This window comes from Oxalicibacterium solurbis (assembly GCF_014635845.1).
Lineage (GTDB): Bacteria > Pseudomonadota > Gammaproteobacteria > Burkholderiales > Burkholderiaceae_D > Oxalicibacterium > Oxalicibacterium solurbis.
In genome coordinates this window covers 111,076-223,321 of sequence record NZ_BMDP01000003.1, presented here as the reverse complement: position 1 = coordinate 223,321, position 112,246 = coordinate 111,076, and the positions used below count along the sequence as shown (strand labels likewise).

At 60.6% G+C, this 112,246-nt stretch carries 110 protein-coding genes and 1 pseudogene (2 of these 111 running past the window's edge); 57 read left to right on the top strand and 54 right to left on the bottom strand.

Annotated elements, in window-relative coordinates:
• From IEV40_RS10995 to IEV40_RS10985, 3 genes are all read right to left on the bottom strand, one after another.
• Positions 1–1,667, bottom strand: partial view of an autotransporter family protein gene (locus IEV40_RS10995; RefSeq protein WP_188421615.1) — the 5' portion only. The gene continues 1,171 nt to the left of window position 1, outside the view; only the first 1,667 of its 2,838 coding nucleotides appear in the window; its start codon is at positions 1,665–1,667; its stop codon lies beyond the left edge, outside the window.
• Positions 1,668–2,068: 401 nt separating this feature from the next.
• A complete protein-coding gene (locus IEV40_RS10990; RefSeq protein WP_188421612.1) occupies positions 2,069–3,538 on the bottom strand; it encodes a sensor domain-containing diguanylate cyclase in 1,470 nt (489 codons plus the stop codon).
• A 132-nt stretch (positions 3,539–3,670) separates the two neighbouring features.
• Complete coding sequence (locus IEV40_RS10985; protein WP_188421610.1) at positions 3,671–4,138, bottom strand: 2,4'-dihydroxyacetophenone dioxygenase family protein; 468 nt, start codon at positions 4,136–4,138, stop codon at positions 3,671–3,673.
• Between the two features lie 106 nt (positions 4,139–4,244).
• On the opposite strand from IEV40_RS10985, the gene IEV40_RS10980 reads away from it, so the two are divergent.
• Entirely contained in the window at positions 4,245–5,078 is an 834-nt protein-coding gene (locus tag IEV40_RS10980; protein ID WP_188422373.1) for an aldo/keto reductase, read from the top strand.
• A gap of 27 nt (positions 5,079–5,105) precedes the next feature.
• On the opposite strand, the gene IEV40_RS10975 is transcribed toward IEV40_RS10980, so the two are convergent.
• Together IEV40_RS10975 and IEV40_RS10970 are read right to left on the bottom strand one after the other, a co-directional pair.
• Positions 5,106–5,690, bottom strand: a complete 585-nt coding sequence (locus IEV40_RS10975) for an IMPACT family protein (RefSeq protein ID WP_188421608.1) — start codon at positions 5,688–5,690, stop codon at positions 5,106–5,108.
• A gap of 119 nt (positions 5,691–5,809) precedes the next feature.
• On the bottom strand, positions 5,810–6,925 hold the full coding sequence (locus IEV40_RS10970) for a YeiH family protein (RefSeq protein WP_188421606.1): 1,116 nt from the start codon (positions 6,923–6,925) through the stop codon (positions 5,810–5,812).
• A 120-nt stretch (positions 6,926–7,045) separates the two neighbouring features.
• Between IEV40_RS10970 and IEV40_RS10965 the strand changes: the two genes are divergently transcribed.
• Together IEV40_RS10965 and IEV40_RS10960 are read left to right on the top strand one after the other, a co-directional pair.
• Complete coding sequence (locus IEV40_RS10965; RefSeq protein WP_188421604.1) at positions 7,046–7,936, top strand: LysR family transcriptional regulator; 891 nt, start codon at positions 7,046–7,048, stop codon at positions 7,934–7,936.
• 263 nt (positions 7,937–8,199) lie between these two features.
• Positions 8,200–9,906, top strand: coding sequence for a methyl-accepting chemotaxis protein (locus IEV40_RS10960; protein ID WP_188421602.1), 1,707 nt, complete (start codon positions 8,200–8,202; stop codon positions 9,904–9,906).
• Between the two features lie 74 nt (positions 9,907–9,980).
• Here the strand turns inward: IEV40_RS10960 and IEV40_RS10955 are convergent, their stop codons facing one another.
• The gene (locus IEV40_RS10955; protein WP_188421600.1) at positions 9,981–10,622 is read right to left on the bottom strand and encodes an NrsF family protein; all 642 of its coding nucleotides are present in this window, start codon (positions 10,620–10,622) and stop codon (positions 9,981–9,983) included.
• Positions 10,619–11,203, bottom strand: coding sequence for a sigma-70 family RNA polymerase sigma factor (locus IEV40_RS10950; RefSeq protein ID WP_188421598.1), 585 nt, complete (start codon positions 11,201–11,203; stop codon positions 10,619–10,621). The genes IEV40_RS10955 and IEV40_RS10950 overlap by 4 nt, the downstream gene beginning before the upstream one ends.
• A 124-nt stretch (positions 11,204–11,327) precedes the next feature.
• On the opposite strand from IEV40_RS10950, the gene IEV40_RS10945 reads away from it, so the two are divergent.
• The 4 genes from IEV40_RS10945 to IEV40_RS10930 all read left to right on the top strand — a co-directional run bounded on the left by IEV40_RS10945 (position 11,328) and on the right by IEV40_RS10930 (position 13,882).
• Positions 11,328–12,122: a DUF1223 domain-containing protein gene (locus tag IEV40_RS10945; RefSeq protein ID WP_188421596.1), complete on the top strand. Its 795-nt coding sequence runs from the start codon at positions 11,328–11,330 to the stop codon at positions 12,120–12,122.
• An 11-nt stretch (positions 12,123–12,133) separates the two neighbouring features.
• Positions 12,134–12,730 (top strand): cytochrome b/b6 domain-containing protein, encoded by a 597-nt coding sequence (locus IEV40_RS10940; RefSeq protein ID WP_229724075.1) that lies wholly within the window; start codon positions 12,134–12,136, stop codon positions 12,728–12,730.
• Between the two features lie 16 nt (positions 12,731–12,746).
• Positions 12,747–13,520 carry a molybdopterin-dependent oxidoreductase gene (locus tag IEV40_RS10935; RefSeq protein WP_188421594.1) on the top strand — a complete coding sequence of 258 codons (774 nt, stop codon included), beginning with the start codon at positions 12,747–12,749 and terminating at the stop codon, positions 13,518–13,520.
• A gap of 83 nt (positions 13,521–13,603) precedes the next feature.
• Positions 13,604–13,882, top strand: a complete 279-nt coding sequence (locus tag IEV40_RS10930) for a pentapeptide MXKDX repeat protein (protein ID WP_188421592.1) — start codon at positions 13,604–13,606, stop codon at positions 13,880–13,882.
• Positions 13,883–13,984: 102 nt separating this feature from the next.
• On the opposite strand, the gene ettA is transcribed toward IEV40_RS10930, so the two are convergent.
• Positions 13,985–15,652 carry an energy-dependent translational throttle protein EttA gene (gene ettA / locus IEV40_RS10925; RefSeq protein ID WP_188421590.1) on the bottom strand — a complete coding sequence of 556 codons (1,668 nt, stop codon included), beginning with the start codon at positions 15,650–15,652 and terminating at the stop codon, positions 13,985–13,987.
• A gap of 212 nt (positions 15,653–15,864) precedes the next feature.
• Here ettA and IEV40_RS10920 point away from each other — a divergent pair, with 212 nt between their 5' ends.
• A complete protein-coding gene (locus IEV40_RS10920) occupies positions 15,865–17,742 on the top strand; it encodes a potassium transporter Kup (protein WP_188421588.1) in 1,878 nt (625 codons plus the stop codon).
• A gap of 114 nt (positions 17,743–17,856) precedes the next feature.
• Here the strand turns inward: IEV40_RS10920 and IEV40_RS10915 are convergent, their stop codons facing one another.
• Positions 17,857–18,927, bottom strand: a complete 1,071-nt coding sequence (locus IEV40_RS10915; RefSeq protein WP_229724074.1) for a GGDEF domain-containing protein — start codon at positions 18,925–18,927, stop codon at positions 17,857–17,859.
• 358 nt (positions 18,928–19,285) lie between these two features.
• Here IEV40_RS10915 and IEV40_RS10910 point away from each other — a divergent pair, with 358 nt between their 5' ends.
• On the top strand, positions 19,286–19,492 hold the full coding sequence (locus IEV40_RS10910; RefSeq protein WP_188421586.1) for a heavy-metal-associated domain-containing protein: 207 nt from the start codon (positions 19,286–19,288) through the stop codon (positions 19,490–19,492).
• A gap of 95 nt (positions 19,493–19,587) precedes the next feature.
• Here IEV40_RS10910 and cueR read toward each other — a convergent pair whose 3' ends face one another.
• The 4 genes from cueR to IEV40_RS10890 all read right to left on the bottom strand — a co-directional run bounded on the left by cueR (position 19,588) and on the right by IEV40_RS10890 (position 23,556).
• Positions 19,588–20,004, bottom strand: a complete 417-nt coding sequence (gene cueR / locus IEV40_RS10905; RefSeq protein ID WP_188421583.1) for a Cu(I)-responsive transcriptional regulator — start codon at positions 20,002–20,004, stop codon at positions 19,588–19,590.
• Positions 20,001–22,523 (bottom strand): heavy metal translocating P-type ATPase, encoded by a 2,523-nt coding sequence (locus tag IEV40_RS10900; RefSeq protein ID WP_188421581.1) that lies wholly within the window; start codon positions 22,521–22,523, stop codon positions 20,001–20,003. Before IEV40_RS10900 ends, cueR begins: the two co-directional genes overlap by 4 nt.
• A 134-nt stretch (positions 22,524–22,657) precedes the next feature.
• The gene (locus tag IEV40_RS10895) at positions 22,658–23,020 is read right to left on the bottom strand and encodes a c-type cytochrome (RefSeq protein ID WP_188421579.1); all 363 of its coding nucleotides are present in this window, start codon (positions 23,018–23,020) and stop codon (positions 22,658–22,660) included.
• Positions 23,017–23,556, bottom strand: coding sequence for a c-type cytochrome (locus IEV40_RS10890; RefSeq protein WP_188421577.1), 540 nt, complete (start codon positions 23,554–23,556; stop codon positions 23,017–23,019). The genes IEV40_RS10895 and IEV40_RS10890 overlap by 4 nt, the downstream gene beginning before the upstream one ends.
• Positions 23,557–23,722: 166 nt before the next feature.
• Between IEV40_RS10890 and IEV40_RS10885 the strand changes: the two genes are divergently transcribed.
• From IEV40_RS10885 to IEV40_RS10870, 4 genes are read left to right on the top strand one after another with little or no spacing between them, the layout of a single operon-like run.
• The gene (locus IEV40_RS10885; RefSeq protein ID WP_188421575.1) at positions 23,723–24,112 is read left to right on the top strand and encodes a c-type cytochrome; all 390 of its coding nucleotides are present in this window, start codon (positions 23,723–23,725) and stop codon (positions 24,110–24,112) included.
• 11 nt (positions 24,113–24,123) lie between these two features.
• Positions 24,124–25,116 carry a cytochrome c oxidase subunit II gene (locus IEV40_RS10880; RefSeq protein ID WP_229724073.1) on the top strand — a complete coding sequence of 331 codons (993 nt, stop codon included), beginning with the start codon at positions 24,124–24,126 and terminating at the stop codon, positions 25,114–25,116.
• Positions 25,113–27,674: a cytochrome c oxidase subunit I gene (ctaD, locus tag IEV40_RS10875; protein WP_188421573.1), complete on the top strand. Its 2,562-nt coding sequence runs from the start codon at positions 25,113–25,115 to the stop codon at positions 27,672–27,674. Before IEV40_RS10880 ends, ctaD begins: the two co-directional genes overlap by 4 nt.
• Before the next feature lie 11 nt (positions 27,675–27,685).
• Positions 27,686–28,051: a hypothetical protein gene (locus IEV40_RS10870; protein WP_188421571.1), complete on the top strand. Its 366-nt coding sequence runs from the start codon at positions 27,686–27,688 to the stop codon at positions 28,049–28,051.
• Here the strand turns inward: IEV40_RS10870 and IEV40_RS10865 are convergent.
• Complete coding sequence (locus IEV40_RS10865) at positions 28,048–28,389, bottom strand: CzcE family metal-binding protein (RefSeq protein ID WP_188421569.1); 342 nt, start codon at positions 28,387–28,389, stop codon at positions 28,048–28,050. The two genes, IEV40_RS10870 and IEV40_RS10865, sit on opposite strands and share 4 nt — an antisense overlap.
• A 187-nt stretch (positions 28,390–28,576) precedes the next feature.
• Between IEV40_RS10865 and IEV40_RS10860 the strand changes: the two genes are divergently transcribed.
• The 6 genes from IEV40_RS10860 to IEV40_RS10835 all read left to right on the top strand — a co-directional run bounded on the left by IEV40_RS10860 (position 28,577) and on the right by IEV40_RS10835 (position 35,168).
• Positions 28,577–30,169, top strand: a complete 1,593-nt coding sequence (locus IEV40_RS10860) for an ABC transporter substrate-binding protein (RefSeq protein ID WP_188421568.1) — start codon at positions 28,577–28,579, stop codon at positions 30,167–30,169.
• Positions 30,166–31,143 carry an ABC transporter permease gene (locus IEV40_RS10855; RefSeq protein WP_188421566.1) on the top strand — a complete coding sequence of 326 codons (978 nt, stop codon included), beginning with the start codon at positions 30,166–30,168 and terminating at the stop codon, positions 31,141–31,143. The genes IEV40_RS10860 and IEV40_RS10855 overlap by 4 nt, the downstream gene beginning before the upstream one ends.
• Position 31,144: 1 nt before the next feature.
• Complete coding sequence (locus IEV40_RS10850) at positions 31,145–32,095, top strand: ABC transporter permease (RefSeq protein WP_188421564.1); 951 nt, start codon at positions 31,145–31,147, stop codon at positions 32,093–32,095.
• A complete protein-coding gene (locus IEV40_RS10845; protein WP_188421562.1) occupies positions 32,092–33,087 on the top strand; it encodes an ABC transporter ATP-binding protein in 996 nt (331 codons plus the stop codon). Before IEV40_RS10850 ends, IEV40_RS10845 begins: the two co-directional genes overlap by 4 nt.
• Complete coding sequence (locus IEV40_RS10840; RefSeq protein WP_188421560.1) at positions 33,080–34,099, top strand: ABC transporter ATP-binding protein; 1,020 nt, start codon at positions 33,080–33,082, stop codon at positions 34,097–34,099. The genes IEV40_RS10845 and IEV40_RS10840 overlap by 8 nt, the downstream gene beginning before the upstream one ends.
• A 232-nt stretch (positions 34,100–34,331) precedes the next feature.
• Positions 34,332–35,168 carry a DUF3014 domain-containing protein gene (locus IEV40_RS10835; protein ID WP_188421558.1) on the top strand — a complete coding sequence of 279 codons (837 nt, stop codon included), beginning with the start codon at positions 34,332–34,334 and terminating at the stop codon, positions 35,166–35,168.
• Between the two features lie 6 nt (positions 35,169–35,174).
• Here the strand turns inward: IEV40_RS10835 and IEV40_RS10830 are convergent, their stop codons facing one another.
• Positions 35,175–36,389 (bottom strand): DUF418 domain-containing protein, encoded by a 1,215-nt coding sequence (locus IEV40_RS10830; protein WP_188421556.1) that lies wholly within the window; start codon positions 36,387–36,389, stop codon positions 35,175–35,177.
• A 139-nt stretch (positions 36,390–36,528) separates the two neighbouring features.
• On the opposite strand from IEV40_RS10830, the gene IEV40_RS10825 reads away from it, so the two are divergent.
• The 3 genes from IEV40_RS10825 to mdoH all read left to right on the top strand — a co-directional run bounded on the left by IEV40_RS10825 (position 36,529) and on the right by mdoH (position 41,243).
• Positions 36,529–36,855, top strand: a complete 327-nt coding sequence (locus tag IEV40_RS10825; RefSeq protein ID WP_188421554.1) for a hypothetical protein — start codon at positions 36,529–36,531, stop codon at positions 36,853–36,855.
• Positions 36,856–37,224: 369 nt separating this feature from the next.
• Positions 37,225–38,727 (top strand): glucan biosynthesis protein G, encoded by a 1,503-nt coding sequence (locus IEV40_RS10820; protein WP_188421552.1) that lies wholly within the window; start codon positions 37,225–37,227, stop codon positions 38,725–38,727.
• Positions 38,727–41,243 carry a glucans biosynthesis glucosyltransferase MdoH gene (gene mdoH, locus IEV40_RS10815; protein ID WP_188422362.1) on the top strand — a complete coding sequence of 839 codons (2,517 nt, stop codon included), beginning with the start codon at positions 38,727–38,729 and terminating at the stop codon, positions 41,241–41,243. Before IEV40_RS10820 ends, mdoH begins: the two co-directional genes overlap by 1 nt.
• A gap of 55 nt (positions 41,244–41,298) precedes the next feature.
• Here mdoH and IEV40_RS10810 read toward each other — a convergent pair whose 3' ends face one another.
• Genes IEV40_RS10810 through trhO form a run of 3 tightly spaced genes read right to left on the bottom strand, consistent with a single transcriptional unit; the run spans position 41,299 to position 43,341 of the window.
• On the bottom strand, positions 41,299–41,550 hold the full coding sequence (locus IEV40_RS10810) for a hypothetical protein (protein WP_188421550.1): 252 nt from the start codon (positions 41,548–41,550) through the stop codon (positions 41,299–41,301).
• Positions 41,551–41,576: 26 nt separating this feature from the next.
• A complete protein-coding gene (locus IEV40_RS10805; protein WP_188421548.1) occupies positions 41,577–42,488 on the bottom strand; it encodes a pseudouridine synthase in 912 nt (303 codons plus the stop codon).
• Between the two features lie 4 nt (positions 42,489–42,492).
• Complete coding sequence (trhO, locus tag IEV40_RS10800) at positions 42,493–43,341, bottom strand: oxygen-dependent tRNA uridine(34) hydroxylase TrhO (protein WP_188421546.1); 849 nt, start codon at positions 43,339–43,341, stop codon at positions 42,493–42,495.
• 232 nt (positions 43,342–43,573) lie between these two features.
• Here trhO and IEV40_RS10795 point away from each other — a divergent pair, with 232 nt between their 5' ends.
• The 3 genes from IEV40_RS10795 (at position 43,574) to IEV40_RS10785 (ending at position 44,737) form a co-directional block, all read left to right on the top strand.
• Positions 43,574–44,068 (top strand): hemerythrin domain-containing protein, encoded by a 495-nt coding sequence (locus IEV40_RS10795; protein WP_188421544.1) that lies wholly within the window; start codon positions 43,574–43,576, stop codon positions 44,066–44,068.
• 95 nt (positions 44,069–44,163) lie between these two features.
• Positions 44,164–44,376 carry a hypothetical protein gene (locus tag IEV40_RS10790; protein WP_188421542.1) on the top strand — a complete coding sequence of 71 codons (213 nt, stop codon included), beginning with the start codon at positions 44,164–44,166 and terminating at the stop codon, positions 44,374–44,376.
• Between the two features lie 37 nt (positions 44,377–44,413).
• On the top strand, positions 44,414–44,737 hold the full coding sequence (locus IEV40_RS10785) for a PQ-loop repeat-containing protein (protein WP_188421540.1): 324 nt from the start codon (positions 44,414–44,416) through the stop codon (positions 44,735–44,737).
• A 33-nt stretch (positions 44,738–44,770) separates the two neighbouring features.
• Here IEV40_RS10785 and IEV40_RS10780 read toward each other — a convergent pair whose 3' ends face one another.
• A complete protein-coding gene (locus tag IEV40_RS10780; protein WP_188421538.1) occupies positions 44,771–45,850 on the bottom strand; it encodes an AI-2E family transporter in 1,080 nt (359 codons plus the stop codon).
• Between the two features lie 190 nt (positions 45,851–46,040).
• Here IEV40_RS10780 and IEV40_RS10775 point away from each other — a divergent pair, with 190 nt between their 5' ends.
• A complete protein-coding gene (locus tag IEV40_RS10775; protein ID WP_229724072.1) occupies positions 46,041–46,757 on the top strand; it encodes an alpha/beta fold hydrolase in 717 nt (238 codons plus the stop codon).
• Positions 46,758–46,831: 74 nt separating this feature from the next.
• On the opposite strand, the gene oxlT (IEV40_RS10770) is transcribed toward IEV40_RS10775, so the two are convergent.
• The 3 genes from oxlT (IEV40_RS10770) to IEV40_RS10760 form a co-directional block, all read right to left on the bottom strand.
• Complete coding sequence (gene oxlT, locus IEV40_RS10770; RefSeq protein ID WP_188421537.1) at positions 46,832–48,109, bottom strand: oxalate/formate MFS antiporter; 1,278 nt, start codon at positions 48,107–48,109, stop codon at positions 46,832–46,834.
• Between the two features lie 579 nt (positions 48,110–48,688).
• On the bottom strand, positions 48,689–49,132 hold the full coding sequence (gene cynS / locus IEV40_RS10765) for a cyanase (protein ID WP_188421535.1): 444 nt from the start codon (positions 49,130–49,132) through the stop codon (positions 48,689–48,691).
• Positions 49,133–49,388: 256 nt separating this feature from the next.
• A complete protein-coding gene (locus IEV40_RS10760; protein ID WP_188421533.1) occupies positions 49,389–50,300 on the bottom strand; it encodes a LysR family transcriptional regulator in 912 nt (303 codons plus the stop codon).
• 158 nt (positions 50,301–50,458) lie between these two features.
• On the opposite strand from IEV40_RS10760, the gene IEV40_RS10755 reads away from it, so the two are divergent.
• Both IEV40_RS10755 and IEV40_RS10750 read left to right on the top strand, forming a co-directional pair.
• Complete coding sequence (locus IEV40_RS10755; protein ID WP_188421531.1) at positions 50,459–51,199, top strand: SDR family NAD(P)-dependent oxidoreductase; 741 nt, start codon at positions 50,459–50,461, stop codon at positions 51,197–51,199.
• A gap of 28 nt (positions 51,200–51,227) precedes the next feature.
• On the top strand, positions 51,228–51,443 hold the full coding sequence (locus IEV40_RS10750; protein ID WP_188421529.1) for a tautomerase family protein: 216 nt from the start codon (positions 51,228–51,230) through the stop codon (positions 51,441–51,443).
• Between the two features lie 30 nt (positions 51,444–51,473).
• Here IEV40_RS10750 and IEV40_RS10745 read toward each other — a convergent pair whose 3' ends face one another.
• Both IEV40_RS10745 and IEV40_RS10740 read right to left on the bottom strand, forming a co-directional pair.
• Positions 51,474–52,142, bottom strand: coding sequence for a response regulator (locus IEV40_RS10745; RefSeq protein WP_188421527.1), 669 nt, complete (start codon positions 52,140–52,142; stop codon positions 51,474–51,476).
• Positions 52,139–53,332, bottom strand: a complete 1,194-nt coding sequence (locus IEV40_RS10740; RefSeq protein ID WP_188421525.1) for a PAS domain-containing sensor histidine kinase — start codon at positions 53,330–53,332, stop codon at positions 52,139–52,141. Before IEV40_RS10740 ends, IEV40_RS10745 begins: the two co-directional genes overlap by 4 nt.
• A 217-nt stretch (positions 53,333–53,549) precedes the next feature.
• Here IEV40_RS10740 and IEV40_RS10735 point away from each other — a divergent pair, with 217 nt between their 5' ends.
• The 4 genes from IEV40_RS10735 to IEV40_RS10720 all read left to right on the top strand — a co-directional run bounded on the left by IEV40_RS10735 (position 53,550) and on the right by IEV40_RS10720 (position 55,732).
• Positions 53,550–53,927 carry a COG4315 family predicted lipoprotein gene (locus IEV40_RS10735; protein WP_188421523.1) on the top strand — a complete coding sequence of 126 codons (378 nt, stop codon included), beginning with the start codon at positions 53,550–53,552 and terminating at the stop codon, positions 53,925–53,927.
• 40 nt (positions 53,928–53,967) lie between these two features.
• A complete protein-coding gene (locus IEV40_RS10730) occupies positions 53,968–54,474 on the top strand; it encodes an RNA polymerase sigma factor (protein ID WP_188422358.1) in 507 nt (168 codons plus the stop codon).
• Entirely contained in the window at positions 54,471–55,295 is an 825-nt protein-coding gene (locus IEV40_RS10725; protein WP_188421521.1) for an anti-sigma factor family protein, read from the top strand. The genes IEV40_RS10730 and IEV40_RS10725 overlap by 4 nt, the downstream gene beginning before the upstream one ends.
• An 89-nt stretch (positions 55,296–55,384) precedes the next feature.
• Positions 55,385–55,732: a GFA family protein gene (locus IEV40_RS10720; RefSeq protein WP_188421519.1), complete on the top strand. Its 348-nt coding sequence runs from the start codon at positions 55,385–55,387 to the stop codon at positions 55,730–55,732.
• Positions 55,733–55,774: 42 nt separating this feature from the next.
• Here the strand turns inward: IEV40_RS10720 and IEV40_RS10715 are convergent, their stop codons facing one another.
• Complete coding sequence (locus IEV40_RS10715; RefSeq protein ID WP_188421517.1) at positions 55,775–56,689, bottom strand: pirin family protein; 915 nt, start codon at positions 56,687–56,689, stop codon at positions 55,775–55,777.
• A 2-nt stretch (positions 56,690–56,691) separates the two neighbouring features.
• Entirely contained in the window at positions 56,692–57,075 is a 384-nt protein-coding gene (locus tag IEV40_RS10710; RefSeq protein ID WP_188421515.1) for an OsmC family protein, read from the bottom strand.
• Between the two features lie 230 nt (positions 57,076–57,305).
• Between IEV40_RS10710 and IEV40_RS10705 the strand changes: the two genes are divergently transcribed.
• From IEV40_RS10705 to IEV40_RS10695, 4 genes and pseudogenes are all read left to right on the top strand, one after another.
• The gene (locus tag IEV40_RS10705; protein ID WP_188421513.1) at positions 57,306–58,340 is read left to right on the top strand and encodes an isocitrate/isopropylmalate dehydrogenase family protein; all 1,035 of its coding nucleotides are present in this window, start codon (positions 57,306–57,308) and stop codon (positions 58,338–58,340) included.
• 413 nt (positions 58,341–58,753) lie between these two features.
• The gene (locus IEV40_RS14670) at positions 58,754–59,422 is read left to right on the top strand and encodes a DUF2325 domain-containing protein (RefSeq protein WP_229724071.1); all 669 of its coding nucleotides are present in this window, start codon (positions 58,754–58,756) and stop codon (positions 59,420–59,422) included.
• Positions 59,412–59,720: a sigma factor gene (locus IEV40_RS14665; RefSeq protein ID WP_371870055.1), complete on the top strand. Its 309-nt coding sequence runs from the start codon at positions 59,412–59,414 to the stop codon at positions 59,718–59,720. Before IEV40_RS14670 ends, IEV40_RS14665 begins: the two co-directional genes overlap by 11 nt.
• Positions 59,662–60,042 (top strand): annotated as a pseudogene (locus IEV40_RS10695) (TolC family protein); the annotation flags it as partial. The gene IEV40_RS14665 and the pseudogene IEV40_RS10695, both read left to right, overlap by 59 nt.
• 28 nt (positions 60,043–60,070) lie before the next feature.
• Here the strand turns inward: IEV40_RS10695 and IEV40_RS10690 are convergent.
• Together IEV40_RS10690 and IEV40_RS10685 are read right to left on the bottom strand one after the other, a co-directional pair.
• Positions 60,071–61,051 carry a DUF2242 domain-containing protein gene (locus tag IEV40_RS10690; protein WP_188421507.1) on the bottom strand — a complete coding sequence of 327 codons (981 nt, stop codon included), beginning with the start codon at positions 61,049–61,051 and terminating at the stop codon, positions 60,071–60,073.
• Between the two features lie 43 nt (positions 61,052–61,094).
• On the bottom strand, positions 61,095–61,322 hold the full coding sequence (locus IEV40_RS10685; protein ID WP_188421505.1) for a hypothetical protein: 228 nt from the start codon (positions 61,320–61,322) through the stop codon (positions 61,095–61,097).
• Positions 61,323–61,372: 50 nt separating this feature from the next.
• Here IEV40_RS10685 and gpmA point away from each other — a divergent pair, with 50 nt between their 5' ends.
• Positions 61,373–62,092 carry a 2,3-diphosphoglycerate-dependent phosphoglycerate mutase gene (gpmA, locus tag IEV40_RS10680; protein ID WP_188421503.1) on the top strand — a complete coding sequence of 240 codons (720 nt, stop codon included), beginning with the start codon at positions 61,373–61,375 and terminating at the stop codon, positions 62,090–62,092.
• Between the two features lie 122 nt (positions 62,093–62,214).
• On the opposite strand, the gene IEV40_RS10675 is transcribed toward gpmA, so the two are convergent.
• Positions 62,215–62,706, bottom strand: a complete 492-nt coding sequence (locus IEV40_RS10675; protein WP_188421501.1) for a GFA family protein — start codon at positions 62,704–62,706, stop codon at positions 62,215–62,217.
• 484 nt (positions 62,707–63,190) lie between these two features.
• On the opposite strand from IEV40_RS10675, the gene IEV40_RS10670 reads away from it, so the two are divergent.
• Both IEV40_RS10670 and IEV40_RS10665 read left to right on the top strand, forming a co-directional pair.
• Entirely contained in the window at positions 63,191–65,848 is a 2,658-nt protein-coding gene (locus tag IEV40_RS10670) for a bifunctional diguanylate cyclase/phosphodiesterase (protein WP_188421499.1), read from the top strand.
• Positions 65,849–66,082: 234 nt separating this feature from the next.
• Positions 66,083–66,589: a DUF4142 domain-containing protein gene (locus tag IEV40_RS10665; protein ID WP_188421496.1), complete on the top strand. Its 507-nt coding sequence runs from the start codon at positions 66,083–66,085 to the stop codon at positions 66,587–66,589.
• Positions 66,590–66,682: 93 nt separating this feature from the next.
• Here the strand turns inward: IEV40_RS10665 and IEV40_RS10660 are convergent, their stop codons facing one another.
• Positions 66,683–67,522, bottom strand: a complete 840-nt coding sequence (locus IEV40_RS10660; protein WP_188421495.1) for a hypothetical protein — start codon at positions 67,520–67,522, stop codon at positions 66,683–66,685.
• A gap of 735 nt (positions 67,523–68,257) precedes the next feature.
• Here IEV40_RS10660 and oxlT (IEV40_RS10655) point away from each other — a divergent pair.
• Positions 68,258–69,574 carry an oxalate/formate MFS antiporter gene (gene oxlT / locus IEV40_RS10655; RefSeq protein WP_188421493.1) on the top strand — a complete coding sequence of 439 codons (1,317 nt, stop codon included), beginning with the start codon at positions 68,258–68,260 and terminating at the stop codon, positions 69,572–69,574.
• Between the two features lie 75 nt (positions 69,575–69,649).
• Here oxlT (IEV40_RS10655) and IEV40_RS10650 read toward each other — a convergent pair whose 3' ends face one another.
• From IEV40_RS10650 to IEV40_RS10620, 7 genes are all read right to left on the bottom strand, one after another.
• Positions 69,650–70,945 (bottom strand): MFS transporter, encoded by a 1,296-nt coding sequence (locus IEV40_RS10650; protein WP_188421491.1) that lies wholly within the window; start codon positions 70,943–70,945, stop codon positions 69,650–69,652.
• 22 nt (positions 70,946–70,967) lie between these two features.
• Positions 70,968–71,747, bottom strand: coding sequence for a peptidylprolyl isomerase (locus IEV40_RS10645; RefSeq protein ID WP_188421489.1), 780 nt, complete (start codon positions 71,745–71,747; stop codon positions 70,968–70,970).
• 46 nt (positions 71,748–71,793) lie between these two features.
• On the bottom strand, positions 71,794–72,477 hold the full coding sequence (gene narI, locus IEV40_RS10640) for a respiratory nitrate reductase subunit gamma (protein ID WP_188421487.1): 684 nt from the start codon (positions 72,475–72,477) through the stop codon (positions 71,794–71,796).
• A gap of 54 nt (positions 72,478–72,531) precedes the next feature.
• On the bottom strand, positions 72,532–73,251 hold the full coding sequence (narJ, locus tag IEV40_RS10635) for a nitrate reductase molybdenum cofactor assembly chaperone (RefSeq protein WP_188421485.1): 720 nt from the start codon (positions 73,249–73,251) through the stop codon (positions 72,532–72,534).
• Between the two features lies 1 nt (position 73,252).
• Positions 73,253–74,782: a nitrate reductase subunit beta gene (gene narH / locus IEV40_RS10630; protein WP_188421483.1), complete on the bottom strand. Its 1,530-nt coding sequence runs from the start codon at positions 74,780–74,782 to the stop codon at positions 73,253–73,255.
• A complete protein-coding gene (locus tag IEV40_RS10625; RefSeq protein WP_188421481.1) occupies positions 74,779–78,570 on the bottom strand; it encodes a nitrate reductase subunit alpha in 3,792 nt (1,263 codons plus the stop codon). The genes narH and IEV40_RS10625 overlap by 4 nt, the downstream gene beginning before the upstream one ends.
• A 158-nt stretch (positions 78,571–78,728) precedes the next feature.
• The gene (locus IEV40_RS10620; RefSeq protein WP_188421479.1) at positions 78,729–80,048 is read right to left on the bottom strand and encodes an Nramp family divalent metal transporter; all 1,320 of its coding nucleotides are present in this window, start codon (positions 80,046–80,048) and stop codon (positions 78,729–78,731) included.
• 213 nt (positions 80,049–80,261) lie between these two features.
• Between IEV40_RS10620 and IEV40_RS10615 the strand changes: the two genes are divergently transcribed.
• The 4 genes from IEV40_RS10615 to pncB all read left to right on the top strand — a co-directional run bounded on the left by IEV40_RS10615 (position 80,262) and on the right by pncB (position 84,067).
• A complete protein-coding gene (locus IEV40_RS10615) occupies positions 80,262–80,681 on the top strand; it encodes a hypothetical protein (protein ID WP_188421477.1) in 420 nt (139 codons plus the stop codon).
• 42 nt (positions 80,682–80,723) lie between these two features.
• Entirely contained in the window at positions 80,724–81,638 is a 915-nt protein-coding gene (locus IEV40_RS10610) for a LysR family transcriptional regulator (protein ID WP_188421475.1), read from the top strand.
• Between the two features lie 306 nt (positions 81,639–81,944).
• Positions 81,945–82,601 (top strand): hydrolase, encoded by a 657-nt coding sequence (locus IEV40_RS10605; protein WP_188421473.1) that lies wholly within the window; start codon positions 81,945–81,947, stop codon positions 82,599–82,601.
• Positions 82,602–82,879: 278 nt separating this feature from the next.
• A complete protein-coding gene (gene pncB, locus IEV40_RS10600) occupies positions 82,880–84,067 on the top strand; it encodes a nicotinate phosphoribosyltransferase (protein ID WP_188421471.1) in 1,188 nt (395 codons plus the stop codon).
• A 33-nt stretch (positions 84,068–84,100) separates the two neighbouring features.
• Here pncB and IEV40_RS10595 read toward each other — a convergent pair whose 3' ends face one another.
• The 3 genes from IEV40_RS10595 to IEV40_RS10585 form a co-directional block, all read right to left on the bottom strand.
• The gene (locus tag IEV40_RS10595) at positions 84,101–85,744 is read right to left on the bottom strand and encodes a P-loop ATPase, Sll1717 family (RefSeq protein ID WP_188421469.1); all 1,644 of its coding nucleotides are present in this window, start codon (positions 85,742–85,744) and stop codon (positions 84,101–84,103) included.
• Positions 85,745–85,783: 39 nt separating this feature from the next.
• Positions 85,784–86,578: a short-chain dehydrogenase gene (locus IEV40_RS10590; protein WP_188421467.1), complete on the bottom strand. Its 795-nt coding sequence runs from the start codon at positions 86,576–86,578 to the stop codon at positions 85,784–85,786.
• 120 nt (positions 86,579–86,698) lie between these two features.
• A complete protein-coding gene (locus tag IEV40_RS10585) occupies positions 86,699–87,562 on the bottom strand; it encodes a LysR family transcriptional regulator (protein WP_188421465.1) in 864 nt (287 codons plus the stop codon).
• Positions 87,563–87,743: 181 nt separating this feature from the next.
• Between IEV40_RS10585 and cfa the strand changes: the two genes are divergently transcribed.
• From cfa to IEV40_RS10570, 3 genes are all read left to right on the top strand, one after another.
• Positions 87,744–88,925 (top strand): cyclopropane fatty acyl phospholipid synthase, encoded by a 1,182-nt coding sequence (gene cfa / locus IEV40_RS10580; protein ID WP_188421463.1) that lies wholly within the window; start codon positions 87,744–87,746, stop codon positions 88,923–88,925.
• A gap of 106 nt (positions 88,926–89,031) precedes the next feature.
• A complete protein-coding gene (locus IEV40_RS10575) occupies positions 89,032–89,250 on the top strand; it encodes a hypothetical protein (protein WP_188421461.1) in 219 nt (72 codons plus the stop codon).
• Positions 89,251–89,325: 75 nt separating this feature from the next.
• On the top strand, positions 89,326–89,544 hold the full coding sequence (locus IEV40_RS10570) for a hypothetical protein (RefSeq protein ID WP_188421459.1): 219 nt from the start codon (positions 89,326–89,328) through the stop codon (positions 89,542–89,544).
• Positions 89,545–89,720: 176 nt separating this feature from the next.
• Here IEV40_RS10570 and IEV40_RS10565 read toward each other — a convergent pair whose 3' ends face one another.
• The gene (locus IEV40_RS10565) at positions 89,721–90,647 is read right to left on the bottom strand and encodes a LysR family transcriptional regulator (RefSeq protein WP_188421457.1); all 927 of its coding nucleotides are present in this window, start codon (positions 90,645–90,647) and stop codon (positions 89,721–89,723) included.
• A 185-nt stretch (positions 90,648–90,832) separates the two neighbouring features.
• Between IEV40_RS10565 and IEV40_RS10560 the strand changes: the two genes are divergently transcribed.
• From IEV40_RS10560 to IEV40_RS10545, 4 genes are all read left to right on the top strand, one after another.
• The gene (locus tag IEV40_RS10560) at positions 90,833–91,291 is read left to right on the top strand and encodes a (2Fe-2S)-binding protein (protein WP_188421455.1); all 459 of its coding nucleotides are present in this window, start codon (positions 90,833–90,835) and stop codon (positions 91,289–91,291) included.
• 5 nt (positions 91,292–91,296) lie between these two features.
• A complete protein-coding gene (locus tag IEV40_RS10555) occupies positions 91,297–93,618 on the top strand; it encodes a xanthine dehydrogenase family protein molybdopterin-binding subunit (protein ID WP_229724070.1) in 2,322 nt (773 codons plus the stop codon).
• A gap of 71 nt (positions 93,619–93,689) precedes the next feature.
• Positions 93,690–94,772 carry an XdhC family protein gene (locus IEV40_RS10550; RefSeq protein WP_188421450.1) on the top strand — a complete coding sequence of 361 codons (1,083 nt, stop codon included), beginning with the start codon at positions 93,690–93,692 and terminating at the stop codon, positions 94,770–94,772.
• Positions 94,760–95,107 carry a c-type cytochrome gene (locus IEV40_RS10545; protein ID WP_188421448.1) on the top strand — a complete coding sequence of 116 codons (348 nt, stop codon included), beginning with the start codon at positions 94,760–94,762 and terminating at the stop codon, positions 95,105–95,107. The genes IEV40_RS10550 and IEV40_RS10545 overlap by 13 nt, the downstream gene beginning before the upstream one ends.
• A gap of 206 nt (positions 95,108–95,313) precedes the next feature.
• Here the strand turns inward: IEV40_RS10545 and IEV40_RS10540 are convergent, their stop codons facing one another.
• The 5 genes from IEV40_RS10540 to IEV40_RS10520 all read right to left on the bottom strand — a co-directional run bounded on the left by IEV40_RS10540 (position 95,314) and on the right by IEV40_RS10520 (position 98,876).
• The gene (locus IEV40_RS10540) at positions 95,314–96,396 is read right to left on the bottom strand and encodes a TlpA family protein disulfide reductase (protein WP_188421446.1); all 1,083 of its coding nucleotides are present in this window, start codon (positions 96,394–96,396) and stop codon (positions 95,314–95,316) included.
• Positions 96,397–96,468: 72 nt separating this feature from the next.
• On the bottom strand, positions 96,469–97,089 hold the full coding sequence (locus tag IEV40_RS10535) for an FMN-dependent NADH-azoreductase (RefSeq protein ID WP_188421444.1): 621 nt from the start codon (positions 97,087–97,089) through the stop codon (positions 96,469–96,471).
• A gap of 15 nt (positions 97,090–97,104) precedes the next feature.
• Positions 97,105–97,545, bottom strand: coding sequence for a GNAT family N-acetyltransferase (locus IEV40_RS10530; RefSeq protein WP_188421442.1), 441 nt, complete (start codon positions 97,543–97,545; stop codon positions 97,105–97,107).
• A 56-nt stretch (positions 97,546–97,601) separates the two neighbouring features.
• The gene (locus IEV40_RS10525; RefSeq protein WP_188421440.1) at positions 97,602–98,360 is read right to left on the bottom strand and encodes an SDR family oxidoreductase; all 759 of its coding nucleotides are present in this window, start codon (positions 98,358–98,360) and stop codon (positions 97,602–97,604) included.
• A gap of 78 nt (positions 98,361–98,438) precedes the next feature.
• Positions 98,439–98,876: a carboxymuconolactone decarboxylase family protein gene (locus tag IEV40_RS10520; protein ID WP_188421437.1), complete on the bottom strand. Its 438-nt coding sequence runs from the start codon at positions 98,874–98,876 to the stop codon at positions 98,439–98,441.
• A 120-nt stretch (positions 98,877–98,996) separates the two neighbouring features.
• On the opposite strand from IEV40_RS10520, the gene pdxR reads away from it, so the two are divergent.
• Entirely contained in the window at positions 98,997–100,430 is a 1,434-nt protein-coding gene (gene pdxR, locus IEV40_RS10515) for a MocR-like pyridoxine biosynthesis transcription factor PdxR (RefSeq protein ID WP_188421435.1), read from the top strand.
• Positions 100,431–100,766: 336 nt separating this feature from the next.
• On the opposite strand, the gene IEV40_RS10510 is transcribed toward pdxR, so the two are convergent.
• Positions 100,767–101,075, bottom strand: a complete 309-nt coding sequence (locus IEV40_RS10510; RefSeq protein WP_188421434.1) for a hypothetical protein — start codon at positions 101,073–101,075, stop codon at positions 100,767–100,769.
• A gap of 294 nt (positions 101,076–101,369) precedes the next feature.
• Here IEV40_RS10510 and IEV40_RS14710 point away from each other — a divergent pair, with 294 nt between their 5' ends.
• Positions 101,370–101,492 (top strand): hypothetical protein, encoded by a 123-nt coding sequence (locus tag IEV40_RS14710; protein ID WP_268234580.1) that lies wholly within the window; start codon positions 101,370–101,372, stop codon positions 101,490–101,492.
• 260 nt (positions 101,493–101,752) lie between these two features.
• Here the strand turns inward: IEV40_RS14710 and IEV40_RS10505 are convergent, their stop codons facing one another.
• The 4 genes from IEV40_RS10505 to IEV40_RS10490 all read right to left on the bottom strand — a co-directional run bounded on the left by IEV40_RS10505 (position 101,753) and on the right by IEV40_RS10490 (position 105,767).
• On the bottom strand, positions 101,753–102,280 hold the full coding sequence (locus IEV40_RS10505; RefSeq protein ID WP_188421432.1) for a superoxide dismutase family protein: 528 nt from the start codon (positions 102,278–102,280) through the stop codon (positions 101,753–101,755).
• A gap of 225 nt (positions 102,281–102,505) precedes the next feature.
• Positions 102,506–103,861 carry a glutathione-disulfide reductase gene (gene gorA / locus IEV40_RS10500; RefSeq protein WP_188421430.1) on the bottom strand — a complete coding sequence of 452 codons (1,356 nt, stop codon included), beginning with the start codon at positions 103,859–103,861 and terminating at the stop codon, positions 102,506–102,508.
• Between the two features lie 161 nt (positions 103,862–104,022).
• Positions 104,023–104,478 (bottom strand): nucleoside deaminase, encoded by a 456-nt coding sequence (locus IEV40_RS10495; RefSeq protein ID WP_188421428.1) that lies wholly within the window; start codon positions 104,476–104,478, stop codon positions 104,023–104,025.
• A 95-nt stretch (positions 104,479–104,573) separates the two neighbouring features.
• Positions 104,574–105,767 (bottom strand): MFS transporter, encoded by a 1,194-nt coding sequence (locus IEV40_RS10490; protein WP_188421426.1) that lies wholly within the window; start codon positions 105,765–105,767, stop codon positions 104,574–104,576.
• A gap of 111 nt (positions 105,768–105,878) precedes the next feature.
• On the opposite strand from IEV40_RS10490, the gene IEV40_RS10485 reads away from it, so the two are divergent.
• From IEV40_RS10485 to IEV40_RS10475, 3 genes are all read left to right on the top strand, one after another.
• On the top strand, positions 105,879–106,628 hold the full coding sequence (locus IEV40_RS10485; protein WP_188421424.1) for an AraC family transcriptional regulator: 750 nt from the start codon (positions 105,879–105,881) through the stop codon (positions 106,626–106,628).
• 96 nt (positions 106,629–106,724) lie between these two features.
• Positions 106,725–107,405: a BRCT domain-containing protein gene (locus tag IEV40_RS10480; RefSeq protein ID WP_188421422.1), complete on the top strand. Its 681-nt coding sequence runs from the start codon at positions 106,725–106,727 to the stop codon at positions 107,403–107,405.
• 61 nt (positions 107,406–107,466) lie between these two features.
• Positions 107,467–108,225 carry a DNA-3-methyladenine glycosylase gene (locus IEV40_RS10475; protein ID WP_371870054.1) on the top strand — a complete coding sequence of 253 codons (759 nt, stop codon included), beginning with the start codon at positions 107,467–107,469 and terminating at the stop codon, positions 108,223–108,225.
• A 45-nt stretch (positions 108,226–108,270) separates the two neighbouring features.
• Here the strand turns inward: IEV40_RS10475 and glmS are convergent, their stop codons facing one another.
• A complete protein-coding gene (gene glmS, locus IEV40_RS10470) occupies positions 108,271–110,088 on the bottom strand; it encodes a glutamine--fructose-6-phosphate transaminase (isomerizing) (protein WP_188421420.1) in 1,818 nt (605 codons plus the stop codon).
• A gap of 156 nt (positions 110,089–110,244) precedes the next feature.
• Here glmS and IEV40_RS10465 point away from each other — a divergent pair, with 156 nt between their 5' ends.
• The gene (locus IEV40_RS10465; RefSeq protein WP_188421417.1) at positions 110,245–110,715 is read left to right on the top strand and encodes an Lrp/AsnC family transcriptional regulator; all 471 of its coding nucleotides are present in this window, start codon (positions 110,245–110,247) and stop codon (positions 110,713–110,715) included.
• Positions 110,716–110,763: 48 nt separating this feature from the next.
• Here the strand turns inward: IEV40_RS10465 and IEV40_RS10460 are convergent, their stop codons facing one another.
• Entirely contained in the window at positions 110,764–111,321 is a 558-nt protein-coding gene (locus IEV40_RS10460) for a cytochrome P460 family protein (RefSeq protein ID WP_188422354.1), read from the bottom strand.
• A gap of 216 nt (positions 111,322–111,537) precedes the next feature.
• Positions 111,538–112,246, bottom strand: the 3' portion of a protein-coding gene (locus IEV40_RS10455; protein WP_188421415.1) for a LysR family transcriptional regulator. 164 nt of this gene lie beyond the right edge of the window; 709 of the gene's 873 nt are visible here — the last part of the coding sequence; the start codon falls outside the window, past its right edge; its stop codon occupies positions 111,538–111,540.

Sequence of the window (112,246 nt, the reverse complement as noted above, 5' to 3'; positions counted from 1 at the left end):
TCGATGATCTTGATGCCTTCCGTAGTCTGAGCGCCGGTGCCGCCGAAGTTCGTGACCGTGACAGGGGTCGAACCGGATGTGGATCCGGTGATGACAAGACGATCGGTCGGCGAGGTATCGTCACCCAGTTGCGTTCTGATTTCGATACTGCCGCCCACAGGCGTGTAATTGCCGGCAATGGTGAGTGTGCCAAGGCTGCCGACGTGACCCGGTGCGATCACGCCGCGGTTGGTCGTGACGCCGACCTGGCCGATGCCGGTCAGTCTCGCACCCGCCAATACATCGGTGGGGCCGCCCAGGGCGCCATCGATCTGCAGTGTCCCTGCCTGCACCTCGGTATTGCCGGTGAAGGTTGAACTGTCTCCGGTCAATATCAGTGTGCCCGCCCCAAGTTTGTTGAAACTCGATGTTCCGATAAAAGCGGTGCTGATGCCGATCGTATGCGCGTTGGTGTCGAACCATGCACCTTCTGCGCCGACGGTCTGTGCCGTAAAGCCGTTCAGGAAGTTGGCTTCATCCCGGTTCGCGCGCAGAATGCCGCCATTGAGGTCGAGATCGACGGTGCCGGTCCCGGCGATCACTGAGCCGGTTTCAAGAATGCCGCGCCCGGTGACGTCGCCATTGAGATGCAGTGTGCCGCTGCTTGTGCCCGTATCGGCAATATGCACATTGTCCCCGACACGTACCAGGCCGCCTTGTTCGATGGTCATCGCACCTGAACCGCCAACGCCGACACGCAGATCATCGGTAACACTTAATGTCGAAGTATTGCCGGTACTGCTCGATACGGTAACCGTGCCCTGGCCGCCGTTGTAGAGACCGAGATAGATGGTTGCAGCACCGCCACCGGTCTGCTCCGTGCTTACCGTGGCGCCATCCAGTACATCGAGTTCGCCAGTGCCCGAGAAACCCACGTAGATGTTATCGAAAGGATCCCAGATCGATCCGGGCCCAGAGACAGTAACGTGCCCATCGCTGCCGCTGGCAACGCCGATCAAACCCTGACCACTGTGCACGACGCCGCCATTGTTGATGTCGAGCGTGCCAGTACCGCCATTACCGATTCGAAATCCAAACCCGGAAGAACTTTCCCAGGCCGATCCCGTGCCAGACACGGTAACGTTCCCGGTACTGCCGTTGTCGCGACCGATGGAAACATCGGTTGAGTTCGTCACCAGACCGCCATTGAGGATGTTGAGCGTGCCATTGCTGCCGGACTCCACACCGATAGCAAGCTGGCCGTTATTCGTCCAGGTCGAAGCATTTCCGCTTCCGTCACTCCCTTGGACGGTAACCGTCCCCACGGCGCCAGCCTGATTGCCGACGTAACTCTCATTGTTGTCTACCGTGCCGCCTGCATCGATAAGCAAGGTGCCGGGGGCCGTATCGCCAACGATAAGGTCGTCGCCAACCGGCCAGTTCTGCGTTCCGCCGGGAGGGGTGTAATTCAAGTCGCCGGTGGCAGTCACTGATTGTGCACTTGCGGATTGCATGCCATCCGTTGCATAAATAAGTGCAGCAATTGCGGTCGACAAGAGTAGAGGAGGGTAACGAAAAGAGGTGCTTTTAAGTTTTGTGATGCGACTGCCAGGAGGAACGAAATTGCATTCATTGCAATCGCGTTCAATAGTTGAATGGCATGCAAAACGAGAATTTTTAATTGTCATTAAAACGCTCTCCCTATTCTTAGGTGGGATTGCCGGCGTTCACCGGCTCTGGCTGCCGAGACAAGAGAATTTCCGATAAGCCACTTTGACGACTGGAGGATGTGTCCGTCAAGCAATTTTTCCTGCTTTGCAGGGAGGGCGTCATGGGTGATGTTCGGGAGACACTGATTCGTCTGGTGCCTTGAAAGCAAGGGGCTCCGAATCAGTAGAAACGGATAGCTCCGACGCGGGGCCATAAGCCTGTCCTTATTGAGGCAAGAACGCTGTTGTTCGTAAGTTCTTAAGCAATATCGTTGTGCTGATATAAAGGCTTGCAAAGGCTTGCAACGATATTTCCGGCGCCGCAGATCATCCTTCGATTCTCAGGGGCGCCGACGCAACACCATGAACTACGACTACGACTACGATTGCGATACCGCGATGCGATTGCGGCCTTTTTCCTTGGCCTGGTAGAGCGCACGATCGGCGCGCGTGAAGAAGTCGGCCGACGATTCGTTGCGTGCATATTCGGCGATGCCGAGGCTGGCGGTCAGCAGGATATCGCCGCCGCGCAGTGCGAAGTCGTGGTTGGCGATGGTGCCGCGCAGTTTCTCGGCAATGGCGATTGCCTGCTGCAGTGGGCAGTCTTTCAGCAGCACGAGGAATTCCTCGCCGCCCCAGCGCGCGACGATGTCGTTCTCGCGCACCGATTTCCTGGCGATGGTGGCGATCTCCTGCAGGATGCGGTCGCCGGCCAGATGGCCGTAGTTGTCGTTGACCATCTTGAAGTAATCGATGTCGAACAGCACGGCGCACAGCGGACTGCCGCGCCGCTCGCTGTCTAAGATGGCTTGATGGAACACCATCTCGAATGCCTGGCGGTTCAGCAGGCCGGTCAGCGTGTCGGTGCCGGCGATGGTTTCCATCTGTTCGTGCGAACGGCGCACGATGAACAGCACCATCCCGAGGATCAGCAGCGTGACGATCGCGCTGACGGCGATGTTGATATACAGCATGCGCTGCAGCGGCAGCACGTCGTCGGCGAGATCCTGTTCGACCAGCAGATACCAGTCGAGCTCGGGAATGAAGCGCGAGCTCATCAGGATGGTTGCATGATCGCGCTTGTATTCGAGCCGGGTCGGCGTCGTGCTTTTGTTGCCCAGGATCTGTTTCGCCACGGTGGAAACGCCGGGCATATTCAGAATCGTGCCGTGTGCATCCTGCTTGTCGCGCATCGATTTGCCGGTCAGCTTGATGGCGCCGCTTTTGTCGACGAAGTAGATGGTGCGATGGAAGCGGGTCTGATAGCTGTCGAGCAGACCTGCCATCGTATCCAGCGTCAGGCCGACGCCGGTTGCGCCGAGGAAGTTGCCGTCATAGTCGACGACGCGATGGTTGATGAAGATCGTCATCGCATCGCGATTGGCCATGTCGATGTCGACGTTCGTTTCGTAATCGGCCTTCATGTCGCGCACGCGGTAATACCAGACGTCGCGTTCTTCCTTTTCGCTGACGGTCTTCAGCAGGCCGTCGCCGTAGTAATAACGATGCGTCGGTTCGGAAACGAGGAAGCTGCTGATCGTGCCGTATTTTTCCTTGACCTGTTTCAGGTAGCGGGCGATCTGGTTGACGTCGGTTTCGCCGGCCAGCATCCAGTCGCGCAGGAAGGTGTCGTTGGCCATCAGCGACGAGATGAAGACCGGGCGCAGGATGTCCTTCTGGATTTCGGAATAGATGTTGTCGCTGGTCAGCGGCAGCGCCTGTTCGGCGACGCGCTGGCGAATCGCATCGCGCGAGACGACGTAGCTGATGACGCTGGTGGTGAGGAAGCCGGCAACCAGCAGCAGGCTGATCCAGATGAGCAGGCGATATTTTTCCGGAAGAAGACGCATAGACTGAAGAAAGGGAATCGGTCGCAACAACGATGTCCGTGAGGTGCGGCGTTCTCCCGGCAACGGGCAATTATAAGGAGGACTGCTGCGGCGATGGCGGAATTTTATGCAGGCTGTTGCAGCGCGGACGCATCACTCGGCCAGTCCATCCGGCGTATAGGCGTTGCCGGCCTCGTTCCATTTCTTCACGTGCCACTTCCAGTGGATGCGGCCGATCACGTTGCCTTCTTCGTCCAACCCTTCGACCGGGCCGTGGAAGACGGCGAACATCACGCCGCCGTGCGGGCTGACGGGCTGATGCACGGCGCCTTCGTTTTCATACAGATAGCTGCCGGCATCGAAGCGCGTGTCGGGATCGTCTTTGTAAAAGAAGCCGCCTTCCAGCATGTAACCTTCCACCGCGCCGACGTGGCGATGCACCGGCGCTTCCGCGCCGGCCTCGAAGCGGATCAGCAGCGTGAAGCTGCCGGTCGTCGCATCCGCGTGCAGCAGCTTGAACTGCGCGCCGGGCATGGCCCACGGCACCCAGTCCATCGTATCGGGACGGCAGGTGGAGAGCGTGGCGGGCGTGGTCAAGGCGTTGGGGCGTGAAGCGGACATCGGTGTTGCGCAGAGGCGTTACGTATAATCGGCCATTCTATAACGACCCCTTCGGGCCTGCCGTAGCTATGCGGCAAGTGCGACGGCTGAAACAGAAAGGACCATGATGCGTACGACAACCCTTCCTTCCGGCGAAACCGTTCCCGTGCTCGGCCAGGGCACCTGGTTCATGGGCGATCACCGTAACCGTCGCGCCGAGGAAATCGCCACGTTGCGCACCGGCCTCGACCTGGGCATGACGTTGATCGATACCGCCGAGATGTACGGCGACGGCGCGTCGGAAGAACTGGTCGGCGAAGCCATCAATGGCCGCCGCGACGAAGTTTTCCTGGTCAGCAAGGTCTTGCCGAGCAATGCGTCGCGCAACGGTACGATCGCTGCTTGCGAACGCAGCCTGCGTCGTCTCGGCACCGACCGTCTCGATCTCTATCTGCTGCACTGGCGCGGCCGCACGCCGTTTGCCGAAACCATCGAAGCGTTCGAAAAATTGCAGCGCGACGGCAAGATCCGTCGCTGGGGCGTCAGCAACATGGACGTCCACGACATGAAGGAATTGCTGCGCGCGCCGGGCGGCGATGCGGTGGCAACCAACCAGGTGCTGTACAACCTGACGCGGCGCGGCATCGAGTTCGACCTGCTGCCGCAGGCGCAGCAGCGCGGCCTGCCGCTGATGGCGTATTCGCCGATCGAGCAGGGGCGCCTGTCGCATTACCCGGAAGTGCAGGACGTCGCCGAGCGCCACGGTGTGACGCCGGCGCAGGTGGCGCTGGCGTGGGTGCTGCGCCAGCAGGGCGTGATTGCGATTCCGAAGGCATCGAAAGTCGAACACGTGCAGCAGAATCATGCGGCGCTGGATCTGCAACTGACCGAGCAGGATCTGTCAGAACTGGACGAAGCGTTTCCGCCGCCGTCCAGCCCCGAACCGCTGGAAATGCTCTGATATGAATCTGCGCGACGGCTTGCGGGATCAGGTTTCTGATATCTGCAATCCGCCGCGCAGCAGGTCGACCGCCAGCCGGCAGAATTCGCCGGCCTGGCTTTCCTTCATCCGCACGTGTAGCGTGACTGCATCGCCATAGATCGCATCGAGCACGACGACGTCGTGCTGCTCGCATAAACGGCGCAGCGTCGATTCGTCGGCGAACGGCAGCACGAAACGCCGTTCGCACATCGCTTCCACCGGCACCAGTTCCGCCAGCTTCATCGCTTCCGATACGGCCTGTCCGTAGGCGCGCGTCAGCCCGCCCGCACCCAGCTTGATGCCGCCCCAGTAGCGCACAACGACGGCCAGCACATTGAATACATCCTTGTGCACCAGCACGTTGTACATCGGCCGCGCCGCGGTGCCGGACGGTTCGCCGTCGTCGTCCAGTCCCGAATCGCCGTCGCAGACCAGCACCCAGCAGAAATGCACGGCGTTCGGATGCTGTGCGCGCAGCTCGGCCAGTTTCGCCTGCGCTTCGGCACGCGTAGTCAGCGGATAGAGCAGCGCGATGAAGCGGCTCTTCCTGATTTCGATTTCGGCGGAGACGGGAGCGGCGAGTTGATGCATGAAGAAGCGGCAAACGGTGAGCGCGCGATGCAATCGGCTGCAATGCGGCGCAATAAGGTGCAAATGATAAGCGATGTGCCGCTGCCATCGTGCGCCTTGCGCCGTTTATCCGCGCATGATCATCCCGCTACTGCGGTAACGAGGCGGTTGATCAGCGCGCCGCCGGCGATCAGCCAGCCGAACAGCAGCGCAGCCAGGATCAGCGGCTTGATGCCGGCGCGGCGGATCGCCGAAAGATGCGTCGTCAGCCCCAGCGCTGCCATCGACATCGTCAGCAGCCAGGTATCGATGTCGATCGCATCGGCACGCAATGCAGGCGACAGCGGCGCAGCCGTGTTCAGGCCGACCACCGCGAGAAAGGCGAAGGCGAACCACGGAATCGTCACGCGCGCCGCTTTGCCGTCGCGATGCGATGGATGGTGCGCATTCGATTGCTGTGCGCCCGATGAATCGCGCCGCATCCACAACGACAGCGCGAGCAGGAAGGGCGCCAGCATCATCACGCGCACCAGCTTGGCGATGACGGCGCTGTCGGCTGCTTGCGGCGAGATCGTGCGTGCCGCGGCCAGCACCTGCGCCACTTCGTGCACGGTCGAACCGATGTAGATGCCGAATCCGGAAGCATCGACCGGCAGCAGATGCCAGGCCAGATTCCATTGGTACAGCAGTGGATAGAGCGCAATCGCCAGCGTGCCGAACACGACGACGGTCGATACCGCAACGGTCACTTTCTCGGCGCGCGCCTTGACGATGGGTTCTGTCGCCATCACCGCGGCGGCGCCGCAGATGGCGCTGCCGGCGCCGATCAGGGTCGAGGTATCGCGATCCAGCCCCAGCATGCGCCGGCCGACGAAGAGCGACAGCGCAAATGTCGATGTGAGCACGAGCGCATCGATGACGATGCCGGCCGTGCCGACGTGGCCGACATCGTGAAAAGTCAGCCGGAAGCCGTACACCACGATGCCGGCGCGCAGCAGCGTCTGCTTGGCGACGGCAATGCCCGGCCCGCATTGCGTGCCGATGTACGGATAGATGGTATTGCCGAGCACGATGCCGAACAGGATGGCGACGATCAACGGACTCAAGCCATGCGTCTGCAGCCACGGCAGCTCGCCGAGCCGGATCGCCGCCAGTGCAATCGCGGCGCTCAGCGCGAGGCCGGGCAGCCAGCGCAGCAGGCGCAGCAGGCGCGGCGTCGCTACGCTGCGAGCAAGGGTTGGGCGGGAAGTGTGCATGCGCGCTCCGGAGAATGAGGGAATGTCCGGAGTCTAGGCAATGCAGCTTAATTGATAAAACGATTTGTTTATCTATAATCAACCTGAAAAATCGATAAGCGAAATTGAAAGGCAAGGCACATGCGGCTCACCCTCCGACAATTGCAGATCTTTCTGGCCGTGGCCGACCACGGCAGCACGATGGCCGCGGCCGATGCTGTCGCGTTGTCGCAATCGGCTGCCAGCGCCGCGCTGAAGGAACTGGAAGGGCTGCTCGGCATTCACTTGTTCGACCGCATCGGCAAGCGCCTGATCCTCAATGACAACGGCCGCATGCTGCTGCCGCAGGCGCGCCAGATGCTGGATGCGGCAGCGACGATGGAAGCGCAGTTCCATCAGCCCGATGCCGCCGATGCGGTCGGGCTGCGGATAGCCGCCAGCACGACGATCGGCATCTATCTGCTGCCGCACATGCTGGCGCATTTCGCGCAGCATTCAGCATCGGTGCCGCAGGTCACGATCGCCAACACGCGCGCGGTGGCAGCCGCGGTGGCGGCGTTCGACGTCGATGTCGGCCTGATCGAAGGGCCGTGCCATGAGCCGGAATTGCGCGCGGAACCGTGGCTTGCCGACGAGCTGGTGGTGGTCTGCGCGCCGCACCATCCGCTGGCCGCGCGCGACGGCAAGGTGCCGCTGGCCGATCTGCGGCAGGCCGGCTGGCTGCTGCGCGAAGTCGGTTCCGGCACGCGCGAGGCGGTCGAGCATGCGCTGCTGCCGCATCTGCACATGCTGCATTCGGCCGGCGAGTTCAGCAATGCGGAAGCGATCAAGCACGCGGCGTCGGCCGGCCTGGGCCTGGCCTGCCTGTCGCGGCTGGTCGTCGCCGATCTGGTGGAGAGCGGCCGTCTTGTCGAATTGCGCACGACCTTGCCGCGTCTGCAACGCCACTTCTACCTGATCCACCGCCGCAACAAGCTGTTGTCGGCGCGGCTGGAATTCTTCATGCAGTTCTGCCGCGACTGGGCGAATTGATATCGCCTGATGCCGGTCGACAGCGATCGATCGCGCGGCACGATGCTGCCGCCGTGATTGCCGCATCTGCGGCGGCATTAAAAAAACGTGAGGTATTTCTCAGAATTTCTTTAAGAAGTGCCGCCTTGTCGCCGATAAGAAAGTTTGGGCAGTCAATTTCGGGGCAGGGCTGCAAGATCAGTTCGGCGTGTCGACAAGCCTGCCGATTGTTCTTCGTCCGCCTGCAATGACATCGTGATCCACTTCATTGAAAGAGGCGGGAAATGAAAAATCTGAAAATCGGCCAGCGTCTGGCCTTGAGTTTTGGCAGTGTCGTCGTCGTCCTGATCATCCTGGCAACGATTGCCTTTTCCCGTATCGATCGTCTCGATCAGGCAATCACGCTGACCAATGAAGACCGTTATCCGAAGACCGTGCATGCCAACACCATCATGGACGAGCTCAACGAGACTGCGCGCAACATGCGCAACACCCTGTTGATGACGAGTCCCGACGAGATCAAGGGCGAGCTCGACAATATCGCAAAGAGTTCGCAGGTGATCACGCAGTCGCTGGACGCACTGGACAAGACCATCACATCGGAAGAAGGCCGCAAGCACATGGCAGCGCTGATCGAGGCGCGCGGCCAGTTCAGTCCGCTGAAGGATCGTTTCGTCACGCTGATGTCGGACGGCCTGAAGGAAGAAGCGCATGCCCTGCTGTTTGCCGAACTGCGTCCGGCGCAGCTGGCCTACATGGTGGGGTTGGGAAAACTGATCGATTATCAGGGGCAGCTGATGAAGCAGTCCGGCGACGAAGCGCACAGCATGGCGAATCAGGCGAAGGAACTGGTGGCGGCGCTGTCGGCGATGGCTGTCGTCATCAGCCTGATCCTGGCTTTCCTCGCGACGCGCAGCATCACGCGTCCGCTGACGCAGGCGGTCGGGCTGGCGCGCAAGGTCGCCGATGGCGATCTGACCGGCACCATCACCGTCACATCCAGGGATGAAACCGGCCAATTGCTGCAAGCCTTGAAGGACATGAACGAAAGCCTGGTGAAGATCGTCTCGCAGGTGCGGCTCGGCACCGACACGATCGCTGCCGCTTCCACGCAGATCGCGACCGGCAACCTCGATCTGTCGGCACGCACCGAAGAACAGGCCAGCTCACTGGAAGAAACCGCATCGTCGATGGAAGAGCTGACCTCCACCGTCAAGCAGAATGCCGACAACGCACGCCAGTCGAATCAATTGGCGCAGAGCGCATCCGAAGTCGCCGTGCGCGGCGGCGAAGTCGTCTCGCAAGTGGTGGAGACGATGGGTTCGATCAACGATTCGGCCGGCAAGATCGTCGACATCATCGGTGTCATCGACGGCATCGCGTTCCAGACGAATATCCTCGCGTTGAACGCGGCGGTCGAAGCGGCACGCGCCGGGGAACAGGGGCGCGGCTTCGCCGTTGTCGCGACCGAGGTGCGCAATCTCGCGCAGCGCAGCGCGAGCGCGGCGAAGGAAATCAAGCTGCTGATCAACGATTCGGTGGAAAAGGTCAACACCGGTTCGCAACTGGTCAACGAGGCCGGCACGACGATCAGGGAAGTGGTCGACAGCGTGCGCCGCGTGACCGACATCATGGGCGAGATCACGGCCGCCAGCCAGGAGCAGACGTCTGGTATCGAACAGATCAACGAAGCCGTGATGCAGATGGACCAGGTCACGCAGCAGAATGCGGCGCTGGTCGAAGAGGCTGCGGCCGCTGCGGCATCGCTGCAGGATCAGGCGACCAATCTGTCGCACGTCGTCAGCGTATTCAAGCTGGACGGCAATGCGGTCGTGATGCCGGCCGGTGCGCCGAAGGCAATCGCAAGAAATCCGGCTGCCGAAAGGACGCCGGTAAAAACTGCGCCTAAGTTGAAGGCCGTATCGTCGAAAGTCGAGAAGAGAGAGCCGAAAGCCGTGCCTGCCGGCGACGGGGACTGGGAAGAATTCTGATCGTCGGTTGTGCAGAAACAAAAAGGCCATGCAATGCATGGCCTTTTTTAATGATGGTACCGAACCCGCCGATGTTACCAGCGCAGGATGCGCGGCCCGATCAATGCACCGAGGATCGTCGGAATCGCTGCGCCGAGCACGTACCAGAAACCCAGGAAAGGCGCCGCGATTTCCGGGCAATGCATCGAGTAGACGACGATGGCGGCCGCACCGGCGGCGAAGCCGGCGCCGGCGCCGGCCAGATGCAGGCGTGTCGGCGCCAGCTGGCGCATGATCTGCAGCACGGCGGCGAAGATCGGCAGCGACAGCAGCGTGATCAGCAGCGTGCAGTAACGCCAGGTATCGCCCCAGAACAGATGGCTGCGTTCGCCCGGCGCCGCATGCATCAGCGATACGGCGGCGGCAATCCAGATCAGCAGCAGCGGCGCGGCAATCAGCACCGGCAGCATCGATGTGCGCGCACCCGGCATCGACAGGCGTGCCGCCACGATGCCGCCGGCGCTCGCCAGCGCGATGACGAAAACGATCTTGACCCAGAACGCCGGCAACGTCGCCATTTCGTCGAAATTGGAACGCACGCCGAGCAGCGCCAGCATCAGCAGCACGCTTGCCAGGAATCCGGTCGCCACGAGCAGGATGAAACGGCGCACCGGAATCTTCGGTGCCGCGAGGTCCGGCCCGCTGGCCAGCATATCGATCAGGTCGTCTGTCTTCATGATTTCTCGTTCCGCAATTTTGCTGCCAGTGCCTTCAGGCCGCGATGCACGGCGACCTTGACCGACGCTTCCGATATCTGCATCGCCGCCGCCGTTTCGCGGACCGACAAGCCATCCACTTTCGTATGCAGGATGGCAGCGCGTTGCTGTTCGGGCAGCATGTTCAACACCTTCTGCAGATCGCGCCTGGCTTCGCTGCCATCCGCATCGGCGGTGGAGAACAGTTCGCTGTCGTCGTCCAGCGGATCGTTCAGGCCCTCGTGCCGCGCATGGCGGCGCAGCCAGTCGATCAGTTTGTAGCGCGCGATCGCGTACATCCATGCCGTCAGCGGCGCGTCGCGATCGTAGGTCATGCGCTGGTTGTGCAAGGCCAGCAGCGATTCCTGCACCAGATCTTCGACCTCGTCCGGCCAGCGACTCAGGCGGCGGCGCAGGAATGCACGCAAATGCGTTGCACTTGTCTGAAGGAAATCGCGATAGGCGGCTTCATCGCCGTCCATGCCGCGCAGCAGAAGGGAACGCAGCCGGGTTTCCGTCTGTGCAACAGCAGTTTTTTCCTCTCCTTCTGGTATACGGTGCATCGGTGCTTTCGGTTACATGGGGATGAAATAAAAACGCGGAAAAGTCGAAATTTTTTTGCGGGCATGTAACCCGTTCCGTTTTTCTTGCGAATTACCTTGCACATTCATTCAACGGTAATCGCACATGAAACCAATTGCATTGAGCGCCCTGGCCGGTGTGCTCGTCACGACAGGGCTGCCATCGTATGCCGGGAACGTCTGCGAAGTCAAAAGCGGCCCCGCAACGGCTGCGCTGGTCGAACTCTACACCAGCGAAGGCTGTTCCAGTTGTCCGCCGGCCGACCGGCAGTTGAGCGAACTGAAGAATGGCCTGGACAGCGATGCGGCGGTCGTGCCGTTGTCGATGCACGTCACGTACTGGGACGATATCGGCTGGAAGGACATCTTCGCGCAGAAGACCTTCGATCGTCGCCAGAGCGATCTGGTCGCGGCCCATCACAGCCGTGTTGTCTATACGCCGCAGTTTTTCGTCAACGGCAATGAACTGCGTTCTTGGCGCGGCAGGTTGCCGGAAGCCATCCGCCAGGTCAACGCGATTCCCGCGCCGGTTGCGATCACGCTGAAGACGACGCCGAATGCATCCGGTTCGGTGACGCTCGATGTGGCTGTCAACGCAAAGCAAGATGCAACGGTTGACGGCGACCTGTATGTCGCCATCAGCGAGAACGGCCTGGTTTCAAAAGTATCGCGCGGTGAGAACAGCGGCGCTACCTTGCATCACGACGGCACGGTGCGGCAGTGGTACGGGCCGATCAGCCTGTCGCAAGGCCGTGCGCAGTTTCACCACGATGTGACGCTGCCTGCAGGCTGGAATCGCAACAGGCTGCAAGCCGTTGCCTTCGTGCAGGCACCCGATGAAGGCCGTGTGCTGCAGGCCGTCAGCACTGCGCAGTGCCAACCAGCGACGCGGGGGCTGTGATGCAGGCGGCCATGATGAAATCGTCGCGCACCATCCATCCGGTCTGGCTGCGCATCACGCATTGGTTGAATGCGATTGCCGTCATCGTGCTGGTTACCAGCGGCTGGCGCATCTATAACGCATCGCCGTTTTTCGATTTCCGTTTTCCTTCCGACATCACACTCGGCGGCTGGCTGGGCGGCGCGCTGCAGTGGCATTTCGCCGCGATGTGGCTGCTGGTCATCAATGGACTGATCTATCTGGCCGTCAATGTCTTCTCCGGTCGCCTGAAGCGGCAGTTCTTTCCGCTGACGCCACGTCAGTTGATCGCCGATTTCCTCTCCGCGCTAAAAGGCAAGCTGTCGCATGCCGATCCGCGCCACTACAACGCGGTACAGCGCGCTGCCTACCTGTTCGTCATGCTCGACATCGTGCTGGTCGTCCTGTCCGGGCTGGTGCTGTGGAAATCAGTGCAGTTTCCGCTGCTGCGCGAACTGCTGGGCGGATACGAAGCCGCGCGCCGCATCCATTTCTTTGCAATGTCTGCGCTGGTTGCATTCTTCATCGTCCACGTCGCGATGGTGGCGCTGGTGCCGCGTACGCTGCTGGCGATGATTCGCGGCCGTTGAAGAAGCAGGAGCCATCATGATCAAGAAGAAAATCACCTATTCGAAAGACAGCGAACTGATGCTGGCCGATGCGATTCGCCGCGTCGCCGCGCCATCGCGCCGTACCTTCCTGCAGCGCACGATCACGCTGGGCGGCCTCGCCTTGTTGACTGGCTGTTCGCTGGACGACGACAGCAGCATCGAGTCAGCGCTCGGCCAGGTCTCGCAATGGAACGACCGCGTGCAAGGCAAGCTGTTCGATCCCAACCGGCTGGCGCCGACTTACCCCGATTCGATGATCACGCGACCGTTCCCGTTCAATGCGTTCTACGGCGAAGACGAAGTGCCGCAGATCGACGGCGGCGAATGGCGGCTCGAACTGAGCGGCATGATCGCCGACCGCACGCCGTGGACGCTGCGCAAGCTGCGTGCCTTGCCGCAGACCGATCAGGTGACACGCCACATCTGCGTCGAAGGCTGGAGCGCAATCGGCAAATGGGGTGGCGTACCGTTCGCCACTTTCCTCAAGCGCGTCGGTGCCGACCTGAATGCGAAATACGTCGGCTTTAAATGCGCGGACGACTATTACACCAGTATCGACATGGCGACCGCGCTGCATCCGCAAACGCTGATGACGCTGACCTACGACGGCCAGACCTTGCCGGCGCAATACGGTTATCCGATGAAGCTGCGGATGCCGACCAAGCTCGGCTACAAGAATCCCAAGCATATCCAGGCGATTTTCGTCACCAATGCCTATCCGGGCGGTTACTGGGAAGACCAGGGATACAACTGGTTCGGCGGCAGTTGAGTCACAAGCACGACTGTTCGCAAATTGAGCAACACCGCATTACGACTTTTTATTTTTTACTTACCTACCGAAGAGGAAACATCATGAAAAAATTTGCTACCGCCATCCTGTCCGCAACCCTGCTGATCTCCACCGCTGCCTTTGCGCAGGACGCCATGAAGAAGGATGAAATGTCGCACGATGGCATGGCCAAGGACAGCATGTCGAAAGACGGCATGAAAAAAGATGGCATGAAGAAGGACCATATGTCCAAGGACGGCATGAAGAAAGACGCGATGAAGAAGGATCACATGTCGAAGGACGGCATGAAGAAGGGCGAAATGTCGCACGACGGCATGAGCAAGGATGGCATGAGCAAGTAATGCCGTAGGCGTGCGCGGCGTTGCGCCGCGCATGAAAAAAGGGAGAGCGATCTGGCGATCGGCTCTCCCTTTTTATTGGGTGATGCTTGTTGCAGCAGGACGTCAGGTGGTCAGCGGCTTGTAGCGGATGCGCTTCGGCTTTGCGCCTTCTTCGCCCAGACGTTTCTTCTTGTCGGCTTCGTATTCCTGGTAGTTGCCGTCGAAGAAGACGACTTGCGAATCGCCTTCGAACGCGAGGATGTGCGTGGCGATGCGATCGAGGAACCAGCGATCGTGCGAAATCACCATCACGCTGCCGGCGAATTCGAGCAAGGCGTCTTCCAGCGCGCGCAGCGTTTCGACGTCCAAATCGTTCGACGGTTCATCCAGCAGCAGCACGTTGCCGCCCTTGAGCAGCGTCTTTGCCAGATGCAGGCGGCCGCGCTCGCCGCCGGACAGATTGCCGACGATCTTTTGCTGGTCGCCGCCCTTGAAGTTGAAGCGGCCGAGGTAGGCGCGCGACGGCATTTCGAAACGGCCCACGCTCAGGATGTCGGCGCCGCCGGACACGTCTTCGAATACCGTCTTGGTGTTGGCCAGATCGTCGCGCGACTGGTCGACCAGCGAGATTTGCGCGGTCTGCCCGATTGCGACTTCACCGCTGTCCGGTTTGTCGAGGCCGGCGATCATCTTGAACAGCGTCGATTTGCCGGCGCCGTTCGGACCGATGATGCCGACGATGGCGCCCGGCGGCACGGTGAAGGAGACGTTGTCCATCAGCAGGCGATCGCCGAACGCTTTCGAGACGTTCTTGAATTCGATGACTTCGTTGCCCAGACGCTCGGCAACCGGAATGAAAATCTCCTGGGTTTCGTTGCGCTTCTGGTATTCGTATTCGCTCAATTCGTTGAAGCGGGCCAGACGTGCCTTGGACTTGGCCTGGCGTGCCTTCGGATTCTGCCGCGCCCATTCCAGTTCCTTGGCGAGCGCTTTCTGGCGCGCTGATTCGGTGGCTTCTTCCTGCTTCAAACGCGCCTGCTTCTGATCGAGCCACGACGAGTAATTGCCTTTCCACGGGATGCCACTGCCGCGATCCAGTTCGAGAATCCATTCGGCGGCGTTGTCGAGGAAGTAGCGGTCGTGAGTGATGCCGACCACGGTGCCCGGGAAGCGCAACAGGAACTGCTCCAGCCATTCGACCGATTCCGCATCCAGATGGTTGGTTGGTTCGTCGAGCAGCAGCATGTCGGGTTTGGACAGCAGCAGTTTGCACAATGCGACGCGACGTTTTTCACCGCCGGACAGCACGCCGATCCTGGCATCCCACGGCGGCAGGCGCAATGCGTCGGCGGCCATTTCGAGTTGCAGGTTCAGGTTGCCGCCGTCGGAGGCGGAAATGATCGCCTCCAGGCGCGCCTGTTCGGCGGCCAGTGCATCGAAGTCGGCATCTTCTTCCGCATACGCGGCATACACCGCATCCAGCTTGGCTTGCGCCTCGAAGGCTTCGCCGAGGCCGGATTCGACTTCCTGGCGCACGGTCTTTTCCGGATCGAGCTGCGGCTCCTGCGGCAGGTAGCCGATGTTCAGGCCGGGCATGGGGCGCGCTTCGCCCTGGATGTCGGTATCGATGCCGGCCATGATCTTCAGCAGCGTCGATTTGCCGGAGCCGTTCAGGCCCAGCACGCCGATCTTGGCGCCGGGGAAGAACGACAGCGAGATGTCCTTGAGGATCTGGCGCTTGGGCGGAACGATCTTGCCCACGCGGTTCATGGTGTATACGTAATTGGCCATTGCAGTTGCACTGTTCGATGGAAGAAAAACCGCACAAGGATACCTGATCGCACCACGGAAGACATGGAGAGCGCAACTTTTTGCGTTTGTAAACCGTCGGCGCTGCTTTTCGACGCCGAAGCAACAGCATCCCTGCAAGAAAGCCGATTTCCTTGCATTATGGAAGCGCTTGGCCTATCGTGCGACGCACGGTCCTATCGAGAGAGCGCTCTTTGGTTTCACAGGATAAAAAAAACAGTCTTGCTGCGCTGACACTGGCAGCAGTCGGTATCGTCTACGGCGACATCGGCACCAGCCCCCTCTATACGATGAAGGAAGTGTTCTCCAAGGAACACGGTCTTCCTCTGACTTCGGAAAACCTGATCGGCGTGGTTTCGCTGATCGTCTGGGGCCTGATCATCATCGTTTCCCTCAAGTACGTTACGCTGATCCTGCGCGCGAACAACCGCGGCGAAGGCGGAATCATGGCGTTGATGGCGCTGGCGCTGTCATCGGTCGGCCGTCATTCGCGCTGGTATTTCCCGCTGATGGTGATGGGCCTGTTCGGCGCGACGCTGTTCTACGGCGACAGCGTGATCACGCCGGCGATCTCGGTACTGTCGGCGGTCGAAGGTCTGAGCGTGGCGACGTCCGCCTTCGACCCCTACGTGGTGCCGCTGACGGTGGTCGTGCTCGGCGTGCTGTATTCGTTGCAGCAGCGCGGCACGGCCGGCATCGGCAAATGGTTCGGCCCGATCATGATCGTGTGGTTCCTCGTGCTGGCGATCATGGGCATTGTCAACATCGTTGCCGAGCCGGGCATTCTGGTTGCGCTCAATCCGCTGAATGCCTTGCATTTCCTTGAAGGCAACAAGCTGCTGGCCTTCATTTCGCTGGGCGCAGTGGTGCTGGCATTCACCGGCGCCGAGGCACTGTATGCGGACATGGGCCACTTCGGCGCCAAGCCGATCCGCACCGCGTGGTTCATGGTCGTGTTTCCTTCGCTGGCGTTGAATTACCTGGGGCAGGGCGCGTTGCTGCTGATGCATCCGGAAGCGGTCGACAATCCGTTCTATCAGCAACTGGGCGCATGGAGCATCTATCCGCTGGTCGTGCTGGCGACGATGGCGGCCATCATCGCATCGCAGGCGACGATCTCCGGCACCTTCTCGATGACGAAGCAGGCAATCGCGCTTGGCTTCCTGCCGCGCATGAAGATCGAGTTCACGTCGGCCAGTCATATGGGGCAGATCTATATTCCGGCGGTCAACTGGCTGCAGATGGCGGTCGTGATGATGGCGGTGATCGGCTTCAGCTCGTCGTCCAATCTGGCTGCCGCCTACGGCATCGCGGTGACGGCGACGATGACGGTGACCACGGTGCTGACCTTCTTCGTCATTCGTTATCGCTGGAAATACAACCTGCCGCTGTGCATCATTGCTACCAGCTTCTTCCTGACGATCGACCTCGGCTTCCTGTCGGCCAACATGCTGAAGCTGTTGCATGGCGGCTGGTTCCCGCTGTTGCTGGGCGCAATCCTGTTCACCGTGATGACGACGTGGAAGCGCGGCCGCGAGCTGGTGTTCGAAAACCTGCAGCGGCATGCGATTCCGCTGGAGGATTTCCTGTCGTCGTTGTTCGTCGCACCGCCGACGCGCGTGCCGGGCACCGCGATTTTCCTGCGCGGCGAATCGGACGGCGTGCCGCACGCGATGCTGCACAACCTGTCGCATAACAAGGTGCTGCACGAGCGCGTCGTGTTCCTGACGGTGCACATGAAAGAAGTGCCGTATGTGCCGGTGGAAGAGGAAGTGCGCATTTCGCCGCTGGGCGACGAGTGCTATCAGATGGATGTTTACTACGGCTTCAAGGACGTGCCGGACATTCCGCGCGCGATGGCGCTGGCAGCGGAGCACGGACTGGAATTCGAGATGATGGAAACCTCGTTCTTCATCGCACGCCAGACCGTGGTGGCGCATCCGACGCGCGGCATGGCGATGTGGCGCGAACATATTTTCGTGACGATGTCGCGCCATGCACGCGGCGCGGCGGACTATTACCAGATCCCGTCGAATCGCGTGATCGAGCTGGGCACCAAGGTCGAGATCTGATTCGGATCGGTTTGTTTAATCCGCGTTTGCAGAAATGAAAAAGCGCCGGTCGATGCCGGCGCTTTTTTTCGACCGTGCACAACATGTAGTGCACGGTTTTCTGCGTTCGATGTGTCAGGCTGAAGGCTCGTCGAAGAAGAATTCGACCGATTCGTCAGGCTTGTTACCGATCGTGATGATGCCTTGTGCCAGCAGATCGTCGTAATAGCAAACGCGATTACGGCCGTTTTCCTTGGCGTGATACAGCGCCTGATCGGCGTGGCCCAGGATGACGACCGGCGTTTCCGGCGTGATGGCGGTGAAGCCGACGCTGACGGTGATCGTGCCGACTTGCGGGAACGTGTGCTGCTCGACGTTGGTGCGGAAGCGATCGAAGATCATGCGCGCTTCGTCCAGTGTGGTCGAGCGCAGCAGGATCACGAATTCCTCGCCGCCGAAGCGGAACACGCGATCCTGCGAACGGAACGACGAGCGCAGGATATTGGCAACCAGGATCAATACTTCATCGCCGTACAGATGGCCGAAGCGGTCGTTGACACGCTTGAAGTGATCGATGTCGACCACGGCCAGCCATTGCGAGTTCGCATGCACGTGGCGGCGATCGTTGCGGTTCGACGATTCCGGCATTTTGCTGCTGATCATGCGCGCGAACTTCTCGTCGAAGGTCTTGCGGTTCAGCAGGCCCGTCAGCGAATCGCGCTCGCTGTAGTCGAGCAGGCTCTGGTAGTTGCGGTAGACGCTGAGGATGCCTTCCATCACCTGCAGCATCTGCGGCGTGAAGGGATGCGCGTTGACGATTTCGAGGCAGGTCGACACCTTGTCGTTCTGCCAGACCGGCACCCACAATGCATGGCTGCCGTCGCTGCGGGTTTCTTCTACGCGGCTCCGGCGTTGCGCAATGCAGTTGACCAGTGCCGGAAAGCGGACGATGGGTTCGCACGGCTGTTCGGCGGGTGCGTCTTCCTCGTCGAGAATGCGTACCTTGCCTTCTTCGATCCAGACGCGCGGGCGCACCAGCAGGTCGCCGTGCGACTGGAACAGTTCCAGCACGCGCGCCTGACCGACGCCGATCATGTTGAGCAGCGCGCTCATCGTCGAAATATCCAGCAGATCGTGATCGCGATGGCCGGTGATTTCCACCAGATGTCCCAGCAGGGACTCCATCTTCAGCGGTGCATGATCCATCAAGCAGCCTCCCGGGCGAAGTCGTCGATCGAACGGGGAAACTGAATCCTGTGAGGCACATTCCTGTTAGGCACGCGCGGCATCGGGGGGAAGTTCAGGCAACGATCGGACGAAACGGTCAAGCGATATATGGGCGAAATGATTCTTATTGATTTGTAACCATCTTATATGAAGTGATTACGACAAATTCGCATGAAATGGCGGTGGAAACCATATTTAACGTTTCCATTCGCGATCAGGCACAATTGGTGCGATAGATGCAACGGTTGGAAGGCGCGCGAGGCGGTAGAAAGGCGCTTGACCTTCCCCCTATGGCAAGGCCTAAAGTGGCAATCGGTATGACGACAAGGAGAGTGCGATGTACGAATTGCAGGTTGAAAACATGAGCTGCGGCCACTGCGTCAATGCGGTGACGAAGGCCGTGCAGGCAGTGGATGCGCAGGCATCGGTGAACGTCGATCTGGTGCAGAAAAAGGTAAGCGTGCAATCGGGCGCGGCGCTGGATCGCATTAGTGCCGCGATCGTCGATGCCGGTTATCCGGTAGTCGATAGCAAGGCTGCATGAGTAATTCGATGCAGTGAGTGGTTTACGGCAAGCGATTTGCCGCAACGAAAAAGGGCGAACCGATGATCGGTTCGCCCTTTCTTTTTCCCGGTGGGTCAATGGCAGCAGGTTGCATCGTCGGCGGAAGCATCGGCCAGTCCGCGCAGGATGGGGCAATCCGCGCGCGCATCGCCGCTGCACGATTGCGCGAGATGGTGCAGCGTGTCGCGCATTTCGGTCAGCTCGGTAATGCGCTGTTCGAGTTCCGTTACGTGTTCCAGTGCGATCGCCTTGACGTCGGCGCTGGCGCGATGTTCGTCCTGCCATAGCGACAGCAGGTTGCGGATCTGGTCCAGCGAGAATCCCAGCGAACGCGCGCGCTTGATGAAGCGCAACGTATGCACGTCGTTGTCGCTGTAGGTGCGATAGCCGGCCGCAGTGCGCGGGCCCGGCCGGATCAGCTTGATGCTTTCGTAGTGCCGGATCATCTTGGCGGAAATGCCGGAGGCGGCGGAGGCTTGTCCGATGTTCATGCGGTTTCCTTCATGCTGCGATTGGTGTCCGTGTTGTGATGCGTTTCGTGATCTGCGCCGTGATCGGAACCATGGTTCGCCTTCCATCGTTTCAGCAGCAGCGCATTGCCGATCACACTGACCGAGCTGAATGCCATCGCAGCGCCGGCGAACATCGGGTTCAGCACACCGAAGGCCGCTAGCGGAATGCCGACCACGTTGTAGATGAAGGCCCAGAACAGGTTCTGGCGAATCTTGCCGTAGGTGCGGTGGGAGATGTCGATCGCATCGGCCACCAGCGCCGGATCGCCGCGCATCAGCGTGATGCCGGCCGCATGCATGGCGACATCGGTGCCGGTGGACATCGCGATGCCGACGTCGGCCGCGGCCAGTGCCGGCGCATCGTTGATGCCGTCGCCGACCATCGCGACGATCTGGCCGCCATTTTTCAGCTCGGTGATCTTGTCGGTCTTTTCGGCCGGCAGCACCTGCGCGATCACGCGGTCGATGCCGAGCGCACGGCCGACGGCATCGGCATTGCCCTGGTTGTCGCCGCTCAGCAGCACGGTGTCGATCTTCTGCGCATGCAGGCTGTCGATTGCGCGCGCTGCACTGGCCTTGATCGTGTCGCTGGCGGTGATGAAGCCGAGCAGCCGATGCGCCGGCGTCACCTGTGCCAGCCAAGACAGGCTGCGGCCGCTTTGCTCGAGTTCTTGCGCCTGCACGTTTGCCTCGCCGTCGAGCGCGATGCCTTCCTCTCGCATCAGACGCGAGGTACCGAGCACATACTGCTTGTCGTCTATCGTCGCGCGCAAGCCGAGGCCGGCCAGCGCCTGCACGGCGACGGCATCGCCGGGGACGATCTGCAGTTCGGCGGCGCGTTGCATGACGGCCAGGCCGAACGGATGTTCGCTGCCACGCTGGATCGTCGCCGCCAGCTGCAGCAATTCATGTTCGGTGATGCCGATGGCCTGCACTTCGGCCACGCGTGCGCGGCCTTCGGTCAGCGTGCCGGTCTTGTCGAACACGACGGTGGTGACGCGGTGCATGGTTTCCAGCGCTTCGGCATCCTTGATCAGGATGCCGTGCTTCGCGGCGACGCCGGTGCCGGCCATGATGGCGGCCGGTGTGGCCAGGCCGAGTGCGCACGGGCAGGCGATCACCAGCACGGTCACTGCGTTGATGATGGCGGCCTCAATACCGACACCGGCATCGGCGCCGGCGAACCACCAGCCGATGAAGGTGAACAAGGCGATGACCAGTACCACCGGCACGAAGACCGCGCTGACCTTGTCCACCAGCCGCTGGATCGGCGCCTTGGCCGATTGCGCGTTCTCCACCATGCGGATGATGCGCGCCAGCGTGGTTTCGGCGCCGATCGCTTCGGTGCGCACCAGCAGCATGCCTTCGGCATTGATCGCTGCGCCGGTCACGCGGTCGCCTTCTCGCTTGACGACCGGCATGCTCTCGCCGGTGATCAGCGATTCGTCGACGTGGCTGCGCCCCTCGACGATGCTGCCGTCGACCGCGATGCGTTCGCCCGGACGCACGACGACCAGATCGCCGACGCGCACCGATTCGATTGGTACGTCGACGTCCTGGCCGTCGCGCCGCACGCGCGCCGAATCGGGGCGCAGTTTCTGCAGCGCGCGGATGGCGGCGGCGGTCTGTTTCTTCGCGCGGGCTTCCAGCCACTTGCCGAGCAGGATCAGCGTGATGACGACGGTCGACGCTTCGAAATACAGGTGCGGCTCATGTCCCGCATGCGCAGTCAGCAGCAGATAGATGCTGAGGCCGTAGGCGGCGCTGGTGCCGAGCGCGACCAGCAGATCCATGTTGCCGGTGCCGGCTTTCACCGCATGCCAGCCGGCGCGATAGAAACGGAAGCCGAGCCAGAACTGCACCGGCGTCGCCAGCAGCCACTGCACCCAGCCCGGCGGCATCCAGTGCACGCCGAACGGCTGCAGCAGCATCGGCAGTACCAGCGGCGCGGACAACAACGCTGCATACAGCACCGCCAGCCAGTCGCGTGTAGGTGCTGTTTCCTGTTGCGCGGTCGCGGCGGCAGCCGGCAGTGCGGCGCCATAGCCGGCAGCTTCGACGGCAGCAATCAGCGCGGAGGGCGCCACGCCGGCACTGGCTTGCACGCGTACCTGGTCGGTGGCGAGGTTGACGCTGGCGTCGAACACGCCCTGCACCTTGCGCAACGCTTTCTCCACGCGGCCGGCGCAGGAGGCGCAGGTCATGCCGGTCACGTCCAGCGACCATTCCTGCTGCGGCACGCCATAGCCGGCTTTCTCGATCGCTTCCCTGATCGGGAGGTTGAGCGCGGCGGCATCGACGCCGCCCGCCGTCTCGACGGCGACCGAATCGGTAGCGAGGTTGACGCTGGCTTGCACCACACCCGGCACCGCGGCGACGGCTTTCTCGACACGCGATGCGCAAGAAGCGCAAGTCATGCCTTCGACGCCGAACTGCAGGCGGCCGGCCGGAGCGGCGGAGGCGGAAGATTCGGCAGAAAGTACCGGTTGCGTGGTCATGGCAAGCCTGTTCGGAAAATGGGATGAAACCAGTGTCGACCTTGACATGATGGGAAGGTCAACCGGTTTTTTCAAGAGGAAACTGAAAAAGGCGAACAAGCCTGCCACATCTGCGATTTCATGTAAGCATGCACTTACTTGAGCGTTGCCAGATAGGCGGCGATATCCTGCGCGTGCGCTTCCGAGACGCCCATGTTCGGCATCGCCGTCTGCGGGTCGACGGCCTGCGGATCGCGAATCCAGCGCACCAGATTGTCCGGCGTATTGGGCAGGCTGCCGGCGATCATGTCGCGCGATGCCAGCCCTTCCAGTGGCGGGCCGACGTGCACATCGGAGCCGGTGATGCCGGGAATCACGTGGCAGGCCTGGCAGCCGTATTGCGTCAGCGCAATGCGGCCTTTTGCCGGATCGCCGTGCAACAAGGGACGGGCGTCGCGTTCGCTGCAAGCAGCCAGCATCAGCGCGCCTGCAAATGCGAGCGCGATGCGGCGGATCATGGTTGTGGCTCCCTGACGCTTGCGGCGTATTGTGTCGGCGTCAATTGCGGCAACTGCTGCATGAAGGCGACGATTTCCCATAGCTGCTCGTCCTGCAGCCGATATTCCCACGCCGGCATGCCGCTCATCTTGATGCCATGGCGCACGATCCAGTACACCTCGTTCGGCTGCCATTTCGACGGCGCATCGACCAGCGGCCCCGGTACCGGCTGCATGCTCATGCCGATACCTTGCGGCGCGAGGCCCGGTGCGCCGTGGCACTGCACGCAATGCGCGTGATACAGCAGTGCGCCGCGTGAAATCATTCCGTGATCCGCCAGATCCGGCACGTCGATATCGCGCGCATGGAGGCGCACCGAATGATGCATGCCCTGTTCGAGCACGGTGTAGACGAACTGCAGGTGTTGCGCAGTGGCCGACACGTTGTACAACCCGCTGCGCAGCAGCGCGTAGCCGCCGCTCAGGCCGAGCAGCGCCAGCACGCCCAACGTGGCGAAAACGGTCTTGACGACGAGTCGGGACGACGATGAACGCATGGGTGGCAATGGAAGCGAACTGTCATGTAGTCAGGTAGAACCGTAGCGGCAAAGTTCATGCGGCAATGTGCGCTGGCGCACGGCAAATGCGGTGTTGCACTTCGATACTGGTGGCACGACCGGCCAGCGCATTGCACGGATGCAATGCATCGCAGCGAGGACCGCCATGCACGCCAAGCAAACCACGACGTTCGGGTTGCGCTGTTGCGCCATTGTGCTTGCAGCGCTGGCAGCGTCCGCCTGTGAAGACCGGCTCGCCGACGACATCGCCAGCGGTGTCAGCATTGAACGCGGCAAGCGCTTGCTGGATCAGTACCAATGCGGCAGCTGCCACGCGATACCCGGCATTCCCGCCGCACGCGGCACCGCCGGCCCGCCGCTGCAAGCATTCGGCCGCCGCAGCTACATCGCCGGTCATATTCCGAACCGTCCCGATCTGCTGGCGCAGTGGATCGTCGATCCGCACGCGAAAATTTCCACTACCACCATGCCGTCCATGGGCGTATCGCCGGACGATGCGCGCGACATGGCGGCCTACCTGCATTCTTTGCGATGACGCGACGGCGAATGCGAACCGGCATTCTCGCAGCCGTCATGGCGGCGCCGCTTGCCGGTTGTGCAGAACTGAACCTGCAATCGGCATTGCATCCGTCTGGTCACGATGCGGCCGTCATTGCGGAAATGACGTGGTGGCTCATTGGCGGCGCGACGGTGATTTTTGTCGGCGTGATGATCCTGCTGGCGGCAAGTCTGCGCGACGGGCGCAGGCCGGTGCGGCCGGGCGTCTGGCTGCTTGGCGCCGGCGTCGCATTTCCGGTGGCGGTGCTGACGGTGCTGCTCGTCTATGGCCTGGTGCGCAGCCAGCAGTTGCTGGCGCCGATGTCGCAGAACGCATTGGTCGTGTCGGTCACGGCGAAGATGTGGTGGTGGGAAGTGCGTTATCGCGATCCGGCGACCGGTAACGATGTGGTGACGGCCAACGAAATCCGCCTGCCTGCGCAGCGCGATGTCTATTTCGCACTGACCAGCGACGACGTCATCCACAGTTTCTGGGTGCCGTCGCTGGCCGGCAAGGTCGACATGCTGCGGGGCCGCATCACGCGTCTGCGCGTGCGCACCGGCGATCCCGCCGTATTGCGCGGGCAGTGCGCCGAATACTGCGGCGAACAGCATGCGCGGATGGCGCTGCACGTCGTGGTCGAGGAAGAAGCCGCATTCGATGCATGGCTGGCGAACCAGGCGCGGCCGGCGCGTGTGCCGGCGAATGCGTTGCAGGGGCGCGGTCGCGCGTTGTTCAACGAACGGCGCTGCAGCGCTTGCCACACGATACGCGGCGTGGCCGAGGAAACCGCCGGCGGCGCTGCGCTGGGGCCGGACCTGACGCACGTCGGCAGCCGCCTGTATCTGGGCGCCGGCACATTGCGCAACGACGGCGATGCGATGCGTGACTGGATCGCCGACGTGCAGCGTATCAAGCACGGCGCACGCATGCCGGCCTTCCGCGATCTCGACGACGACAGCCTGCATGCGCTGTCCGCCTACCTGGAGCATCTGCAATGACGGATGGTTTGCATACGTTGCCGCGTTCTTTGCCGAATGCTTTGCCCAATTCGCTGCCGCGGCCGGAGCACGAACTGCCGCACCTGAAAGCCTTGTGGCGCACGCCGCCCGGCTGGCGCTTCTTCAGTTCCGTCAACAACATCAACATCGGCCTGCTGTACATCGGCACCGCGCTGCTGTTCTTCGTGCTGGCCGGCATCCTCGCGCTGCTGATGCGCGCGCAGCTGGCGGTGCCGGGCAACACGCTGTTCGACGCCGGCACCTACAACCAGTTGTTCACGATGCACGGCACGGTGATGATGTTCCTGTTCGCGATTCCGGTGGTGGAGGCGATCGCCGTGTTTCTGCTGCCCGGCATGCTGGGCGCGCGCGATCTGCCGTTCCCGCGTCTGTCTGCGTACGCGTACTGGGCTTATGCGATCGGCGGGCTGGCGTTTTTTTGCACGCTGTTCTTCGGCGTTGCGCCGGACGGCGGCTGGTTCATGTATCCGCCGCTGACGAGCAAGGAATACTCGCCCGGCGTCAACGCCGATTTCTGGCTGCTCGGCATCGGCTTCATCGAAATCTCGGCGATCGCCGGCGCGATCGAACTGATCATCGGCATCCTGTTCACGCGCGCGCCGGGCATGAGTCTCGGCAAGATGCCGATCTATGCGTGGACCATGCTGGTGGTGGCTTTCATGATCGTGTTCGCCTTTCCGGCCGTGATCGCCGGCACCATGCTGCTGGAACTGGAACGCGCGTTCGACTGGCCGTTCTTCATCGCCGAACGCGGCGGCGATCCCATCCTGTGGCAGCACCTGTTCTGGTTCTTCGGCCATCCCGAGGTCTATATCATCTTCCTGCCGGCGGCCGGCATGGTGTCGATGATGATTCCGACCATCGCGCAGACGCCGCTGGTGGGCTATCGCACCATCGTCGTCGCGCTGCTCGGCGTCGGCGTCATCAGCTTCGCGCTGTGGGCGCATCACATGTTCACCGCCGGACTGGGGCCGATGGAACTGAGCTTCGTATCGGCGGCCAGCATGGCGGTCGCGGTGCCGACGGCGATCCAGGTGTTTGCATGGATCGCGACGCTGTGGCGCGGCCGTGTGCGCATGAGTACGCCAACGCTGTTCCTGCTCGGCTTCCTGTTCATCTTCGTGCTCGGCGGATTGACCGGCGTGATGGTCGCCGTGCTGCCGTTCGACTGGCAGGCGCACGACAGCTACTTCATCGTCGCGCATCTGCATTACGTGCTGATCGGCGGCATGGTGTTCCCGATGTTCGCTGCGCTGTACTACTGGATGCCACTGGTCAACGGCAACATGCTGTCGGAAAAATGGGGGCGATGGATTTTCTGGCTGATGTTCATCGGCTTCAATCTGGCGTTTTTCCCGATGCACATCTCCGGCCTGCTCGGCATGCCGCGCCGCGTCTATACCTACGATGCCGAAATGGGTTGGAATCTGTGGAATCTGCTGTCGTCGGTCGGTGCCTTCGTGCTGGCAGCCGGCATCGCGCTGTTCTTCATCGATCTGCTGCGGCTGGTGCGGCGGCCCGCACGTGACAACGACAATCCCTGGCATGCCGGCACATTGGAGTGGCTGTCGTCGGAAGACTATTCGTCGCGCAGCATTCCGCATGTGCATTCCCGTGAACCGCTGTGGCACCAGCCGGGCCTGCGCGAAGAAGTCGAGGCGGGACGGCACTGGCTGCCGGGCGTCGTCACCGGTCAGCGCGAGACGCTGATCACCAGCCCGGTACGCGCATTGCCGATGCATGTGCAGATGCTGCCGGGCGACGGCTGGCTGCCGTTGATCGCGGCCGCCGGCACGGCGGGATTCTTCCTGCTGCTGACGGTGGAGCAGGTGCTCGTCGCCTTCGCCTGCGGCATCGCCGCGATCGCCGCCGTCATGCGCTGGCTATGGGAAATTGACCGCAAGCCGCCGGCGGCCATGGTGAAGATCGCCGACGACATGCACCTGCCGGCAACGGCATCGGGCAGGGCATCGCATGCATGGTGGGCGACCGTCATCATGCTGGTCGTCGATGCGACGATCTTTGCCGCGCTGGTTTTTGCCAACATCCATGTGTCGATGCTGCTCGATGTCTGTCCGCCACCCGGCGCGCAGTTGCCGGAGGTGGCATGGCCGTTGGGTGCCTGCGTGCTGCTGTTGTGCGGATCGATTGCCATCGAAGGCGTGCGCCGACATGCACGGCGGCTGACGGAAGCGGAGCGCACGGCTTTCCTGCCGTGGTTCTGCGCGATCGTGTTCGTTGCGATGCTGGCGATGGCAGGCAGCTATGCGCTGGACCTTTCCGGCCAGCTGCGCGCCGGATTGACGCCGTCCGAACAGGCATGGAGCGCGACGGTGGCGGCGATGCTCGGCTACCAGGGATTCCATGTGGCGATCCTGCTGCTGGTTTCCGCCTATCTGCTGGCGCGCGCATGGGCCGGCCATCTGGCGGCATCCGGCCGCACGCTGGATAACGCGGCATTGCTGTGGCATTACACGACACTGCAGGGATGGGCGATCGCCTTCGTCGTCAATCTGCTGCCGCGATGGATGGCGTGAGGAGGATGCGCATGCAGCAGAAAACACCGTACAGGGGAATCGACGATTTTCTGCGGCTGGCGCTGGATGCGGCGGCGCCGTTGCTGCTGTGGCTGTTTTATTTCTTCGCCTGTTATGCGTTCGTTGCCGCCGGCTGCGCTTCGATGCTGGCCCGCATGCAATGGCTGGGCCGGCCGGCGATTTCGCTGGTGCTGACGATCGCAACCGTTGCCATGACCTTGCTGATCCTGCTGCTGCTCGGTCGCGCCGCGATACGCTGGCATGCCGGGCCGCGCGTGCTGCTTTCCACGGCCAGGCTGGGAATCGCCGCGCTGGCGCTGCTCGGCGTCATCTGGACGGCGTTGCCGCACTGGGTGATGCCGGTCTGCATCGGTTAATCGCGAATGTATTTCGGATCGGGTGTCAGATAAACCGTGACACGGTGATCGAGAAAGCCCGGCGGTGTCACGCGGTTCAGATCGAAGGAGCTGACGTCCTGCGAATTGTCGAAGGCCCAGGTGAAGGTGCGGTTGCCGGAGATGAAACGCACGATCTGGCCGCTTTCGATATTCGTCCAGCGTGTCTGGGGATGGATGATGACGACTTGCGTTGCCGCCGCATCATCGACCTGCTGGCCGAGCAGCTTGACCGGCGGCAGTTCGCCCGGATTCGCGCAGGCGGCAAGGATGGCGGCGGTCAGTGCGGCCAGCGTCACGTTGCGAATAAGATGGCACATTGCAGGCTCCTTGAGTGGCATTTCTCGTGACGATGCGCGCGCATCGCGAGGATCGCATGTGTTGCTTACTTTAGCCGATAAGCCGCGGCCGCGCAGGGCATATTCCGTTTTGCATGCAAGCAAGCTTGTCATCGATCATTTACATTAACGGCATCGCAAGCCAGACGTGTGACCACCGATCAAGCCGATGCGCCTTTTCTCCACCCTGATCCTCTCGATGCTGCTGGCCGTCGTGCTGCCGATGCAGGGCCGCGCTGCCGACCTGAAGATTGCGCTCGCTGCCGATGTGTCGTCACTCGATCCGCACTATCTGAATATCGCACCCAACGTGGCGTTTGCATCGCATCTGTTCGATGCACTGGTCAACGTCGATGCCGACGGGCATCTGGTGCCGGGGCTGGCCGTTTCATGGAAGCCGATCGACGCAACCACATGGGAATTCAAGCTGCGGCACGGCGTGAAATTCCATGACGGTTCGCCGTTCACGGCAGACGACGTGATCTTCTCGCTCGACCGTCCCGCCACGTTGACACGCAGCCCCGGTCCGTTCACCAGCTATACGAAGCAGATCGTCGCCAAGCAGATCGTCGATCCGTACACGGTGCGCCTGAAGACGGCCACGCCATACGGCCCGCTGGCGCTGGACATGAGCGCGATCTTCATCGTGTCGAAGAAGGCGGCCGAGCATGCGACCACCGACGACTTCAACAGCGGCCGCGCGCTGATCGGCACCGGTCCGCTGAAGTTCGTCAGCTTCCGCCGCGGCGAGCGCATTGTGCTGAAACGCAATGACGATTACTGGGGCGAGAAAGCGGAGTGGGACAAGGTGACCTTCCGCATTATCACCAGCGCCGCGCCGCGACTGGCTGCGCTGCTGGCCGGCGACGTCGACGTCATCGAAGCGGTGCCGACTGCCGACATCGCGCGGCTGAAGACCGATCCGCGTTTTCACGTCGAGCAAAAGATTTCGTGGCGCACGATCTTCTGGCATCTGGATCAACTCGATCGCCCGTCACCCTACATCACCGACAAGAGCGGCAAGCCGTTAGCCGCCAACCCGCTGCGCGATCCGCGTGTGCGCGCGGCGATCTCGATGGCGATCGATCGTCGTGCGCTGGTCGATCGCACGATGGAAGGGCAGGCGGTGCCGGCATCGAATATCGTCGCACCCGGCATCCTCGGCTACAACGCGGCGTTGCCTGTCGAAAAATACGATCCGCAAGGCGCGAAGAAACTGCTGGCCGATGCCGGCTATCCGGACGGGTTTGCGATCACGCTGCACGGACCGAGCGACCGCTACATCAACGACCGCCAGATCGTGCAGACGGTTGCGCAATTCCTGAATCACGTCGGCATCAGTGCCAGCGTGGAAACATTGCCGCTGTCCGTCTATTTCGGCAAGGCACGCACCGGCGCGTTCAGCATGTCGCTGCTCGGCTGGGGCACGCTGGCGGCCGATTTCGGTTTGCGCACCTTGCTCGGTACGCCAGACCCGGCGATCGGCTGGGGTTCGTGGAACTGGGGCAGGTACAGCAATCCGCAGATGGATAAACTGGTGCATGCGTCGCTGGCTTCGGTCGACCAGCAGGCACGCGATACTTATGCGCAGCAGGCGATGGCGGTTGCCTTGCGCGACCATGCGGTGATTCCGTTGCACTATCAGTATGCGACGTGGGCGATGCGAAAAGGGCTGCGCTACACTGCACGCACCGATGAATTCACCTTCGCCCATCAATTCCATGCGGATGCGCCGATGCAGAAAGCGAGCGCGCTGAAATGACGGCCTTCCTGCTGCGCCGACTGATACAAAGCATCGTCGTGCTGATCGCGATGTCGCTGCTGGTGTTCATCGCGCTGCATGCGATCGGTAATCCGATCGACATTCTTCTCAGCCCCGATGCCGACCAGGCCGAACGCGCGCGCACGATCTCCGCCTTCGGTCTCGACCAGCCGCTGTGGCAGCAGTATTTCTACTTTGCGAAGCAGGCGTTGCACGGCGATCTCGGCCGTTCGTTCTCGTTCGGCACGCCGGCGTTGCAACTGATCGCGGAGCGTCTGCCGGCTACGCTCGAACTGGCCATCGCCGCCATCCTGATCGCGATCGTGCTAGGCGTGCCGCTGGGTTTGTGGGCCGGTCTGCGGCCGCACGGCATCGCCGGTAAAAGCATCATGACGATTTCCATCCTCGGCTTTTCGCTGCCGACCTTCTGGGTCGGCATGATGCTGATCATGCTGTTCGCCGTGCATCTGGGATGGCTGCCGTCCGGCGGACGTGGCGAGACGGCGTCGCTGTTCGGCGTGCAGGTCAGCTTCCTGACGTGGGACGGCCTGCGCCATCTGCTGCTGCCGGCCTTCAATCTGGCGCTGTTCAACATCGCGCTGGTGATCCGGCTGACGCGCGCCGGCGCGCAGGAAGCGCTGCTGCAGGATTACGTGCGCTTCGCGCGCGCGAAGGGCTTGCGTCCGGCGCGCATCGTCGGCGTGCACGTACTGAAGAACATCCTGATCCCGGTGATCACCGTCGTCGCGCTGCAGTTCGGCTCCATCATCGCGTTCGCCATCGTCACCGAATCGATCTTCGCGTGGCCGGGCATGGGCAAGCTGATCATCGATTCGGTGCGCGTGCTGGATAGGCCGGTGATCGTCGCCTACCTGATGCTGACGGCGATCCTGTTCGTCGCCATCAATCTCGTGACCGACCTGCTGTACGCCGCGCTCGATCCGCGCGTGCGCCTGACGGATGCGAAGGGCTGAGATGGAAGAGACGATCACCTTGCTTGCGCAAGAAACGACGCACGCGCCGCCCGAATCGCCGTTGCAGCGTTTCCTGCGCAACTATCTCGCCAGCCGCATCGCGCTATGCGGTTCGGTGCTGCTGATCGCGATCGTCTTGGCCGCCATCTTCGCGCCGTGGCTGGCGCCGCAGAATCCTTACGACCTGTCGCAGGTCGACATCCTCGATGCGCGCCTGCCGCCGGGCGCGCAGGCGTCGGCGAACGCATCGATGAACAATGCGCATGGATCGATGACCTATCTGCTCGGCACCGACGAACAGGGCCGGGACATGCTGTCCGCCATCCTGTACGGTCTGCGCATCTCGGTGACGGTCGGCGTCGCCAGCACCATCGTCGCGCTGGCGATCGGCCTCGTGCTCGGTCTGATTGCCGGTTACGCGGGCGGGCGCGTCGATGCCTTCATCATGCGCATCGCCGATCTGCAGCTCGCGTTCCCGCCGATTCTGGTCGCGCTGATCCTGCTGGCGCTGATGGGGCCGGGCATCGGCAAGATCATCGTCGCGCTGATCGCCGTGCAATGGGCCTACTACGCGCGCACCGCGCGCGGCGCGGCGCTGGTCGAGCGGCAGAAGGAATACATCGAGGCAGCGCGCGGGCTTGGCCTGTCGTCGTTGCGCATCGCGTTCCGCCATCTGCTGCCGAACTGCCTGCCGCCGGTGATCGCGATTGCTGCGCTGCAGATCGCATCGGCGATCTCGCTGGAAGCGACGCTGTCCTTCCTCGGCCTCGGCCTGCCGGTGACGGAACCGTCGCTCGGCCTCTTGATTGCCAACGGCTTCGAATATCTGCTGTCCGGCCGCTACTGGATCAGCCTGTTCCCTGGCATCGCGCTGGTCGTCACCGTGGTGGCGATCAACCTCGTCGCCGATCAACTGCGCGACGTGCTGAATCCACGTTTGCAGACGCAATGACGATCCATTCTGCACAACCGGTCCTCGACGTGCGTCACTTGAGCACGCACATCGGCACGCGCGCCGGCACCGTGAAGGCGGTGGACGACGTGTCGTTCTCGGTGCGGCCCGGCGAGATCATGGGGCTGGTCGGCGAATCCGGTTCCGGCAAGTCGATGACCGCGTATTCGCTGATGCGGCTGCTTGATGCGCTGGCAAAAGTTGTCGCCGGCAGCGTGCTGCTGAACGGTCGCGATTTGCTGCAGGCATCGGAAGAAGCAATGCGCCAGTTGCGCGGCAACGACATCGCGATGATCTTCCAGGATCCGATGATGACGCTGAACCCGGTGCTGCGCATCGATACGCAGATGATCGAGGCGGTGCGCGCGCATGAAGACGTCAGTGTCGCCGTGGCACGCGCGATGGCACGCGAGACGCTGGCGCGCGTCGGCATCGCGTCGCCGGACGAACGGCTGCTGGCGTATCCGCACCAGTTCTCCGGCGGCATGCGGCAGCGCGTGGCGATCGCGATCGCGCTGCTGAACAAGCCGGACCTGATCGTTTGCGACGAACCGACCACCGCGCTCGACGTGACGATACAGGGACAGATCCTGTACGAGATGCAGACGCTGTGCCGCGAATCGGGCACGGCATTGATCTGGATCACGCATGATCTGTCGGTTGTCGCCGGATTGGCCGACACGGTGGCCGTCATGTACGCCGGCCGCATCGTCGAATCCGGCAGCGTGCAGGACGTGCTGCGCTCGCCACGTCATCCCTATACGCATGGCCTGATCGCGTCGTCGCCATCGAACAACCGGCGCGGCGAAGCGCTGAAGCAGATTCCGGGCGCGACGCCGTCGCTGCTGAACCTGCCGTCCGGCTGCGCATTCCGCACGCGCTGCGAACGGGCGACGGAGATATGCGCCAGCGATCCGCCGTTCGAAGCGATCGACGGCCGCACGTTGCGCTGCTTCCATCCGATCGTCGACGCAGGAGGTGCGCATGGCTGAACGCGCAATCCCCGAAAGCGAAACGCCGCTGCTCGCACTGCGCGACGTCAGCAAGCGTTTCGTCAAGCCGGCCGATGCGATCGACCGCGTTGCGCGTGCGTTCGGTGCCGGCAAGCCGGCAGAAGTCGTGCATGCAGTCGATCGTGTGTCGCTCGATATCCGGCGCGGTGAAGTGGTCGGCCTGGTCGGCGAATCCGGCTGCGGCAAATCGACGCTGGGTCGCATGGCGGTCGGCCTGCACACGCTGTCGTCCGGCACGCGGCAATGGCAGGGCGACGACATCGATGCGATGCCTGCTGCACGTCAGCGTGCGTTGCGTCTGGCGATGCAGATGATTTTCCAGGACCCGTATGCATCGCTGAATCCGCGGCTGCGTGTCGATGCCATCGTCGGCGAAGCGCCGGTCGCGCACGGCCTCGTGCCGCGTGCGCAGCGCAGCGACTACGTCGCCGAACTGCTGCAGCGTGTCGGCCTCGATCCTGCGCTGGCGCGCCGCTTTCCGCACCAGTTCTCCGGCGGCCAGCGCGCGCGCATCGGCATCGCGCGCGCACTCGCGGTGAAGCCGGAACTGCTGGTGTGCGACGAAGCGGTCGCCGCGCTGGACGTTTCCATTCAGGCGCAGGTGCTGAACCTGTTCATGCGCCTGCGCGACGAACTCGATCTGACCTATCTGTTCATCAGCCACGATCTCGGTGTGGTGCGCCACATCGCGGATCGCGTCGTCATCATGTACCTGGGCCGTATCGTCGAATCGGCACCGGCCGATGAATTGTTCGCGCATCCCAATCATCCGTACACGATTGGTCTGCTGGCGTCGGCGCCGACGCTGGAGGTGAAGAAGATTGCCTTCCAGCCGGTGGCCGGCGAGATGCCGTCGCCGCTGCATCCGCCGTCGGGCTGCCACTTTCATCCGCGCTGTCCGCACGCGATGCCGCGCTGCCGCGTCGAGCAGCCGCTGCTGAAGGAAGTCGCGCCGCAGCATTTCTCGGCCTGCCATCTGAACGATAGTTGAGGCAGGGTGGCTAGACGCCATTTTCATTAACAGACGATGTTACGTAGCGTCTTGTTGGTTCGGTCTTGTTGATTCGATCTCGTCAATGGATCTTCTTAACTGATCTTGTTAATCGGTCAAGTTGCGCATGTCGCGCAATCGGACGACAGTAAACAATTTGCATTGAAATGACTTTCCGTGCGGAACTTCGCATGCCGCGCGCACTCGCATACCGACAAGGAGGGTAGTCGCAATGAAGAAAGTAATCGGTTTGTTGGTCATCGTCGCAGTGGCGGTGGCCGGATATTTCTGGTGGCAGCACAATATGCGCGAGACGGTTGAGCCGTTGCCGCCGCCGGTAGCGGTCGAACAGCCGCCGGTCGTCGAAGCGCCGCCGGCCGCACCGCAGGAGCCGCTGATCCAGCATCCGATCGAAGAGGCACCGGCCGAGCAGCCGCTGCCGGCCATCGACGACAGCGATCGTCAATTGACGCAAGCGCTGCAGGCGTTGACGGGCAGCGAACTGTGGCGCTTCATTTTCCTGCCGGATCGTCTGGTGCGCCACATCGTGGCGACGGTCGACAATCTGCCGCGCCAGGAAGTCTCGACCAAGGTGTGGCCGGTGCGTCCTGCCGGTTCCTGGCTGCAGGTCGAAGGCAGTGGCGGCGATCTGCATCTGTCGCCATCGAATGCGCAGCGCTACGAGCGGTATGTGGAGCTGGTGCAGCGTGTGGATACGGCAAAGCTGGTCGCCATCTACAAGCAGTTCTATCCGCTGTTCCAGCGTGCGTATGTCGAACTCGGCTATCCCGACGGCTATTTCAATGATCGTCTGGTTGTGACGATCGACGATCTGCTGGCTGCCCCCGAACTGGAAGAGCCGCCGCAACTGGTGCAGAACAAGGTGTTGTACCAGTACGCCGATCCCGATCTGGAAAGCCGTTCGGCCGGCCAGAAGATCATGATGCGCATCGGCGTGACCAACGAGCGCATCGTCAAGAAGAAGCTGCGTGCCTTGCGCGCGGCGGTGACGAACATGCCGCCGCAGCCGAAGTCGTCGGAACTGGCACCGCCGCAAGCGGTGCACTGATGTGTGTCATCGGGCCGCTGGATCGCGTGCGATCCAGCGCCGATGCAGATACTCCACCGGCCCTTGCCGGTAGCGCGACAGCCACCAGCGGCTGAAAAACAGTTGCACCAGCATGATCGCGCCTGCAATTGCCAGCCAGCCGGCTGGCGGCAGTTTCGTCCCTAGTCCGAAGCCCGCGCCCTGCAGCAGCAGCGCGCACAGCAACGACTGCATCAGATAATTGGTCAATGCCATGCGGCCTACCGGCGCCAGCCAGCGCTGCAGATGACGCATGATGTCGCCGCCGGCCAGCATGAAGGCGGCGACATACGCCGCGGCCAGGCTCGCACCGCCCACTGGCAGCCACGAATACAGTGCGTAATCGAGTCGCGCCGGATGCAGCGGGTCGATCGCCTCGCCCAGTATCATCGTCGCCCACAACAGGTTGAACGGAATGCCGATCAGCAGGCCGATTGCCAGCACGCGCCGCCACAGCTTGCGATGCCGCTCAGGCTGCGTCAGCCAGCGCAGCCGCACGGCCAGCACGCCGAGCAGGAACAGGATGGCGACGTGCGGCACGATCAGGATCGATTGCATCGTGACCGCCACGTAATCGTTCAGGCGCTGCCACGCGATCGCGACCAGCGAGCCTTGCGTGTAGACCAGATGCGAAGCCTGCGCGCTGTCGAACATCGCGCGGCCCTGCGCCTGCAGTTCGCCGCCGTTCAGCAGCCACACGTTGAGGAAGAAGCCCGTCAGCAGCAGCAAGCCGAACACCAGCGCCCAGTTGCGCAGCGATGCCGTCACCGTGCGCAGCCGCGCGCCGACCAGCCCCATCAATACCCAGAAGCCGGCGATGGCGTACAGCGTCAGGATGTCGCCGAACCAGATCAGCGTGCCGTGCAGCACGCCGCAGGCCAGCAGCCATTGCAGCCGCCGGCGGTACAGCCGCTTGGCGTCGCCCCAGCTGCCGGTGCGCCGCCGCGTCGATTGCGTGACCAGCGCGAAGCCGGCACCGAACAGGAAGGCGAAGATCGGATAGAACTTCTGTTCGGCGAAGAAAGCGACGAAGGCCACCGACAGGATGTCGGCCAATGTCGCATCGGCCGGCAGCACACCGTAGCGCAGCGTCTCGAAACCCCAGACGAAGGACCAGACGTTGACCAGCAGGATGCCGAAGACGGCGAGGCCGCGCAGCGCGTCGATGCGGAGTTGGCGGTCGGTGACGGAAGCGTTCGACATGAGGGGGGCGCTCGAAAAATCCCGACAGCATAGCGTCAAACGATGCGCGCGGGCGTCCGGCATGCCGGTTCGCCGTGCTGTTATGCTGCCGTTCTTGCTGTTCTGCATAATGCCGCCGTCATCATCATCGCAATCGTCCATGCCGCGCCGCCATCATCACCATGTCTACGTCGTCGAACTGGCGTCCGACGTCTGGTACGAGCCGCGCTTTCGCAAGGCCAATCCGGACTATGTGCGCGGCAAGCCGTGCGTCTATGTCGGCATGACGGGACTGGACCCCGATCTGCGTTTCGATCGCCACAAGGCTGGCATCCAGGGCAACAGATTCGTCACGCAATACGGTCTGCGTCTGCTGCCCGAACTCTATGCGGTCTACAATCCGATGCCCTATGCCGCCGCCTGCGAGATGGAGGTGGAACTCGGGATTGCGCTGCGCGAGGCCGGCTACGGCGTCTGGCAGGCTTGAGCTAGATTGTTGCTGCAGGCAGGCAACTTTTTTGCGCCGGCAAGGAACCTTTCCGTCCTCTGTCTATCCATCCCCTGTTCGACAGTGTCCCGAACCGCCGTTTCGCCAGCGTCGTCTGCATTGCGAGGCGGCAAGGGTCGCGGGAGTCAATGTAAAATCCGATATCTTGTCCGGCCGCCAACATGCGGTTGCTGCGGCTCGGCAGAGCAATCGGACGGCATGGCGCATCGGCGCCGCCTTTCCTGAGTTCCGCGCCGGCTTCGGCCGACTGCACGCCGCTTGCCGGGCTTTCGGCGATGTGCGTGCGATGTGCTTTGATTGGAAACCATGTTCTTGAATGTTTTAAAACCGGTACGATTCCGTCGACAAATGCGTCGACAGGCGCTTGTTTTAGCGCTGGCGCTGCTTCCCTGCATTCCTTCCCTCGCATTCGATTTCAATACTGTTGCCAAGAAGGCGAAACAACTCTCTGAAAGCGCCTACAAGGAGCCGAAGAAGAATATTTCGCCGCTGCTGGCCAACCTCAGTTACGACCAGTACAAGGCGATTCACTTCAAGCCCGAAAAGGCCTACTGGCACGATCGCAAGCTGCCGTTCGAGCTGACCTTCTTCCATCAGGGGCGCCAGTACGATACGCCGGTGCGCATCAATGAACTGGTCGGCGGCCGTGCGCGCGTGATTGCTTTCGATCCGCGTTCCTTCGATTACGGCGGCCTGAAGACGACGGCGCAGGATTTGCGTCACCTGGGCTTCGCCGGTTTCAGCGTGCAGTACCCATTGAATACGGCCAAGAGCAAGGACGAGTTTCTGGTCTTCCTCGGCGCCAGCTATCTGCGCGCAGTCGGCAAGAACCAGGCATATGGCGTATCGGCGCGCGGGCTGGCGATCGATACCGCGCTGAACTCCGGCGAGGAATTCCCGCGCTTCACCGAATTCTGGATCGAGCGCCCCGGTGCGAAGAGCAAGCAGCTGACGATCTACGCGCTGCTCGATTCCAAGCGCGCTACCGGCGCCTATCGTTTCATCGTCAAGCCGGGCGAGCAGACGATCACCGAAGTGAAATCGCAACTGTATCTGCGCGAGAACGTGACCAAGCTCGGCATCGCGCCGATGACCAGCATGTATTACTTCGGCGAGAACCAGCGCGCGCCGGTCGAGGACTATCGTCCCGAGGTGCACGATTCGGACGGCCTGTCGATCGCCTCCGGCACCGGCGAGTGGATCTGGCGTCCGCTGGTCAATCCGAAGCGTTTGCTGGTTACCTCGTATTCGCTCAGCAATCCGAGCGGTTTCGGCCTGGTGCAGCGCGACGATCGCCAGAGCAGCTACGAAGATTTGCGCACGCGTTACGAAACGCATCCGAGCGCGTGGATCGAGCCGATCGGCAAATGGGGTTCGGGCCGTGTCGAGCTGATACAGATTCCGACGCCGGACGAGATGAACGACAACATCGTCGCCTTCTGGGTGCCGGATCGCCTGCCCAAACCGGGCCAGCCGATCGACTTCGAATATCGCGCCTCGTGGGGCAAGCAGTCGCAGCAACTGCCGCCGCTGTCGTGGGTGACGCAGACACGTCGCGGGCAGGGCGCGCCACGCAAGCCGGACGGCAGCGTGGCCTTGTATGTCGATTTCGACGGCCCGGTCTTCAAGAAGCTGCCGCGTGATGCCAAGGTCGATATCCGCGTGTCGGCCGACGCGAACGGCCAGATCCTGGAATCGGCTGCCTATCCGAACGAAGCCACCGGAGGCTGGCGTGCCGCAGTGCGCGTCAAGCGTGTCGACGACAGCAAGCCGGTCGAACTGCGCGGCTTCCTGCAAAACGACAACGCCACGCTTTCCGAAACGTGGAGCTACATCCTGCCGGCGGAATGATGGAAACAACACGCATACCGCTGCCGTGCCGGCAATATCTGGATCATCTGTCGCTGCCGCGTGCGCAGCGCGACGAGATCGAAGCACAACTCACCGCGATGCCGGCTGCCACCGCACGTGAAGCGATGGCGAACCTGCATCGCATTCTGGCCGGCGACGATGTCGATGTGGCGAACCCCGCCTACGGCTCGATCGCTGCGCGCGCGCAGACGGCGATCGAACAGGATGATGCCTGGGCATGCGACGATGCGGCGATTCAATCGCCGCAATCGTTGGCGCCTCCGCAGCAACTGAAGGTTGCGCCGCCTGTCCATCGCGCGTCGATGGTGCCGGAACCGTGGGGTGCGCTAAATCCGCTGGTGCGCTGGTGCAAGCGCACGTTCGGCCGCGACCAGTCGCCTGCGCCGTGGGAAGCGGGCGAGGCGGCGCCGGAGCCGGTGCATCCGGCACGCGGCGGCCTGCGTCGTCTGGTGTTGCTGTTCCTGATGCTGGGGCAGACCGCGCTGGCGACTTTCTACATGAGCCGCGTGTTGCCTTACCAGGGTACGACGCCGCTGGAAATCTCGATGCTGGCGCTGTTCGCACTGTTGTTCTGCTGGGTGTCCGCCGGTTTCTGGACGGCGATGACCGGCTTCCTGCTGCTGGCTACCGGCAAGGATGCCTACCTGATTTCGAAAACGGCCGTCACCGGCGGCGCGATCGATCCGGCTGCGCGCACGGCGATCGTCATGCCGATCTGCAATGAAGACGTCACGCGCGTGTTTGCCGGCCTGCGCGCCACCTACGAATCGGTGCAGAAAACCGGCAAGCTGGACCGCTTCGATTTCTTCGTGTTGAGCGATACCAACAGCAGCGATACCGCCGCTGCCGAAGTCGCCGCCTGGACGCGGCTGTGCAATGCGGTGGGCGGTTTCGGCCGCATCTTCTATCGCCGCCGCCAGCGCCGCGTGCGCCGCAAGAGCGGCAATATCGACGACTTCTGCCGTCGCTGGGGCAAGGATTACCGCTACATGATCGTGCTCGATGCCGACAGCGTGATGAGCGGCGACTGCCTGACGAAACTGGTGCAGGCGATGGAGGCCAATCCGGATGCCGGCATCATCCAGACCGCGCCGCGTGCCGCCGGTCGCGATACCTTGTATGCGCGCATCCAGCAGTTCTCGACGCGCGTCTACGGCCCGCTGTTCACGGCAGGGCTGCATTACTGGCAGCTGGGCGAATCGCATTACTGGGGCCACAACGCGATCATCCGCATGCAGCCCTTCATCGAGCATTGCGCGCTGGCGCTGCTGCCGGGCAAGGGGCCGTTCGCCGGCGAAATCCTGTCGCACGATTTCATCGAGGCGGCGATGATGCGGCGCGCCGGCTGGAAAGTCTGGATCGCCTACGATCTCGACGGCTCGTACGAAGAGATGCCGCCGAACCTGCTGGATGAACTGAAGCGCGATCGCCGCTGGTGCCAGGGCAACCTGATGAACTTCCGCCTGTTCATGGCGCGCGGCATGCACAGCGTGCATCGCGCGGTGTTCGTCACCGGCGTGATGGCTTACCTGTCGGCGCCGCTGTGGTTCCTGTTCCTGATTCTGTCCACCGCGTTGCTGGCGCAGCATACGCTGACCGAGCCGGCCTACTTCACCGAGCCGTGGCAGCTGTTCCCCACGTGGCCGCAATGGCATCCGGAAAAGGCGCTGGCGCTGTTTTCCGCAACGGCCACCTTGCTGTTTCTGCCGAAGATTCTCAGCGTACTGCTGGTCTGCATCCAGGGCGCGCAGCAATTCGGCGGACGTTTCCGTGTCGTCATGAGCATGCTGATCGAAATGCTGTTCTCGATGATGCTGGCGCCGGTGCGCATGCTGTTTCATACGCACTTCGTCGTCGCCGCTTTCATGGGTTGGGCGCTGCGCTGGAAATCGCCGTCGCGCGAGGATTCCGAAACGACGCCGGGCGAGGCATTTCGTTACCACGGCTACCAGACGCTGCTGGGTCTGGCATGGGGCGGCGCGATCTTCTGGCTGAACCCGGCCTTCCTGCCGTGGCTGCTGCCGATCTGCGGTTCGCTGGCGGTGGCGATTCCGGTGTCGATCTATTCGAGCCGCGTGTCGCACGGCCTGCAGTTCAAGCGCGCGAAACTGTTCCTGATCCCGGAAGAAGCGACGCCCCCGATCGAATTGTCGGAGACGGTGCGCTATGTGAAGGAAGCGCCGGAAGAAGCGGATTTCGTGCAGGCAGTGATCGAGCCGGTGTTCAACGCCGTGGTCTGCGCGACCGGCAAGCTGCATCCGCATCGTTCGTTGCTGGCGCAGGAAATGCGCGCCAATCTCGTGCAGACGGCATTGCTGAGCGGTCCGTCGGCATTGGCCGATGCGCAGAAGAATGCGTTGCTGGCCGATCCGCTTTTCCTGTCGCGCCTGCACCTTGCCGTCTGGACCAACGACAATGCACACACCATCTGGCGGCAGGCCATCGGTTCGCCGGCTGAATCGGCTGCACCGATTGCGCTGCGGCATGCGGCCTGACGATCGCAGGCGAGCGTAAATGAAAAAGCCCCGTCCGAGAACGGGGCTTTTTGTTTCAGGAGACGGCGTTCGTCAGCAAATGGATTGCAGTACTCAGCAACATGCCCAGCAACACAACCAGCAGCAGCGCCACGCACAGCGCCGGCAATATCGCCAGGCCAAACACCACCATCTGCACGGCTATGCGCTGCAAGGGAGGATGTTGCCGGCCGAAGCGGTCGGCGAATTTCTCCGCCAGCCATTCGGCCAGCGGCGTGACCATCGCCGAGAGCACACTCGCAAATACGCGGCCTGTCGTTTCCAGCATTCTCTCTCCCCGTTTTCTTTTCGTCGTCAGAACGACAGCGTGCGGCGGCTTTCGAATATGTGCGCCTCGCCCGTCACCGGATCGGTGAAACGCACCGATTTTGCCAGCAGCTGCAGCGGCTGCGTGTAATCCTGATTCGCGCCTTCGTCCGGATACAGATGCGGATAGATGCGGTCGTTGACGATGGGAATGCCGAGCACGGCCATGTGCGCGCGCAATTGGTGCTTCTGGCCGGTCACCGGCTCCAGCGCATAGCGAGCAAGATCGTCGCGGCGTTCCAGCAGCGCGATGCGGGTTTCCGCATTCGGTTCGCCTTGCGCTTCCGTCATCTGCATGAAGGCCTTGCTTTCGATCAGGCGGCTGCGGTGCACGCATGGCAGGACCAGATCGTCGCGGAACGGCGCGATCGCTTCGTAACGCTTCTCGACGCTGCGATCGCGAAACAGCGTCTGGTACAGATTGCGATGAGAAGGCTGCACGGTGAACAGCACGAGACCTGCGGTATCGCGATCGATGCGGTGCATGGGTGTCAGCGTGTCGATGCCGAGCAGTCGCTTCAGCCGCACCAGCAGCGTTTCCTGCACGTAGCGGCCGGATGGCGTGACCGGCAGGAAGTGCGGCTTGTCGGCCACGACCAGATGCGCGTCCTGATACAGCACTTCGATCTCGAACGGGATACGCGGCTCGGACGCAAGCGTGCGGTAATAGAAGACGCGAGGCAGCGGGCGGTAAGGTTCATGCGGTTGTAGCGGATTGCCTTGCGCATCCAGCACTTCGCCGCGCTGCATGCGCGCGACCCAATCGGTGTGGTCGACGGCGGGAAATCGCTGTGCGAAGAATTCCGCCATCGTGCGCCACGGCCCCGGCGGCAGCGCGACGCTGCTCGGACTGACGCCGGCAATCACCGGCGGCTGCCACGCGGGAAGCGGACGCCCCATTTATCTAGTCGCTTTCCTCGAGGCGACGCGCGCGCTGCAGCCGCCATTCCCATTCGGGATGGCCGCCGTACACGTCTTCCGGCGTGGTGGCGGTTTCCTGCAGATGCGTATCGAGCGCGATGCGGTTGTCGAAGACGAAGCATTCGCCTTCCCAGTCGCGATCAGCATCCGGCATCTGCAGGAAATAGTTGAGGATGCCGCCCTCCAGTTGATAGACCGGCACGCCCATGTCGTGCATCCAGACGCTGGTCTTTTCGCAGCGGATGCCGCCGGTGCAATACATCGCGACGCGCTTGCCCTGCGCTTTCCATTCGGGCAGATGTTCCTCGATGAAGGCCGGGAAGTCGCGGAAATTGTCGACACCCGGATCGATCGCGTTGTGGAAGCGGCCCAGCTGGTATTCGAAGCTGTTGCGATTGTCGATGACGACGACGTCGTCCTGCGCGATCAGTTCGCGCCATTGCTGCGGGCTGACATCGATGCCGCCGGCGGCCGTCGCATCCACGTCGTCCACGCCGAGCTGCACGATCTCCGGTTTGCGATGCACCTTCATCCGTGCGAACGGCGCCGTGCTGCAGGCGCTGCGCTTGAAGGCGATGCCGGCGAAGCAGCCGTCGAATGCGGCGTCGTGCTGCAGCGCATGTTCGAAGGCATCGAGCGCTGCCATGTTGCCTGCCAGCACGCCGTTGATGCCTTCCTCGGCAACCAGGATGCTGCCGAGCAGGTCGGCCGTCAGCTCGCGCAGGCGCGCGGCGACCGCATCGGGATCGGCGATGCGGACGAATTTGTAAAAGGCGGTATGGAACAGCGGCGCAGCGTTGCCGGCGACGGTGTCCGGAGGCAGGGAATTCATGGCGGAATTGTCGCAGATTTGCCGGTCTGTAGCGTATCGCGGCGTGCCATGGACGGCGGCAATGTGGCACATGCAATACAGCAAGATGATTGCGTGGCGTGCCGCAGTCGGTGATCCGGATTCCGACAGAAGTTGGTGTCAATGTCTGATACGCGCGGCCGAGCTGCGGGCATACATTTTCCACTGGCATTCGAAGTTATCCAAAACGCGATTTCACCTTCAGGAGAAAGACATGACGTCCAAATCAGCGCACAAGCCAGCCAAATCAGCCAGCACAGACGCAATTTCGCTGCTGATGGAGGACCACGAGAATGTGAAGAAGCTTTTCAAGGAATACGAAAAACTCGCCAAGCATGGCGATCTCGACGGCAAGGTCGATATCGCCAACCAGATCTGCGAGGAGTTGACGATTCACACGATGATCGAGGAAGAAATTTTCTATCCGGCGGCGCGTACGGCGTTCGGCGATGCAGAAGATCTGATCAACGAAGCGGAAGTCGAACATGCGACGGCCAAGGATCTGATCGCGCAGATCCAGGAGATGGCCGGCGACGACCCGATGTACGACGCGACAGTCAAGGTCCTGTCCGAATACATCGACCATCATGTGAAGGAAGAGGAAACCGAGATGTTCCCGAAAGCGAAGAAAGCCAGGCTGGATCTGGAGGGCCTCGGTATGCAAATGATGGAACGCAAGGAAGAACTCGGCGCCGAAGCAGTCGCATGATACGCGCCGCAGCCTCTTCGTATCCTGCGCGGCGCGATGTCTGTGTGCAGACGTTTCGGTTGCGCCGCGCGCGTGCGGGAAAGGCGGGAATCACCATGTCGAAAAAGAACAGCGGCATCAACGACCGGCACGACGAAAGCGGCGAGCAAAGCCATGTCGACGGCAATTCGGGGCTGGACAATCTGATCGACGGCGAAGCGTTGCCGGACCCGCCAGATGTGATCGATGTGGCGCAGGCGCGTGAGCTGCAGCGGCGCGCAAGTACGTTGACACGCACGCCGACCAAGCGCGACAGCGATATCTTCTGAGCCGCGGTGCCGCGGCGAAAAACTTGCCGGAGGATGGATGAGCGACATCATCGGCTGGAGCAGTGCCGCCGTGCTGCTGTTGACGGTTTCGGCACAGGTTCTGCAGCAGTGGAAAAGCCGCAGCAGCGCAGGCGTGTCGCCGTGGCTGTTCATCGGGCAGATCAGCGCGTCTGCCGGCTTCGTCGCCTACAGCATCGCGGTCGGCGATGCGGTTTTCACGGCGACCAATACCTTGCTGCTGCTGGCCGCGATACTGGGGCAGGTGCTGTATCTGCGCAATCGCTGCGCCGAACGGCGCAAGAGTAACGGCGCCGAACATCTGGCCGATGGCGGCACGCCGGCCACCTCGCTGCCACCATAGGACGCCGTATATATCGTCTATACGGTCCGGTGTTTAATCCGGACGATGCAGTTTTTCCGTTTCGTCCTTCTGGTTGCCGGCCGAAAACGTCTGCCACAGCGTGATGAACATTGCTGCGATCACCGGCCCGATGACGAAGCCGTTCAGGCCCAGCAGCGCCATGCCGCCGACGGTGGAAATCAGCACGATGTAATCCGGCATCTGCGTATCCTTGCCGACCAGCATGGGGCGCAAGATGTTATCCACCAGCCCGATCACCAGCACGCCGAAGGCGATCAGCACGACGCCTTGCCAGATGGAACCGGTCAGCAGGAAGTAGATGGCGACCGGCGCCCAGATTAGCGCGGCGCCGACTGCCGGCAGCAGCGACAGGAAGGCCATGATCACGGCCCACAGCAATGCACCCTTTACGCCGAGGAACCAGAATGCGATGCCGCCCAGCGCACCCTGCACGGCGGCGACGATGATGTTGCCCTTGACGGTGGCGCGAATCGCGCCGGTCAGGTTGTTGAACAGCTGTCGCTTGTGCTCCTGGTTCAGCGGTGCGGCCTGCCGGATCTGTGCGGCAAGGCGATCGCCATCGCGCAGCAGGAAGAACAGGATGTACAGCATGATCGTGAAGCCGACCAGGAAGTTGAAGGTGTTCTGGCCGATGTTGATCGCCTGCCGCGTGAAGAACTCGCTGCCTTGTACTGCGGCAGCGGCCAGTTTGGCCTGCAGGGCCGTCAGGTTGCCGATGCCGAAACGGTCGAGGATGCCGATCAGCCAGGAAGGCATGGCGGAGAAGCCCTTCTGGATGAAGGCGACAAAATCGATCTGGCCGCCGCGGATTTCGGCATAGAAGGCCGAGGCTTCGCGCACCAGCGAGACCGAGATCAGTGTCAGCGGCAGGATCACGACCACCAGGCACAGCAGCAGCGTTGCCAGTGCGGCCAGGTTTTCGCGTTTGTGCATCTTGTGCAGCATCTTGCGGTAGAACGGTGCAAACAGGATGGCCAGCACGATGGACCAGAACACTGCGCCGTAGAACGGCAGCAGGATGACGACAAAGGCGATCGAAAAAACGATCAGCAACGTCAGGAAGGTTTTTTCGCGGATTCCTTGATAGTTCATGTGAAGGCGCCCCGATGGGCCGCGGCATTATGGGTGCATCCATCCTACCCGAAGTTGTCGCGGCTGCGACGGGTTTCGGCGTTGCTTGCCGTTGTTGTCTGTTGTTGCCGGTGTATTGCGGAACGCATGGCCGAAGCGCTTGTCCATGCAGGAAGATCGACCGGCCATCTCTGGCTGAAAGGAGAACGCAATGTCCTACCTGATGAAGCCCAACCTGATTCTGTTGCCGGGACTGTTGAACGACGCGCGTTTATGGCGCGCACAGGCCGAAGGCCTGGCCGATATCGCCAACGTATCGGTGGCGGACCTGACGCGCAGCGACACGATGGCCGACCTGGCCGCCGACGTGCTGGAACAGGTGCCGGCCGGCATGTTCGCGCTGGCCGGATTGTCGATGGGCGGCTATGTCGCGCTGGAAATCATGCGGCAGGCGCCGGAACGCGTGACGGCGTTGGCGCTGATCGATACCAGCGCGCGGCCGGACACGTTAGAAGCGACGGCAAATCGCCAGCGGCTGATTGCCATGGCGCACACGGATTTTCCCGCGGTGCCGCGTGAGCTGATGCCGAAGCTGCTGTATCCGCCGCATCTGGAAGAACCACACATCGTCGATTGCATCGAGGACATGGCGGCAACGGTCGGCCCCGATGCCTTTGTGCGTCAGCAGCACGCGATCATGGCGCGCGTTGACAGTCGCGACAGTCTGCCGCGCATCAGTTGCCCGTCACTGGTACTGTGCGGCCGCGAGGATGGCATCACGCCGGTGGAGGTGCATGAGGAAATGGCTGCGCTGATTCCACGTGCAACGATGACGATCGTTGAGCATTGCGGCCATCTGTCGGCGCTGGAGAAGCCCGATGCGGTGACGGCAGCGCTACGCAATCTGCTGCAAGGCAAGCCGTGCTGAACGTTTGCCGGAACGATGGATAAAAAAAGACCGGCACGAAGGCCGGTCCGGAAAATTGACTGAACGAAAGTCGATCAGTTCTTGCTCATGAACTTGGAACGCATCGGCTTCAACACGAACCATGCCATCAGTGCGGCGGCAGCATTCAGGATACTTGCCAGCACGAACACGGCATACCAGCCACCCGTTGCCGAAGCGATCACTGCGGAAATCGGAACCAGCAGCGATGCCGTGCCTTTGGCGGTGTACAGCAGGCCGGAGTTGGCCGTTGCGAACTTGGCGCCGAAGGTATCTGCGCAGGTCGACGGGAACAGCGAGTAGATTTCGCCCCATGCGAAGAACACGATACCGGTCAGGATCACGAACGCGATCGGGTCATGACCCCAGTGGTACAGAGCCAGGATGCCGACTGCTTCGATTGCGAAGGCGATGAACATCGTCGGTTCGCGGCCGATCATGTCGGAGATCCAGCCGAAGAACGGACGGGTCAGGCCGTTCAGCACGCGGTCGATTGCCAGTGCGAAGGTCAGTGCAGGCAACACCATGCCGAACACGTTGAAGTTGACGTCGAACACCTTGAAGTCGTGTGCGATCGAACCCAGTTGCGCGGTTGCCATCAGGCCGCCGGCAGCCACCATCACGAACATCAGGTACATGATCCAGAACACAGGCTGACGCAGAACTTCGCTCGGCTTGAATTCGTTTTTGGACTGCTGCACCTTGGCGTTGCTTGCTTCGCCTTTCTTGTGCTCGGGAGCACGTGTCAGGAACAGCGCGATCAGCACGACGATGATGCCCTGGCCGATACCGAAGTACAGGAACGCAGCTTCATAGCCTTTTTCGGCGATCATCGACGAGATCGGGATGATGGTCGCAGCGGAACCGGCGCCGAAACCGGCAGCGGTCAGGCCGGCTGCCAGACCGCGGCGGTCCGGGAACCATTTCAGCGCATTGCCGACGCAGGTGCCGTAGACAGCGCCTGCACCCACGCCGCAGATGATGGCGGAAATGTAGAACAGTGCCAGCGAATCGGCGAACGAATTGATGAACCAGCCGAGGCCGCACAGGATGCCGCCGACCAGAACGACAGGGCGTGGGCCGAATTTATCGACGAACCAGCCTTCGATAGGAACGAGCCAGGTTTCGGTGATGACGAAGATCGTGAATGCCACTTGAATGGCAGCACGGCTCCAGCCGTATTTTTGCGAAATAGGATCGACGAACAGGGTCCAACCGTACTGCAGGTTAGCGATCATCGCCATGGCGACGATGCCCAGGATCAACTGCATCCAGCGATAAGAGGCCGGACGGCTGACTTCGGCAGTCAGCGTAGCGGAAGCGGTTTGATTCATTTTGCCTTCTCTCAACTCTCAAGTATGTAATTGCACGTCACGACCTGTGCCGTGCGCCCGTTGCCATAAACACTTGATTCGATGCGATCATTCTCGGCTGCATCGTTTGCGGGAAAGCCGGTTGTCTTTTCCTCGCCGATGCGTGCAGTCCGTGTGTTTACTTTTTCAACGGCCTCACTATCAGAGAACGCGCGTTTCGTTGCTATGCTTCAAGTCAGGAATATGTGATATTCAGATTGTGGATATCCCGTATTCGCGCACGAATGATTTAAGTGAATTGTGGATACCACGTAAAAATTTTGTGGATAGTACGTAATCGCGGAGAGCGAGAGCTGGTGCGGGTTTGCGGCCGATGATGTTAAGATTTCGTTAAATTGCATTGCCCAAAATTTAGGCAATATACGCCAAGGCATTCACTGCCTGATTTTTGGGCAGTTGCGATTTCGATGTGCGGTTCGCCCGCATTGCGCGGCAAAAATGAACAAGCGCGCTGCGATGGCGCGCTTGTTCAATAGCCACTTTATCGCGGCTTTGCTCTTGTTCGCGTCGCTTGCCGTACGTGTCGCGCCGCAAACGACATCAGTACATTTTGTAAGGCAGATATTTTCCGCTCATGATGATCTTGACGCGATCGCCGTTCGGGTCCTTCTCGCGCGACATGTCCATCTTGAAGTCGATTGCGCTCATGATGCCGTCGCCGAATTCTTCGTGGATCAATTCCTTGAAGGTTGTGCCGTACACCTGTACCAGTTCGTAGAAACGATAAATCGTCGGATCGGTCGGTACGGCGGTCGGCAGCGAGCCGCGGTACGGGACGATCATCAGCCATTTCTTTTCTTCGTCGGTCAGGCCGAACAGTTTTGCGGCGGCATCGGCCTGTTCGGCATTCATCGTCATCTGGCCGAAGCAGGCTGCGGTGACCCACTCCTTGCTCATGCCGACCTTGGTGGCGATCTCCGACCATTTCAAGCCTTGCGATACTTTGGCGGTGATGATTTTTTCGGTAACGTCGTTACGGTTCATATGCGGCTCCTGTAAGAAATAAAGAAAGGGTCGGGCGATCGGAGTGCTGCTGGCTGCGGCTCTTCGCCGGCAAGACCGGACGAACATCGATGACGGTGTTCAGCCTGCTGCATTGCATGAGCCGGACACGCCGCATGCGAATTTCACTGCCATTGCCTGGGGCCATCTTAGAAAGGCATGCAACCGTCGACCATCGTGCAAGGCCGCGATTTTTTGTAGTGCTGGCACTACAACGTCTGTCTGCGACGGCGAATAATCAGTTGCCGAGTCTGGCGACGAGGAAATCGATGAATGCGCGCACGCGCAGCGGCAGATGACGGCCGCTCGGATAGAGCAGGGAAAAGGCCCGTGCGCCGCCGGCATACGGCTGCAGCACCTCGACCAGCGCGCCGGATCGCAGATCCTCTTCGACGATGAAGCGATAAGTCTGGAACAGGCCGGCGCCCTTGCGTGCGAGCATTACGGCGCTGACATAGTCGCCGGACGTGCGATAGCCGCCTTGCGTCGGCACTTCCTCGACCACGCCGTTCTGCCGGATCAGCCACGGAATGTCGCGACCGCTGCTCGGCAGCTCGAACTGGATGCATTCGTGCGCGGCGAGATCCGCCGGCGTCTGCGGCGTGCCGGCGCGCGTCAGATAGTCCGGTGTGGCGACGATGACCAGCGGCGTGTCCTCCAGCTTGCGGCCGATCATGTTCGAATCGGCAGGCAGCCGCCCGCGTATCGCGAGGTCGTACCCCTCTTCGATGAAGTCGATGTTGCGGTTGCTGACGTGGGTTTCGATCGTCACGTCCGGATAGCGCGCGCGAAATTCCGGCAGTAGCGGCAGCACGCGGTAATGCGCGTATGGCACCGGCAGGCTGATGCGCAGATGGCCGGCCGGCGCCGACTGCTTGCCGGTGACTTCGTTTTCGGCGTCGACCAGCTGCGACAAGGCCTGCCGGCACTGCGCGAAATAAGCCTGGCCGCTATCCGTCAGCCGGATTTGCCGCGTCGTGCGGACGAAGAGCCGCACGCCCAGGCGCTGTTCCAGCCGCGATACCGAGCGGCTGACGGCGGCAGGCGTGACGCCGGCGACCGTGGCCGCCGCCGTGAAGCTGGCGAGCTCTGCAGCCAGGCAGAACAGCTCGATGCTGCCGAGCAGAAGATCGTCGAATTGTCGTTTCATTGATTACATGATGTATCAAGTAATTTGCGATTTTCTGTATTTATCATCATCGACTGCATCAGTAAAGTCCATTCCATCGTCAAACGCAGTCTGCACAACGACACGCGGCTGGACTGGAGCGACGGTTTTTACTCCAACAAAACGAAAAGGAATGGATCATGAATACGAGTAACAAGACAGCGCGCACCGTCATCATCACCGGCGCATCGAGCGGCATCGGACTGGCCATCGCGGAAGCGTTTGTGAAACGCGGCGACAACGTGATCGGCAACGCACGAACCTTGTCCCGCCTGCAGGAAACGGCGGAGAAACTCGGTGAGCGTTTTGTGCCGGTCGATGGCGACATCGGCGATCCTGCCACCGCGAAACGGGTGTTCGATACCGCCATCGCGCAATTCGGCAAGGTCGACATCCTGGTCAACAATGCCGGCATCTTCCTGCCGAAGCCGTTTGCCGATTACACGCCGGACGATGTCGACCGCATCTTCGATACCAACCTGAAAGGTTTCCTGTACGTGACGCAACTGGCCGGCAAGCACATGGCCGACAACCGCAGCGGCCACATCGTCAACGTGACGGCCAGCATTGCCATGCAGCCGACCGCCAGGATCGGCGCGCTGCTGCCGGTGTTGGTAAAAGGCGGCCTGAATCAGGCGACCCGCGCGCTGGCAATCGAACTGGCGTCCAGCAACGTGATGGTCAATGCAGTGGCGCCCGGCGTCATCGATACACCGATGCATGCGCCCGAAACGCACGACTTCCTGAAGGGACTGCATCCGACGCACACGATGGGCAAGGATCAGGACATTGTCGATGCGGTAATGTATCTGACGGGTGCATCGTTCACGACCGGCACCATCCTCGCGGTAGACGGCGGCGCCTCCGCCGGTACCTGGTAATCACCATTTTGAACAAGGAGAAGTGACCATGCCATTCGTCAATATTCAGATCACCCGCGAAGGAAACGTCACGCCGGAGCAGAAGGCGGAGCTGATCAAGGGCGCGACCGAACTGCTGCAACGTGTGCTGAACAAGAATCCGCAGACGACGTTCGTCATCATCGATGAAGTCGATACCGACAACTGGGGCGTCGGCGGCGAGCCGGTGACGCTGATACGGCAGCGTGCGAAGACGGCTAAGTAGGCACCAGCTTCGTGTCGCGCGGTGCGGCACTCATGTCGATCCCGACGATTGCCGCACCGCATACAACGCCAGTTCGACATCGTTGCGCACGCCGGTTTTTTCCAGGATGCGCGAACGATAGGTGCTGACAGTATTGGGCGACAGCGACAGTTGCGTTGCGATCTCGCCGACGCTCTGTCCCTGCGACAGCATCCGGTACACCTGATGCTCGCGATGCGACAGGCGTTCCTGTATCGGCTGTTCGTTGTGATCGGGGCCTGCGCCGACCGAGGACGCCAGCAGTTCGGCGACCGATGGCGTGATGAAGACGCCACCCCGCGCCACCTTGCGGATCGCGGCGATCATCTGTTCGGAATCGGCACTTTTGTTCAGATAACCGGCCGCGCCGAGACGCAGGCTGAAGACCGCATATTGCCGGTCCGGATAGGTGCTCAGAATCAGTACCGGCAGTTTCGGAAATTCGTTCTTGAACTGCTTCAGCATGTCCAGCCCGTCGCGCTGCGGCATCGCGATGTCGAGCAGTACCACATCGATGCTGCCCTCTCCCTGCGCCAGCTCGCGTACCTGCCGAATCGCTTCCGGACCATTCCCCGCTTCGCTGACGACGGCGATGTCTTCCGCATCGGACAGGATCTGCCGGATGCCCTGCCGCACGATCAGATGATCGTCGCAGACCAGAACCCTGATCGTTTTGCTCATGACGTCTCCGTATCGATGGTCAACGGCATCACCAACCGGACACAGGTTCCCTGCCCGGGCAAACCGTCGATGGTCAGCTTGCCGCCGAAGTAGCCGGCGCGTTCGCGCATGCCGACCACGCCGTAGCTCTGTGGGCTATTCAATTCCTCACGCGTGGCGCCGACGCCATCGTCGCGCACCTCGATGAAGAGGACCGGTTCCGGTGGCGCATCGACCAGCAGGCGGATGGACACCGACTCGGCGCGCGCATGCCGCGCGACATTCGACAGCATTTCCTGGAAGATGCGAAAGACGGCGGTTGCCTGCGCGCGCTCCGGATGGCCCACGCCGGCAGCGACATGCATCTGCACGTCCGACGCCATTTCGGCGCTCTTCAGGAATTCCTGCACCTGCCAGGCCAGCGCCGCCCACAGGCCGCGATGATCGAGAATGCTGGGGCGCAGGTCGGTAATGATGCGGCCGACATTGTCGACGGCAATATCGATCAGCTCGCCCATGCCTTGGCATTTCTGCGCCAGTGCAGGCCGGTCGTCCATGCGCTTCTCGAGCCAGTTCACATCCATCTTCAGCGCGACCAGCAACGAGCCGAGTTCATCGTGGATCTCGCGCGCGATGCGCGTGCGCTCGGTTTCGCGCATCGTTTCCATATAGGCGGCCAGTTCGCGCAGATCGGCCAGTGCCTTCGTCAGTTCGCCGGTGCGTTCGGCAACGCGGCGTTCCAGTTCGTCGTTGCTTCGTTTCAGCAGCTGTTCGGCGCGCTTGCGTTCGGAAATGTCCTTGATGGTGGCGACCGCGCCAAGGATAGCTTCGCCGTCGGCAGTACGCTCGACGATAGGGTGCGATGTATATTCGGCGGGAAACGACGAACCGTCCCTGCGCCACAGCACTTCGTCCTCGATGTGGCAAGGCAGGCCATGGCTGAACGCATGGAAGATCGGACAGTGCTCGACCGGATAGCAACTTCCGTCGTTGTGCGAATGATGGATCAGCAAATGCATGTTCCGGTGCAGCGCTTCTTCCTGGGGCCAGCCGATCATCTCGGCGGCGGCTCGGTTGATGAAGATGCAGTTGCCATCCATGTCCACCCCGAACACGCCTTCGCCGGTGGATTCCAGCAGCAGGTCGAGTCGCTCGCGCCACAATTGGGCGCCGCGCGGCGCCTGCGGGGAAGGGGATGTCGTACTTGTCATTGCTTCGTCCTTGGTTTGATGCCATGTCAAAAGCAAGATTCGTGCATGCTCGGTGCCGGAGAATCACCGATACCATGCGGCAACGGACAAATTTTTTATCCGGACGCGGAATAAACCGGGTTGCCCTTTCGTATACCTTGTTGTCGGCGCACACTTGCGAAGCGCCGATTAGCGCACTTGCGGCTGTCCCGATCATTTCCGATAAAGGAGCATCATCATGAAGATTTTCCGTCTGCTGCTTTCCACTGTTGCTGCCCTGGCGTTTTCTGCTACCGCGTTCGCGCAAGACGTACCGGTTAAGAAAGCCGACGACGGCATCCTCGTCACCAGCGAAGGCATGACGCTTTACACCTTCGACAAGGACGTTGCCAACAGCGGCAAGAGCGTCTGCAACGGCGGTTGCGCCACGGCATGGCCGCCGCTTTCCGCTGCCGGTGCCACTATCGCTGCGCCGTATTCGGTCGTGAAGCGCGATGACGGTTCCGCGCAACTGGCCTACAAGGGCAAGCCGCTGTACCTGTTCGCTTCCGACAAGAAGGCCGGCGACCGCAACGGCGACAACGTCAAGAATGTCTGGCACGTCATCAAGGATTGATCGTTCGCCGCGTCGTCCATGATGCACGATGAAAGCTGCCATGCAGGATGAGCGCGATCGCCTGATCGCGTGCATCCCGCGCCTGCGCCGTTACGCCCGCGCGCTGGTCGGCGACCGCACCGGTGCCGATGATCTGGTGCAGGACACGATGGAGCGTGGATGGAAAAAGCTGTCGTCGTGGCAGCGCGGCAGCGACATGCGCGCATGGCTGTTCGGCATCATGCACAACCTGTATATCGACCAGGTGCGACGGCCGTCGGTGCCGACCGACGTGCTGGACGACGATACGCCGCTGCCGGAAGTGCGCGCATCGCAGGGCGACAGCCTGCAGATGCGCGATCTCGCATCCGCACTGAATACCCTGCCGGCCGAGCAGAGTGAAATCCTGTTGTTGATCGCGCTGGAAGAAATGTCGTATGACGAAGTGGCGGTGACGCTGAATTTGCCGATCGGCACCGTGATGTCGCGGCTGTCGCGCGCACGCCAGAAACTGCGCGCGCAGATGGAAGGGCGATCGGTCGCATCGCCGTTGAAGGTGGTCAAATGAGCCGGCTCCCCATTACCGAATCGGATCTGCATGCCTATGCCGACGATTTGCTGAGCGCATCGCGCCGGCAGGAGGTCGACGGCTATCTGGCATCGAGGCCGGAAGAAATGGAGCGTATCCAGGCATGGCGCGACCAGAACGATGCGCTGCGCGAACTGTTCGATCCGGTGCTCGACGAACCGGTGCCGCCGCGCTTGCATATGAATATCGATGCGAGCGTTGAGGCTGGTGTGCATCGACACTTCGGTCCGGCATTTCTCGGTCGTTACGCGGCAGCCTTGCTGATCGCACTGGCCGGCGGTGTCGGTGGCTGGATGCTGCATGGCGCCAGCCAGCCATCCGCCACATTGACGGCGCACCTCGGCACCGAAGCGTCGCTGCAGGTTGCCGCGCTGGCGCATCAGGCTGCGGTGGCGCATGCCGTGTATAGCCCCGATGTGCGTCGCCCGGTGGAAGTCACGTCCGACGACGAAGATGCACTGGTGAAGTGGCTGTCGAAACGCATCGGCACGCCTTTGCATCCGCCGAAGCTCGGCAAGCTTGGTTACGAACTGATGGGCGGCCGTTTGCTGCCGGGCCAGACCGGGCCGGTTGCGCAGTTCATGTATCAGGACGCGGGCGGCCAGCGTCTGACCCTGTATGTCTCGACCGATCAGGCGCAGAACACGGACACCGGTTTCCGTTTTGCAAAGGAAGGTCAGATCAATGTGTTCTACTGGATCGACGGCAAGTTCGGTTATGCGCTGTCGGGCGGCATCGACAAGAGCGCGTTGTCGAAGATTGCGAATGCGGTGTACGAACAACTGGATGTGCCGCGATAGGCGTGTTCCGCGACGGCAGTGCCGCCTGCCGGCGCTAGAATGGCGGCAGGCCTGCAGCACCGGATTGCAGCCCACTGCGAGGAGACGACATGCACTATCAGGGTTCCTGCCATTGCGGCGACATCACGTTCGTAGCGGAAGGCGAGATCGATCACGCGATCGAATGCAACTGTTCTTATTGCAGCCGCAAGGGAACATTGCTGTGGTTTGTGCCGCGCGCGAAATTCACGTTGAAAAGCGGCGAGGACAAGGCGACTGTTTACAAATTCAATACGCACCGCATCGAACATCGCTTCTGTACGAGTTGCGGTTGTCAGCCGTTTGCGTTCGGCACCGATCCGGCCGGCAACGCGATGGCGGCGATCAATGTGCGCTGTCTGGAAGACGTGGATCTGGCGGCGCTGAAGCGCCATCAGTACGACGGCCGTAGCACCTGATGTCAGCCAACCTGGTCAGCCAACTTAACCAGCAGGAATCGCTTACGGATAGCCGACCGGTTTGCCGGGAATGTCCGGCATCGGGATGAATTCGGTTTCGCCCGGCACGGCGGGAAAACGCTGGTGTTTCCAGTCTTCCTTCGCCTGTTCGAGGCGATCAAGCGAGCTGGAGACGAAATTCCACGACACATAACGCGAGCCATCCATCGGTTCGCCGCCCAGCAGCATCAACCGCGTCATGCCCGGTCCCGCACCGCGCAGCGTGACGGCGGTATCTGCCTTCAGCACCAGCAACTGGCCTGCTTCGAAGATGCCGTCGCGGCCCAGATCGAGTTTGCCTTCGACCACATACATCGCCTGCTCCGGATATTCGGCTGGCACGTCGAGCCGCGCGCCCGGTTGCAGCACGACATCGGCGTAGAACAGGTCGGACAGCGTCGGCACCGGCGCGCGCTGGCCGAAGAAGCTGCCGGCGACGATGGTGACGGATGCGCCTTCTCCTTCCAGCATCGGCAATGCGGTGGCGGCGATGTGAGCGAAGTCGGGATCGGTTTCCTCATGCGCCTTCGGCAGGGCGACCCAGCATTGCAGGCCGAACAGCGACGAAGGTTTCTTGCGCTTGTCGGCGGCCGTGCGTTCCGAATGGACGATGCCGCTGCCGGCCGTCATCCAGTTGACCGCACCCGGCTGAATGACCTGTACCGAGCCGACGCTGTCGCGGTGCTCGATCTCGCCGTCAAATAGATAAGTGACGGTCGCCAGTCCGATGTGCGGGTGCGGCCGCACGTCGAGGCCGGTGCCGGCGTCGAAGCCGTGAGGCCCCATCTGGTCGAGGAAGACGAAAGGCCCGACCATGCGTTTCTGCGTGGTCGGCAGCGCACGACGGACTTCGAAGTTGTCGCCCAGGTCGCGCGTGCGCGGGACGACAACGGTTTCCAGTGCGCTGCCGGCCTCCATGCTTACACCGCCTCGGTGACGATCTTGATCTCGCCGGACAGCACCTTGTGGATCGGGCACTTGTCGGCAATGCCGAGCAGGCTGGTCTTCTGCTCGTCGGTCAGGTTGCCGTGGAAGGTCAGCTTGCGGTGGAAGACGTAGGCGCCATCCTTGTCCGCGTGCTCGACCTTGACGTCGACCTTCTGCAGATCCATCTCCTTGCGCTTGGCGTACATGTTCAACGTCAGCGCGGTGCAGGCACCGAGCGAGGCGGCCAGCAGGTCGTGCGGCGTGAAGCCGGCATCCTCGCCGCCATATTGCGACGGCGCGTCGGCGATCAGTTTGTGCGGGCCGACTTCGACCACGTGCTGCAGTTTGCCTTCGCCACGGTATACGTTCACATCCATCCGGAAATCTCCAATATCAAGTCAGGGAAAAAGGCCTGCCGCGGTGCCGAAGCGATGCCGCCGACCGTGCGCGTACTATAACTTAGGTCGCAAGACGGAACAGAGAACAGGCAGCCGAACGGACAGGTTTGGGTGGATGGCACAAAAAAATTTCATCGGTCGGACTGCCGACGCAGGTTGACGGATGGGAATACACTGTTCGTCTTGTTCATCGATCGGGAGTAACCCTCATGGCGAACGCAACACCGCACGGCATTCCAGCAACGCTCATCCCCGGGGACGGCATCGGACCGGAAATCGTCGACGTCGCGGTGCGCGTCTTCGATGCGCTGGGCAGCCCGTTCGCATGGGAAACGCAGCAGGCCGGCCTGAACGCGCTGGAAAAGAGCGGCGACCTGCTGCCGGCCGAGACGCTGGACAGCATCCGCCGTACCGGCCTCGCGCTGAAAGGTCCACTGACGACGCCGGTCGGCGGCGGTTTCCGCTCCGTCAACGTGCGCCTGCGCGAAGCCTTCCAGCTGTACGCCAACGTGCGTCCCGCGCGCACCATCATCCCCGGTCGCTACGACAAGATCGATCTGGTGCTGGTGCGCGAAAATCTGGAAGGACTGTACGTCGGCCATGAACACTACGTGCCGATCGGCGGCGATCCGCATGCGGTGGCGATGGCGACCGGCATCAATACGCGCGCCGGCAGCCGCCGCATCGCGCGCTTCGCGTTCGACTACGCGGTGCGCAATCAGCGTCGCAAGGTCACCATCGTGCACAAGGCCAACGTGCTGAAGGCGCTGACCGGCATGTTCCTCGAAACCGCGAAGGAAGTCGGTCTCGATTACGCAGACCGCCTCGAATACGACGACCGCATCGTCGATGCCTGCGCGATGCAGCTGGTGCTGAATCCGTGGCAGTTCGACGTGATCGTTTCCACCAACCTGTTCGGCGACATCCTGTCCGACCAGATCGCCGGCCTGGTCGGCGGCCTCGGCATGGCGCCGGGCGCGAACATCGGCGAGGATGCCGCGATCTTCGAGGCGGTGCATGGTTCCGCGCCCGACATCGCCGGCAAGGGACTGGCCAATCCGAGCGCCTTGCTGCTGGCCGGTGCGCTGATGCTCGACCACGTGGGCAAGCCGGCGCAGGCGCAGAAACTGCGCGATGCGATCGATGCCGTGCTGGCGACCGACAGCGGCCGTACCGCCGATCTGGGCGGCGGTGCATCGACGTCGAAGTTCGGCGATTTGCTGATCGAACGTCTGCGCGGCTGAGCTGCGGTTAAAGTGCGATTGAGTCAGAGCTGATCGTGCTGCAATAGAAATGCGGCGCGGTCAGTTTTCCTTCCGGCGTTGCATTGCGATTGTTTGCCGGTAGCGTTTTCTTCCGAGGCAGCCAGCTTCGGCGCCATTGCATGGATGCCTGTCGGGTGACGCTCGCAGCGTAAAAACGCGTAGCTTCTCGATAGCAGGCGCGATCAGCCTCCTTTCCGCTGGCCAATGAAATCCGGCACAAATTCGAACGGATACAACACTCTGTTTGAATGATAATAATTCTCATTTATAATAAGGCTTCGGGCGGTTTCCGCTTGCCGCGTCGGCTGCTTTCCTGACCGCCCCTTCTGAGTCCGTGCCGCATCGTGCCGCATGGACGGACGCCGCATCCGCGATGCGGCCGGAGACGAGGCATGGAACATTCCGACGAAGAAATGAACAACATGATGCGCGAGCACAAGGCGCTGCTGAAGCAGTACGGCCGCGTGCAGACGCGTTGCACGGAACTGGTCGCGCGGCAGGCGGCGGAGATTGCGCGCCTGCAGGGCGAACTGGTCAGGCTGCGCGGCGAACTGCTCGTGCGCGAAACGGCATTGGCTTATCTGCGCGAGGATATGGCGGCGCTGCGTGAAGGCATTCCCGGCTTGCCGTCGCGCGTGACGCTGGCGCAGCGGGTCGAATCGCTGACGCGCCGCGTGCAGGATCTGATGCGCGAACGGTTGCGCAGACAGGCAGTGCCTGCGCCGACCGACGTTAATGCAGCAAGCCTGCTCGGCGCCGCAGCAGCGGATGCCGTGATCTGCCGCACCGCGTGCATCAGCCACGACGATTACTGGCGCGAACAGGATCAATGCCGGCGTACCGGCGAACAGTGCGTGCTGGCGGAACAGCCGCAAGCGGTGCAATTCGTGCGCGGCGACGAAGACGATGGCGGCAACCGCGCCAGTCACGTTGATTCGGCGACAGAAGCAACGACAGAAGCAACGACAGAAGCAACGACAGAAGCAACGACAGAAGCGGCAGCAGAGGCAGCAAAATCGACTGCGACGGAAGACGACGGAGAGCGCAACCGTGTCGACTGAAATCGCGCATCAACGCGAGGCGGTCGCCGCCTTGTACAGCAACCACCACGGCTGGCTGCTCGGCTGGTTGTGCAAGAAGATCGGCAACACCTTCGATGCGGCCGACCTGACGCAGGACACCTTCATCCGCATCCTCGCCTCGCGCGACGTGTCGTCGCTGCATGAACCGCGCGCCTATCTGACGACGGTCGCCAAGGGTCTGGTCGTCAACTGGTACCAGCGGCAGGCGCTGGAGCGTGCCGATCTTCAATGCAGGGCGGCTGGCGGCCGGCCGCGATCTGGCGATTGCGCAACGTGAAGAGTTGCTGGCGCAATACCGGCAGGCCATCGTCGCCGCGTACGGCGATGTGGAAATAGCGTTGAATACGATTGCCGGCATTGATGCGCAGCGCGTGGCGCAGGAAGAGGAAGCGCGGCAGGCGCAACGCGCGCTGACGCTGGCTGAATTTCGCTATCGCGCCGGTGCGGAAACCGCACTGGTGCTGCTCGATGCGCAACGCACCTTGTATGGCGCGCAGGATGCCGTGGCCCAATTGCGCATGCAGCGCCTGCAGGCGTCGGTCGGTTTGTATCGTGCGCTGGGCGGCGGCTGGCAGTTGTCGGAAGCGGAGGCGTCCTGACAGTGTGATGCCCTGTCAGGGCGGGGCGTTACGGCTGCTGCGATGCCGTGGTTGGCGGCACATCGGTCGAGCTTGCAGCCGTCGGTGCCGGAGTTTCTGCGGCATGCGAGGCTGCGGTTTCTACTGCTACGGTCTGGAGCGGTGCAGTCGCTGTTGCTGCCGAGGTAGTGGCAACGATGGGCGCAGTGGTCGGAGCGGTTGCGGCTTCCACCTTTTCCTGAGAAGCAGGCGTTGCCGATATGGATGCAGCAGCGGTTTCGAGCGGAGCCGCATGCGCGGCCGCAGCTGCAGGCGCCGGCACGGGCGCCGAGACAGCTGCAGCTGAAGGAGATACAACGGCGACGGCCGGCACAGCGGCCGCTGTCGGCGTTGTCGCCACCGGCGTTTCAGGCGTGGCGGAAGACGGCATCGTCGTCACCGGGCGTTCGGCCGGAGCTGGCTTGGGCGCACCCGGCGGTGTCAGATGGTCGTCGTCCTCGTCTTCTATCGTTGCGTTATCCAGGAAGCGCTCGACCAGATAGAAGAAGCGCGAATAGAACTTGTCCGAAGAAATCGTCTCGCTCGCCACCTTCACCAGCGAATCGTCGCTCGACGAGAACGGCAGCGATACCGAACCCAGTACACCCACGCCGAGGCTGGCGACGTTGTTGACCTTCTTCAGCGCATAGCGGTCTTCCAGCGCATTCACATAGATCGACGATTTGTCGCCCTTCGCGTCGTCGTCGGTGCAGACCACGCGGAAAGAAATCTGCACGTGCGCATCGTCGCGCGGCTGGAAACTCTTGCTGCTGGTGACCTGGTTGGCACTGGACGTGACGATCACGTAACCCTGGCTCAGCAGCGTGCGGCGTACCGCCTCGCAGGCGACGGTGGAACTGACTTCGAAACGGCGCGAATAGATATTCGTCGAATCGAACTTTTCTTCCGTGTAGACCGCGGGCGGCGCGCTGGAGCAGGCGGCGACGGTCAGCAGCAGCGCCGACAGCAGAATGCGAGTACTGGATTGCATGAAGGAGTTTCCCGATGTTCCCTGAACGACGACCGCCGACGTTTTACGCTGCGTCTGCATCGGCGGGAAATCGCCGATGCGCTTGATGAGCAGGCAACGCAGCGAACGTCGGCGGCGTTGACGCCATGTTCTCATATTGGTTGCCGCTGCGTGCTTGCGAATGGCACCGGAAGGCGGATTTTTTCTGCAAAACGGCGATTCGGGTGACGATTTGTTCAGACGTTTGCAGCGGCGGCGGTTTTCGTAAAAGCATCTGTTGATAAACCGACATCCGCAATCTCGGTTAATCTTGCACCTTTGTATTTCCGAGACGGAAAAAGAATGGGCAATCTGGTCATCGTCCGCCATGGCGAGTCGCAATGGAACATGGAAAACCGTTTCACCGGCTGGACGGATATCGACATCACCGAAAAAGGCCGCCAGCAGGCGCGCCGCGCCGGCCGCGCCTTGGCCGATGCGGGCTTCCGTTTCGATTTCGCCGTGACCTCGTTGCTCAAGCGCACGATCCGTTCGCAATGGCTGATCCTCGACGAGATGGATGCGATGTGCCTGCCCATCGTCAAGCACTGGCGCCTGAACGAGCGCCACTACGGCGCGCTGACCGGGTTGCGGCGCGACGATACGATCGCGCAGTTCGGCGAGGACCAGGTGTGGAAATGGCGGCGCGGCTTCGATGCGCGGCCGCCGCTGATGGCCGCCGACGATCCGCGCGCGCCGGCAGGCGAGGCGCGTTATCGCGACATTGCACCGCAATTGCTGCCGCTGGGCGAATCGCTGAAAGACACGGTCGAACGCGTGCGCGTGTTCTGGGACGAGGCGATCGTGCCGCAGTTGAAGGCCGGCAAGAACATCATCATCTGCACGCACGGCAACAGCCAGCGGGCACTGGTCAAGCTGCTGGAAGACATGCCCGATGAAGAAGCGGCGAGTTTCGAGGTACCCAACGGCGTGCCGCTGATCTATCGCCTCGATGCGCAGATGCGCGTGCTGGAGCGGCAGTCGATGCAGATTGCCGATGCGACGATATCGACCATTCTTTGATTACTGCGTGACGGCCTGCGGCGGCCGATCGCTCCATACGGTGTAGTGCGATCGGCTGCGCATCGTGCCGCCGCAATCTCCGGCTTCAGAAAGCCGCTTCAATCGCAGCTTTTCATTTTTCTTCAGTCCGTCGACGTCAATCCCAGCCGCGCATGCCATTCGGCCAGCGATTCCTCGGGGTAGACATCGAACCGCTTGTCCTTTTTCCCGGCATCGATCTCTACCCACGGCGCCTTGAAGTCCAGCATCAGGTGCGTGGTTTCCGGCGGTGCCGGCAGCGGCGTATCGATCGCCGAAGCGAACGGATGCACCAAGTCCGGCCACGCCGGATCGAACAGCCATAGCGCGCTGCCGCAGCGCCGACAGAAGTGGCGCTCGGCCTTGCTCGCATGCGTGCGTTCGCCCGGCACGCGCATGACGGCATGGTAGATGCTGACGTCGTCCTTGCCTTTCACCTTCAGCGTTTTCGCATCGCCGCCGATATTGATTGCATAACCGCCGCCGCCCTGCGTCTTGCGGCAGATCGAGCAGTAGCAGCGCTGGTAGGGAACGGGCGTGGCGCTATGCAGCGAGAACTGCACGGCACCGCAGTGACAGGAGCCTTCGAGTTGCATGGATGCCTCCATATTGCATTCGTGGCAAATTGGATGCGCCCGGTGCGCGACCGTTCCCCGTCAGATCAAAAAACAATGCCGTGCAGCAATACAATCAGATATTGCAGCCTTCCTCATCCGTCTTTGTGCGATACCCCATTGCGGATGCGGGATTCTCATGGTGCAATACATGCAATTGTTTCAAGCCGTTCCGTTCAGTCGTTCCTGTTGATCCTGTCCTGGATGTTCGAAGCCCGCGCAATCTGGCGGACTTCGACGGACAAGCATCCGCCGATCCTGCGGATGCCGTCTCTCTGTTTTTCTCTGCCGTGTTTATCGGTGAAGTGCCGATGTATGCGGTGGCTCGTGTAGCTGTCATGAATTGATCATGCCGGCCGGGGGGTATCATGTTATTGCCACGCGGCACCATGTCCCACGAATTCCCTGAGCAGGTTTCATCTTGGCAAATGCGCATCGTAAAATCGATCATCGCCTTTCAGGTTATTTGAAACGATACGGATACCTGAAGGAACACCTCGGCGCCATTCTCCTGTGGCCCGCCGGCTGCCTGTTGCTGGTGGTGGTCATCTGGGGCATCACGTTCAGCAAGATCGCGATGGACCACGAGGAAGCGGAACGCGATGCCGCGGCGATGGCGGTGTCGCTCTCCAATGCCTATTCCCAGCAGCTCTCGCGCACCGTCGACCAGATCGATGCCTTGTCGCTCAGTCTCAAATACTATTGGGAACACAGTGACGGCAAGATCGACCTGCAGGATCAATTGCGGGAAGGCCTGTATCCCCCGGCCTCAGATTTCTACGTCAGCATCATCGACCGCAACGGCATCAGCATCGCCAGCACATTGGCCGGCCCCACGATCAATGCGAGCGATCGCGATTATTTCCAGTTTCATCGTGCGCATGCCGGCGCTGGCTTGCGCATCGATCCGTCACTGACGGTGGGCCGCCGTTCCGGCCGTTCGGTGATCCGTTTCACGCGCCGCCTCGATGCGAAGGACGGCTCTTTCGCCGGCGTGGTGTCGGTGGGTGTCGAGCCGGGTTATCTCGCTTCCTTCAATGACGAAAACAGCCTGAAGCCGCGCGACTTCATTTCGATCCGGCACGACGACGGCACGCTGCTGGTCAGCGAGAAGGGCGTGGACATTCGTGGCGATCAGGTGCATCTGCAACCGCCGGAGTTCACCACCGAAAGCGGCGTGCGGCGCATGCCGGCAAACAAATACAAGGATCACGAAGCGCGCATCCTTGCATGGCACAAGCTGTCCGGCTATCCGCTGGTTTCCTATGTCGGCCTGGCGGAAAAAGGTCAGTATGCCGCGCAGGAAGAAAACGCTGCCGGTTATCGCAAGATCGCCGGCATCGCCAGCCTTGCGCTGTTCCTGGCTGCACTGGTCGGCATGCATTTCTCGGCGCGGCTGGCATGGCGCAAGAAACAGGCGGACGAGGTGAAGCGGACCTATCACCTGGCCATCGACGATGCGCGCGAAGGCTTCTACATGGTAAGCGCGCTGTATGCGCACGACAGCGTGCTGCAGGATTTCGTGATCGAGGATTGCAACGAGCGCGGCGCATCGCTGCTGGGCTACACGAAGCGTGCGCTGATCGGCATGAAGATATCGGAAGTCAATCTGGGACAGGATGTGCAGCAATCGCTGTCCATTTATCGGCGCGCCATGGAGTTCGGTTTTTATGAAGACGAATTCCAGTTCGCCGATGCCAAGCCGGGCCAGCCGAGCTGGGTGCATCGCCGGCTGGTGCGTTCGCAGACCGGGCTGGCCGTCACGCTGCGCGACATCTCGGAAACCAAGGAGCACGAGCAGCTGCTGCTGACGATGGCCAACACCGATGCGCTGACGGGATTGCCGAACCGCTACTGGCTGATCAACTTCCTGCCGACCGCATTGCGCAGCGCGAAGAATCGTGACGGCATCCTCGCGATCCTGTTCATCGACCTGGACAACTTCAAGAACGTCAACGACACGCTCGGCCATACGATGGGCGACAAGCTGCTGCGGCAGGCGGCGGCGCGGCTGAAATCGGTATTGCGTGCCGAGGATCATGTCATCCGCCTTGGCGGCGATGAATTCACGGTATTGCTGAATTCGGTCGTGAATCAGGACGAAGTCGTGCATGTCGCCTCGCGCATCACCGAAGCCTTCCACGAAGCCTTCGTCATCCTCGGGCGCGAAATGCGCATCGGCACGTCGATCGGCATCAGCATGTTTCCGGACGATGGCGAAGAACCGGATGCGCTGATCCAGAAGGCCGATATCGCGATGTACGCGGCGAAGGAAGAAGGCAAGGGCACCTTCCACTTCTACGATCAGCAGCTGTACGACAGCATCCGCAGCAAGCTGAACGCGGAAGCCGAGCTGGTGCGCGCGATTGCCGAAAACCAGTTCGAGATGCACTATCAGCCGCGTGTGAATGCCTTCACCGGCCAGCTGACGGGGCTGGAAGCGCTGGTACGCTGGCGCAGTCCGCTGCGCGGCCTGATCCATCCTTCCGAATTCATTCCACTGGCGGAAAAGAACGGCTGCATCGTACAGCTGGGCGAACTGGTGATCGATCAGGTGTGCGTGCAGATCGCGCAATGGCAGCGCGAAGGCGAGCCGCTGGTGCCGGTTTCGGTCAACATCTCGCCGACGCAGCTCAACGTCGGCGGCGTCGATACGCTGATTGCCGGCCTGCTGAAGAGCCATGGCATTGCGCCTGAACTGATCGAGGTGGAATTGACGGAATCGGCGATGATGAGCGAATCGACGGATGTGATCGGCCAGCTTGCCGCCATCAGCGCGCTCGGCATCAAGATCCACCTGGACGACTTCGGCACCGGCTACTCGTCGCTGTCGCGGCTGCAGGAAATCGACATGCAGATCATCAAGGTCGATCGTGCGTTTACGTCGCGCCTGGGAGCCGGGCCCGAAGGCGACATCCTGTTCAAGACCATCGTGCTGATGGCCAAGGCGCTCGACATGGGCGTCATTGCGGAAGGCGTGGAAACGGAGGAGCAGTTGCACATCCTGCGCGAACTCGGTTGCGATGAAGTACAGGGCTATCTGATCGCACCGCCGCTGCCTGCCGCCGATATCCTGGCATTGATGCATCGGCAGTACCTGCTGGCGGATGCAGTGACCAGTTGAAGTTGTCCGGCGGTTTTTGCGACCGCCTCTTTTCTCTTTCTTCTGCAAGGCAACGCCTGTTATCGGCGGGTGGCAGAACGAGAGGCAGAACTATTCCCGGATGAAGAACTCCCACAGGCGGAACGCGCAGGCAAGATTTTCCTGCCTGCAATTGTCTGATGGAGAGTAACGATGGTGAAAAAACAGCTTGCAACACGACGAACGATACGACTGGCAGGCGCAGCATGCGCTGCCATGCTGACCTGCGCTGCGCCGCTTCATGCGCAGCAAACCAATACCGATCCTGTCGCCGCGACGGCGGAAGCGCGCGTCAGCAGCGGCGACCGCGAACTGATCCGCGATATCGCGCAGGCCAATCTGGGAGAAATCGACAGCGGAATGCTGGCATTGGAAAAATCCGAAGACGAGCGGATTCGGAAGTTTGCGCAGTTGATGATCGACGATCATACGAAAGCGCTGGAAGAACTGCGTGCATTGGCAGAATCGAAGGGCATCACGCTGCCGGAAGAAACCGATCTGCAACACAAGACGCTGAAAACCGCGCTGGGTCTGTTGAGCGGCAGCACCTTCGATTCCCAGTACATTGCGCGCATCGGCATCGGCGACCATGAAAGCGCGGAACAGCTACTGGATAAAACCATCCGCGAAACGTCGGATCAGGAACTGAAGGCCTATGCGGAGCGGAACATCAAGGTCGTGCAGCACCATCTGGGCGTGGCGCGCGCGATCGATACGAAATAAGCGAAAGCCAAAAGAAATGCGTCCCGCATGAAGGGATGAAGCGGCAGGCTGTGTTGCAGCGATCGCCCTGTCATCCGGCTGTGCCGATTGCACTTATTGCGCCAGCCGGAATTCCTTCTTCAGGAAATCTTCCAGTTCGGCGCTGTCCTGCGGCCGGGCCGACAGCACGACCACGCGGCCAAGCCGGCGCGATTCCCAGTGAAAGTCACCGCGTTCGGTCTGCCGGATCAGTTCGATCATGCGGCGCACGATCGCCGTATCCACGTCGCCGTTCAACCCCGCATCGACCTGTATCAACTGGCGCGTATCCGTACGTCGCCGCACATTCCAGCCGCGGAAAATGAATTCCGCCGTGCGCGCACCCTTGTAAGTGATCTGGAATACGCCGCCGGCTTCCTGCTGGCCGTGCGACTGCATCTGCAGCATTTGCTGCACATTGGCGCGCGCGATCGCGCTGTCATCCTGCGGTTCCTGTTTGCTGCTGTCCGGATCCTCAATGCCGGCAGCGCGACGGCGATCGCGCGCAGCGGCCAGCATGTCCGAGATATCGGCATTGGGTGGCAGCTTCTTCGATGCCGTTTTTTCGGGCGGCAGCGATTTATCGAGCGCGGTTTTCGGTGCGCTCTGCTTCTTCTGTGCGACGGTCGATTTCTGTTTCTGGCGCGGCTGCTGCTTCGCCGTCGGCGGCGGCGCCAGCACCGAACGCTGCGCGGGCGCAGGTGGTGTGGCGGCCGATTGCGAGGATGGTCGCGACATCGGCAGCAGGCGCACGGTCAGCGGCATGTTTCCCTTGGGGCCGGGCTCGTTGATGTCCTTCGGCGGCGGCGGTTGCGTCGCGAAACGGAATATGAGCAGCGCATGCAACAACAGGGAGAGTGCCAGGCCGATCGCGGCGCGTTTGCGCGGGTTGGCGAGAAGAGGCTGGGACTTCATGTGCAACGACAGGTGATAACCGCTCCATTATGAGGCCGCCACAACATTCGTGCGGCGGGAACGATGCGGTGCGAACCGCAAATAAGAGTGGCTGCAGCCTGCTTGGTTCCTTTCATTTTTTCTTCACAAACGATGCTGGAATTGCCTCCGAACTACGTATTAGTACGTATTTTTGTTACGTACAAATACGTATTGGCGCTGAAAGCCTAAATCCGTATCGTCACGAAATCTTAACGACACCCTAACCTGTTTTTAAGAAAAAGGCCGACCCCGGCCGATTGCTTGCTGCGATTAACGCCCTGGCCCGTCGAACGGCGGACAACGGACGTTACCAGAGAAGCAATGTTCTCGGAAGGCGGGGTTTTCTGGTTCGTTCCTTCCGGGAACCGGTTTTGACGAAAGCGAGGTGCAGCATCCGATCATTCCACACCGCAAGGGCGATCGGCCAAGGATCGTGACAGCGGAAGGCGGAACGGCGTTCGACCGGACCTGCAACATGGCCGCCTGACAAAACAACAGATTTGCGCGTCGCTGCAGTTTGCGACATCAACAAACAATCGTCTTCCGGGGCTGCGCCAAGCAAGCCTCGCAGATGGCAAGAGGAACAATCATGACAGAGGTATTCATCCCATCGGGTGGCGCTTCCACGCGTGCATCCGGCAGTTTCATCCAGTGCGATTTTGTTCAGCAAGATTCCGCTCTGCAATTCAACCCATCGATTCAAGGAGCTGGCAAATGAGCGGCGCACCTTCGGCAACCCTAGACAAACCGGTTTCCAACAAGCGTTGGTGGCAACTGGTCGTCGGCGTGATCTGCATGATCGCGACCGCAAACATTCAATACGCATGGACGCTCTTCGTTCCTGAAATCCAGGACAAGTTCGGCTGGGCACGTGCAGAAATTCAAATCGCCTTCACGTTGTTCGTGCTGGTGCAAACCTGGCTGGCGCCGATCGAAGGCTACTTCATCGATAAACTCGGCCCGCGCCTGATGGTGGCGTTCGGTGCAGTCTTCATTGGTGTGGCATGGGTCATCAACTCGCAGGCAACGTCGCTGGCAGGCTTCTACGTCGGCGCGGCATTCGGCGGTATCGGTGTCGGCTCGATCTACGCAACCTGTATCAACAACGCGCTGAAATGGTTCCCGGACCGTCGCGGCCTGGCAGTCGGCCTGACGGCTGGTGGTTACGGTGCCGGTTCCGCTGCAACGATTCTGCCGATCGCGGCGATGATCGAATCGTCGGGCTTCCAGGAAACCTTCCTGTTCTTCGGCATCCTGCAAGGCAGCATGGCATTCGCCGCAGCATGGTTCCTGCGTTCGCCGGCCAAGGGTGAAATTCAGGTTTCGGCAAAACTGGCGCAAGCTACCCGCGACTACACGCTGAAAGAAGCGCTGAACACCAAATTGTTCTGGCTGATGTTCTTCATGTTCATCTGCGTCGTCACCGGCGGCATGATGGCAGTGGCGCAGCTGGGCGTGATCGCAACCGATCTGGGCGTCAAGCACTTCGAAGTCGACATGTACTTCTTCGTGATGGCTGCGTTGCCACTGGCGCTGATGCTGGACCGCATCATGAACGGTATTTCGCGTCCCCTGTTCGGTTGGATTTCGGACAACATCGGTCGTGAAAAAACCATGGTGATCGCGTTCACGCTGGAAGGCTTCGGCATCATCGCGCTGGGCTACTTCGGTCACAACCCTTGGGCGTTCCTGATCCTGTCGGGTGTCGTGTTCCTGGCATGGGGTGAGGTCTACTCGCTGTTCTCGGCACTGGCCGGCGACGCGTTCGGTACCAAGCACATCGGCAAGATCTACGGCGTGCTGTACACCGCAAAAGGTATCGGCGCCCTGTTCGTTCCGGTCGGCAACATCATGATGGAAGCAACCGGCACCTGGTCGACCGTTCTGTACACGGTGGCGTGCATGGATATCACCGCAGCGATTCTCGCGGTCGTGGCCTTGCGGCCGGCGCTTGCCAAACACGTTGCACGTTCGAAAGAACTGCAGCGGCAGGAAAGCGCTGCGGGCGGTACCGCAGCGGCAACAGCCTGACGCAATCTGTAGTCTGTAATGCTCTCAACTTTCGGGCCCCTTTCGGGGCCCTTTTTTTATGCACGTCCGAAAATGCTAGGTGGCTTGCGCTGTGCCGGTAATCGGCGTCCGGCGCACTTCCGACAGATACATCAGGATCAGCGAGACCCAGACGATGCCGTACAGGAACATGAAGCAGCTGGAGCGGATGCGGAAGATGTCGAGCAGCGCGCCGAAGATGATCGGCAGCAGAAAGCCGCCCAGCCCGCCGGCCAGGCCGACGATGCCGGTGACGATGCCCATATTCTGTGGAAAATCATCGGCGACATACTTGAACGTCGATGCCATGCCGAATGCGAATACTGCACCGAGCAGGAAGGTCAGCGCGACGAAGGCGAGCGGCGGCACGTTCAGCGTGATCGTGAACGGGCCATCTATCGTATGGATGACGAAATCGGTCGTCGGATACGACAGCAGGAACAGGCAGATCCACGCTACCCATAATCCCCACCACGTGACGTTGTGCGCGCCGAAGCGGTCGGCCAGGATGCCGCCGACTGCTCGCAGCACTGCGCCCGGCAAGGCGAAGCCGGCGGCGAAGGCCGATGCCATCACCAGCGTCATGCTGTATTCGGCCTTCAGGTATTGCGGAATCCACAGCGACAGCGCGGTAAAGCCGCCGAAGGTGATCGAGTAGTACTGGCACAGCCGCCACACGCGCGGATCGCGCAGCACGCGGAACGAATCGAGCAGCGAGCCGGATGCCTTGCCGGCCCCGGGATCGCGCGCCGATGCGAACCAGAAGATCACCGCCGTCGCCAGCAGCAGCACCGCGTAGACGCGCGGCACGAAGCGCCAGCCGTAGGTATCCAGCAGCAGTGGCGTGACGAACAGGTTGACTGCCGCACCGACGGTGCCGGCACCGAAGAAACCCATCGCGAAGCCACGCCGCTGTGCCGGGAAGAAGCGCGCGACGTACGGCGTGCCGACCGCGAACGACGCGCCGACGCAACCGAGGAACAGGCCGATCACGAGGAATTGCCACAGCTGCGTCGCATAGCTGACGATGTAGACGGGAATCGCGCAGATCGCCAGCAGCAGCGTCATCACGATGCGGCCGCCGAAGCGATCGGTCCAGATGCCCAGCGGCAGTCGCATCAGCGCACCGGTCAGCACCGGCGTCGAGGTCAGCAGGCCGAATTCGGTGCCGTTCAGCCCGAGGTCTTCGCGCAGCTGCACGCCGAGCACGCCGAACATCATCCAGACGACGAAGCAGACCATGAAGGCAAAGGTGCTGGCCAGCAGCACCGACCATGCCTGCGCCGTGACGATGGTCGGCGCGGCCGGAGAAGAAGTGGAGGAAGACGTCGCGGAAGTATCGGTTGCCTGCATGATCGCTTCTCCTTGAGGATGCCTATTGAACCAGCGGACCGTTCGCCGCGCCGAGATCGACGCCTTCCAGTTGCGCCTGCGACGCCAGCACTGTTACGTATTGCTGCATCGCCTTGTGCCGCACGCGCTCGGCGAGAAAGCGCGCGATGTCGTCGGCAACCTCGTCGAACGGAATCGCATCGCCGGCAATGCGCCGGTCCACGCGCACGATGTGGAAACCGAAGCGCGTGTTGACCAGGTGCGGCAGGATGCCGTTGTCCTGCACATCGAAAACGGCGTGTTCGAATTCCGCCACGCTGTCGCCGCGCAGCAACTGGCCGAGACTGCCGCCGACGCCGCCGGAAGGACAGTTCGACAGCTCGCGCGCTGTCGTCTCGAAGGCTTCCGGCGTTGCGCGCAATTGCTGCAGCGTTTCCTCGGCCTTGGCGCGAATCAATGCCAGCGGCGTTTGCGCGGTGACGGCGAACAGGATATGGCTGGCGTGGACGATGTCGTTGCGGCGAAAGCGTGCCGCGTGATGGCGGTAGTAATGCAGGCAATCGTCGCGCGTGGGAGCGGGCGTTTGCAGTTCGGCGGCAAGCAGCGCATCGAGTGCGTTGTCGTCCAGCTCCTGCGCTGAGGCCCGTTCCGTATCGATCAGATGCAAGGCCTGTGCACGCTGCCGCAGCAATTCGCGGATCGCCAGCGTCTGCCGCGCGGAAACAAGCGGATCGGGGGCGTCGGCGTGATGCGTGCATTCGTTGAGAATGGTGTCGTCAGCGATGGTGATGCCGTTGATGCGCAATGCGGCTGGCTCGTGCATTTCACCTGCTATTTCGCTTGTTGTGCATACGGAATCCATGATCACCTCAGCGTTTGCGTACAAGTTGATAAGGGCGGATCAGATAGGCAAGCGAGGCGACGCCGCTCCAGATGTGCACCATGCGCGTGAACGGCGAGATCAGGAAGATCGTGAAGCCGAGCGCGATGTGCAGGCGATAGGTCAGCGGCACGCCGACCAGCAGGTCGGCCACGCCGGGCTCGAAGGTGACGATGCCTTTCACGTAATGCGTCAGCTGCTCGAACATCACGCCATCCATGTGACGGGTGGACAGCACGACGGTGCCGAGGCCGAGCGCTAGCTGCACCCACAACATCAGCACGACGACGATGTCGGAAGTACGGCTGTTGCGGCGGATGCGCGTATCGGACAGTCGCCGCCAGATCAGGATCGTCAATCCGATGATGGCGACCACGCCGGCCGCGCCGCCGCCGACCATCGCCATCAGTTGATGCTGCGAGGCCGACAGGAAGGGAGACACCATCCAGTGCGGCGCGAGGAAGCCGGCGAAGTGGCCGATCACAACCACCAGAATGCCCCAGTGGAACATGTTGCTGCCGAGTCGCAGCATGCCGTGCCGCAGCATCTGCGACGAATCGCTCTTCCACGTGTACTGCTCGCGGTCGAAGCGCACGAGGCTGCCGAGCAGCAGCACGGCAAGGCAGATGTACGGATAGATACCGAACAGGAATTGATGAAAGTAGTGTTCCATGCCGTTCTCCTGATGCAGGTTGGCCGCACGGCGTTGCCTTCGTGCGGGTACAGTTCAGCTTGCCGGTCGTTGCTTGTGGAAGTGGATCGATTCCTCTGCCGGTGCCATGTGGGTTCTTGGCGATTCCGCGCCGACGAAACGTACCGGTTCATCGGTATAGGCCGCATCCAGCGCGCGGTAATGCGCGGCATCCGGGATTGCATCGGCATCGTCTTCGTGCAGTTCCTGTTCCGTCGATACGCTTTGCCCGATGCCGGCCAGCGGCAGCAGCGCGCCGATGACGAAGGCATAAGGGCTGCCGCGCTTGCTCAATTGTTCTGTGATCGATTGCAGGATTTCGCCGGTCTCCGTCAGCAGCGGCAAGGCGTCGTCGGCCGGCAGGCGCGACAGGTATTCGAGAAAGACCGGCAGGTAATCCGGCAACTGGCCATCATTCAGATACAGGCCGTGTTGCTCGTACAGTTGCAGCAGGTCGACCATCGCCTGACCCCGATCGCGCGATTCGCCGTGCACATGCTCGAACAGATGCAGCGACGTGGCGCGGCCGCGATCGAATAGTGCGACGTAGTTTTCCTGCAGCCGGATCAGCTCGCGTTCGTCGCAGTAATCGAAAAAACGCTCCAGTCCCTGCCGTGCTTCCTGCGGCAAGGCGCGTTCGTCGCGCAACTGCATGCGCGCTTCCGGCAGTGCTGCGATCAGTGCATCGTCCGGATAATCGAGCAGCGCGGACAGCATGGGAAACAGCAACGGCGAAGGTGGTGTGCGGCGTCGCATGTCACAACTCCTGCTTGATCGGGATCGTGCGGTTGCGTTTCTTCGCGGTGGCGAACAGGCCGGTTTCGGTGCGGCCGTCCGAGCAGCCGTTGCCGAACGAGAAGCCGCAGGAAGAACGCAGGTCGAATGCGTCTTCCGCATATTCGCGATGCGCAGTCGGGATCACGAAGCGGTCTTCGTAGTTGGCGATCGCAAGGTAGCGATACATTTCCTCCACCTGTGCGACCGACAAGCCGACCTGCTGCAGCACTTCCGGCATATCGGCGCCGTCGACATGGCGGCCGCGCATGAAGCCGCGCATTGCCAGCAGGCGCTGCAATGCGAGCTTCACCGGCTCTTCCTTGCCGGCCGTCAGCAGGTTCGCCAGATAGCGCAGCGGGATGCGCAGCGATTCGACATCCGGCAGCCAGCCGTTCATGCCGAGTTCGCCGCTGTTGGCGGCGGCATTGATCGGCGACAGCGGCGGCACGTACCAGACCATCGGCAGCGTGCGGAATTCGGGATGCAGCGGGAAGGCGATCTTCCAGTCGATCGCCATCTTGTACACCGGTGAACGCTGCGCACCTTCTATCCATGCAGCCGGCACGCCGTCGCGTTCGGCTTGCGCGATGACGGCCGGATCGTGCGGATCGAGGAAGACCGACAACTGCGCTTCGTACAGATCGGTTTCGTTCTCGACGCTGGCGGCTTCCTCGATGCGGTCGGCGTCATACAGCAGCACGCCCAGATAGCGGATGCGGCCGACGCAGGTTTCCGAGCAGACGGTCGGCTGGCCGACCTCGATGCGTGGATAGCAGAAGATGCATTTCTCCGCCTTGCCGCTATGCCAGTTGTAATAGATCTTCTTGTACGGACAACCCGAGACGCACATGCGCCAGCCACGGCATTTGTCCTGGTCGATCAGCACGATGCCGTCTTCCTCGCGCTTGTAGATCGAGCCGGATGGGCAGGCTGCGACGCATGCCGGGTTCAGGCAGTGCTCGCACAGGCGCGGCAGGTACATCATGAAGGTGTTTTCGAACTGGCCGTAGATATCCTTCTGCACGTTCTCGAAGTTGACGTCCTTCGAACGCTTGTCGAACTCGCCGCCGAGGATTTCTTCCCAGTTCGGTCCCCATTCGATCTTTTCCATGCGCTCGCCGCTGATCAGCGAACGCGGCCGCGCGACCGGCATCGCTTTTGCATCGCCCGCATCCTGCAGGTGCGCGTAGTCGAAGGTAAACGGTTCGTAGTAATCGTCGATCTCCGGCAGGCGCGGATTGGCGAAGATCTGCGCCAGCAGCCGCCATTTGCTGCCGAGGCGCGGTTCGATCTTGCCGTCGTCGCGCCGCTTCCAGCCGCCGCGCCAGCGTTCCTGGTCTTCCCAGTTCTTCGGATAGCCGATGCCGGGTTTGGTCTCGACGTTGTTGAACCACGCGTATTCCATGCCCTCGCGGCTGGTCCAGACGTTCTTGCAGGTCACCGAACAGGTATGACAGCCGATGCACTTGTCGAGGTTCAGCACCATCGCGATCTGCGCACGCACTTTCATGAGGCTTCTCCTTCGCGGATCTTGTGTTCGGTGGCGGGGTTGACCGGATCGGGCGGCGAAGTGGATGAGGATTCGTCCAGCCAGTCGATCTTGTTCATCTTGCGCACGATCAGGAATTCGTCGCGGTTGGAGCCGACGGTGCCGTAGTAGTTGAAGCCGTAGGAGAGCTGCGCGTAGCCGCCGATCATGTGCGTCGGCTTCAGCGCCACGCGCGTGACCGAGTTGTGGATGCCGCCGCGCGTGCCGGTGATTTCGGAGCCGGGCGTGTTGATGATCTTTTCCTGCGCGTGATACATCATCACCATGCCCTGCGGAATGCGCTGGCTGACGACGGCGCGTGCGCACAATGCGCCGTTGGCGTTGTAGCACTCGATCCAGTCGTTGTCGACGATGCCGACCGCCTTCGCATCGGTTTCCGACATCCAGACGATGGGGCCGCCGCGCGACAATGTCAGCATCAGCAGGTTGTCGGTGTAGGTGCTGTGGATGCCCCATTTCTGGTGCGGCGTCAGAAAGTTCAGCGCGATCTCCGGATTGCCGTTGGAGCGCGTGCCCAGCATGTGCGCATAGTTGCCGGTGTCGATCGGCGGCTTGTAGACGCACAGCGATTCGCCGAAGGCGCGCATCCATGCGTGATCCTGATACAGCTGCTGGCGGCCGCTGATGGTGCGCCAAGGAATCAGTTCGTGCACGTTGGTGTAGCCGGCGTTGTACGACACGTGTTCCGATTCGATGCCGCTCCACGTCGGCGACGAAATGATCTTGCGCGGTTGCGCCTGGATGTCGCGGAAACGAATTTTCTCGTCGGCGCGCGCTTCGGCCAGATGCGCGTGATCGCGCCCGGTGAGCGCCGAAACGGCCTGCCATGCCTTGACGGCGACCGTGCCGTTGGTTTCCGGCGCCAGCGTCAGGATGGTTTCGGCGGCATCGAGCGCGCTGTCGATGCGCGGCTGGCCGTCACGGTCGCCGGGACGGTCGACGCGGTAGTTCAGTTCGCCGAGCAGTTCGACTTCTTCCTTGGTATCCCAACTGATGCCCTTGCCGCCGTTGCCAAGTTTTTCCATCAGCGGGCCGAGCGAAGTGAAGCGTTCGTAGGTCTGCGGATAATCGCGTTCGACCACGATGACGGACGGCATCGTCTTGCCGGGTTTGGCTTCGCATTCGCCGCGCTTCCAGTCCTGCACGTCGAACGGTTGCGCCAGTTCGCCCGGCGTATCGTGCGCGATCGGCGCCAGCACGACGTCGCGCTCCAGCCCGAGATGGCCGTGGCTCAGTTCGGAGAAGCGCCTGGCGATGCCCTTGAAGATTTCCCAGTCGCTCTTCGATTGCCAGGCCGGATCGACGGCGGCCGACAGCGGATGGATAAACGGATGCATGTCGGACGTGTTCATGTCGTCCTTCTCGTACCAGGTCGCCGTCGGCAGCACGATGTCGGAATACATGCAGGTGGTGGACATGCGGAAGTCCAGCGTGACCAGCAGATCGAGCTTGCCCTGCGGTGCGGTCTCGTGCCACTTCACTTCTTCCGGCTTCGCGCCGCCGTTGGCGACCACGTCGTCACCCTGCACGCCGTGCGTGGTGCCGAGCAGATGCTTGAGGAAATATTCGTGGCCCTTGCCGGACGAGCCGAGCAGGTTGGAACGCCAGACAAACATGTTGCGCGGGAAGTTGGCCGGATCGTCCGGGTCTTCGCAGGCCATGCGCAATGCGCCTGACTGCAATTGCTGTGCGATGGCGCTGCCGGCCTTGCTTGCATCGCCCAGTGCGCGGCCGACTGCGAGCGGATTCGCCTGCAGTTGCGGCGCGGACGGCAGCCAGCCCATGCGCTCGGCGCGCACGTTGTAATCGATCGTCACGCCGTGGAAATCTTTCTTGTCCGCCAGCGGCGACAGCAGGTCGGCCGGATTCATCGGGTCGTAGCGCCACTGGTCGGTATGCGCATAGAAGAACGACGTCGCATTCATCTGGCGCGGCGGACGATGCCAGTCGAGGCCGAAGGCCAGTGCGGTCCAGCCGGTCTGCGGGCGCAGTTTTTCCTGTCCGACGTAATGCGACCAGCCGCCGCCGGATTTGCCGATGCAGCCGCACATGATCAGCATGTTGATGATCGCGCGGTACGACATGTCCATGTGGAACCAGTGATTGATGCCGGCGCCGAGGATCACCATCGACTTGCCCTGCGTCTTGTGCGCGTTCTCGGCGAACTGGCGCGCGACGGTGATTACGTCTTCGCGCCTGACGCCGGTGATCGCTTCCTGCCAAGCGGGTGTGTAGGGCAGGTTGTCGTCGTAGCTGTGCGCGATGCCGTCGCCGCCGAGGCCCTGGTCGAGACCGTAGTTGGCGACGAACAGGTCATAGACGGTGGCGACCAGCATTTCGCCTTCGCGCGTGACGACGCGGCGCGCACCGATGCGGCGTGCGAAGGTGGATGGATGCGAAGTGTGCGGAAAGTGCGGATGCTCGCGGTTGCCGAAGTAGGGGAACAGCACGTCGACGGCTTCGTCGCGCGTCTGCACCAGAGACAGCCGTGGCACGATGGCGCGGCCGTCGGCGGCTTCCGACTGCAGGTTCCACTTGCCCTTGTCCTCGCCTTCCTTCTGGCCCCAGCGGAAGCCGAGCGAACCGACCGGCACGACGAGATCGCCGTCGGCCTCGTCGATCATCACGGTCTTCCAGTCGGGATTGTTCGCCTGTCCGAGTCCGTCGGCGAAATCGGAGGCGCGCAGCAGGCGCTCCGGTACATAGCCGTCGCCTTGTCGTACCAGCCGCACGAGGCAGGGCATGTCGGTGTAGCGGCGGCAGTAGTCGAGGAAGTAGTCGCTGTTGCCGGCGAGATGGAATTCCTTCAGGATCACGTGCCCCATCGCCAGCGCCAGCGCGGCATCGGTGCCTTGCTTCGGATGCAGCCAGATGTCGCCGAACTTCGCACCTTCCGAATAGTCGGGGAAGACTGAGACGATCTTCGTGCCCTTGTAGCGCACCTCGGTCATGAAGTGCGCATCCGGCGTGCGCGTCTGCGGTACGTTCGAGCCCCACATCATGATGAAGGTGGAGTTGTACCAGTCGGCCGATTCCGGCACGTCGGTCTGCTCGCCCCAGGTCTGCGGCGACGCCGGTGGCAGATCGCAATACCAGTCGTAGAAACTGAGACAGACGCCGCCGATCAGCGACAGGTAGCGCGAGCCGGCTGCATACGACACCATCGACATCGCCGGAATCGGCGAGAAGCCGATCACGCGGTCGGGACCGTGTTTGCTGATAGTGTGGACGTTGGCGGCGGCGATGATCTCGTTGACTTCGGCCCACGTGGAACGGATGAAGCCGCCGAGCCCGCGCCGTGCCTGATAACTGCGGCGTGCCGCTTCGTCGTCGACGATGCTCTGCCATGCCTGCACCGGCTCCATCGTGCGGCGCCGGTCGCGCCACAGCTTGACGAGCGCGCTGCGCACCAGCGGATACTTGAGGCGGTTCGCGCTATAGAGATACCAGGAATACGAAGCGCCGCGCGAGCAGCCGCGCGGTTCGTGGTTCGGCATGTCGGGGCGCGTGCGCGGGTAATCGGTCTGCTGCGTCTCCCACGTGACGATGCCGCCTTTCACGTAGATCTTCCACGAGCAGGAGCCGGTGCAGTTCACGCCGTGCGTGGAGCGCACGATCTTGTCGTGCTGCCAGCGCTGCCGATAGGCATCCTCCCATTTCCTGTCTTCATCGGTGACGGCGCCATGACCATTGGAGAATTCCGGCCGGGTCGTCGTGAAAAAACGCAATCTATCCAGGAAGTGACTCATGGGCGATCCGTGTTTCAGGGGGAGGGTCCGGTCATTAAAGGGGGCGAATCTCCTTTAGTCAATATGTCATTGGTGCATATCGCGATAAAAGACGGTGCGTATTGCGATCGCGCATGAATTTGCATGTGCGATTCATGCGCGATCGCAAATGAGAATGATTACGCCAGGCCGACCGCTTGCACGACCAGCCACAGATTGGCGGCGGAGATCGCGATGAAGAGCAACCATGCGACGAATGTCGTCAGGCGATTGTTGGCGAAGCTGCCCATGATGTCGCGCCGTGTGGTCAACCTGATCAGCGGATACATCGCGAACGGCAGCTGCAGACTCAGCACGACCTGACTCAGCACCAGCAGTTGGCCGACCGAATGTTCGCCCAGCATCAGCACGCCGATCAGCGCCGGTACCAGTGCCAGCGAACGCGTGATCAGGCGGCGCTGCCAGCACGGGATGCGCAGCTTCAAAAAACCATCCATGATGACCTGCCCGGCGATGGTGCCGGTGAAGGTGGAGCTTTGCCCGGATGCCAGCAGCGCGAGGCCGAACAGGATGGCGGCGGCTGTGCCGGCGAACGGATCGAGCAGGTGATACGCATCGTCGATGCCGATGGCGATCGGATTGGCCGGATCGAAGAACGCGGTGCCGGCAAGAATCAGGATCGCCGCATTGATGACCAGCGCCAGCAGCAGCGAAACGGTGGTGTCGATGCGCGCCAGCGAGATCGCTTCGCCGCGTGCCGTATCGTTCTTCGCGACGACGCGCGTCTGCACGATGGACGAATGCAGATACAGATTGTGCGGCATCACCGTCGCGCCGAGAATGCCGATCGCCAGATACAGCGGCTCCTGGCTGGAGATCGCCTGCAACGACGGAATCGCGCCAGCGGCGACCGCATGCCAGTCCGGCTTGATGAACAGCAGTTCGGCGAACAGGCAGACGCCGATCGTCACGATCAGGCCGAGGATGATGGCCTCGATCTGGCGAAAGCCCTTGCCCTTCAGCCCCAGCACGATCAGCGTGTCGAAGGCGGTGAGCAGCACACCGGTCGGCAGCGATACGCCCAGCAGCAGCTTGAACGCCAGCGCGCTGCCGAGCACTTCGGCGAAATCGCAGGCGACGATCGCCAGTTCCGCAAGCAGCCACTGCATCTTGCCGGCTTTCGGCCCGTACTGCTCGCGACAATGCACGGCCAGATCCTTGCCGGTGGCGATGCCCAGCCGCATCGACAGGCATTGCAGCACGATGGCCGCCAGGCTGGACAAAATCACGACGAACAGCAACTGATAACCGTATTGCGAACCGGCCTGGATCGACGTCGCCCAGTTGCCCGGGTCCATGTAGCCGACCGACACCAGCAGACCGGGGCCGGCGAAGCGGGCGATCTTCTTCCACAGTGGCGCATTCTGCGGAACGGCGACGGTACCGGCGACTTCGGCCGGACAAAACGGGGCAGTGGCGGTGGTGGGCAATCCGAACATGGGAAATCCGAGGCTTTCGTTGTCGCGCCGGGCGGCGCATATATAAGGTGTACATAACGCATGCAAGACTTCACATGATTCCACAGCGCAAATATCGGCGCAAAAGAATGTGGCTATGGAAGCGATATAAAATCGCAGCAGGCGGCCGGCAATTGCGGCCGCATCTTCGCAAGTATCGTCATCCACACATAGATAGCGCCGCAGGTATCGTCCATGTCGCAACTGTTCACCGTTCCCATCCGCGTCGAATGCCCGCCCGGCGCATGCGGTTGCAATCGTGAACTGCTGCTGAACGATCCCGACAGCGACCGGCGCGTGCTGCTGCTGACCCGGCAGGAAGAAAAGAAACTGCTGCTGCGCATCGAAGCCATTTCGAACTACGCGGAACTGCTGTATCTCCGCCAGCGCATGCACGAGCAGCTGGGCATCGTGCTGAACATCACACCGGGCGACAACGAAGTGCGTACCGTGCGCGGACTGAGCATCACGCTGGCCGATCAGCCGGGCCTGTGCAAGAAGACGCGGCAGAGCGTGCCGGCGGCAGTGCGCAAATGCCTGGAACGGAATCCGCAGATCACCTATGCGATCCTGGATGCGCACGGCCTGTTCGGCATATCCGAGCCGCAAGAGTAGGATCCCGCCGCTGCACGCCTAAGCCCATAAAGAGAATTCTTGATGACCGATTCGTTGCAAACAATCTCGTGGGACGACCTGCGCATCGTGAAGGCGATCGGCGAACACGGCAGCCTGGTATCCGCAGCGGCCGTGCTCGGCGTCAACCATTCCACCATGTCGCGCCGTCTGGCCGCGATCGAGAAAGCGCTGGATACCGTCTTGTTCGACCGCCGCCGCAGCGGTTATGTGGCAACGGCGGCAGGGACGGAAGTGATCGCTCTCGGCGAACGCGTCGAGAAGGAAATCCTCGGCGTGACGCGGCGCATTTCGCGCCGCGAGCAGGGATTCAAGGGTGAATTGCGCATCACGACGAGCGATGCGCTGCTGCTGGATTTTCTGACGCCCGTCGTTGCCGATTTTCAGGCCGCCAATCCGGAAATCACGGTGGAAATGATCGTCGGCAACAAGCCGCTCAATCTCGCGCGCGGCGAATCGGACATCGCCTTCCGCGCGACTCTGGCGCCACCGGAAAACCTGTTCGGGCGCAAGGTAGCCAGAATCGCATGGGCGATCTACGGACGCCGCAGCGATTATCCCGGCGCGGCGCTCACCGCGGAAGAACGCTATCGCCGGCAATGGGTATCGTACGGACGCAGCCTCGCCGGCCTCAAGGCCTACGCCTTCGTCAACGAACGCGTCCCCGCCTGCAATATCCGTTACCGCAGCGATTCGGTTGCCGGCGTCGCGTCGGCCATTTCTGCCGGCATGGGCATCGGCTTTCTTCCCTGCATGCATGGCGATCTGCTGCCCGATCTGGTGCGCGTCTCACCCATCGAACCGGAAGTCTTTGACGAACTCTGGATACTCACGCATCCAGATATCCGCAAGTCCGGCCGCGTCTATGCCTTCATGACGCACTGCGCCGAAGCGCTTGCCGGATATCGCGATCTGATCGAAGGTCGGAAAGCACGCTGACACAAACGCGTTGCCCGGCAGATTCCTTTTGAAGTCTGACCGATGGCATTGCTGTGCCCGTTATGCGTTGTCGCATTTTGATGCAACGAATCAAAACGGCCATGCAATGAACGCATGAGAGCCGTGTCGAATTCGTTTCGCGCCAGTCCGCAATTCTGCAAAATCCATTCCGCTGAAATGCACGTCGCCGCCCGGTGATGCCAACTTAGAATCGATTGCGCATCCACGATCGGCAGTTCTGCGATCTTCATGCCAACCTGCGCCCCGCGCCTGTCACGATCAATGCATTCAGAAAGGATTTCCGCCATGAGCATCAAGGCGATTGCCAAACCAGCCAGCTCGCTTCTCAGCCCCAACGATCACGCACTGGTGCTGATCGACCATCAATCGCAGATGGCATTCAATACGAAGTCGATCGACGTCACGAACCTGCGCGCCAACACCGGCATCCTTGCGCATGCGGCGCGCGGCTTCAAGGTGCCGACCATCATCTCGACGATTTCGAAAGATACGTTCGCCGGCCCGCTGTTCGACGAAATCACCGAAGCGTTCCCCGATGCGGAAGTGACCGACCGCACCACGTCGAATGCATGGGAAGACGAAAACTTCATCAAGCGCATCAACGCCGTCGGCAAGAATCGGCTGGTCATGGCCGGCCTGTGGACATCGGTCTGCTGCAACGGCCCGGTCGTCTCCGCGCTGGAACAGGGTTTCGAAGTCTACGTGGTCACAGACGCCTGCGGCGACTGCACGCTGGAAGCGCACGAACGCGCGGTCGAACGCATGATCCAGGCTGGCGCGCGCCCGATCACGTCGCTCACCTATCTGCTGGAACTGCAGCGCGACTGGGCGCGTACCGAAACCTACGACGTGACGACCGGTATCTCGATGAAATTCGGCGGCGCATTCGGTATTGGCATCCAGTATGTGAAAACGATGTTCGGCGCGCACGACGCCAAATAAGCTGTTCGCTTCGATGCATCTGCAGTTTGCGGATGCATTCCATGCCGGCTGTTGTGTCGATTATTGGGCCGGTTATCGTGCTGGCTCATCGATGGAAAGCAGGCAGTACCGATCGCGCCAATGGCGCGATCTTTTTTTGTGCAGGCGGAAAAGAAGAATTCGCGGGGTACATTTTCGTTCGCATATTCGCAAAAGGCTTTTGCCATTTGCCGCGATGCACCGGATTGCCGTGAATGATGTATCGTCATCGGCAATACATCCCACGCGCAAAGATTGCCATGCCCATTGTCCACAGCCTGCTGGAAACCGATCTCTACAAATTCACGATGTGGCAGGCGCTGCTGCACAGCCATCCCGCCGCGCAGGCGACCTATCGTTTCGTCTGCCGCAACCAGCCGGCCTATCCGCTGGCCGAACTGAAGCAGGATGTCGAACGCGAACTCGATCATTTGTGCACGCTGACGTACCGCGACGATGAGCTGGCCTATCTGCGTTCGTTGCGCTTCATCAAGAGCGATTTCGTCGACTTTCTCACCGTCTTCCGTTTCCAGCGGCGCTTCATCGAAGTGACGACGAATGGCGATACGCTGGAAATCATTGCTGAAGGTCCGCAGGTGCATGTAATGGGATTCGAAATCCACGTGCTTGCCATCGTCAACGAACTCTACTTCCGCCGTTTCGATCAACAGGCTGCACTGGTGGAAGGGCGCAAGCGGCTGCAGGAAAAGATCGCGCTGCTGCGCACATTCGGCAACGAGCCGTCATGCGCGCATCCGTTCGAATTTTTCGATTTCGGTGTGCGTCGCCGTTTCTCTTCAGTCTGGCATGAAGAAGTCATTTCCACGCTGGCGCGCGAGGTGCCGCAGTATTTCAAGGGCACATCGAACGTCTACTTCGCGAAGAAGTTCGGGCTGGTGCCTATCGGCACGATGGCGCACGAATATCTGCAGGCGTATCAGGGATTTGGCGTGCGCCTGCGCGATTTTCAGAAAGCTGCGCTGGAAGACTGGGTGCAGGAATATCGCGGCGACCTCGGTATTGCATTGACCGACGTGGTCGGCATGGATGCTTTTCTCGCCGATTTTGATTTGTACTTTGCCAAGCTGTTCGACGGCCTGCGCCATGATTCCGGCGATCCGTTCGAATGGGGCGAGAAGGCGCTCGCGCATTACGCGAAGCTGAAGATCGATGCGCGCACCAAGCGCATGGTGTTTTCCGATGCGCTCGACCTGCCACGCGCGCTGGCGCTATATCGACATTTTGCCGATCGAACGATGACGGGTTTCGGTATCGGTACCGATCTGACGAACGATGTCGGTTACGAACCGTTGAATATTGTGATGAAGCTGGTTACCTGCAATGGGCAACCGGTTACGAAGCTGTCCGACTCACCGGGCAAGGCGCTGGTGACGGACGGGACGTTTTTGGCTTATTTGAAGCAAGTGTTTGATGCAACGAAAAATTGAAACGCAATTAGCTCACCAAGTTGAGAATAAGGATTAATTGCGCTCAGTCTGGTAATGCGTATTCAATGCTTGATGATACATGGCATGAATTTGTGCCTTTGTCCCAGGTTTTATTTGGCCCAATGTAACTAATGGTGTATCTATTTGAGTCCATAGCCAGCCGGAACCTCCTTCATGACAAAGCCCGACAAGGCCAACTTGGAAAAAAACTCTAAAAAATTCGGCAACAACTGCATGTTTGCTGGCATTTTCTGAATTCAAATAATTGGAACAAGCTTGAGTACAAGTGTCTTGATATTCGGTAGACATCGCTAGTTCTTCAATAACATTATCTAGTAAAAGTTTATTTATGCTCGAAAGACGAAACTCCGCAGGAGTTTTTTCTAGAAGTCGAATGGAACTCTTTAATGATGGATAAATTCTCTTCCATTCATAAAGTAAAGAAGCAATGCGTAAGCGAGAATACTCTGATTCAGCAGCGAAAATGCTTTGGACTTTTACTTGGCCAGCGGATTCTGATCGTGTGATGCATTCGTTTACAAAAAGAATGGCGTCTCGTGGGCGTAATGCTGTCCGTTGAATTAGATAGTCGATAAATGAAATTCTTCCGACCTTTTCTGGAAAAAGTTCTCTTAGACGAACAGGTCTTGTTGTGTATTGTTGTCTAACCATGACTTCAATACGTTTATCGAGCAAACTTTCAATTTGTTTTTGGCTCCAACGTAATCGTAATATCAAAGCATCGTACTTCTCTTCTTGTAAGCCTACTCCAGCTGTTTCTGAAAAAACTTTTAAAAGTAGATCGTGGCGTAGTGCGATGATTATTTTTACGTTTTCTACTTTTTGAAAGGCTTTCAACGCTTCGATTAATGCTCTGATTAGCCGATAACGCAAACTATCATCGACCCAATCTTCATCAAGCTTATCGATAGTTACGTAATAAGGTTTTTGTGGATCGATGAATACATCTTCATCCAGGAATCGAATTACATCAGCTAGCTCGCGCAGCTGTACGCTTTTCATTACATTTTGGCCGCGATAAATTATTTCTTGCTTTTGTTCTTCTGTAAGATCCGCACCAACTTTTAAGCCAAGTTGGCCAACTGGGATTTCAATTCCCATGCCCATCTTGAGTTCGGATGCTAACTTCGTTGTTAATTCTTGGATTCTTGATTCAGTTTCTATCCAAAATTTATCACCCCAATCTTTTATATAAAGAAGAGCGCGCTCCTTAGCGCCATCTTTTTTCTTTAGGCTATCAACAATATTTGTAATCCAAGATTTTGTTTTTTCCTCCGTAGTTAATCCGTATCTTTTTTTAATTAATTCAACGGCTATTACATGTTTCCAGAGTAATGAATAGAAAGGATCTAGCTTGACTCCGAGGTCCTCAAAAAAACGAATAACTGTATTGTTGGAAATAAAACTTAATGAAAGATTTTCAGGTTCCAGCTCAATGACATGTTCTTCCTTGTGAGCTAAATATCTCAGAAGAGCCGTTTTCCCACTACCCGTTCGTCCAACTAGAATTCGTTTTGGCGATCTCGGATTACGAAGTTCTTCATAATCGCCGATATCCAAGAAGCTCTGAAAAAGGTATTCGTCATCTTGTTCGGCTCCTGCCTCACCAATTTTCGAGTTTCTTTTGAATCGAAAAGGAATTCCGCTATCTGTCATATCTCCTCGCCCTTTGATTTTTGTGCGGTTAATGAATTTTTATATTTTTCCGCTTAATACATTTATTGCTTTGGTGGCTTCTTCTATTTTTTTATCGAGCCGAATTTTTTCAAGTTTTGCATCAAGAATGATTTCAATTCCTATCCTTATTGATGGATAGGCTGCAAGACATTCAGCTTCAGTAAGTTCATGAATCCCTTTACTTAAGATGCTGTAAATAGCTCTATTTTCTACAAGGAATTCTGGAAGCCATTTTTTGAGAGCAGAAATCTTTTCTGTCATACGAAACTGCTGAAATGATGCTTCGTCCCAAGGGCTTTCTAATTTCGCTTTTAGATGGGCTTCTTCTATTAAAAACTCAAATATTCTTCTTAGATAAACGAAAGAACCGACACCTATTCCATGAGCTGCCAACCCTATCGCTCTTGTTAATTCTTCAAAGTAGCGTTTTTCTAAAGCGGCGGAATATTTTTTTACATCAAATAAGTTCAAACTGGCCATAGATGGCCATTGGCCTATTTTTTGAACAGTACGTTCTTCTTTTTTCACTTGAAACAAAAAATACAGTTCATGTTTTCTGTTTCGTGAACATTCAAACGTAACGACAAACTTATGGTCATACAGCCATGCATTTTCACCATAGTTAGTTGTTCTATTTCTTTTCTCAAAAATACTATGGTTTTTACATTCAGGGCAGTAGGCGTCCATACTCCCTTCAAAATACTTAAGTTCCCATCCTTTTTCGAATTCATCTTCTTCATATTGAACCGCCTCATAAAGTGGATACTTTATGTAGAAATCAATAGCTATCGGCACGGCTATAGCGTCATTCATTAAGGCTCTCCTCTATTTTCTTTTTTGCAAGTATTGCATAGCTTGTCTTACAAAAAGAGAGGAATTTGTAGAATTTACAGGTGTGAAATTGTTTCACCTAAGATGGCATCTCGATAAAAATCAAGGCGCAATATCCCAATGCTCCGCCCAATCGCTCTCATCCTTGACGATGTCACGCAACAGTTCGAACGCCTTGTGCAGCGGTTCCGATTTGTTCTCTCGCGAATAGATCAGGAAGACCGGATACGAAAATTCCGGCGCATTCTTCACTTGCGCAACCAACCCTTTTTCGATCGCACGACGTGCGACGCGCGTGCGGAAATAACCGCTGCCGCCGTTCTTCAATAGGTACTGGAAAGCGAGGGGGCCGAGATTGAATGACATCGCATTCCTCGCCTTTTCTGGCAGCGCCGCATCGTGCGCTTTCCTGAATGCCTCACCCCAGTCGATGTAGATGTACGGCTCGGGATTCTGCGTCGAGGCCACCTGAATCAGTTTTTCTTCCAGCAGCTGTTCGACCTGCATGCCGGTCCAGTATTCCGGCCGGTGCACCAATGCGGCATCGAGCAAACCATGTTCCAGCTTGTTCTGCAGCGTCGGTCCTTCGCCGACTTCGATACGTACTGCCTGAGTCGGCAGTTCGTCATGCAGACGCGTCGTCCATTGCAGCACCAGCGGATTGCACAGGCTGACTTCGCAGCCGAGCGAGATCGAATTGCCAATGCCGTCCGGCAACGGTAGATCGCGCCGCGCGGCATCCCACGTTTGCACGAGCTGGCTGGCATAACCGGCAAAGGTTTCGCCGGCATCGGTGAGCCGTGCGCCGGCGCGGTTGCGTACGAACAGCGAGCAGCCAAGTTGCGATTCCAGGTTTTGCACGCGTGCGGTCACCGTGGTTTGCGTCACGTGCAGACGGTTTGCGGCGGCAATGAAACTGCCGGAGCGGACGATGCAGAGGAAGGTGCGGGCCAGTTCGATATCCATTTTTAGTAGCAACTTTCTTGATAATAAATGCAGGTTTTATTCATTATTCATGCACTTTTTAATATGCATAATATATACATGTTTTGAGAAAGCGGCGCATCTCCGAAGGGAAAACTGGAAGGGGCTTGCGTTACTGACAAGGGCGATTCAACACACGGACATGGAGAAAGGAACCGCATTCATGCATGCACAGACCTTCGCGCCGAACAACAGCCAACCGCAGCAGGAGGGATTGCTGACGGGCAATGCGCGCCTGTATCGCGCCACTGTCGAGCTGCTCGGCAAGGCATCCATTCGCGTCAACGGAACCGATCCGTGGGACATGCAGATTCGTCGACCCGGCGTACCGGAACGCGCTTTCGCGCAAGGCAACCTGGGATTGGGCGAAGCCTATATGGATGGTGCATGGGATGCGGAAGAGCTGGACGAGTTCTTCGCCCGCCTGCTCGGCACGCGGATGACGGACAGCATCAAGCCGCTGCGCCTGCTCGGTTATGCGTTGACAGCGAAGCTGCTGAATCGCCAGGACATGAAGCGCGCAAGACAGGTCGGCGAAGTGCATTACGACCTCGGCAACGATTTCTACGCGGCGATGCTGGATTCGCGGATGACTTACACCTGCGGCTACTGGGCCGATGCGAGCAATCTGGAAGAGGCGCAGGTCGCGAAGCTGGACATGATCTGCCGCAAGCTGCAATTGCAGCCGGGCATGCGCCTGCTGGATATCGGTTGCGGCTGGGGCAGCCTGATGGCTTACGCGGCGCAGCATTACGGCGTCGAATGCGTGGGCGTGACGATTTCCAGGGAACAGGCTGCGTGGGCGCAGGAGCATTACGGAGATGCGCTGCCGCTCGAATTCCGCTTGCAGGATTACCGCGAGCTGGACGAAAAATTCGATGCGATCGCCAGCGTCGGCATGTTCGAGCACGTCGGCCGCAAGAACTACCGTACGTATATGCAGGTGGCGAACCGCTGCCTGAACGACGACGGCCTGTTCCTGCTGCACACGATCGGCAAGAACGTGCGGCGTTCGACGCCCGATCCGTGGATCGACAAATACATTTTCCCCAACGGCGATCTGCCGTCGATCGGCCAAATCGGCGATGCGGCGGACGGTCTGTTCGTCGTCGAGGATTTGCATAACTTCGGCGCCGATTACGACAAGACGCTGATGGCCTGGTTCAAGAACTTCGACGCGGCATGGCCGCGCTTCGAAGCGGAACTGGGGCCGCGTTTCTATCGGATGTGGCGCTATTACCTGCTGTCGTGTGCCGGCGCATTCCGCGCGCGCGACATCCAGTTGTGGCAATGGGTTCTGTCGAAGGAAGGCGTACGCGACGGATACCGCAGGGAGAGGATTTGATCCGCAGCGCCGTTGAGGGCGCATGCGGAAGAGCAGAGCAATCGGTTCGATTCGTCGTCCATTTGGGCGGCGTCGATGTTGCACTTGTCAACTACAGGAGGTCGCTATGACAGTCATCGAGGAATTCAAAGTCAAGAACGCATCCGGCAAAGTCGTGATCCTGCAACACATCGGTAAGGGTATCAGCTACCTCGATTTCGGCAATACGCACCTGCCGCGTGACTTCGAGGGTTATCGCGTGAAATACACCGACCGTGTCGCCGAGCCGAAATCGGACGGCACGTTCGAACTGCGCGACAGCCACGAGGCATTCAGCCGTTTGTAATGCACGGAAAGGCATCCGCTTTGTGCGGATGAGTAGGTGTGCAGTTAATGCACCGGTCAACTACAGGAGGTCGCTATGACAGTCATCGAGGAATTCAAGGTCAAGAACGCATCCGGCAAAGTCGTGATCCTGCAACACATCGGCAAGGGCATCAGCTATCTGGATTTCGGCTCGACGCACCTGCCGCGCGATTTCGAGGGTTATCGCGTCAAATACACCGACCGCATCGCCCAGCCGAAATCGGACGGCACGTTCGAGCTGCGCGACAGTCACGAGGCGTTCAGCCGCGTGTAATGCAGTGACGCCGGCATCCGCTACGCGTGATGGAGCGGATGCACGGATAGCCCGTATCGCCTTCCGGCATTGCTGCCGGGAGGCGATTTTTGTTTGGCGATGCAGAATGGGGAAGTACCAAAACAACGGGTGACACATCAGGGCGACGCATCAGGACGATGACAACGCTTGCATGATCAATGTGCCATCGCGCGGAATTCGTTGAATGTCACCGGATCGGATAGCGCTTCGACGATATGGTCGTAGACCAGCCGGATGCGGGCCGGCACCGGGCCGCGGCGCGGCCGGTATATATAGAGATCCCACGGCGGCGGCTGGTAGTCGTCGAGCACACTGATCAATTTTCCCGAACGCAGATACGGTTCCGCCATTTGCGCGAGGACCTGGCCGTAGCCGATGTCGGCCAGCATCGCGCTGAATTCCACTTCCGGATCGTCGGACACGAAGGCAGGCGTCGCCGGCACCAGGTTGTGATTGTCGGCGAAGAACCACGGCCAGATGCGGCCGGTGTTGTGATCGGTCAGCGCCGTCATCGGCAGATGCTGCAGATCCTGCGGTGTCGCCGGCTTGCCTTTGGCCGCAGCCAGCTTCGGCGTGCCGACGACGACGAACGGCATCTTCGCAATGGCGCGCGCGACGAAGCGGCTGTCGCGCAACTGGCCGATGCGCACGCCGATGTCGATGCGTTCGTCGACGACATCGGCGACCACGTCGGTCAGTTGTACGTCCAGGCGGATGCCGGGATGGCGCGTGGCGAGCGGCAGCAGCGCTTTCATCAGGTAGCGCCGTCCGATGACGCGGGGCGCGGTGATGCGCACGACGCCGGTGAGGCCGGCGTCCGGCAGGCGGCTGTGCTTGTGGAACAGGTTGTCGATGTGGGAGACGCCGTCGCGCGCATGGACGGCCAGCTGCGCGCCGAACTCGGTGATCTGCACGCCGCGCGTATTGCGATGGAACAACAGTTCGCCGACCGCTTCTTCCAGTTCCTTGACGGCGCGCGTGATCGCTTGCGGCGAGGTGCCGAGGCGGGCGGCCGCCTCCTTGAAACTGCTGGCTTCGGCGGCAGCGCAGAACAGGCGAAGCATTTCCAGACGATTGAGCATGGCTATTTGTGACCTGGCGTGGCTCGGCGTGGCTTCCGATTGATGGGAATCAAACAGTGGCTGCGTTCCAGATTCTGGAATTCTCAAATCTTAACATTTTCATTTATTGCGAGTTTGCAGTTACGCAATACTTGGCAGCTCAACAGTACAGGCTGTTTTCCCCTCCACCTTCCTTCGGAAAAATCATGGCGACTCTGACGATCAACGGCAAGCAACAACAGGTCGAGCTGTCCGACGATACCCCGCTGCTGTGGGCATTGCGCGATCACCTTGGCATGACAGGAACCAAATTCGGCTGCGGCATGGCGCTGTGCGGCGCCTGTACCGTGCACATCGACGGCCAGCCGACGCGCGCCTGCGTCACGCCGCTGTCGGCCGCCGCCGGCAAGCAGGTCACGACGATCGAGGCGATGGCGGAAGACAGCATCGGCAAGAAGGTGCAGCAGGCATGGGTGGCGCTGGGCGTGCCGCAATGTGGTTATTGCCAGGCGGGACAGATCATGTCGGCGACGGCCTTGCTGAAAAGCACGCCGCATCCGACCGATGAGGAAATCGATGCGGCGATGAGCGGCAACATCTGCCGTTGCGGCACCTATACGCGCATTCGCGCTGCCATCAAGCAGGCTGCTTCGACGAAAGGATGAGCGACATGGATACGACTCTGCAGAATATGCGCGACGACGACATGACGGTGCAATCGCCGACACGCCGCACGATATTGAAGGGCATGGGCGCGGTCACTTTCGCGCTGACGGTCGGTGCCTCCGGCATCGTGCGCCCCGCGATGGCGCAAGGAACGAAAAAATACGGCGGCGAAGGCATGCCGGGCGGTCTGGTCGAAGACCCGCTGGTGTTCGTGTCGATCGCCGGCGACGGCATCGTCAACATCGTCGTCCATCGTTCGGAGATGGGGCAGGGCGTGCGTACCAGTTTGCCGATGATCGTGGCCGACGAACTGGAAGCGGATTGGGGTCGCGTGCATGTGGTGCAGGCCGAAGCCGACGAGAAGAAGTACGGCAACCAGGACACCGACGGTTCGCGCAGCGTGCGTCAGCATTTCATGTCGATGCGGCATATCGGCGCATCCATGCGCACGATGCTGGAAGCGGCCGCTGCCGCGCAATGGGGCGTGCCGCAACAGGAAGTACAGGCGAAGAATCACGAAGTCGTACATGCGAAAAGCGGACGACGCATCGGCTACGGCGAACTGGCTGCAGCGGCCGGGAAGCTGTCGCCGCCGGCGATTGCGACATTGAAACTGAAGAAGCCGAACGAATTCCGCTACATCGGCAAGCAGGATGTGCGCGGCATCGATTACACCGACATCGTCACGGGCAACACGCAATACGGCATCGATACGCGTCTGCCGGGCATGGTGTACGCGGTAATCGCGCGGCCGCAGGTGCTGGGCGGCAAGGTGGCCGGCGTCGACAGTTCCGCAGCACTGAAGGTGCCGGGCGTGCTCAAGGTCGTCGAACTGAAAAACTCTCCACCGCCGACGCAGTTCAATCCGCTGGGCGGCGTTGCCGTCATCGCGTCGAATACCTGGGCAGCGATCAAGGGCCGCGAAGCGTTGAAGATCACGTGGAACGACGGCCCCAATGCCAGCTACGATTCGGTCGCATTCAGGAAGACGCTGGAAGAAGCGGCGCGCAAGCCGGCAAAAGCGGTGCGCAGCGACGGCGATGCGGTCAAGGCGCTGGCGGCAGCGCCGAAGCGCATCGAGGCCGAATACTATCTGCCGCACATTGCGCACGCCACGATGGAGCCGCCGGCTGCGACCGCGCATATCGTCGACGGCAAGTGCGAAGTGTGGGCCTGCGTGCAGGCGCCGGAAGCCACGCGCGAACTGGTGGCCAAGCACCTTGGCATGAAGCATGAAGACGTGACCGTGCACGTGACGCTGCTGGGCGGCGGCTTCGGCCGCAAGTCCAAGCCGGACTTTGCCGCCGAGGCGGCGCTGCTGTCGAAGGCGATGGGCGGCAAGCCGGTCAAGGTGACGTGGACGCGCGAAGACGACATCCACAACGATTATTTCCACACGGTTTCGGTCGAGCATATGGAAGCGGCAGTGGACAAATCCGGCAAGCCGACCGCGTGGCTGCATCGCACGGCGGCGCCGACCATCGGCGCGCTGTTCGTGCCGGGCGCCAACATGCAGCAGCCGTTCGAACTGGGCATGTCGGCTGTCAACATTCCGTTTCCGATTCCGAACTTCCGCGTCGAGGTGCCGGAAGTCGATGCGATGACGCGCGTCGGCTGGTTCCGTTCGGTATCCAATATTCCGCATGCGTTCGCCGTGCAATCCTTCGTCGCCGAACTGGCGGCAGCAGCCAAACGCGATCACCGCGATTTCCTGCTGGAATTGATCGGCCCGTCGCGCAAGATCGACCCGCACCGCATGTCCGACGACTGGAACTACGGCGAATCGCCGCAAGTCTACCCACTCGATACCGCCCGCATGAAGCATGTGATCCAGCTGGCCTGCGACAAGGCGAAGTGGGGCCGCAAGCTGCCGAAAGGGCGCGGCCTCGGGCTGGCGGTGTCGTACAGCTTCGTCACCTATGTGGCGGCGGTGATCGAAGTCGCGGTGAACGAAAACGGCGAAATCACGATTCCGCAGGTCGACATTGCCGTCGATTGCGGGCCGACGGTGAATCCGGATCGCATTCGTTCGCAGGCGGAAGGTGCTTGCGTGATGGGTGCCAGCCTGGCGCTGACCGGCGAAATCACGTTCAAGGAAGGCCGTGCGCAGCAGAGCAACTTTCACGATTACGAAGTGCTGCGTTCGTTTGCCGCGCCGCACGACATTCGTGTGCATATCGTCGAGCACGGATACGACGTGCCGCTCGGCGGTGTCGGCGAACCGGCGACGCCGCCGATTGCGCCGGCGTTGTGCAATGCGATTTTCGCCGCTACTGGAAAACGTATCCGCGCATTGCCGATTCGCGATCAACTGAAGTCGGCATGAAATGAGTTTGAGCCTGATCCGCAGTTGGTGCGACGGCGATCCTGAACGCACGTCACGCAAATGGAGTGAACATGGATAGCATCGATCTGGAAGTGCTGAAGGCGGCCGATGCCTGGATAGACGCCGGCCAGTCGTGCGAACTGATCACCGTGATCCAGACCTGGGGTTCCAGCCCGCGTCCGGTCGGCGCGACGATGGCGATACGCGGTGACGGCCGCGTCGTCGGTTCCGTTTCGGGCGGTTGCATCGAAGACGACCTGATCGACCGCATGCGCCGTGAAGGCGTCGTGCGCAGCGTGCCGGAACTGGTGACCTACGGCATCAGTGCCGAAGAAGCGCATCGCTTCGGCTTGCCGTGCGGCGGCACGATCCAGCTGGCCGTCGAACCGCTGACCGGAAAAAGCCGCATCAGGGAATTGCTGCAGCGGCTTGCACGTCATGAACTGGTGCAGCGCGAACTCGATCTGGAAACCGGTGACGTGCAACTCGACGATGCCGAAGTGACGGCTGCACTGCGCGTCGATTGCGGCGTCCTGACCACCGTGCATGGCCCGCGCTGGCGTTTGCTGGTGATCGGCGCCGGACAGTTGTCGCAATTCCTTGCGCGTATCGCGACCGGGCTCGACTATCACGTGATCGTCTGCGATCCGCGCGAAGAATATCGCGATGGCTGGCAGGTCGACGGCGTGGAAGTCGTGCAGACGATGCCGGACGATCTGGTGCTGGAACTCCGGCCGGATAGCCGCACCGCCGTCGTCGCGCTGACGCACGATCCCAAGCTCGACGATCTGGCGTTGATGGAAGCATTGAAGTCGGATGCCTTTTATGTCGGTGCAATCGGTTCGCGCGCCAACAATGCACGTCGTCGCGAGCGCCTGAAGGAATTCGATCTCGACGATGCGCAGCTGGTACGCCTGCATGGTCCGATCGGTCTTTACATCGGCAGCAAGACGCCGGCCGAGATCGCGATCTCGATTCTTGCCGAGCTGACCGCTGTGCGTAACGGTGTCGCAGTGCCGAAGGCAATGGAAGTGGCCGTCGCCAAGCAGGCGATCGAAGCGCCCGAAGCATCTGAAATGTCCGAAACGTCAGTCAAGCAAAACAACGATCCCCCGTCCTGCACACGCAAGGAGAGCATGTCATGGCAACTCTGAAAACCATTCTGATTCCCGCCTTCGCATTTTCTGCATTGGGCACCACCGCGTTGCCGGCACAGGCAGTCGATGCGGCGGCCGCCTCCGCACTGGCCCGCAAGGGGGCATGCATGGCCTGCCACACGGTGAACAACAAGATGGTCGGTCCGGCCTACAAGGACATTGCGAAGAAATATGCCGGCGACGCAAATGCCCCGGCCTATCTGGCGAAGAAGATTCGCACTGGCGGTTCCGGTGTATGGGGCGCAGTGCCAATGCCGCCGCAGGCATCGTTGAGCGATGCCGAAATCGGTACGCTGGTCGACTGGGTGCTGGCAGGTGCGCCGGCAAAATAAAATGCCCAATGCAATGCCGGCTGTGTGCGGGCTTTTTTATCGGGCCTGTCGGACGCACCGTCAACGTACAGCAGGGTAACGGCGGAGTAACAGGAAGAAAATAACGAAAGCGGCTCATCCCGGAAGGAATGAGCCGCTTTTTGTTGTGTGCCTGTAATGAAACGGTTTCGTCGGAGAATGGCGCGAAGCCTGATTACTTGCCTTACCTATTTCCGTTGCAGCGTCTGTACCGCCTTGTCCAGTTCGACATTGTTCGGGCCGAGTATCTGCACGATGCGGTTATCGGCGTCCAGCAAAACGACGGTCGGGATTTTCGTGATGTTGAAGGTGCGGAACAGAATGCCGTTGGCGTCCAGTGCCAGCGGCATCGCAAAGCCGTTCGTCTTCTTGTAGTCGAGCAGATCCTGTTCGCTGGCCCACAGGCCGGATGCAATCGTCAGCCATTCGACATTGCCTTTCTTCGCCAGCTGTTCCGATTCGAGGCGGACGCGACGGCAGGCTTGCGCTACTTCCGGACGGCTTTGCGACAGATACGATTCGCACCACGGCGCGGTAAATACTAGTGCGCGCGGTTTGCCCGGTGTGGCAAGCGGCATCGATGCGCCGCCGATCGGCGCGACCGTCAAATCCTTCACTACATCGCCGCGTTTGAGAATCGCGTGCTGGAACGGTTTTGCACCGGAACGCCGTGCGGCGACCGGCACCGTTTCGCCTGACATCACACGGGCGAGCGCGGCGTGAAACTTGTCATCTTCCAGGTGGCCGATGTAGGCAATGCGTCCATCCTTGTCGATCAGCACATGCGTCGGCGTCACACGCACATTGAATGCACCGGCCAGGCTGCCGTCATCGACGACAATCGGCATCGACATCGGGATTTTCTTCTTGTATTCACGCACGGCATCGGCGTTGTCGCTGAAGCCGGCATTGACGGCGATCACCTTGATGCGTTTGCCGTCTTCCTTGTAGATGCGTTCGAAGCCCGGCATCTGTTCACGGCACGGTACGCACCAGGTCGCCCAGAACTTCAGGTACACGGGCTGCTTGCCGCGTAATGCGGCGAGATCGATGTGCTTGCCGTCGATGGTGGTCAGCTTGACGCCTGGTGCCGGTGCGCCGATCAGCGATTTGCCGGCGCTGTGTGCACGGCTTTCGCCTTCGTTGACGTTTTCCTTGGCATTGGTCGTCTTGGTTGTATCGGCTGCATATGCAGCGTGCAGCATGCCGACGCATAACAGTGGAATCAACCATTTGCCAATGGCGGCGCGAGTCGTTTTGATGGAAATCATGAATGGCTCCGGTCTGCCGATCCGGATCGGCAGGTTGAACAGGTTGCTCGCAATGATATGCGATCGGCGAGATCAGGATGCGGACGCGGTGGCGAGCGCCGACGACAGCTTTTCACGCAATTGAAGACGTGCTTCCTCCACCGTTTTGCTTACGGCTTCCGGACCGAACACCAATCCTTCCAGCGGGAAGAAATGCACGTCCTTGATACCGATCGAAGCCAGTGCATAACGCAGGTACGGCGTCAGGAAATCGAGCTGCTTCGCACGTTCGCCGACGTGGAAACCGCCGGAGCTGACCAGAACAAATGTCGGACGATCCTGCATCAATCCGATTTTCCCCTGCGGCGTCGAATTGAAACTGCGGTTGATGCGGATCACGTGATCGAGCCACAGCTTCAGCGATGCAGGGACGGTGAAGTTGTGCATCGGCGTCACGATGAACAGCATGTCGCTCTGTTCCAGTTCGACGATCAGGCGTTCCGACCAGTCGAATTCCTTTGCATCATGCGGTGTGTGCGAGGTGATGGCCATTGCGTAGTCGCGGCCGATCGGTGGAATCGGCGACTGCACCAGATCGCGTTCGACGATCCGGACATTGTCGATTTGTGCCGCTGCAATCGTTTCGATTGCGAGTTTGTAGCCGTGGCTGGCGTCGCTGTGCGGGCCGCTGTTCAACAACAGAATTTTGGTCATGGTCATTCCTGCAGATTAATTTAAAAGCGGTTCGACGAAATGCATGCCGCGGGCAAGCAATCCCTGGCGAAAATAGAAGCGTTGTGCCAAGGCATTCTGCAAACCGGTGTCGAGTACGAAGTGTTTGCACTGCGCTGCGACGGCTTGCTGCCGTGCGGCGCTCAACAACTGTTCGCCGATGCCGGAGCCATGCCGCGATGCGCTCACGATCAAGTCGTCGACGTAGACGAAGCGGCCATAGATCAGGTTGTCCTGCAGACGATAGCCGGCCAGGCCGACGATGGCGCCATCGTGCCATGCCGCCAGCAGGCGATAGCCTTGCGTATGTTGATGCATCACCTGCACGACGTAGGCCGCGCTGTCTTGCAGGTGCGGACGCAGTTCCTGCATGACAGGAAACGATGCTTCCAGATCCGTTTCGTTGTCGATGTGCCTAATTTCCACAGTCGGTTTCATCTTTTTTTTCCTGGCGGATGACGACGTCGCGTCGTGAATGTTGTGATTGTTCGTTGTCATTGCTTTGCGGGATGCGATTTTTCAAACCACGCATCGAAGCTGGTCGGACCGATGCGCGCATCGCCCAGCGGTGTCAGCGATTGGTCGTCGAGCAGTGCGCCGAAGTAGGCGGCCTTTGCATCCGGCACGATCGTGCGCTTGTCGCCGACAGCATCGAGATAGCGCTGCGCTAGTGTCGCCAGTCCGGCCTTTTCCGGGCCGGCGGCGTCGAAGGTACCGTTCAGCGGTTGCGCCAGCGCCGTATCGGTGACGATGGCGGCGATGTCGTCGACGGCGATCGGTTGCACGTGGGCCGGCGTCAGTCGCACTTCGTTGTCGACGGCGCCGTACTGCACGATGCCTTCGAGAAATTCGTAGAACTGCGTCGAGCGGACGATGGTGTACGGTACTTTCGATGCCTTCACCAGATTTTCCTGCACCAGCTTGCCGCGGAAGTAACCGCTGTCCTGCATGCGGTCGGTGCCGACGATGGACAGCACGATGTGATGCTTGACGCCGGCGGCTTCTTCCGCCGCCATCAGGTTGCGCCCGGACGTTTCGAAGAAATCCATCACGACCTGATCGGCGAACGACGGCGGATTGCTCAGGTCGATGACGATTTGCGCGCCTTTGACCGCTGCCGACAGGCCTTCGCCGGTCATGGCGTTGACGCCGGTGCTTGGCGACGCGGCCAGCACCTCGTATCCGAGTTGGCGCAGGTTGTTGGCGACTTTCTTGCCGGTCAGTCCGGTGCCGCCGATGATCAGGATTTTCATGAAAGGTCTCTCGTGGTCTTGTGGTGGATCGATGTGGCGGGCCACATTCCCGTGAAGGCGAATGCGGCCTTGTCGAATTTACTCCGGCATCTTGCGGAAAGCGATGGCGAAGCGGTTCCAGGTATTGATCGATCCGATCAGCAAGGTCAGTTCCGACAGTTCCGCATCGGTGAAGTGCGGGCGCACCGCTTCCCATACGGAATCAGGTACATGGTTCTGCGAGACCAGCGTCAGCGATTCGGTCCATTCCAGTGCGGCGCGCTCGCGGTCGGTGAAGAAAGGCGATTCGCGCCAGGCGGAGACGGTCGCCAGACGGCGTGTGGTTTCGCCGACCTTGAGCGCATCGGTCGTGTGCATGTCGAGACAGAAGGCGCAGCCGTTGATCTGCGATGCGCGCAGGCGCACCAGATCTTTCAACAGGTGATCGATCTTGCTTTTGGCGATCTGGGCTTCGACACCCATCTGGGCTTTCAGGACGTCCGGGTTGGCGGTATAGAAATCGAGGCGGCTTTGCATGTTGATTCTCCTTGGTTGGGCTTGCTTGGCAGTTGAAACAAATTGGCGTTTCGTTGAGAGGAAGTATGCGAATATCTTGGCCATGCCAAAAGTGCCAAGAAATGCAAAAAGGACTAGGCCATGACGCTTGCTGCACAGAAACCGGAACTGGACCTGCACATCGACCGCACGCTGGAACTGCCGATGTACCAGCAGATCTGCCAGCGCTTCAAGACGGCGATCGAACAGGGACATCTGCATCCGGGAGATCGCGTTCCTGCCGCGCGGGCGCTGGCGGCCGAGCTGAATCTTGCACGCGGTACGGTGGACATGGCCTACCGCATCCTGACCGATGAAGGTTATTTCCAGGTGCGCGGTGCGGCCGGCACGATCGTCTCGCCGTCGCTGCCGCAGCCGACCGTGCTGAAATCGCAGGCGGTGCTGCCGGAGCAGCCGTCTGCCGTCGTCATCGAACACAACGGCAAGGCGCCGCGGCCGTTACAGCTCGGGCTGCCGGCGCTGGATGCCTTCCCGCGCAAGGTATGGAACCGGCTGGTCACGCATCGCTTGCGATACAGCGAACCGATGCGTTTCGGTTACCCGCATCCTGCCGGCTACGATCAGTTGCGCGAGAGGATCGCCACGTATCTGGGCGTCTCGCGCGGCGTCGCCTGCCTGCCGGAGCAGGTGTTCGTCACGACCGGTCTGCGCAATACGCTGGAACTGACGCTGAGCAGCCTTTCCACGCCCGGCGATGCGTTCTGGTTCGAGGATCCGGGCTACATTCTCGCGCGCCCGTTCCTGCAGAACGAAGCGGTGCGGCTGGTGCCGGTACCGGTCGACGAGGACGGCATGATGGTCGAAGAGGGCAAGCGGCGCGAGCCGTATGCGAAGTTCGCGATGGTGACGCCTTCGCATCAAAGTCCGCTCGGCATGATGCTGTCGCTGGAACGTCGGATGGCTCTGCTCGAATGGGCCGATCAGGCCGGCAGCTGGATCATCGAAGACGATTACGACAGCGAATTCCGCTATCAGGGACGGCCGCTGCCGGCGCTGAAAAGTCTCGATCGCAACGACCGCGTCGTCTACAGCGGCACGTTCAGCAAGGTGATGTTTCCGGGTTTGCGGCTGGCCTATGTCGTCGCGCCGATCAGCGCAGTAGCGCGTTTCAATGCGGTTGCCAACAACTTGAATGCCGGCTGCCCATATCTGCTGCAGGCAAGCGTGGCGGATTTCATGGCCGACGGCCATTTCGCGCGGCACCTGAAGAAAATGCGTTCGCTCTATGCGGAGCGGCGGCTGGTCACGCAGCGCGTTTTCCAGCAGGTGCTTGGCGATCGCGTGCGTATCGATTTGCGGCCCGGCGGCCTGCACATGCTGGCGAAACTGGCCGATCACGAAAACGACGTGCTGCTGGCGGAACAGCTCAATCTTGCCGGACTATCCGTCTATCCGCTCTCGCGCTGGTACATCCAGGCGAAACCGCAGCAGGGATTGCTGCTGGGCTTCGCCAACGTTCTGGATGAGAACGATGCGATGCGGCTGGCGCTGCGGCTCAAGGAAGCGCTGCAATAATAATCGCCGTCATTGCGCAGCCGCAGTCGATACGTCATCTTCGGCGAAATTCGCAGGCGGTTTCCTGACGGCTTAAAGCGGGTCATGCCGCAAGCTGTTCGAGATCATCGACCGATATTGCTAGGCTGGTGTTGGGGGGCGTTACATCTGCACCATGATTTACCTGTGAAGGATGTTGTCGGGGTGTAGCAGGGCAGGAAGGCGCGCTTGATGTTGACGCTGGCATCGGCCCGCGTCATTATTGGATTGCAACGGCTTGCCTGACGATCAGTGACCACGCTTTCGGAGGTTATGATGGACGCCTTGTTTTATGCGCTGTACTGCTTTGTGCTTCCGCTATGGATTTTCGCGGGGCTTTATCTGGCGCTCGAGTTTACCGAGATGCTGAAGAAGCGACACCTCAAGAAATGATCCTTTCTTTTGCCGCACGCCTGCCTGCATCGTTTTGCAGGCGGCGCGGCTGCCGGTGAAAACCGGGCTTCTTCTTTGTTCCTCCCGCTTATCTGCATTCTCGGTTTTTCTTTGTTTTTCTTCCGCTCCCTTCAGCTTCTTTTTGCCTTCTCCTTGTTCAATTCTTCGTTCGTTTCTGCGTTTGTTTTTTGCACATCTGCGCCTTAAAAACGGATCGATTCGTGTGTCGTGCATACCGCGTTGTGAGTATGTGCCAACTCCATTTTTGTGACATGAACGATTCGAAATGAAGACACAAATTTCGCGAATTTTTCCACCGGACATTTCGTGTAACAACAGGTAACGATTTGGTCGCTGCCGGTGCTGAACTATTCTCGATTCACTTCTATCTGATACGCGGGCCGATCGTCAGTGCATATTTTTTGAAGGTGCATTCCGGATGAAACCGGTCCGCCGTTTCACTTCGACAGACCTTTCCGACAGACCATCGTGCCGCCGGTGCGGCGCGTCATTTTTGCGAGGCTTATCATGACCATGACGATCGTTGCTTTCTACCTGGACTTCAGCAAAAACTTCAAATCGTTGTTCGCAGGATTGCCTGCTTCCACGCCGCTGACGCAGGAAGAGCGCCGGGAACTTATCAATTGGTGAGCATGATGTACGATGCCCCGCTCATCCGACGGAACGACAGGGTTGCGCCATTGCGCAACCCGTAATTTCCTCGCTTGGTTCTTCGTATTTTTCTTCTGTGTCTTGCTTCGCATGCGTGACCTTCGCGCATTACCTTCGCACCCATAATCGCAACGCGATTTCCATACGTGCATTCGCCATGTCGCGCTTCTGATTTGCATTCCTGAACTGAAAATAAAAAACGGCCGCATGCGCGACCGTTCTGCGAGAAACGTGATTTCCTACTTCAGCGTGATGACACCGCATGCCAGGCGTTTGCCGGAATTGCCGGTCGGCTGCGTGACGTAATCGTCCGGATCGCTGTGCACGATCAAGCCTTTGCCGACAATGCTGGACGGCGAGTTCTTGCTCACGTTGATATCGTTGATCGGAATATTGAGTCGTAGCGCTGCCTTGCCGTTCGCATCCGCGATGATGTTGCCGAGGTCGCCGCCATGATGCTGCGCCTGTGCCGGACTGCCGTGCTTCATGCCGGACGGATTGAAGTGGCCGCCGGCGCTGCTTCCATCCGGTGCGCTGCAATTGCCTTTTTCGTGGATGTGAAAACCGTGCGGGCCCGGCGGCAAGCCGGTCAGGCGTGCGTCCATCAGCAATTGGTCGCCTTGCTTGACGAAGGTGACGGTGCCGGTCGCCGTGTTGCCCTGTGTCGGTTTCATGTTGGCGACCGCGATCGGCGGCGACGAATCCGTCATGCCGGCGCAGCCTGCGAGAAGAACGGTGCCTGTCAGTGCGGCGATAAGAACTTTCATGCTGGGCTCCTTCGAGAGATGGATAAGTCGTTCCGGCCGCATGTTCCGTCGGCGCGTCGGCAAGATCATCTGTTGTACTGCCGTTCGACCGGGAATTCTGTTAGGTATCGCACATTGCCTCGTCGGGCCGTGCAGGCGTGATGCCGATGACCGGAAATGAAAAAGCCCGCTTCAGCGGGCTTGTTGCGGCAAGTCTTTGTACCGGCGCTGTCGGCGCAGCAACGTTCAGACCGGCGTGCGCATCGTGACGAATTCTTCGGCCAGCGTCGGATGCACGCCGATCGTCGCATCGAATTGTGCCTTGGTTGCGCCACTGTTCAGCGCTACGGCGAATCCCTGCACGATCTCGCCGGCATCGGGGCCGACCAGGTGCACGCCGAGCACGCAGTCGCTGGCTTCATCGACCACCAGTTTCATCAATACGCGTTCGCTGGAGCCGCTGATCGTGCTTTTCAACGCGCGGAATTCGGATTTGTAGATGCGCAGCGTGCCGTGGCGGCGACGTGCTTCGTCTTCGCTCAGGCCGACGGTGCCGACATTCGGATGGCTGAATACAGCTGTCGGTATGTTGTCGTAAGACACCGCGCGCTTGCCGTCGCCGAACAGCGCAGAAGCCACCACCATGCCTTCGGCCAGCGCGACCGGCGTCAGCGCCACGCGGTCGATGACGTCGCCGACCGCGTAAATCGACGGCACGCTGGTGCGGAAATCCGCATCGACGACGACGGCGCCGCGTTCGTCGCGCTGCACGCCGATCTGGTCGAGCCCCATGCCTTCGACATTGGGCTGGCGGCCGGTGGCGAACAGGATGCAATCGGCCGCGATGGTTTCTCCGTTTTTCAGCGCGACGTGTTTTACCTCGCCCTCTGCCGCGATCGAGGCGATTTGCGTATCGAGCCGTACGGTGATGCCTTTCTTTTCGATCTCCTTGGCGAGGAAGACGCCGAGATCGGCATCCATGCCGCGCAGCAGTTGCGCGCTGCGATGCACCAGCGTGACCTTGCTGCCGAGGCCGTTGAGAATCGAAGCCAGTTCGACGGCGATGTAGCCGCCGCCGACGACGATGGCGTTCTTCGGCAGCGCCGGCAGATGGAAGAAATCGTCGGAGACGATGCCCAGTTCACCGCCCGGCACGTCAGGCCGCATCGGCCGGCCGCCGGTGGCGATCAGGATGTGGCGCGCCGTGATGCGTTGCTCGCCGACGGCGACCGTATGCGCGTCGACGATCGTTGCGTGTCCCTGGAACAGCGTGACGCCGGTATCGTCCAGCAGCTTGCGATAGACGCCATTCAGGCGTGCAATTTCACGATCCTTGTTGGCGATCAGCGTGGCCCAGTCGAAGCGAGGATTGTCGATGCTCCAGCCGTAAGGCGCGGCTTCCTGCAGGTCGTCGTGATAGTGCGCCGCATACGACATCAGTTTTTTCGGAATGCAGCCGACGTTGACGCAGGTGCCGCCGAGATCGCGTTTCTCGGCGAGCGCCACGCGTGCGCCGTACTGTGCGGCGAATCGCGCCGCGCGTACGCCGCCGGAGCCGCCGCCTATCGTGAAGAGGTCGTAGTCGTATTGTTGTTGCGGCATGCGTTTTCTCCCGTTGCGTTCATTCGGCGCGCTGCAATGTGCGCGATATGGACCGCACTATAGGGCAATCGCGCGGATTGCCCCATGCTCGATTGACTCGAATGATAGTCGGATCGTCTCGATCTTGCGGCGATCCTGCTATTGAGGGAGCGGTTACGCGGTTACGAGGCAGTACGCGACTGCCATTCCCGATAAAGCTCGGGTTCGCCCATCGGCATCTGTGAAATGGCGATCGATTGCTGCTCGAGCGGCAGCGCGAGCTGCGCATAGACGGCGGCGGAAGAAAGGCCGAAGGGTTGCGCATCGTTGTTCGAATAGGCGTAAACCACTTCGCGTATGCCGGTCAGGTGAATCGCCGCCAGGCACATCGGGCAAGGCTGACCGCTGGCATAGACCGTGCAGCCGTCCAGCCGTGGCGAACCCAGCTTGGCCGATGCTTCGCGGATTGCGGACAGTTCCGCATGCGCGGTCGGATCATTGGTGGAAAGAATCCGGTTGACGCCGGTCGCGATGACGGCGCCGTCTTTTACCAGTACTGCGCCGAAGGGGCGGCCGCCGTGGCCGGCATTGTCGCGGGCGAGATCGATCGCCATGCGCAGGAATTTTTCGTTTTGCATTGCTTTCTCCGGATTACGGATGGAGCGTTAACTGTAATCCGGAAAACGTCATCGAGCATCCGGCTGCGACGAAGAATGGTCTTGGTGGACGCATATCAAGACGATGCTTGCTCTTTCCCAGGAAATGCCAGCGCGCCGACGATCACAAGCACGCACAAGCCCGCCATCGCTTGCAGCATCAGCGTGAAGCCGCCGCGTTCGTGCAGCCAGGCAACCAGCCCGACCGAAGCGCCGGCTGCGGTGAATCCGATGAAATACCGGATCGCATAGGCGCGGGCGCGCCATTCATCGCTGGTGTAACGGCCGATCATCGCATCGTTGACGGTGATCTGGCCGAAGATGCCGATGATGATGCCGACGCAGACCAGCACCAGCGGCAGGCCGGACAGGGTGGCGCCGAGGTAGAGCAGCGGTGCGAGGATCAGCGCCAACGGCAGGAACAGCGACTTCAGCGAATGACGGTCGAGCAGATGGCCGATGATGTATTGCGCGATCGCGCCGAAAGCATAGGTGGCGGCGGCGATGGCGCCGATCAGCGCCGGGCTGGTGGTCAGGCCGGACAGGCGCTCCGTAAACAGTTTGGGCAGCGAGATCGTCAACGCGTTGAAGGTGGTGGAGCTGGCGACGATGGTGACGGCCAGCGCGAACAGGATGCGCGCCAGTATTTGTCTGGAGGCGTGTCCGGACCCATGCCCCATGTTGTGTGCCGACTTGCTTGCCGAGGCGGCGCGGGCAGGGCTGTCGGCATGCCGCACATTGCCGGCGAACAGGATGCCGGCCGCAATCGAAATCACGCCTGGCAGCACGAACGCCCAGCGCCAGCCGAGATACTGGCAGACGACGCCCGTCACCAGTGCTGAAGACGCCACGCCGAGATTGCCCCAGACACCGTTGACGCCGACTTCGCGTCCCAGCTTGCCGGCATGCGCGACCAGCATCGCGGTGCCGACCGGATGGTAGATCGCCGCGAACAGGCCGATGGCCAGCAGCGCCGCGCCCAGCTGGCCCGGCGTCTGCGCCAGTCCGGTTGCGATCATGGCGAAGCCGATGCCGATGAAGAAGATCACCATCATGTGGCGGCGGCTCCAGCGGTCGCCCAGCCAGCCGGTCAGTAGCGAACCGGCGCCGAAAGCGATGAAGCCGGGCGTCGCATACGGCAGCAGTTCGGCGTAGCCGACGCCGAACACCGGCGCCATGACGACCACTGCGGCGGCGAAGACCAGCATCGCGTAATGATCGATGAAGTGGGCAATATTGATGTAATTGATGACAGTGCGAGCAGAGTGCATGACGAGCCTTTCCAAAAGAACGCTGACAGCGTAATCTGTCTGTTCTGCAATGAAAGGACAACTGACATCGACAAGACGCCATCGTCAGATCTGCCCGCAAGTGGCGAGCGCATGATCGTTTCGGCGACGCGTTATGCGCGCGGCACGCATCTCGGCCTGCATGTGCATCGCGAGGCGCAGTTGCTGTACGCCTCCAGCGGCATCATGCAGGTCACCACGCCGAAGGGGCGCTGGCTGGTGCCGCCTGCGCGTGCCGTGTGGCTGCCGCCGGGCATCGAGCATGCGGTGGATGTGCTAGCCGATATCGAGATGCGCGCCTTGCTGGTGCCGCCGTCGTGGCTGGCCACGCATGCCGAGGCGCAGCGGCTGCAACGCGAGTTCGTGGTCGCTGTCCGTCCGTTGCTGCGTGAAACCATACTTGGCGCATTCAGGGAAGATAACCACCCGCAGCGCATCGATCTGCTGGTAGCGGTGGCGTTGTACGAACTGGCGGAAGACGAGGACGCGGCCACCTTCATGCCGCTGCCGACCGATCCGCGTGCACGCCGCGTCGCCGATCTGGTGCTGGCCGATCCGGCCGGCACGCAGGATCTCGATCTGCTGGCGCAGGAAGCGGGTGCTTCGGCCCGCACGATCACGCGGCTATTTCCGGCCGAAACCGATTTGACGTTCAAGGCATGGCGCCAGCGCGCCCGCATCATGTCGGCAGTCGAGATACTTGGCAGCGGGCATACTTCGATCAAGCGGCTGGCCTCGCAACTCGGCTTCAGCAGCGTGGCGGCGTTCAGCCATGCTTTCCGTCAGGTGATGGGCATGACGCCGGGGGAGATGATGCGCAATAGGACGGAAAGGTCGAAATGATTTTGCCCTCCATCTTTGATTTTGTGACTTTCCTGCATTATGGAAGGCGGTGGGAATGTCATTGTGTGTTAATTCTTTTCTTTAGGGAGGATTGCCATGGGTTGGATGCAGGAAATACATAACAAAATCACTTTGACCAAGCAGGAAGACATTAATGCTGATGGCCAACCTTTATATCCGGGATATCGCGCTGCGGATGTCGCAAATCGCCAAGTCGATGAATTGATTGGTGTTGTAAAGGGTGTCATGGCAGACGGGATGGTGCATCAAGGAGAGGTGGAGTTTCTTCTCATGTGGATGAATAACAATCGGGGTGCTTTGGACAAATGGCCGGCAAAGGCAATTTATCCACGTCTTGCAGCCGCCTTGTCTGATGGTCAAATGGACTTGCGTGAAGAAGAGGAGATTATGGATCTTCTTCTTGCAACGGTTGGGGGAAATACCGCCCCATTCAATAACATCGCAAGTGATAGCACTTCCCTGCCATTATGCAAACCTGCTCCAGATCTTGTTTTTAATGACAGAGTATTTTGTTTTACAGGAAAATTTCAATCGGGAACCAGGCAATGGTGTGAGGAGCAGGTCGTCAAGAGAAATGGCGTTACGGCGAATTCGATCACAAAGAAGCTGCATTATCTGGTGATCGGAGATATTGGTAGTCGTGATTGGCTGCATTCGACCCACGGAACAAAAATTGAAAAAGCGATGCAGTACCGCGAAGCAGGTATGAATTTACACATAGTGAGCGAAGAGCATTGGTTTGGATATCTTTCGTGAGACCGAAGGCTTGCGATTCACGGCCCTTGGTCAATTGAAGCAACAGTAAACGGCAGTTTCAATGAAAGACGATATGCAAAAGGCGGAAACCGGCGATACCTGTTTCCACATGCTGAACCAGGATTTCTTCGATCGCGACAGCCCTGCGCTGGCGCGCGCGCTGATCGGCAAGGTGCTGCGCCGGCGGTGGAAAGGCCAATGGTTGTCCGCGCGCATCATCGAAACCGAAGCCTACCGTCTGGACGAACGCGGCAGCCATGCATCGCTGGGCTACACGCACAAGCGGCGCGCCCTGTTCATGGAGCACGGCGGCACCATCTACATGTATTACTCGCGTGGTGGCGATTCGTTCAATATTGGTGCGGAAGGCGCTGGTAATTCAGTCCTGATCAAGGCGGGATATCCGTGGATAGATGCGATTGCCGGCCCGGCAGCGCTGGCCGTCATGCAGGCAGAAAACCCCGATGCCGGCGGCGAGGTGCGGTCGTTGCACAAACTTTGCGCGGGGCAGACCTTGTTGTGCCGCGCGCTGGCGCTGCGCGTGCCGGACTGGGATGCGCGCACCTTCGACCCTGGCGAACTTTTCCTCGACGATGTGAACGATTCCCCGGAAGTGCTGATTCAGACGACACGCCTGGGAATCACGGCAGGGCGGGACGAACATCTTCCATATCGTTATGTCGATCCTGCCTATGCGCGATATTGCACGCGCAATCCGCTGCGCAGAGGGCAGACTGTTCCGCTGCATTATTGCTGGGTGAATTGTGACGGAAAAGTGGTGGCTATTCCCGAATCGTTCGCGACAGTGCAATCGTCATAGGCGCCTCGCCGTATTTGATTTTCAAGCGGTGCGCCGGGCTGCGCGTTATTCCACCGTCACCGACTTCGCCAGATTGCGCGGCTTGTCGACATCGGTACCGCGTGCCAGCGCCGTGTGATACGCCAGCAGCTGCAGCGGCACCGTGTGCAGGATAGGCGACAGCAGGCCGTAGTGTTCAGGCAGGCGGATCACATGCAGGCCGTCGTCCGACGCGATGCGTGAATCGCCGTCGGCGAACACATACAGTTCGCCGCCGCGCGCGCGCACTTCCTGCATGTTGGACTTCAGCTTCTCGATCATCGAATCGTTGGGGGCGACGGTGACGACCGGCATTTCTTCCGTCACCAGCGCCAGCGGGCCGTGCTTCAGTTCGCCGGCCGGATACGCTTCGGCGTGGATGTATGAGATTTCCTTCAATTTCAGCGCGCCTTCCAGTGCGATCGGATAGTGCAGGCCGCGACCGAGGAAGAGAGCGTTTTCCTTGCGTGCGAAGGCTTCGGCCCAGGCGATGATCTGCGGTTCCAGCGCCAGCACCGAGGTGATCGCCACCGGCAGGTGACGCATCTGTTTCAGATAGGCGGCTTCCTGTTCGTCGTTCAGGCGGCCTTTCACTTGCGCCAGCGTCAGCGTCAGCAGGAACAGTGCGGCCAGCTGTGTCGTGAATGCCTTGGTCGACGCAACGCCGACTTCGACGCCGGCACGCGTGATGTAGGCGAGTTCGCACTCGCGCACCATCGCGCTGGTGGAGACGTTGCAGATCGTCAGCGTGTGCTGCATGCCTTGCGATTGCGCATGGCGCAGAGCGGCCAGCGTGTCGGCGGTTTCGCCGCTTTGTGAGATCGTGACGACCAGCGCATTCGGATTCGGCACGCTGTCGCGGTAGCGGTATTCGCTGGCGATCTCGACGTCGACGCGGATACCGGCCACGGCTTCGATCCAGTATTTGGCGGTGACGCCGGCGTAGTAGCTGGTGCCGCAGGCGAGGATCAGCAGCGAATCGATCTTCTTGAAGATGCCGTAAGCCTTGTCGCCGAAGATTTCCGGCATGATGGCTTCGACGCCTTCCAGCGTATCGGCGATTGCGCGCGGCTGTTCGAAGATTTCCTTCTGCATGTAATGGCGATACGGGCCGAGTTCGACCGCGCCGGTATGCGCATGCACGGTCTTCACCTCACGCTGCACCTGTTTGCCGTTGCCGTCGACGATCCAGACGCGTTGCAGCTGCAGGTCGACGACGTCGCCTTCTTCCAGATAGATGATCTGGTCAGTGGTGCCGGCCAGCGCCAGCGCGTCGGAGGCGAGGAAGTTCTCGCCGTTGCCGACGCCGACGATCAGCGGTGAGCCGCGGCGCGCGCCGACCACGCGGTGCGGTTCGTCGCGGCAGAACACAGCGATCGCGAAGGCACCGGTCAGCCGCTTCGTCGCCAGTTGCACGGTTTCGAACAGGTCGCCGGTGTACAGGTGATCGACCAGGTGCGCGATGACTTCGGTATCGGTCTGGCTTTCGAAGACGTAGCCGGCCTTCTTCAATTCGTCGCGCAGTTCGTCGTGGTTTTCGATGATGCCGTTGTGGACCAGTGCGATGCGTTCACGCGAGAAATGCGGATGCGCATTGTGCGATGCCGGCGCGCCGTGCGTGGCCCAGCGCGTGTGGGCGATGCCGGTGAAGCCGGCGAGGCCCGAGCCGTCGATCTGTTTTTCCAGTTCTGCCACGCGCGACGTGCTGCGCGAGCGTTCGAGCTTGCCGTCCACGTGCAGCGCGATGCCGCAGGAATCGTAGCCGCGGTATTCAAGGCGCTTCAGGCCTTCGATCAGGATGGGAGTGATGTCGCGTTGAGCGACGGCGCCGACGATGCCGCACATGGGATGTCCTTCAAAAAATGAGTATTGCTAATAACGAGACACATCCTAGAGCAGGAAAAACAGAATAAGTTTTCAAAATTTCGTGAAAAATGAACTAAAATTGCATGGATAATCAGTTGAGAAATAATATTTCAAATATTTGAAAAATATTTTCAAATGAGCGATGAACTTATTCTGGATGAACTGGATCGCCGCATCCTGAATGCGCTGCAAGCCGATTCATCGCAGACCAATCATGAATTGGCCCAGGCCGTGCATGCTTCGCCGCCGACCTGCCTGCGCCGCGTCAAGCGGCTGACGGATGCCGGCGTGATCGAAAAGCAGGTGGCGATCGTCGCGCCTGCCAGCGTGGGAGCGCGATTGACGGCGATCGTCGAAATCACGCTGGACAATCAGGCGGCCGAGCGGCAGCAGGAATTCGAGGAGCTGGTCGCCGGCGAGGCCGCGGTGCTGCAATGCTATCGCGTATCGCCGGGGCCGGATTTCGTGCTGATCGTGCAGGTGGCCGATATGCCTGCCTATCATGCGCTGGCACATCGTGTCTTCGCCGCGCATGCCAATGTGCGCAATGTGAAAAGTTTCTTTTCGATCCACCGCAGCAAGTTCGATACGCGCATCGACGTCTGACGTTGCCGCTTCTTCATGCGAAGAAGGGTAACGACGATTGCTGCGAAATCATGGCGCCAGTCGCGTAAAGACGTAGTCGTGATTCTTCACCAGCGCCTGATGGCAGGCAAAGCAGGTCTGGTGTTGCGCAGCGTCGACCGCCTTGCCGTCGATGAAACGGCCGAAGCCCCAGCCGCCGGTCGCTGCATATTTCTTCGAATCCTTGACCATCACCTGTACCGTCGTCGCCTTGCCCGGCACATAGGCCGGCGCAAATTCGGCCGACTGCACGTGCTTCCATGCGAGTTTGACCAGCACGGTGCCGTCGGGGAACGGCAACTGGTTTTTCTCGATGGCGGCGATGGCTTTCGGATTGCCGAGCACGACGCGTAATTCGTCGAGTGGTGCCGTTTCGTGTGCCGGCGCGATGAACTGCCATTTGCGATAGCCGTCGGGAATTGTCACGCCGTAGATTGGCGAGGTATCGGAATTCGCGGAACTCGCGGAATTTGTGGGATTGGCGGCGGCTTTGGTTACTTTGGCAGATTTTGCGGAAGCGATATTCGCTGACGTCGCCGGAGCGTCGGGCGCAGCCAGTGCCGCAGTTGCGCAGGCCAGCGACAGCATGGCGAAAACGGCCTTCGTGCGAATTGTGCGGATCGTGTGAATCGTGCGGATAGTACGGATAAATAGGCGTGATTGAAGAGAAGGCATCGGTGTTCTCCTGAATGGGAATGACGGCTTTATATCCCTTCATCGATGCCGGTTTGTATCGTTCTGTATCTGTTCCTCGTTGGCGCTACAAAACATTGCATTGCCGGCTGTTTCCGGCAACGTTTTGCACTAGAACATTTCCAGGAATTGCCTGGCGGCGGCCGACAACCGCTGGCCGCGCAGCCAGGTGATCGCCACCGCCGATTCGAGCCGGCAGCCGGCGATATCCATGATGTGCAGATCGTCGCTGGGTTTCAGCAGCGCCGCCGAGCGCGGAATGATGGCGGCGCCCAACCCGAGCTCGACCAGGTTCAGCAATGCCATCACGTTGTCGCTTTCGCAGAACACGGTCGGCTCGACATCGGCGGCGCGCAATTCGTCCCACACCATGTCGTGACAGAAGATGCCTTGCTGGCGTTGCATCAGCAGCAGCGGCTGGCGTGCGAGATCGGGCAGCGCGATCGCCTTCGGTTGGCGCTTGCCCTTGATCCTGCGCGTGACGGCAACCCATGGTTCCGTCAGCAAGGGGATCTGCTCATAGCTGTTGTCGTCGATAGGCAGCCGCACGATGCCGACTTCGATCACGCGTTTGTCCAGCAGCTCCAGGATGCGATAGGTGTTGCCCTCGCGCCATTGGAAATTGACTTCCGGATATGCCACGTGAAATTCGGCAATGCGTGGCGGTATGTAGAGATGGCCGATGCCGGGCGGGCTGCCGATTGCCAGCGTGCCGCGCAGGCCCTGATCGAATTCGCGAATTTCCCTCGCCGTCGTATCGACCAGCCCGACGATCTGCTCGGCGCGCTGGTATAGCGCGTGGCCGGCTTCGGTCAGCCGC

Coding starts and splice junctions, on each gene's coding strand:
- IEV40_RS10990 (WP_188421612.1), bottom strand. CDS start 3,538: ATGCGTCTTCTTCCGGAAAAATATCGCCTGCTCATCTGGATCAGCCTG.
- IEV40_RS10985 (WP_188421610.1), bottom strand. CDS start 4,138: ATGTCCGCTTCACGCCCCAACGCCTTGACCACGCCCGCCACGCTCTCC.
- IEV40_RS10980 (WP_188422373.1), top strand. CDS start 4,245: ATGCGTACGACAACCCTTCCTTCCGGCGAAACCGTTCCCGTGCTCGGC.
- IEV40_RS10975 (WP_188421608.1), bottom strand. CDS start 5,690: ATGCATCAACTCGCCGCTCCCGTCTCCGCCGAAATCGAAATCAGGAAG.
- IEV40_RS10970 (WP_188421606.1), bottom strand. CDS start 6,925: ATGCACACTTCCCGCCCAACCCTTGCTCGCAGCGTAGCGACGCCGCGC.
- IEV40_RS10965 (WP_188421604.1), top strand. CDS start 7,046: ATGCGGCTCACCCTCCGACAATTGCAGATCTTTCTGGCCGTGGCCGAC.
- IEV40_RS10960 (WP_188421602.1), top strand. CDS start 8,200: ATGAAAAATCTGAAAATCGGCCAGCGTCTGGCCTTGAGTTTTGGCAGT.
- IEV40_RS10955 (WP_188421600.1), bottom strand. CDS start 10,622: ATGAAGACAGACGACCTGATCGATATGCTGGCCAGCGGGCCGGACCTC.
- IEV40_RS10950 (WP_188421598.1), bottom strand. CDS start 11,203: ATGCACCGTATACCAGAAGGAGAGGAAAAAACTGCTGTTGCACAGACG.
- IEV40_RS10945 (WP_188421596.1), top strand. CDS start 11,328: ATGAAACCAATTGCATTGAGCGCCCTGGCCGGTGTGCTCGTCACGACA.
- IEV40_RS10940 (WP_229724075.1), top strand. CDS start 12,134: ATGATGAAATCGTCGCGCACCATCCATCCGGTCTGGCTGCGCATCACG.
- IEV40_RS10935 (WP_188421594.1), top strand. CDS start 12,747: ATGATCAAGAAGAAAATCACCTATTCGAAAGACAGCGAACTGATGCTG.
- IEV40_RS10930 (WP_188421592.1), top strand. CDS start 13,604: ATGAAAAAATTTGCTACCGCCATCCTGTCCGCAACCCTGCTGATCTCC.
- ettA (WP_188421590.1), bottom strand. CDS start 15,652: ATGGCCAATTACGTATACACCATGAACCGCGTGGGCAAGATCGTTCCG.
- IEV40_RS10915 (WP_229724074.1), bottom strand. CDS start 18,927: ATGGATCATGCACCGCTGAAGATGGAGTCCCTGCTGGGACATCTGGTG.
- IEV40_RS10910 (WP_188421586.1), top strand. CDS start 19,286: ATGTACGAATTGCAGGTTGAAAACATGAGCTGCGGCCACTGCGTCAAT.
- cueR (WP_188421583.1), bottom strand. CDS start 20,004: ATGAACATCGGACAAGCCTCCGCCGCCTCCGGCATTTCCGCCAAGATG.
- IEV40_RS10900 (WP_188421581.1), bottom strand. CDS start 22,523: ATGACCACGCAACCGGTACTTTCTGCCGAATCTTCCGCCTCCGCCGCT.
- IEV40_RS10895 (WP_188421579.1), bottom strand. CDS start 23,020: ATGATCCGCCGCATCGCGCTCGCATTTGCAGGCGCGCTGATGCTGGCT.
- IEV40_RS10890 (WP_188421577.1), bottom strand. CDS start 23,556: ATGCGTTCATCGTCGTCCCGACTCGTCGTCAAGACCGTTTTCGCCACG.
- IEV40_RS10885 (WP_188421575.1), top strand. CDS start 23,723: ATGCACGCCAAGCAAACCACGACGTTCGGGTTGCGCTGTTGCGCCATT.
- IEV40_RS10880 (WP_229724073.1), top strand. CDS start 24,124: ATGCGAACCGGCATTCTCGCAGCCGTCATGGCGGCGCCGCTTGCCGGT.
- ctaD (WP_188421573.1), top strand. CDS start 25,113: ATGACGGATGGTTTGCATACGTTGCCGCGTTCTTTGCCGAATGCTTTG.
- IEV40_RS10870 (WP_188421571.1), top strand. CDS start 27,686: ATGCAGCAGAAAACACCGTACAGGGGAATCGACGATTTTCTGCGGCTG.
- IEV40_RS10865 (WP_188421569.1), bottom strand. CDS start 28,389: ATGTGCCATCTTATTCGCAACGTGACGCTGGCCGCACTGACCGCCGCC.
- IEV40_RS10860 (WP_188421568.1), top strand. CDS start 28,577: ATGCGCCTTTTCTCCACCCTGATCCTCTCGATGCTGCTGGCCGTCGTG.
- IEV40_RS10855 (WP_188421566.1), top strand. CDS start 30,166: ATGACGGCCTTCCTGCTGCGCCGACTGATACAAAGCATCGTCGTGCTG.
- IEV40_RS10850 (WP_188421564.1), top strand. CDS start 31,145: ATGGAAGAGACGATCACCTTGCTTGCGCAAGAAACGACGCACGCGCCG.
- IEV40_RS10845 (WP_188421562.1), top strand. CDS start 32,092: ATGACGATCCATTCTGCACAACCGGTCCTCGACGTGCGTCACTTGAGC.
- IEV40_RS10840 (WP_188421560.1), top strand. CDS start 33,080: ATGGCTGAACGCGCAATCCCCGAAAGCGAAACGCCGCTGCTCGCACTG.
- IEV40_RS10835 (WP_188421558.1), top strand. CDS start 34,332: ATGAAGAAAGTAATCGGTTTGTTGGTCATCGTCGCAGTGGCGGTGGCC.
- IEV40_RS10830 (WP_188421556.1), bottom strand. CDS start 36,389: ATGTCGAACGCTTCCGTCACCGACCGCCAACTCCGCATCGACGCGCTG.
- IEV40_RS10825 (WP_188421554.1), top strand. CDS start 36,529: ATGCCGCGCCGCCATCATCACCATGTCTACGTCGTCGAACTGGCGTCC.
- IEV40_RS10820 (WP_188421552.1), top strand. CDS start 37,225: ATGCGTCGACAGGCGCTTGTTTTAGCGCTGGCGCTGCTTCCCTGCATT.
- mdoH (WP_188422362.1), top strand. CDS start 38,727: ATGGAAACAACACGCATACCGCTGCCGTGCCGGCAATATCTGGATCAT.
- IEV40_RS10810 (WP_188421550.1), bottom strand. CDS start 41,550: ATGCTGGAAACGACAGGCCGCGTATTTGCGAGTGTGCTCTCGGCGATG.
- IEV40_RS10805 (WP_188421548.1), bottom strand. CDS start 42,488: ATGGGGCGTCCGCTTCCCGCGTGGCAGCCGCCGGTGATTGCCGGCGTC.
- trhO (WP_188421546.1), bottom strand. CDS start 43,341: ATGAATTCCCTGCCTCCGGACACCGTCGCCGGCAACGCTGCGCCGCTG.
- IEV40_RS10795 (WP_188421544.1), top strand. CDS start 43,574: ATGACGTCCAAATCAGCGCACAAGCCAGCCAAATCAGCCAGCACAGAC.
- IEV40_RS10790 (WP_188421542.1), top strand. CDS start 44,164: ATGTCGAAAAAGAACAGCGGCATCAACGACCGGCACGACGAAAGCGGC.
- IEV40_RS10785 (WP_188421540.1), top strand. CDS start 44,414: ATGAGCGACATCATCGGCTGGAGCAGTGCCGCCGTGCTGCTGTTGACG.
- IEV40_RS10780 (WP_188421538.1), bottom strand. CDS start 45,850: ATGAACTATCAAGGAATCCGCGAAAAAACCTTCCTGACGTTGCTGATC.
- IEV40_RS10775 (WP_229724072.1), top strand. CDS start 46,041: ATGTCCTACCTGATGAAGCCCAACCTGATTCTGTTGCCGGGACTGTTG.
- oxlT (WP_188421537.1), bottom strand. CDS start 48,109: ATGAATCAAACCGCTTCCGCTACGCTGACTGCCGAAGTCAGCCGTCCG.
- cynS (WP_188421535.1), bottom strand. CDS start 49,132: ATGAACCGTAACGACGTTACCGAAAAAATCATCACCGCCAAAGTATCG.
- IEV40_RS10760 (WP_188421533.1), bottom strand. CDS start 50,300: ATGAAACGACAATTCGACGATCTTCTGCTCGGCAGCATCGAGCTGTTC.
- IEV40_RS10755 (WP_188421531.1), top strand. CDS start 50,459: ATGAATACGAGTAACAAGACAGCGCGCACCGTCATCATCACCGGCGCA.
- IEV40_RS10750 (WP_188421529.1), top strand. CDS start 51,228: ATGCCATTCGTCAATATTCAGATCACCCGCGAAGGAAACGTCACGCCG.
- IEV40_RS10745 (WP_188421527.1), bottom strand. CDS start 52,142: ATGAGCAAAACGATCAGGGTTCTGGTCTGCGACGATCATCTGATCGTG.
- IEV40_RS10740 (WP_188421525.1), bottom strand. CDS start 53,332: ATGACAAGTACGACATCCCCTTCCCCGCAGGCGCCGCGCGGCGCCCAA.
- IEV40_RS10735 (WP_188421523.1), top strand. CDS start 53,550: ATGAAGATTTTCCGTCTGCTGCTTTCCACTGTTGCTGCCCTGGCGTTT.
- IEV40_RS10730 (WP_188422358.1), top strand. CDS start 53,968: ATGCAGGATGAGCGCGATCGCCTGATCGCGTGCATCCCGCGCCTGCGC.
- IEV40_RS10725 (WP_188421521.1), top strand. CDS start 54,471: ATGAGCCGGCTCCCCATTACCGAATCGGATCTGCATGCCTATGCCGAC.
- IEV40_RS10720 (WP_188421519.1), top strand. CDS start 55,385: ATGCACTATCAGGGTTCCTGCCATTGCGGCGACATCACGTTCGTAGCG.
- IEV40_RS10715 (WP_188421517.1), bottom strand. CDS start 56,689: ATGGAGGCCGGCAGCGCACTGGAAACCGTTGTCGTCCCGCGCACGCGC.
- IEV40_RS10710 (WP_188421515.1), bottom strand. CDS start 57,075: ATGGATGTGAACGTATACCGTGGCGAAGGCAAACTGCAGCACGTGGTC.
- IEV40_RS10705 (WP_188421513.1), top strand. CDS start 57,306: ATGGCGAACGCAACACCGCACGGCATTCCAGCAACGCTCATCCCCGGG.
- IEV40_RS14670 (WP_229724071.1), top strand. CDS start 58,754: ATGGAACATTCCGACGAAGAAATGAACAACATGATGCGCGAGCACAAG.
- IEV40_RS10690 (WP_188421507.1), bottom strand. CDS start 61,051: ATGCAATCCAGTACTCGCATTCTGCTGTCGGCGCTGCTGCTGACCGTC.
- IEV40_RS10685 (WP_188421505.1), bottom strand. CDS start 61,322: ATGTCGGTTTATCAACAGATGCTTTTACGAAAACCGCCGCCGCTGCAA.
- gpmA (WP_188421503.1), top strand. CDS start 61,373: ATGGGCAATCTGGTCATCGTCCGCCATGGCGAGTCGCAATGGAACATG.
- IEV40_RS10675 (WP_188421501.1), bottom strand. CDS start 62,706: ATGCAACTCGAAGGCTCCTGTCACTGCGGTGCCGTGCAGTTCTCGCTG.
- IEV40_RS10665 (WP_188421496.1), top strand. CDS start 66,083: ATGCTGACCTGCGCTGCGCCGCTTCATGCGCAGCAAACCAATACCGAT.
- IEV40_RS10660 (WP_188421495.1), bottom strand. CDS start 67,522: ATGAAGTCCCAGCCTCTTCTCGCCAACCCGCGCAAACGCGCCGCGATC.
- oxlT (WP_188421493.1), top strand. CDS start 68,258: ATGAGCGGCGCACCTTCGGCAACCCTAGACAAACCGGTTTCCAACAAG.
- IEV40_RS10650 (WP_188421491.1), bottom strand. CDS start 70,945: ATGCAGGCAACCGATACTTCCGCGACGTCTTCCTCCACTTCTTCTCCG.
- IEV40_RS10645 (WP_188421489.1), bottom strand. CDS start 71,747: ATGCACGAGCCAGCCGCATTGCGCATCAACGGCATCACCATCGCTGAC.
- narI (WP_188421487.1), bottom strand. CDS start 72,477: ATGGAACACTACTTTCATCAATTCCTGTTCGGTATCTATCCGTACATC.
- narJ (WP_188421485.1), bottom strand. CDS start 73,251: ATGCGACGCCGCACACCACCTTCGCCGTTGCTGTTTCCCATGCTGTCC.
- narH (WP_188421483.1), bottom strand. CDS start 74,782: ATGAAAGTGCGTGCGCAGATCGCGATGGTGCTGAACCTCGACAAGTGC.
- IEV40_RS10625 (WP_188421481.1), bottom strand. CDS start 78,570: ATGAGTCACTTCCTGGATAGATTGCGTTTTTTCACGACGACCCGGCCG.
- IEV40_RS10620 (WP_188421479.1), bottom strand. CDS start 80,048: ATGTTCGGATTGCCCACCACCGCCACTGCCCCGTTTTGTCCGGCCGAA.
- IEV40_RS10615 (WP_188421477.1), top strand. CDS start 80,262: ATGTCGCAACTGTTCACCGTTCCCATCCGCGTCGAATGCCCGCCCGGC.
- IEV40_RS10610 (WP_188421475.1), top strand. CDS start 80,724: ATGACCGATTCGTTGCAAACAATCTCGTGGGACGACCTGCGCATCGTG.
- IEV40_RS10605 (WP_188421473.1), top strand. CDS start 81,945: ATGAGCATCAAGGCGATTGCCAAACCAGCCAGCTCGCTTCTCAGCCCC.
- pncB (WP_188421471.1), top strand. CDS start 82,880: ATGCCCATTGTCCACAGCCTGCTGGAAACCGATCTCTACAAATTCACG.
- IEV40_RS10595 (WP_188421469.1), bottom strand. CDS start 85,744: ATGACAGATAGCGGAATTCCTTTTCGATTCAAAAGAAACTCGAAAATT.
- IEV40_RS10590 (WP_188421467.1), bottom strand. CDS start 86,578: ATGAATGACGCTATAGCCGTGCCGATAGCTATTGATTTCTACATAAAG.
- IEV40_RS10585 (WP_188421465.1), bottom strand. CDS start 87,562: ATGGATATCGAACTGGCCCGCACCTTCCTCTGCATCGTCCGCTCCGGC.
- cfa (WP_188421463.1), top strand. CDS start 87,744: ATGCATGCACAGACCTTCGCGCCGAACAACAGCCAACCGCAGCAGGAG.
- IEV40_RS10575 (WP_188421461.1), top strand. CDS start 89,032: ATGACAGTCATCGAGGAATTCAAAGTCAAGAACGCATCCGGCAAAGTC.
- IEV40_RS10570 (WP_188421459.1), top strand. CDS start 89,326: ATGACAGTCATCGAGGAATTCAAGGTCAAGAACGCATCCGGCAAAGTC.
- IEV40_RS10565 (WP_188421457.1), bottom strand. CDS start 90,647: ATGCTCAATCGTCTGGAAATGCTTCGCCTGTTCTGCGCTGCCGCCGAA.
- IEV40_RS10560 (WP_188421455.1), top strand. CDS start 90,833: ATGGCGACTCTGACGATCAACGGCAAGCAACAACAGGTCGAGCTGTCC.
- IEV40_RS10555 (WP_229724070.1), top strand. CDS start 91,297: ATGGATACGACTCTGCAGAATATGCGCGACGACGACATGACGGTGCAA.
- IEV40_RS10550 (WP_188421450.1), top strand. CDS start 93,690: ATGGATAGCATCGATCTGGAAGTGCTGAAGGCGGCCGATGCCTGGATA.
- IEV40_RS10545 (WP_188421448.1), top strand. CDS start 94,760: ATGGCAACTCTGAAAACCATTCTGATTCCCGCCTTCGCATTTTCTGCA.
- IEV40_RS10540 (WP_188421446.1), bottom strand. CDS start 96,396: ATGATTTCCATCAAAACGACTCGCGCCGCCATTGGCAAATGGTTGATT.
- IEV40_RS10535 (WP_188421444.1), bottom strand. CDS start 97,089: ATGACCAAAATTCTGTTGTTGAACAGCGGCCCGCACAGCGACGCCAGC.
- IEV40_RS10530 (WP_188421442.1), bottom strand. CDS start 97,545: ATGAAACCGACTGTGGAAATTAGGCACATCGACAACGAAACGGATCTG.
- IEV40_RS10525 (WP_188421440.1), bottom strand. CDS start 98,360: ATGAAAATCCTGATCATCGGCGGCACCGGACTGACCGGCAAGAAAGTC.
- IEV40_RS10520 (WP_188421437.1), bottom strand. CDS start 98,876: ATGCAAAGCCGCCTCGATTTCTATACCGCCAACCCGGACGTCCTGAAA.
- pdxR (WP_188421435.1), top strand. CDS start 98,997: ATGACGCTTGCTGCACAGAAACCGGAACTGGACCTGCACATCGACCGC.
- IEV40_RS10510 (WP_188421434.1), bottom strand. CDS start 101,075: ATGCACGACACACGAATCGATCCGTTTTTAAGGCGCAGATGTGCAAAA.
- IEV40_RS14710 (WP_268234580.1), top strand. CDS start 101,370: ATGACCATGACGATCGTTGCTTTCTACCTGGACTTCAGCAAAAACTTC.
- IEV40_RS10505 (WP_188421432.1), bottom strand. CDS start 102,280: ATGAAAGTTCTTATCGCCGCACTGACAGGCACCGTTCTTCTCGCAGGC.
- gorA (WP_188421430.1), bottom strand. CDS start 103,861: ATGCCGCAACAACAATACGACTACGACCTCTTCACGATAGGCGGCGGC.
- IEV40_RS10495 (WP_188421428.1), bottom strand. CDS start 104,478: ATGCAAAACGAAAAATTCCTGCGCATGGCGATCGATCTCGCCCGCGAC.
- IEV40_RS10490 (WP_188421426.1), bottom strand. CDS start 105,767: ATGCACTCTGCTCGCACTGTCATCAATTACATCAATATTGCCCACTTC.
- IEV40_RS10485 (WP_188421424.1), top strand. CDS start 105,879: ATGATCGTTTCGGCGACGCGTTATGCGCGCGGCACGCATCTCGGCCTG.
- IEV40_RS10480 (WP_188421422.1), top strand. CDS start 106,725: ATGGGTTGGATGCAGGAAATACATAACAAAATCACTTTGACCAAGCAG.
- IEV40_RS10475 (WP_371870054.1), top strand. CDS start 107,467: ATGAAAGACGATATGCAAAAGGCGGAAACCGGCGATACCTGTTTCCAC.
- glmS (WP_188421420.1), bottom strand. CDS start 110,088: ATGTGCGGCATCGTCGGCGCCGTCGCTCAACGCGACATCACTCCCATC.
- IEV40_RS10465 (WP_188421417.1), top strand. CDS start 110,245: ATGAGCGATGAACTTATTCTGGATGAACTGGATCGCCGCATCCTGAAT.
- IEV40_RS10460 (WP_188422354.1), bottom strand. CDS start 111,321: ATGCTGTCGCTGGCCTGCGCAACTGCGGCACTGGCTGCGCCCGACGCT.